The sequence below is a fragment of the Streptomyces sp. NPDC058665 genome (assembly GCF_042714995.1).
Lineage (GTDB): Bacteria > Actinomycetota > Actinomycetes > Streptomycetales > Streptomycetaceae > Streptomyces.
In genome coordinates this window covers 1-97,478 of record NZ_JBHXRX010000034.1, presented here as the reverse complement: position 1 = coordinate 97,478, position 97,478 = coordinate 1, and the positions used below count along the sequence as shown (strand labels likewise).

Sequence of the window (97,478 nt, the reverse complement as noted above, 5' to 3'; positions counted from 1 at the left end):
GCGTAAATCACGCCGTCCGGGCATGACCCCGGAGCGGCACCCGGACACCGACCGCAACCCAGCTACCCCTGCTGCTCCCGCGAAGCGCGCTCCGCCTCCTCCTCCGCCTCCATCTCGGCGAAGACGTCAATCGGTGCCGGGGCCTTCGCCAGGAATACCCACGTCAGATAGACCGCCAGCAGGAACGGCGGGATCTTCAGGGACACCAGTACCCAGCCCAGCTGCGTCGTGTCCGCCCACCAGTACAGCGGGAAGAGGATCGCGCACTTCGCGAGGAGGATGAACCCCCACGCGTAACTCGCCTTCGTGTACGCCGACTTGCGCCCCGGGTTCCGCGTACGCCAGGACAGGTTCTCCTTGAAGACCGGCCCCAGGATCAGCCCGATGAGCGGCACACCCGCGACGCTGGTGCCGATGTACGCGACGGCCAGCCCCAGCGTGTACAGCATGCCGGGCAGATAGAAGTCCTTCGCGTTGCCGGTCATCATCGCGAAGACCACGCCGAAGGCGACCCCGAAGACGCCGCTGAAGGCGTGCTTCACGGTGTCGCGGCGGATCAGCCGGACCGCGACCAGGAGCAGCGAGACCGCGAGCGCGGCGATGGCCGAGACGTGCAGGTCCTTGTTGATCGTGAAGATCGTGACGAAGAGCAGTCCGGGGACGACCGTCTCCACCATTCCGCGTACGCCGCCGAACGCCTCGAAGAGCGCGGCCTCGGTCACGGCCCTGGCCTCTGCGTCGGTCTGCGGGTCGGCGCCCTCGGGCGCACGGGAAGACACGTTGGGGTCTGTCGTCGCGGGCTTGTCGATTGACGTCACCGGCTACTCCTGTCCGAGCGGTCGGAGTTCGTATTTGGGGTTGAACAGCACCCTACGGCCGTGGCTCATGGAGATCCGGCCTGATGCGATGAGCTTGCGGCCCGGTTCTATGCCCGCGATGGAGCGCCGTCCCAGCCACACCACGTCCAGCGGCGCGGTGCCGTCGAACAGCTCCGCCTCCAGCGCGGGCACGCCGGCCCGCGGACGCAGGGTGACCGTCCGCAACGTACCAGTCACCTTGACGATCTGGCGGTCGCCACAGTCACTGATCCGTGTGCAGCCCGAGGCCTGCGCGTCCTCCCGCAGCTCCTCGGACTCCAGATCCTCCTGGGAGCTGGAGAGCCGGTCGAGCATCCGGCGGAAGCGGCCGGTCGGCTTCTCAGCACTCATGGCTGAAGCGTACCGGGGTCCGCGGTGCCCGGATCATCGGTCGAACCGGTAGCCCATGCCGGGCTCGGTGACGAAGTGCCTGGGGTGCGAGGGGTCCGCCTCCAGCTTGCGGCGGAGTTGGGCCATGTAGACGCGCAGATAGTTGGTCTCCGTGCCGTAGGAGGGCCCCCAGACCTCCTGGAGGAGCTGTTTCTGGCTGACGAGGCGGCCGGTGTTGCGTACGAGGACCTCCAGCAGGTGCCACTCGGTCGGGGTGAGCCGTACGTCGCGGCCCTCCCGGTTCACCTTCTTGGCCACGAGGTCGACGGTGAAGCCCTCCGTCTCGACCATCGCGACGCTGTCGTCGTCGCCGGAGCCGACGGGCTCGGCGCGGCGGACGGCCGCGCGCAGCCGGGCGAGGAGCTCGTCCATGCCGAAGGGCTTGGTGACGTAGTCGTCGGCGCCGGCGTCCAGCGCCTCGACCTTCTCGTCGGAGGTCTGGCGCGCGGAAAGTACCAGGATCGGTACGCGGGTCCAGCCGCGCAGGCCCCTGATGACCTCGACGCCGTCCATGTCGGGCAGTCCGAGGTCGAGCACGACGACGTCGGGGTGGCGGGCGGCGGCGAGTTCCAGGGCGCTCGCGCCGTCGGCGGCGGCGTCGACCTCGTACTTGCGGGCCTTCAGGTTGATCACGAGCGCGCGCACGATCTGCGGCTCGTCGTCGACCACGAGCACCCTCACGGGCCCTCGGGAGTCTCCCGTGGCGGGAGCCATGGTGGCCTGCCTTTCTGCTGTGCCGCCGGTCATGAGACGACGTGGGCGGGTAGTTCGGGGCCGGTGGGCGCGAGGCCCGGTACGGCCGTGAGATCGAGGACCATGGTGAGTCCGCCGCCGGGGGTGTCCTCGGCGGTGAGGGTGCCGTCCATGGCGTCCACGAAGCCGCGGGCGACGGCGAGCCCGAGGCCGACGCCCGCTCCGCGCGGGGCGTCCCCGTGGCGCTGAAAGGGCTCGAAGATGCGTTCCTTGGCCTCGTCGGGGACGCCGGGGCCGCGGTCCACGACGCGTACCTGTACGCGGGCGCCGAGTGAGCTGGCCGCGACGGTGACGCGGGTGCCGTCGGGGCTGTACTTGACGGCGTTCTCGACGATGTTGGCCACCGCGCGCTCCAGCAGGCCGGGGTCGACGGCGACCATCGGCAGGGACTCGGGGATGTCCAGGACGACGCTGCCCTCGGGTACGCCTCCGAGGGCCATGGGGACGACCTCGTCGAGGTCGATCACGCGGATGAGCGGGGTGACGGTGCCGGTCTGGAGCCGCGACATGTCGAGGAGGTTGCCCACGAGGTGGTCGAGGCGGTCAGCGCCGTTCTCGATGCCTTCGAGGAGTTCGGCGTGGTCCTCGTCGGACCATTCGACGTCGTCGGAGCGGAGCGAGGTGACGGCGGCCTTGATGGCGGCGAGCGGGGTACGCAGGTCGTGGCTGACGGCGGCGAGCAGGGCCGTGCGTATCCGGTTGCCCTCGGCGAGCCTGCGGGCGTCCTCGGCCTCGCCGACGAGCCGCTGGCGGTCGAGGACGACGGCGGCCTGGGCGGCGAAGGCGGAGAGCACCCTGCGGTCCTCGGCGGGCAGCACCCGGCCGGAGAGCGCCAGCGCCATGTGGTCTCCGACGGGCATGTCGACGTCCGCCTCGTCGGGGCGGACGACGGGCCGGGGCCCGACGCTGCCCGCGCAGGTCCACGGGTCGACGTCACTGGTGCGCTCCAGCAGTGCCACGGACTCCATGGAGAACGTCTCGCGTACACGTTCCAGCAGGGCGTCCAGCGTCGTCTCCCCGCGCAGCACACTGCCGGCCAGGAAGGACAGGATCTCGGACTCGGCCCGGAGTCTGGCCGCCTGATGGGTGCGGCGGGCCGCGAGGTCGACCACGGAGGCCACGGAGACGGCCACCGCGAAGAAGATCACGATGGCGACGATGTTCCTGGGGTCCTGGACGGTGAGGGTGTGGGTCGGCGGGGTGAAGTAGAAGTTCAGCAGGAGCGAGCCCACGGCGGCCGACGCGAGGGCCGGGCGCAGTCCGCCCAGGAGCGCGGCGAGGACGGTCAGGAAGAGGAAGAGCAGGACGTCGTTGGCCAGGCCCAGGGTGTCGTCCAGGGCGGTGAGCAGCAGCGTCAGCAGGACGGGGGCGACGACGCCGGCCAGCCAGCCGGAGATTATCCGGGAGCGGCCGAGGCGGGCCCCGTGCGCGACGGGCAGTCCGCGGCCCTTCGCGACCTCTTCGTGGGTGACGATGTGGACGTCGAGGTCGGGGCCGGACTCACGGGCGACGGTGGCGCCGACGCCGGGCCCGAAGATGTACTGCCAGGCCTTGCGCCGGCTGGAGCCGAGCACGATCTGGGAGGCGTTGACGCCGCGTGCGAACTCCAGCAGCGCCGAGGGCACGTCGTCCCCGATGACGTGGTGGAAGGTGCCGCCGAGGTCTTCGACGAGCTTGCGCTGGACGGCCAGTTCCTTGGGCGACGCGGAGGTGAGGCCGTCGCTGCGGGCGATGTAGACGGCGAGGATCTCGCCGCCGGAGCCCTTGGCGGCCATGCGGGCGGCGCGGCGGATGAGGGTACGGCCCTCGGGGCCGCCGGTGAGGCCGACGGCGATGCGCTCACGGGCCTGCCAGGTGGTGCGGATGTTGTGCTCGCCGCGGTACTGCTGGAGGTACTCGTCGACCCGGTCGGCGGTCCAGAGCAGGGCGAGCTCACGCAGGGCGGTGAGGTTGCCGGGGCGGAAGTAGTGCGAGAGCGCGGCGTTGACCTTGTCGGGCTGGTAGATGTTGCCGTGCGCCATCCGGCGGCGCAGCGCCTGGGGCGACATGTCGACCAGCTCGATCTGATCCGCCCGTCGGACCATCTCGTCGGGGACGGTCTCCCGCTGCCGTACGCCGGTTATCGACTCGACGACATCGCCGAGTGACTCCAGGTGCTGGATGTTGACGGTCGAGACGACGTCGATGCCGGCCTGGAGCAGTTCCTCGACGTCCTGCCAGCGTTTGGGGTTGCGGGAGCCCGGCACATTGGTGTGGGCCAGTTCGTCCACCAGAGCGACGGCGGGGTGGCGCTCGATGACCGCGTCGACGTCCATCTCGGTGAAGACGGTGCCGCGGTGCGGCAGCTCCCGGCGGTGGACCTGTTCGAGCCCCTGGAGCATGACCTCGGTGCGTGGCCGGTTGTGGTGCTCGACGAACGCCACGACGCAATCGGTGCCGCGCTCGACGCGCCGGTGCGCCTCGGAGAGCATCGCGTACGTCTTGCCGACGCCCGGTGCCGCGCCCAGATAGATCCTCAGCTTGCCGCGTCCCATGGCCCCATTGTCTTCTCACCGGGCCGCTGCGTCCCCTCGCGGCTCTTGTCCGAAACTACAGCCAAGGATGCCGCCAAAACGGACATAAGCCGGCACCGGGGTCCGTCTTGACACGATTCTGACGGGCCTGGGCCTAGTCCGCTGGCTCGTGTTCCACAAGGTGGCCGTCGGCCAGTTCGACCACCCGGTCGGCGAGGCCGAGGAGCTGGGCGTCGTGGGTGGCCACGAGCGCGGTGACGCCCTCGCCGCGTACGACGGCGCGCAGCAGTTCCATCACCGCGAGGCCGGTCTCCGCGTCGAGCTGTCCGGTGGGCTCGTCGGCGATCAGCAGGGCCGGCCGGTTCGCGAGGGCGCGCGCGATGGCCACGCGCTGCTGCTGGCCGCCGGAGAGCTCGCCGGGCCGTTGCGCGGCGTGGTCGCCGAGGCCGACGAGGGCGAGCAGCAGTGCCACCCGCTCCTCGCGCTCGCGCGGGTCTGCCCTGCGCAGCCGCAGGGGTACGCCGACGTTCTCGGCGGCCGTGAGGACGGGGAGCAGTCCGAAGGACTGGAAGATGAAGCCGATACGGTCGCGGCGCAGGGCGAGCAGGCCGCTCTCGCCGAGCGAGGCGAGGTCGGTGCCGTCGACGACGATCCGGCCCTCGTCCGGGGAGTCGAGGCCCCCGACGAGGTTGAGCAGGGTGGTCTTGCCCGAGCCCGAGCGGCCCTTGAGCGCGACCAGCTCCCCGCGCGGCACGGTGAGGGACACCCCGCGCAGCGCGTGGACGGCCGCGGCGCCGGTGCCGTACGAACGGTGCAGACCGGTCACCCGCACCATGGGCTCCACCGTCCCGGCGGCGCCGACGGCATCGGCGGTGCTGACGCTCTCGGTCATGAGTCTTCCCCCGTACGGTTCCGGTCCCCCGGGCGTCAGTATGTGCACGCCGCACACGGCCGGGCAACGGTCCTGGCCCCCGGACACCGGTGAACAGCGGTGGGCCGCGCTCCCGTCAGGGGAGTACGGCCCACGGCACATGTCGGGGCGTCTCCGGGCGTCCCCGGAGAGGGTGACCCTCGGGTCAGCGCACCTCGGTGATCTCGGGGCCCCGCTGAAGCTGCCCCATGCCACCGGCGAAGCGGGAACCTTCCTGCTCCTCGGCCTGCTGAACGCCCTCGGCCACCATCTGCGCGTCGTCCGGCAGCTTCAGGACGATCGGGTCACGGGGCGCCATCGGGCCCTCGCCACGGACGACGACGGTGTCCCGGAAGATCTGCTCCAGCAGCCCGGCGGCGTCGGGCTGCACCGCGCCCTGCCCGGAGATCACTCCGCGCAGGAACCAGCGCGGCCCGTCGACCCCGATGAAGCGCACGAGCTGTACGCCACCGGTGCCGTCCGGCAGCTGCACCGGCACCTGGGCCCGCAGCTCCCAGCCGAGCGGCCCCTCGACCTCGTCGATGATGCCGCCCTGCTGCGTGATGCCCGAGGCGATCTCCTCGCGCACCTCGCTCCAGATGCCCTCCTTCTTGGGCGCGGCGAAGGCCTGGAGCTGGACGGCGCTGTCGCGTACGACGACGGTCGCCGCGACGATCGCGTCGCCCGCGACCTCTACACGAAGCTCCATTCCGTCGACCCCGGGCACGAAGATGCCGCCCAGGTCGACCCGGCCCTCGTCGGGCTTGGAGACCTCGGAGATGTCCCACGGCCCGTCGGGCCTGGGGGCCGGGGGAAGATTCACCCGGCGGGGCTTCTCGGCCCCTGCCTCCGTGTCATCGGCGTCGATGTCGTCGACGACCTGCTCGGCCTCGCCCGCCGTGTCATCGGCGGTACCGCTCTTCTTGCGACGTCCGAACACGTCACTGTCCTTCCCGGTCGGATACGACCGATGCGTATCGATTCCCGCCCTGTGAACCGCCCACCGCGGCATGACCTCCGGTGGACCCGAAGCCCCCCTCGGCCCGCGCCGAGCCGGGAAGCTCCGCCACCTCGTGGAAGCGCACCTTCTCGACCTGCTGGACGACCAGTTGAGCAATCCGGTCGAACCGCTCGAACCGCACCGTCCCGCGCGGATCGAGATTGACCACGATCACCTTGATCTCCCCACGGTACCCGGCATCCACCGTCCCCGGGGCATTCACCAAGGCCACTCCGCAGCGGGCGGCCAGCCCGGATCGCGGGTGCACGAAGGCGGCGTACCCCTCGGGCAGCGCGAGGGAAACCCCGGTGGGCAGCACAGCGCGTTCGCCCGGAGCGAGATCGGCGGCCTCGGTGGTCACCAGATCGACGCCGGCGTCGCCCGGGTGCGCGTACGAGGGGAGCGGCACCTCCGGGTCGGTCCGGCGGATCAGCACGTCGACGGGCTTACGGCTCATGGGTTCACCTCGAAGGCGCGGGCGCGCCTGACCTGGTCGGGATCGGCCATCGCCGCCCGGATCTCCTCCGGGCGGCCGTTGTCGATGAAGTGGTCGACCTTGACCTCGACAAAAAGGGCGTCGGCGCGCAGCGCGACGGGCCCCTCGGGGCCGCCGAGCCGGCCGGTGGCGGAGCAGAAGATCTTCCGGCCGCTGACGGCGGTGACCTCGGCGGCGAGAAAGAGCACCGTGCCGACGGGTACGGGGCGGACGAAGTCCGTCTCCAGCTTGCCGGTGACGGCGACCACGCGCAGCAGCCAGTGCAGTGCGCCGAGCGACTCGTCGAGCGCGGTGGCGAGCACCCCGCCGTGCGCGAGGCCGGGGGCGCCCTGGTGGGCGGGCCGTACCGTGAACTCGGCCGTGATCGTGACGCCCTCGCCGGCCCTGGCCCGCAGACGCAGACCGTGGGGCTGCTCGTCGCCGCAGCCGAAGCAGTGCGCGTAGTGCGAGCCGAGGAGCTCCCCCGGGGCCGGGGCGTCCGGGTGCCGTACCGGCGCCGTCGCGCCGGCCGGAGGCGTCAGGGCCGGGGACCGGGCGGCGGAGCGGGGGCGGTTTCCCCCGGAGGGCACAGTACTCACAGCCGCAGACCTTACCCGCGCGGCTACCCGCCGGTCGCACCGTGCCAAGCTTGGCTCCATGGAGCATTCAGCCGCGCCTTACGACGAACGTCTCACCGCACCCGGTTCCTGGTGGGTGATCACCGCGCTCGTCGCTCTGTCGGGCGGTCTCATCGTGCTGCCGCTGGGCACGGTGCCGATGCTGGCGGCGGTGGTCGTGGCGGGGCTGCTGGCGGCTCTGGCGGTCAGCTCGTACGGCTCCGCGCGCGTGCGTGTGGTGGCCGGCTCACTCGTCGTGGGCGATGCCCGGATCCCGGTGACGGCCCTCGGCGAGGCGGAGGTGCTGGCCGGTGAGGAGGCGCGCGCCTGGCGGATGCACAAGGCCGATCCGCGCGCCTTCATGCTGCTGCGCAGCTACATCCCGACGGCGCTGCGGGTGGAGGTCACGGACCCGGCCGACCCGACACCGTACGTCTATGTGTCGACCCGGAGGCCGAGGGCGCTGGCGGCGGCGCTGGACGCCGTACGCAAGGGTGAGGGCGAATCGCGGGACACGGCCCACACGTCTTAGCGGCCGAGTTCCCTGGGGAGCTCAGGGGGCAGCACCTCGGGCTGCTCAAGAGGCGGCAGCGCGGGCAGGACGTCCCAGGAGACCTGGCGGGCGCGCAGGTCCTTGCGGATGCGCTCGGCGACCTTCTGGGTGTCACGCCGGTTCATCATCGCGCCGACGGCCGCCCCGATCATGAACGGCACCAGGTTCGGCAGGCTGCGGATCGTGCGCTTCATGATCTGCTGGCGCAGTTCGCGCCGCATCCGGCCGGAGAGTGCCGAGTTGAGCGTCGCGGGTTTCGTTATGTCGACGCCGCGCTCCTCGGTCCACGCGGTCAGATACGCGGTGCTGCGCTGCTTGAGATTGCCGGGCGGACGCAGGCCGTAGACCTCGTGCAGCTCGGCGATGAGTTTGAGTTCGATCGCGGCGACGGCCGTGATCTCCGCGGCCAGTTCGGCCGGCATCGCGGGCGGTACGGGCATCATCGCGGCCGCACCGATCCCGGCGCCGACCGTGGAGCTGCTGTTCGCCGCGCCCGCGACGAGTTTGTCGGCGAGCTCTTCGGGCCCGAGGCCCGGGAACTGCCTGCGGAGCGTGGCCAGATCACGGACGGGAACGCGCGGGGCGTTGTCGATGATCCGGTCGGCGAGGTGCGCGAGCCCGGCCCTGGCGCTCGCGCCGCCTTTCTGTATGCCCCGTCTTACCTTGCCCAGGCGGCGGACCCCGGTCACGGGCCCTTCGTGGTCGCCCCGGGCGGCTGCGAGCGAGGCCTGGAGGCCTCGCCCGTCGTCGCCGGATACGCCGGGCTGAGGCAGGAGAGCGGAGTGCTCGGCAGGCCTGGTGCCTTCTGCCGGGCCCGAGCCGCTCCGGTACGCCTCCGGTGCGTCCGCGCGCCGGAAACGCCGTTTCCTGGACGGTGTGTCACCTGCCACGACCGACCGCTCCTCAGTCGCAGTCGCGGCAGATCGGCTGACCGTTCTTCTCCCGGGACAGCTGGCTGCGGTGGTGGACGAGGAAGCAGCTCATGCAGGTGAACTCGTCGGCCTGCCTGGGCAGTACACGAACCGACAGCTCCTCGTTGGAGAGGTCGGCCCCGGGCAGTTCCAGTCCCTCGGCCTGCTCGAACTCGTCCACGTCGACCGCGGACGTCGACTTGTCGTTCCGACGGGCCTTCAGTTCCTCAAGGCTGTCGGAATCGACGTCGTCATCGGTCTTGCGTGGGGTGTCGTAATCCGTTGCCATGTCGCTTCTCCCCCTCTGGGTTTCATCGGTGTCTCAGCGCACGTAACGCGTGAGAGGCCGGACTTGTGCCCGACCTGAGGCGGAGATTTTGCCTCACATCAAGGTCTGTTACTCAATCGACACCCAACCGGACTCTTCCCGAGTGATCGGCGTTGGGTGCGAACCGGACCGTACACGGTCCGAATGTCGTACTTCACGGGCGCCACCCCGTGTACTTCCCGTGATCCCGACCCCTGGAAACCCGGATTTTCCCGGCTTTCCGTCAGGGGCTTGATCACAGAGAGTGCGAGGCTTGAATTCGCCCCTGTGATCGATCACACACGGACCAACCGGGAACGCTTCCCGAAAATTCCGCGCAAAGCGAACTTCGCTCCGATCAGGAGCGAAAGTTCAGACCGGCAGAGTGACACGCATCACGAGCCCGCCTCCCTCGCGGGGCTCCGCGATGATACGGCCCCCGTGGGCCCGCGCGACCGAGCGGGCGATCGACAGGCCGAGACCCACGCCCTTGTCGCTGCCCGTCCGCTCCGTACGGAGGCGCCGGAACGGCTCGAAGATGTTGTCGATCTCGTACGCGGGAACGACCGGTCCCGTGTTCGACACCAGCAGCACCGCCTGACCGTGCTCCACGGTGGTCGTGACCTCGACCCAGCCCGCCTCCCGCACGTTGTAGCGGACGGCGTTCTGTACGAGGTTGAGCGCGATCCGCTCCAGCAGGACGCCGTTGCCCTGGACGACCGCCGGTGACCGCTCGCCGCGGATCTCGACGCCCTTCGCCTCGGCCTCGGCGCGCGTCTGGTCGACCGCGCGGGTGGCGACCTCGGCGAGATCGACGGGCTTGCGCTCGATGAGCTGGTTGTCACTGCGGGCGAGCAGCAGCAGGCCCTCCACCAGCTGCTCGCTGCGTTCGTTGGTGGCCAGCAGCGTCCTGCCGAGCTGCTGGAGCTCCACGGGCGCCGCCGGGTCGGAGAGCTGGACCTCCAGCAGCGTGCGGTTGATCGCCAGGGGCGTACGCAGTTCGTGGGAGGCGTTCGCGACGAAGCGCTGCTGCGCGGTGAAGGCCCGCTCCAGGCGCTCCAGCATCTCGTCGAAGGTGTCGGCCAGCTCCTTCAGCTCGTCGTCCGGGCCGTCGAGCTCGATCCTGCGGGCCAGGTCGCTGCCGACCACGCGGCGGGCGGTGCGGGTGATCCGGCCAAGGGGCGACAGGACGCGGCCGGCCATCGCGTAACCGAACGCGAAGGCGATGATGGAGAGCCCCGTCAGGGCGAACAGCGAGCGGGTGAGCAGATCGTCGAGAGCCTGCTGGCGCTGCGCCGCCATGCACGCCTTGAGTGAGTTGTTCAGCTGGTCGTTGTCGGCCGCCTGGTTGAGACTGGGACAGGTGGGGCTCGTCAGCTGGACATTGACGCCGGTCACCTTCAGGGTCAGCTCGCTGCCCTCGTTGATGGCCTGCGCCGCCAGCAGATAGATGATCGAGAGCAGCAGGATCCCGGCGATCAGGAACATCCCGCCGTACAGCAGCGTCAGACGTATCCGGATCGTCGGCCGGACCCAGGGCAGCTGGTCCTGCCTCCTCGGGTCCCAGGTCGGCTTCGGGGGCACCGTGGGCGGCGCCGGGGTGGTTGCCACGGGCATCAGATCCGGTAACCGGAGCCGGGCACGGTGACGATCACGGGCGGCTCGCCGAGCTTGCGGCGCAGCGTCATGACCGTGACGCGCACGACATTGGTGAACGGGTCGGTGTTCTCGTCCCAGGCCTTCTCCAGCAGCTGCTCGGCGGAGACCACCGCGCCCTCGCTGCGCATCAGCACTTCGAGGACGGCGAACTCCTTCGGCGCGAGCTGGATCTCCTTGCCGTCCCGGAAGACCTCGCGGCGGTTCGGGTCGAGCTTGATCCCCGACCGCTCCAGGACGGGCGGCAGCGGGACGGTCGTACGGCGGCCGAGCGCCCGTACGCGGGCCGTCAGCTCGGTGAAGGCGAACGGCTTGGGGAGGTAGTCGTCGGCGCCCAGCTCAAGGCCCTCGACCCGGTCGCTGACGTCGCCGGACGCCGTGAGCATGAGCACCCGCGTGGGCATGCCCAGCTCGACGATCTTGCGGCAGACGTCGTCGCCGTGGATCAGGGGGAGGTCGCGGTCGAGCACGACGACGTCGTAGTCGTTGACACCGATCCGCTCCAGGGCCGCGGCGCCGTCGTACACGACGTCGACGGCCATGGCCTCCCGGCGCAGCCCGGTGGCCACCGCATCGGCGAGCAGCTGCTCGTCCTCGACGACGAGTACGCGCACGTCGCTGTCCTTCCTCAAGGGCCCACCGCCGGAGAACCGGGGAACCGGGCAGGTCGTAGCACTGGCTGTGCGGGCCCATCCTGCCCGCTACGTGCATAAACCGGCGGTAAGACAATGCCGACCGCTCGGCATACGGAAGGAATACGCAAGATTCTTGAATGTGGGGAGGTTTCTGGTGGAGTCGCCCTGGGGATGACGAGTGCACACCCGAGATCACGCCCTTCACGTGGCATGCCACTACCCGCTCTGTCCCCCAGAGGGAGTGGTGCGTGATCGACAGCCGTCGGCACTTCCAGGTGCCACTTGACCACGACGCCGGCACACCCCCGTGCCATCGACCCACGCCGAGGGGGCGCAATGGACGCATTTACCGCAGGTCTTCTGCAGCGTATAAGGGCCACGGAATCCGATCTCACACGGGCTCGTGAGACGGGCGACGACTTCCTCGCGGAGGTCGAGCAGGAAGAGCTTGAGGACCTGCACCGCCTCGCCGCGGAGCACGGCGTTCAGTTCGGCGCCGCGAACGTGTGACCCGTACGGGAAGGACCCCGGCGCCATGGGACGGTGCCGGGGTCCTTTCCTGTCCGGGGCCGGCGGGACGGTCTGCCGGGGCCGCGGCGGGCGGTCAGTCGTGCCAGGCGCCGTACTCCTCCAGCAGCGCCTGGAGCGGTTCGAAGACGCCGGGGACGGCCGCCACCGTGAGGTCGCCGTCGGCCGGGGCGCCGGGCCGGCCGCCGGTGAGCGCGCCCGCCTCGCGTGCGACGAGGTCGCCGGCCGCGAGGTCCCAGGGGTGCAGCCCGCGCTCGTAGTAGCCGTCGAGCCGGCCCGCGGCGAGATCGCAGAGGTCGACGGCCGCGGAGCCGCCGCGCCGGATGTCGCGCAGCTGGGGGATCAGCCGGGTCGCGACGGCCGCTTGGTGGGTGCGGACGGCGGTGACGTAGTTGAAGCCCGTCGAGACCAGCGCCTGGTCGAGCGGCGGCGCCGGACGGCAGGCCACCGGACGGTCGTTGAGGAACGCGCCGCCGCCGAGCACGGCCCGGAAGGTCTCGCGGCGCATCGGGGCCTCGACGACGCCGACGAGGGTCTCACCGTCCCGTTCGGCGGCGATGGAGACGGCCCAGGTCGGCAGTCCGTACAGGTAGTTGACCGTGCCGTCGAGCGGGTCGATCACCCAGCGGATGCCGCTGCTGCCGGGCGAACTCGCGCCCTCCTCACCGAGGAACCCGTCGTCGGGCCGCCTCTCGGCCAGGAAGCCGGTGATCAGTTTCTCGGCGGCGATGTCCATCTCGGTGACCACGTCGATCGGGCTGGACTTCGTCGCGGCCACGCCCAGGTCGGCGGGGCGGCCGTCGCGCAAGAGCGCCCCGGCCCGGCGAGCGGCCTCCAGGGCGAGGGAGAGCAGTTCTTGGCTGAGGGGGTCGGTCACGGGCAGGTCACTCCTCGGGAGGGCACCGGGCGATGCGACGGGCGTCGGGTGGGAGGGCGTCAGGCGTACGGGCTGTCGGCGCCCGCGGCGGCCGGGCGGGGCGTCCTCGCGGGGCAGCAGCCGACCGGGCAGACGTCGTGGCTCGGACCGAGCGCCCCGAGCGCGCACCGCTCCGCCGCGAGCCCCCGCTCGGTCGCCGCGCGCTCCAGGAGCAGATCGCGTACGGCGCCGACGAACCGCTCGTCGGCCCCCACCGTGGCCGAACGCCGGACGGGCAGGCCCAGTTCGGCCGCCTTGGCCGTGGCCTCGGTGTCGAGGTCGTACAGCACCTCCATATGGTCCGAGACGAACCCGATGGGCGCCATGACGACCGCCGTGGCCCCCTCGGCGCGCACGGCCTCCAGGTGGTCGCAGATGTCGGGCTCCAGCCACGGGATGTGCGGCGCCCCGCTGCGCGACTGGTAGACGAGCTGCCAGGGGTGCTCGACGCCGGTCTCCTCGCGCACCGTGTCGGCGATCAGCCGCGCCACGTCGAGATGCTGGGCGACGTACGCGCCGCCGTCGCCGTGGTCGTCGACCGGGCCCGAGGTGTCGGCGGCGGCCACCGGGACGGAGTGGGTCGTGAAGGCGATACGCGCCCCCGCGCGGACGTCCTCGGGCAGGTCGGCGAGGGAGGCGAGCACGCTCTCTGCCATGGGCCGTACGAAGCCGGGGTGGTTGAAGTAGTGCCGCAGCTTGTCGACACGGGGCGGCTCCAGGCCCTCATCGACAAGCGTCGCGAGCGCGTCGGCGAGGTTCTCGCGGTACTGGCGGCAGCCGGAGTACGAGGCGTAGGCGCTGGTGGCGAGGACGGCGACACGGCGTCTGCCGTCCCTGGTCATCTCCCGCAGGGTGTCCGTCAGATAGGGCGCCCAGTTGCGGTTGCCCCAGTAGACGGGCAGGTCAAGACCGTGCTCGGCGAAGTCCTTGCGCAGGGCCTGGAGCAGGTCGCGGTTGTGTCCGTTGATCGGGCTGACGCCGCCGAACAGGAAGTAGTGCCGACCGACTTCTTTGAGCCGTTCCTTCGGGATGCCCCGGCCCCGCGTCACGTTCTCCAGGAACGGGACCACATCGTCCGGACCCTCCGGGCCGCCGAAGGACAGCAGGAGAAGGGCGTCGTAGGGGGAAGTCGCACGCTGTTCGGGCATGCCTCGATCCTGCCATCCGCCACTGACGGCCCGTGAACCGCGGCACGCTCACGGGCCGCCGGACCGTAAGCTGTCTGCGCCTGTTCATTCCTTACCGCCAGTGCCCCGCGGCCGTACCGCCGTCACTCGCGACAGCGCCCACCGGAGCGACACGTGGCCAGTTCTTACCGCGCGATATTCGCCGCGCCCGGAACCAGGAGCTTCAGCGCCGCCGGTCTGGTCGGCCGGATGCCGCTGTCCATGATGGGCATCGGCATCGTGACGATGATCTCCCAGCTCACCGGGCGTTACGGGCTGGCGGGCGCGCTGGCGGCGACGCTGGCGATGTCCGCAGCCGGGATCGGTCCGCAGATCTCCCGGCTCGTGGACAGGCACGGCCAGCGGCGGGTCCTGCGGCCCGCCGCGCTGACCGCCTTGACGGCCGTCACCGGGCTGCTCGTGTGCGCCCAGCGGTCGGCCCCGGAGTGGACGCTCTTCGTCTTCGCGGCGGGCGCCGGCTGTGTGCCGAGCGTGGGGTCGATGGTCCGGGCGCGGTGGGCGGAGCTCTACCGGGGGTCGCCGCGCGAACTGCACGCCGCGTACTCCTGGGAGTCGATCGTCGACGAGCTGTGCTTCATCTTCGGCCCGATCATCGCGATCGGTCTGTCCACGGCCTGGTTCCCTCAGGCGGGGCCGATGCTGGCCGCGCTCTTCCTGGTGGCCGGTGTCTTCTGGCTGACGGCCCAGCGGGCCACCGAGCCCGTGCCGCACCCGCGTGAGCACCACACCGGGGGCACCGCGCTGCGCTCCCCCGGCCTGCGGGTCCTGGTGGTGACGTTCGTGGCGACGGGCGCGATCTTCGGCGCCGTCGACGTGGTGACCGTCGCGTTCGCGGAGGAGCGGGGCGACAAGACGGCGGCGAGCCTGGTGCTCGCGGTGTACGCGCTCGGTTCCTGCCTCGCCGGCGTCGTCTTCGGGCTGCTGGCTCCGCGCGGCAGCGCGTCCAAGAGGTGGCTGGTGGGAGTCTGTGCGATGGCCGTGAGTATGATCCCCCTCCAACTGGCCGGGAATCTGCCGATCCTGGCCGTGGCACTCTTCGTCGCCGGCCTCTCGGTCGCACCCACGATGGTGACGACCATGGCCCTCGTCGAAACGCACGTACCTCGTACCAAGCTCACCGAGGGCATGACCTGGGTCAGTACCGGTCTCGCCGTCGGGGTGGCGCTCGGTTCCTCCGCCGGGGGATGGGTCGTCGACGCCTCCGGGGCGCGGGCGGGGTTCGCTGTGGCCGTCGTGGCGGGAGTGGCCGCGGCCCTGGTCGCGCTGATGGGCCACCGCCGGCTGCGGGAGCGGCCAACGGATCGGGAGGGGCACGGGGCTGATGACCAACACCGGTACGGGCGGGGCGACGACGAGGTTCCCGGCGCACACCTGGCGTAACTGGGCGGGGAACGTGAGCGCGCGTCCCTCCCGCGTGTTCTCCCCCGCCTCTGTGGAGGAGCTGGCCGACGCGGTCCGTACGGCCGCCGCGGACGGGCTCCGGGTCAAGGCGGTCGGCACGGGCCATTCGTTCACCTCGGCGGCGGCCACCGACGGGTTGCAGGTACGGCCCGAACTGCTCACCGGCATACGTGAGATCGACCGGACGGCCGGCACCGTCACCGTGGCGGCGGGCACCCCGCTGAAGCGACTGAACGAGGCGCTGGCCAGGGAGGGCCTGTCGCTCACGAACATGGGCGACATCATGGATCAGACCGTCGCCGGCGCGACGTCCACGGGCACGCACGGCACCGGGCGCGACTCGGCCTCGATCGCCGCGCAGATCCGGGCCCTGGAACTCGTCACGGCCGACGGCTCGGTCCTCACCTGCTCCCCGGTGGAGAACTCGGAGATCTTCGCCGCCGCCCGGGTCGGACTGGGCGCACTCGGTATCGTCACGGCGATCACCTTCGGCGTGGAGCCGGTCTTCCTGCTGACCGCGCGCGAGGAGCCGATGTCCTTCGACCGGGTGACGGCGGACTTCGACGGGCTCGTCGCCGAGAACGAGCACTTCGAGTTCTACTGGTTCCCGCACACCGGCAACTGCAACACCAAGCGCAACAACCGCAGCGCGGGCCCGGCGGCCCCGGCCGGCGCGGTCAGCGGCTGGATCGAGGACGAACTCCTCTCCAACGGGCTGTTCCAGGTGGCCTGTTCGGTCGGGCGCGCGGTGCCAGGGGTCATCCCCTCGATCGCCAGAATCTCCAGCCGCGCCCTCTCGGCCCGTACGTACACGGACATTCCTTACAAGGTCTTCACGACCCCGCGCCGGGTGCGCTTCGTGGAGATGGAGTACGCCCTGCCGCGCGAGGTGGCGGTCGACGCGCTGCGCGAGGTCAAGGCCATGATCGAGCGTTCGCCACTTCGGGTGAGTTTCCCGGTCGAGGTGCGGACCGCGCCCGCCGACGACATCCCGCTGTCGACGGCGTCCGGCCGGGAGACGGCGTACATCGCGGTGCATCTGTACCGGGGCACGCCCTACCGCTCGTACTTCACCGCGGTGGAGCGGATCATGACCGCGCACGGCGGCCGGCCGCACTGGGGCAAGGTGCACACGCGGGACGCGGCGTATCTGGCCGGGGTCTATCCGCGCTTCGAGGAGTTCACGGCCGTACGCGACCGGCTGGACCCGGAGCGGCTGTTCGGCAATCCGTATCTGCGGCGGGTCATCGGCGGATAGCGCCGTCCGGTCTCAGCCGGACGGAACGGGCGCCGGCGCGGTGGCGGGCGGGGGCGGGACGGGGTCGCCCCCGGGGTCACCCGATCCGGTGTCCGGCTGTGATCCGGTGTCCGGCTGGGAGGTGCCGGGCGACGGGGCGGTCGAAGGGCCGCCGGGCTCCTGGGCGTTGGGGGTGTCCGGGCTCTGCTCGTCGCCCGGTGCGGAGGGGGTCGGGGCCGGGGCCGGAGTGCCGCCGGGGTCGGTGCCCGGGTCCGTACCGTCGTCGGAGGGGGCCGTTCCGTCCTTCGGCTCGGCCGGCTCGTCGGGTGAGGAGTCCCGGCCGGTGTCCCCGCCGCGTACGACGGAGCTGAAGGTCGTTCCCTTGCCGCCGCTCAGCTCCTGGCCGGCGGCCAACTCGTAGCCGGTGATGGCGACCATCGCGACGGCGAAGACGACGACGGCCGCGACGGCGGGCCGCTTCCACCCGCGTACCCGCGTGCCGTACGTGGTGGCTCCCCCGAACTCGCCCCGCGCGGGCGGCGACCCGGTGTCGTACACCTGGCGCGCCTTCGGCTTCACCTGGACCGAGACCTCGCGTATCTGGTCACCAGTGCGCCGGAACAGATGCTGGAAGAGCGGGCCGCCGCTGGTCGCGATCACGCTGACCACACCGGCGCCGATGATCGTGCCGTACACCCCGAGCTTGGAGGCGAACACGGCCGCCGCGACGGCGGCGAGCGCACTGCCCGCGACCTGCGGCACGCTCAGTTCGAGCCGTGGCGACGCGGTCCCCTCGCCGGTCCGGGTGCCCGGCTTCTGACTCTCATCCATCTCCGACCTCTGCTCGACCATCTGTGCCACCGTGCACCAAGAAGGAGCTTTTGAGCGAATCCGATGGTTCCGCTTGAGGAAATTATGTGAATTGGGACACTCGTACGGGATACGGACACCCCCTCAACTCCCATATCTCCGGAGAACTTCGGTGGCGTGGCAGTCCACCCCGATGGTCCGAATGGAGTACTGTGACGAGCCCTGGGGCCGGACTCCCTCACAGGCGTCCGGGTCTACGGGAGGGGGCCGAAGTGGCACTCGATCCGGCGGCGCGATGGCACCACACGGGCGCCTGCGACACAGCGTGACCAGGTCTGTCACTCTGCGTCGCAAATGGGCAACCGTGTCACGACGGCGTTCCAGGGCCCATGCCCGACACGCCGAACAACTCGGCAAGGTTGTGGCAGGCTGCACCCGGGCAAGTCACACTCGACCAGCGGAAGCAGCGACGCACGTGACGTCGGCAGGCACCACCCGGGAGGTCCCCATGCCCGAACTGCGTGTCGTGGCCGTCTCCAACGACGGCACACGACTGGTGCTCAAGGCTGCCGACAGCACGGAGTACACGCTCCCCATCGACGAGCGGCTGCGCGCGGCCGTACGGAACGACCGTGCCCGCCTCGGCCAGATCGAGATCGAGGTGGAGAGCCACCTCAGGCCCCGTGACATCCAGGCGCGTATACGGTCCGGAGCCTCCGCCGAGGAGGTCGCCCAGATGGCCGGGATCCCGGTCGACCGGGTCCGGCGCTTCGAGGGCCCCGTGCTGGCCGAGCGCGCCTTCATGGCCGAGCGCGCCCGGAAGACGGCGGTACGCCGCCCCGGCGAGAACACCGGTCCCCAGCTGGGCGAGGCGGTGCACGAGCGGCTGCTCATGCGCGGCGCCGAGAAGGAGACCGCGCAGTGGGACTCGTGGCGCCGCGACGACGGCACCTGGGAAGTCCTGCTGGTCTACCGGGTCGCGGGCGAGACGCACACGGCGAGCTGGACGTACGACCCGCCCCGGCGGCTCGTCCAGGCCGTCGACGACGAGGCGCGCTCGCTGATCGGGGAGACGGACGACTCGCTCGCCGTCGCCACGAAGGAGCCGAGCTTTCCGTTCGTACCGCGCATCGCGCGGCTGCCGAGGGATCGCGAACGGCCCCTCGACCGCGCGCTGGAACGGCAGACGGAGCGGCCGACGGCGGACCCGGACGAGGACACCAGCGAGCGCGACACCCTGACCAGCCTGCTGGAGGCGGTGCCGAGCTTCCGTGGCGACATGGTGGTCCCGGAGCGGCCCTCCCAGCCCGAGCCGCCGGCGATCGAGCCCGGTCAGGCGCCCGATGAGGAGGAGCCGGTGGCACCGGCCGCCTCGGCGGGCGCGGGATCGGCGTACGCGGATGTACTGATGCCGCGTTCGGTGGCGGGGCACCGCGACCGGCTGACCGGTACGACCGACCGTCAGGCGGAGGCCGACGGCGTACGGCCCAACCGCCGTGCCGCTGTGCCCAGCTGGGACGAGATCGTGTTCGGCACCCGCCGCAAGAAGCAGGACTGAGCGGGACAGATCGGCTGTGGGCCGGGGCCGTACGCGAAACGGGCGTACGGCCCCGGTCCATGACGTCAGCCGGTCCCCGTCACTGAGGGTCAGGACCTGTCGCCACCGGGCGCTCGGGGTCCGCCGTCCACTCCGACCAGGATCCCGCGTACAGCGCCGCCGGGATGCCCGCGATCTCCAGGGCCACCAACTCGTGCGCCGCCGATACCCCGGAGCCGCAGTAGACCCCGACCTCGGGGCCGGTGCCGTCGCCCTTCGCGCCCAGCGCCCTGAACCGGCCGGCGAGTTCGTCGGCGGGGAGGAAGCGGCCGTCCGGGCCGACGTTCTCGGCGGTCGGCGCCGAGACGGCGCCCGGAATGTGCCCGCCGACGCGGTCCAGCGGTTCCACGTCGCCCCGGTAGCGCTCGGCCGCCCGCGCGTCCAGCAGCAGACCGTCGCGGGCCAGCGCGGCGGCGCCGTCCGCGTCGAGCAGCGGGAGCGAATCGGGTACGGGGCTGAAGTCGCCCTCGCCGGGGGTCGGGATCTCGGTCGTCAACGGGCCGTCCCAGCCCGCGAGTCCGCCGTCCAGCACCCGTACGTCCTGGTGACCGGTCCAGCGCAGCATCCACCAGGCGCGGGCCGCGGCCCACCCCTGGCCTCCGTCGTAGACGACGACCGGTGTGCCGGCCGAGACGCCCGCGCGGCGCATCACCGCGCCGAACGCCGCCACGTCGGGCAGCGGATGGCGGCCCCCGGCGCCGGGCGGGCCGGACAACTCCGCTTCGAGGTCCACGAATACGGCGCCCGGCAGATGGCCGGCGTCGTACTCCGGGCGGCCGGGAGGGGCGCCGGGCACGTAGCGGACGTCGAGCAGGGCGGGCGGGCGGGGTCCTGCGATCTCGTCGGCGAGTGCGGACGCGGAGATGATGACTGTCATGGGCGCCATCCTCGCCTACCGGCAAGGGCGTTCGGCCTCGACCCGGTCGGTGAGGGCCCGACAACGTCGCGTCAATACCAAAACGGTCAACCTCATGCTGGATCGCGCCAAAAGCGGCGCGGCCGGGGCGCGGCTCCCGGCGAGAAATGGAACGATCTGTTCGGGCCCCCCACCGCGCAGTCCGGGGCGTGCGCCCCCTCCCCCGCCTGCCCGTCCCGATCGGGGCGGTCCGCGAATGATTCGAGAAGAGAGCGACGATGACCGAGGAAACGATCCGGCACACGCCCGGCACGCCTTGCTGGGTGAGTCTGATGGTGCACGGCCTCGGTGCGACGCAGGATTTCTACGGGGAGTTGTTCGGCTGGAAGTTCGTCCAGGCGCCGGGGTCCGAGCAGTTGGGCCCGTACGTGCGGGGCGTTCTCGACGGCAAGGTGGTCGCCGGGATCGGTCAACTGGCGCCGGAGAGGCGGCTGCCGCTCTCGTGGACGCCGTATCTCGCGACGGACGACGCCGACGCGACAGCCGAGGCGATCAGGTGCTGCGGCGGCACCGTCGGGGTGGGGCCGCTGGAGGCGGGCGGGGACGGGCGCCTCGCCCTGGTGTCGGATCCGGCCGGCGCGGTCTTCGGCATCTGGCAGGCGCAGGCGCACACGGGTACCGCCGTGGCGGGGGCGCACGGGACGCCGGTCCGCAACGAGCTGCTGATCCGCGAGACCTCGTGGGTGAGCGCGTTCTACCGGTCGGTCTTCGGCTACGACGTGGAGCGGGCCGGCGGGAACGGGGACGACACGCTGACCCTGCGCCTGGACGGGCACGCGGTGGCGGCGCTGCACGGGGTGGGCGAGGGCCGCCGCCCCGTACGCGGCGCGCACTGGATGACGTACTTCGAGGTGGACGACACGGACGCCGCGGCGCTGCTGGTCTCCGAGTTGGGCGGCCATGTGATCGACCCGCCGTGGGAAACACCGGCGGGGCGGGTCGCGACGGTGGCGGATCCGGAGGGCGCGGTCTTCAGCGTGGTGCGGTCGGCGGCGCGCTGAGTCGGGGGCGGACAGGACCCAGGGCTAGGGACCTACGGCGCTGGGGAGTTCCACGCTCCGCATCGCCGTACTGAACTCCCGGGACGTGGACCGGCCGGCGAACAGGTTGCCCACCTCGGTGCGCATGGGATCGCGCCAGGCCGGGTGCACGGCTCGCTCCCAGCTGAGGGTGTACTCGGGGGCTTTCCGTACCAGGTCGTACTGGAACCGGGCGAAGTCGGGGTACGGCGCGTGGCCGAGCGACTTCGCCGCGGCCGTCGTGGCGGGCACCTCGCCTGCCCGCAGCAGGGCCTTGCTGTGCGCCGTACCGGTGAACTCCTTGAGGAGGGCGACGGCGGCGAGCCGGTTCTCGGCGCGCTCGCTCATCGTCAGATAGCCGGCCGGGGTGCCCAGCAGGCTCTTCGGCTTCCCCTTGCCGTCCTCGACCACGGGGAACGGCACCCACCCCAGACTCCTGTCCGTGAACGCGGGGTACTTCCTTGCGAGTTCCGCGTGCTGCCCGGACTCCGCCAGGAGCAGACCGGCCCGGCCCCTGGCGAGAAGGGCGGCGGCCTCGCTGTCGGCGCCCGCCGCGCCGCCGTCGGCGCCGAACGTACCGCTGTCGAGCAGGGAGATGATCTCCTCTGCCGCGCGCAGGACGGCGCGGTCGGTCCACGCGCCGCTGTCCCCGGACCGGATGCGGTCGGCGACCTCGGGGCCGCCGATGCGCTCCACGAGGTACTCCAGCCATCTCGCAGCGGCGGCGGGGTCGGCCCCGGCCAGCGCGACGGGTATGACATCCGCGGTACGCAGCCGGGCTGCGGCCTTCTTCAGATCCGCCCAGGTGGCGGGCGGCCTGAGGCCGAGATCCGCGAACAGGGCACGGTGGTAGAACAGCACAACGGGCCGGGTGCCACGGACGGGGATGCCGAAGGGGCGCTGGTTGACGGCACAGCCGTTCAGAGCGCCGGGCAGCAGCCCCTCGCCGAACTCGGGATAGTCCTGGGTAAGGTTGTAGAGGTCGACCAGCCGGTGTTCCTCGGCGGAGACCCGGATGGCTCCGGCGCTCCAGGTGAAGAGAAGGTCCGGGCCACGGCCGCCGTCCAGTGCCGTCTCCAGCACGCGGGCGTACGACGACGAGGGGACGGCACGGAGTTCGGCCGTCGTCTCCGCTCCGGCTTCGCCGGGCGACTTGTTGAAGCGGCGGACCGTCGCCGCGTGGATCCCGGTGGCGCCGTCCTCGGGTACGAGGGCGACGAGCGGCGCGTCGGCGGCGGTGTCACTGTCGCTGTCGGTATCCGAGTCACACCCGGCCGCGCCGGCGGCAAGCACGGTGGAGGCTCCGGCGCCGAGGAAACGCCGTCTGCTCATGGACACGAGGGAGTGATCCCTTTCGTCAACCGCGGTGCGGTGGCCGCGGTGTTCGGGGCGGGAGCCGGAGCGGCCCGGCGCATGGTGGGCGCCGGGCCACCGCGGCTCCTGTCGGTCGCGGGACGTTGAAAACAGGTCCTAGCAGCCGTGCCACTGCCGCGAGCCGGTCATGCCCACATGAGTGTGGTCGTTGTGACCCGGGAAGCCCTGGCCGAGGATCTCCCTGAAGCCGGAACTCTTGGCCCCGTTGTGGAGCTGGCAGCGCCGGGCCTGGGTCCCCGGCATGTCCGCCGCGTCCCCGTAGGTGTGCCGGCTGCCCTGGACACCGCCCACGGCCGCGTTGCAGCTGTTCGAACGGAAACCGCTGGAGATCTGGATCGCGCCGCCGCCGGTCTTCGCGCGCAGCGCCTCCAGCTTCCACATGCTCTTGCGCGCGTTGGCCTTGGCGGCGGTCGCCGAAACCGCGCCGCCCGACCAGTTGGAGTTGCACTTGTTCCACTCGGCGTACGAGAAATGGATGGGCGTACAGTCCGAGTCCTGCAACGAGTAGATCTTGTCGACCGTCTGGCTGCCGGCGATCCCGTCGGCCTGAAGGCCGTACTGCTTCTGGAACTTACGGACCGCTTCCTTGGTGCGCCCGCCGTAGATCCCGTCGGTGGAGAGCACTTCGCCACTGTCCACGAACCCGGCGACACGGATCTGCAGACGCTCCACCGAGGTGCCCTGGCTGCCCTGCTGCAAGGGCAGGCCGGTGATCGGCTGACCGCAGTTGGACGCGGCGTGCGCGGTACCGGCGGTGACGGTCACACCGAAAACCGCACCTGTCGAGACCATGACAAGCGCGAGTACTGCGTGCTGAGCTCTTCTGAGCATGGCGACTCCTGTGTCGTAGGGGCGATTCACACGCTGTGGAGGGACGAACCGGGCAGCCGCGCGGCCGGACTGGATACGCCCGGAAGCGACAGGAGTGCCCCTGGCAGGCCGCCCAAGGGAGGAGCGGCGGCCCGCCAGGGAGTTACGGAACGTCATACGCGCCCACCACGGCCGGTTCAGCTCCGTACGACGGGCACAGTAGCCCGGCCCGATCGGTGAGTGTGCCGGTCGTTCACCCCACAAGGAACGGCCCGGCCACCGCGGCCAGCGAGTCTGCGAAGATCAGTGGCCGAGGTGCGCCGCGGGGCCGTCGGCGATCTCGACGGGCAGTACGTCGGGGGACAGCGCGGCGGCCCTCGCCGTGGCCGCCGTCATGCGGCGGCGGTGGTGGCGCCGGCACAGGACCTCGTAGCCGATCTCGTCCTCGGACTGACGCACGTCGCCGACCACCACCTGCGCGCCCTCGACCACCATCACCCCGCCGACGGTACGGGCGTTGTGCGTGGCCCGCGCCCCGCACCAGCACAGCGCCTCGACCTGGAGGACCTCGACGCGGTCGGCGAGTTCCACCAGCCGCCGCGAGCCGGGGAAGAGCCTGGTGCGGAAGTCGGTGGTGATGCCGAAGGCGAAGACGTCCAGGTCGAGATCGTCCACGAGCCGGGCGAGCTGGTCGATCTGCTCGGGCGCGAGGAACTGCGCCTCGTCGGCGATGACGTAGTCGCAACGGCCGCCCTGCGAAAGGCGGTCGACGATGTACGCGTAGAAGTCGAAGCCCTCGGCCGCCTCAACGGCGTCGGTCACCAGGCCGAGGCGGGAGGAGAGTTTGCCCTCGCCCGCGCGGTCGTCGCGGGTGAAGATCATGCCGAGGAGGCCGCGGGCCGAGCGGTTGTGCTCGATCTGAAGAGCCAGGGTGCTCTTTCCGCAGTCCATCGTTCCGGAGAAGAACACCAGCTCGGGCATGAGGAAGTGACGGCCTTTCGGGTCTTTCGGGTAACGGGCGGCGCTACGAGCGTACTTCGAACAGGGGTACCAACTGCTCGACGGGGGTCATCGAGCCGTGCACCCCGACCATCGCGGACTCGCGCGGTTCCTGGACGGACGCGGTGATCACCACGTCGTCGTGGGCGGCGGCCACGACGTCGCCGATCCTCGCGCGCACCCGCTCCTCGACCGTCCCTGGGGGGCCGAACCAGCCGGCGGCTATGGCCTCGTCGCGGCTCGCGACCCAGAACCGGTCCCCCAGCACCTCGCGCCAGACGGTGAGGACGTCGGTCTCGGCGCCCGGGACCGCGTAGACGTGGCGGGCGCGGCCCTCGCCGCCGAGGAGGGCCACGCCGGCGCGCAGCTCCCAGTCCTCGTCGAAGTCGATGCGCGACTCTTCGTCGAAGGGGATGTCGATCATGCCATGGTCGGCGGTGATGTAGAGGGCGGCCCGTGGCGGCAGTTGCTCGGCGAGGCGCTGGGCGAGCCGGTCCACATACATCACCTGGCCGCGCCAGGCGTCGGAGTCCATGCCGAACTTGTGGCCCTTGCCGTCGACCTCGCTGTAGTACGTGTAGACCAGCGACCGGTCCCCCGCGGCCAGTTGGGCGGCTGCCAGGTCCATCCGTTCCTCGCCCGAGAGCAGGCCGTGGAAAGTGCCGCCGCTCAGGGCGATCTCGGTGAGCGGGGTGCGTTCGAAGGTCGGGGACGACACCTGCGCGGTGTGCACCCCGGCGGCGTGGGCGAGCTGGAAGAGCGTGGGATAGGGCTGCCAGACGTGCGGGTCGGTCCACGGGCGCCAGCGGAGCTGGTTCATCAGGGCGCCGGTGGCCGGGTCGCGCACGGTGTAGCCGGGCAGTCCGTGGGCACCCGGCGGTAGGCCCGTACCGACGGAGGCGAGGGACGTCGCGGTGGTGGCGGGGAAACCGACGGTGACCGGCCGGCCGGTGCCGCCGCGTGAGGTGCCCAGCAGCGACGTCAGATACGGCGCCTCGTCCGGGTGGTCCTTGATCTGCTGCCAGCCGAGGCCGTCGATCAGGAAGACGCAGTTGCGGTCGGCCGGGGTGAGTTCGGGGATGACGGCGGCCGGGGCGCCGGCGGCGGTGCCCGGTACGGGAACGCCCTGGCCCGCGAGGAGGGTGGGCAGCAGGTCGGCGAGGGAGCCGCCGCCGTACTCGGGGACGGGCGCGGTGTGCAGGGCGAGCGGCTCGGGGTCCTGCCAGGCGGGCGGCGGGGCGGCCATCAACGGCCGGTCGAGGAAGTGGCCGCGGTGGCTTCGGAGAGCGACTGGGCGAAGACGAGTGTCTGCCGTACGGTGTCGGGTCCGTCACCGGCCTCGCTGACGCGCAGGCTCAGGTCGTCGGCGGTGGAGTTGCCGGTGTAGCCGTGGTCGGCCTCGCAGTTGGGGTCGCCGCAGGCGGCGGGCTCCAGGTCGATGCGGGCGACGGCGCCCCAGCCGATGGTGAGGACGACCTCGCGGGGCAGGGTGCCTGGGGTGTACGACTCGGGGTTCGCGACGACGCGGCTGACCACCACGGACGAGATCCGGTCGAGCTTGACCGACTCGGTCGAGGTGGTGGCGTACGGCGTCGGTGAACTGGTGTCGGCCGCCTGCTCGTCGGTGTGGCTGACGATGAAGCGGTGGGCGGTCAGGACGAGGACGGTGACATGCCGGCGGACCTCGTTGGAGTCGAACGTCGTCTCCTGGTGGACAAGGAATGAGGCGATGGGTTCGCCTCCGACAGCGGCCTCCACCGCTTCGGCCACGAGAGCCGGGTAGTAGCCGCTGCGCTCGATCGCCGTGCGCAGCCCCTGGGTCGTCGTACCGGTCTTCGCCATGTGCCCCATCCTACGGGGGCGCGATGCGTGGCCAGGACCGTGCGGACCTGCTCAGTAGCTGGGCAGGCGGCGGGGGCCGAGGTCGTCGCGGGACGGGGGCGGGGCGAGGCGGACGCTCGCGCCGAGCACGGTGAGGCCGTGCGACGCGACCACCACCGGTTCGAGTGCGACGGAGACGATCTCCGGGTGGGCGTCGACGAGCCGGGACACCCGGAGCAGCAGCTCTTCGAGTGCGGCGGTGTCGACGGGCGCCGAGCCCCGCCAGCCGAAGAGGAGCGGCGCCGTCCGGATGGACCGGAGCAGTTCGGCGGCCTCACGGTCGGTGACGGGCACGAGCCGGTGGGCCAGATCGCCGAGCAGCTCGGAGGCCACTCCCGCCAGCCCGAACGAGAGCACCGCGCCCGCGGCCGGGTCGATGACCGCGCTCACGACGGTGTCCACACCGCGCGGTGCCATCGGCTGGACGACGGGCCGCAGCTCGGCGGGCTCCCCGAGCAGTTCGGTGAGTTCGCCGTACGCCGCCCGCAGCCGCGCCTCGTCGGCGAGGTCGAGCCGTACGCCGCCGAGGTCGGCCCGGTGGCGCAGATGCGGCGCGGTGGTCTTGAGCGCGACGGGGTAGCCGAGCCGGGCCGCCGCCTCAACGGCGTCGTCGGGGGTGGGCGCGGGCAGGGTGGGGCGTACGGCGATCCCGTACCGCCCGAGCAGTTCGCGGGTGTCGTCGTCGCCGAGGCACGTACCGAGCGGGTCGGTGGAGGACGCGTCGCCGAGCAGCCGGTCGATGAGCGCGGCGGCCCCGCTCTCGTCGATGTCGTCGTACTCGGGCACCTTGCCGGGTTCGGCGGCCTTCCTTCGCCACTGCCCGTAGGTGAAGGCCTGGCTGAGCGCGCGTACGGCGCGCTCGGCGGCCGGGTAGGCGGGGATCCGGCCGGGGGCGGTGTCATCGCCCGGGGCGGTCTCCCGCGCGGGGTCGTCGTCGGGGGCTGGCGGGCGCGGCCGGGTGACGGTGCCGGGCACCGGAACGGGGCGGACGGCGGGGCGGGCGGACGCGTCGTCCGCGGGCGCCGGCTCCGGGCCCGGTGCGGGCTCGGGCTCGGGCTGAGGCTCCGGTACGGGCACCGGCTCGGGCTGAGACCCGCCGCCCGGACCCGGCATCGGTCCCGGGCTGGGGGCCGTCGTGGTGGCCGCCGAGAGCGCCTTCGCCAGGCCGCCGATCTCCACATGGACCACGGCCACCGGCTTCGCCGGGGACGCCGACGCCGCCTCGCGCAGCGCCGCCGCCAGGACCTCGCCGTCGCCCGACTCCATCGCGCCGCCCTCCCCGACCCAGGGGATCGCCGTGACGACGACCGCGTCGCAGCCCGGGTCCGCCAGCGCCGAGGCCAGCGCCGTACGGAAGTCCTCCGGGCGCGCCGATGTCGTGAGGTCGAGCGGGGGCAGCGGGCGCAGGCCCTCCGTCAGGCAGGCGTCGTACGTGAGGAGGCCCAGCGACTCAGAGTTGCCGAGGATCGCCACGTGCGGTCCCCGCGGCAGAGGCTGGGACGCGAGCAGGACGCCGGCGTCCACCAGCTCCGTGACGGTGTCCACGCGGATCACCCCCGCCTGGCTGAGCAGCGCCGAGACCGTGGCGTCCGGGATCGTGCCGACCGGCACCGCGTGCCCCGGCGGCGCGCTGCCGCTGTGCCGCGCGCCCTTCGCGACGACGACGGGCTTCGCCGCCCCCGTACGCCTGGCCAGCCGTGTGAACTTCCGTGGGTTGCCGATGGATTCGAGATACAGCAGGACGACGTCGGTGTCCGGGTCGTCGTGCCAGTACTGGAGGAAGTCGTTGCCCGAGACGTCCGCGCGGTTGCCCGCCGAGATGAAGGTGGACAGGCCCGCGCCGCGCCGGACCAGCCCCGCGAGCAGGGCGATACCGATCGCGCCCGACTGGGTGAAGAGGCCGATCCGCCCCCGGTCGGGCGACTCAGGCGCGAGCGAGGCGTTGAGGCGGACGGGCGGCGAGGTGTTGATGATCCCGAACGCGTTGGGCCCGATGACCCGCATCCCGTACGAACGCGCCTGCCGCACCAGTTCGCGCTGCCGCTCCAGTCCTTCGGGCCCGCTCTCGCCGTAACCGGCGGACAGGACGACCAGTCCCTGGACGCCGTGTTCGCCGCAGTCGGCGACGACGTCGGGCACGCGTTCGGCGGGGACGGCGACGACCGCGAGGTCGACGGGCTCCTCGATCTCCGCCAGGGAGCAGACGGCCGGGACGCCGTCGATCTCGGTGAGTTCCGGGGGCAGAGCCACGTTCACCGCGTACACGCGCCCGGTGAAACCCCCGTCCAGGAGATTGCGCAGCACGGCTCGCCCGACGCCGCCCGCGGTGCGCCCGGCGCCGACGACGGCCACCGACGACGGGCCGAGGAGCCGTCGCACGGAGCGGGCCTCGGCGCGCTGCTCACGGCCGCGCTGGACGGCGAGCGACTCGGCGGTCGGTTCGAGGTCGAGGACGAGACGGACCGCGCCGTCCTCGAAGCTGCGTTTCTGGGTGAACCCGGCGTCCCGGAACACCTTGATCATCTTGCTGTTGGCGGGCAGCACCTCCGCCGCGAAGCGCCGGATACCGCGCTCGCGAGCCACGGCGGCGATGTGTTCGAGGAGCGCGGAGGCGATGCCGCGCCCCTGATGCGCGTCCTGGACGAGGAAGGCGACCTCCGCCTCGTCGGCGGGGGCCGACGCGGCCCTGCCGTCGCTGTCGACGCGGTCGTAGCGGACGGTCGCGACGAACTCGCCGTGGACGGTCACCGCGAGGCCCACCCGGTCCACGTAGTCGTGGTGGGTGAACCGGTAGACGTCCTTGTCGGAGAGCCGGGGGTAGGGCGCGAAGAAGCGGTAGTACTTCGACTCGTCGGACACCTGCTCGTAGAAGTTGACCAGCCGCTCGGCGTCGTGGGTGGTGATGGGGCGGACGCGGGCCGTGCCCCCGTCGCGCAGCACCACGTCTGCTTCCCAGTGAGCGGGGTACGCGTGCTGCGACGGCGGCGTCATGACACGAGCCTACGGCGCGCACATGGGTAGCGGCGGTTACCCGGCCGGGGCAGGCTGGGGGTGCCGCACCGGGCCGTTCCGGGGCACATGAGACACTGGTCTAGACAACAACTGTGACTTGAAGGGCAACACCATGGCTGAGCGCCGCGTCAATGTCGGCTGGGCCGAGGGCCTGCACGCCCGTCCCGCCTCCATCTTCGTCCGGGCCGCCACGGCTTCCGGCGTTCCGCTTACCATCGCCAAGGCCGACGGCAGCCCGGTCAACGCGGTGTCGATGCTCGCCGTGCTGGGGCTGGGCGCGCAGGGCGGCGACGAGATCGTCCTGTTCTCCGACGCGGACGGTGCGGAGATCGCGCTGGACCGGCTGGCGAAGCTGGTCGCCGAGGGTCTGGACGAGCTGCCCGAGACCGTCTGAAGCGCGAGCGCACGTTCCTGGCACGTATGGCGAAGGCCCCGGCAGGATGCCGGGGCCTTCGTCGCGTGGTGACTAGACGTTCACGCCGTGGGAGCGCAGATACGCGACCGGGTCGATGTCGGAGCCGTACTCCGCGGTCGTCCGCGCCTCGAAGTGCAGGTGCGGGCCGCTGGAGTTGCCGGTCGAGCCGGAGAGGGCGATCTGCTGCCCCGGGGCGACGCTCTGGCCGATGGAGACGCCTATGGACGAGAGGTGTCCGTACTGGGTGTACGTGCCGTCGTTCATACGGATGACGATGTTGTTCCCGTACGCGCCGCCCCAGCCGGCCTCGACGACGGTGCCCGCGCCGACGGCCACGACCGAAGTGCCGGACGCGGCACGGAAGTCGACGCCGGAGTGGCTGCCGGAGGACCAGAGCGCGCCGCCGGTCCTGTAGCCGGTGGTGAGCGAGGAGCCGGCGACCGGGAGCCGGTAGGAGTTGAGGCGCTCGCGCTCGGCGGCCCGTGCCGCGCGCTCCTTGGCGGCGCGGAGTTCCTTGGCGCGGGCCTCCGCCTTGCGCTTCGCCTCGGCCTTGGCGCGCGCGGCGGCCTTGGCCTCCGCCTTCGCTTCCGCGGCCTCTTCGGCTGCCGCCCGCTGCGCGTCGGCCTGGGCGTCGATCTTCGCGGCGAGCGAGTCGTCGATGACGATGGCACGGGGCGGGGCCTCGGGGACGGCCTCCTGGGCGAGGGTCGCCTCCGCGTCGGCGGCGAGCGCCGGGGATGCGAGGGTGCCGATGACACCGGCCGCGGTGAGGGACGCGGCTCCGGCGAAGTTCGCACCTCTGCGCGTCATTCGGTTCCGGGCACGGTGCTTCCCGGTGGCACGGGTGAACGCCATTGAGGTGGCTGGTCCTTTCCTTCCTTCTCGCCTACCGGGCAGGGCCTGGCTGACGGGTTCGGAGCAGGAAGGTCTCCTACGGGGGTCCTCCGCGCATGGCGAAGGGCGCCCGATTCACCCCAGGGACAGGTTGGGTCCCCGGCTCCCCAGGCTCGCGCCTGACGGGGACTCGGCGATGGCTGTCCGGTGCCGCGGACGCGGCGGGCTCTGACGAACAGCCGGACCGACGCTAGGCGTTCATCTTTCAATCACCAAACGGACAGCCCGTTTTGTAGCGCACGCCACAGGGCATTCGGGCAACCCACCCATAAATACGGACAAATAAGGGAACCCCGGCGACAAGTTCGTCACCGGGGTTCCCTTTGTCCTGATTCCCGTACGGGATCGTGCCGTCAGCCGGTGACGACCTTCACCTCGCCGATGTCCAGCGCCTCGACCGGCTCCCGGATCACCGAGGCGTCCCCGACGAGCACCGTGACGAGCCGGTCGCCCGGGAAGGCGCTGACGACGGCGGCCGTCGCCTCGACCGTGCCGGTCTCGGCCAGGCGCGCGTACAGCCGCGCCTGGAAGTCGTCCGGCAGGTGCTGTTCGACCTGGTCGGCGAGCGTGTCCGCGACGGACGCGGCCGTCTCGTACTTCAGCGGCGCGACCCCGACCAGATTCTGTACGGCCGTCTCACGCTCGGCGTCCGTCAGGCCTTCGGCCGCGAGCGTACGCAGGACCTTCCACAGGTCGTCCAGCGCGGGCCCGGTCGACTCGGTGTCCACAGACCCGCTGATGGCGAGCATGGAGGCGCCCGTGCCCTCCGGGTCGGAGCGCAGCACCTGCGCGAAGGCCCGCACGCCGTACGTGTAGCCCTTCTCCTCCCGCAGCACCCGGTCGAGCCGGGAGGTGAGCGTGCCGCCCAGGCAGTACGTGCCGAGCACCTGGGCCGGCCAGACGCGGTCGTGCCGGTCGGGGCCGACGCGGCCGATCAGGAGCTGGGTCTGTACGGCTCCGGGCCGGTCCACGATCACGACACGGCCGGTGTCGTCGGCCGTCACCGGCGGCACGGGGCGCGGCTCGGAGGTGTCGCCCGTCCAGTCGCCGAGGGTCTCGGCGAGCAGGGCGTCGAGGTCGACACCGGTGAGGTCGCCGACGATCACCGCGGTGGCGGTGGCGGGGCGGACATGCGCCTCGTAGAAGGCCCGGACGCCCTTGGCGTCGATGCGTCCGACGGTCTCCTCGGTGCCCTGGCGCGGGCGCGACATGCGCGAGGTCTCCGGGAACAGCTCTCTGGAGAGCTGCTTCGCCGCGCGGCGGGCCGGGTTGGCCTGCTCGTGCGGGATCTCGTCCAGCCTGTTCGTGACGAGCCGGCCGACCTCGCTCTCGGAGAACAGCGGCGCGCGCAGGGCGTCGGCGAGCAGGCCGAGCGCCTTGGGCAGCCGGGAGACCGGGACCTCCAGCGAGACCCGTACACCGGGGTGGTCGGCGTGCGCGTCCAGCGTGGCGCCGCAGCGCTCCAGCTCGGCGGCGAACTCCTCGGCGGTGTGCTTGTCGGTGCCCTCGGACAGGGCGCGGGCCATGATCGTGGCCACGCCGTCCAGGCCGTCGGGCTCGGCCTCCAGCGGGGCGGCGAGGGAGATCTCGACGGCCACGACCTGCTGGCCGGGGCGGTGACAGCGCAGCACCGTCAGGCCGTTGGGCAGCGCGCCGCGCTCGGGGGCGGGGAACGCCCAGGGCCTGGCCTCTCCCGCGGTCGGCTGCGGGTGGAACTCCATGGTCACGGCAGCGTCGGTCACTGGTCCGCCCCCTCGTGCTCGTCGGTGGTCTCGTCGGCGGCGGCGTCCTCGTCGTCGGAGGTGACCGGCTCGTAGACCAGCACCGCCCTGTTGTCCGGGCGCAGCCGGGCCTCGGCCACCGCGCGCACCTCGTCGGCCGTGACCTCCAGCACCCGCTGGACGGCGGTCAGTGCCAGCTGCGGGTCGCCGAACAGCACCGCGAACCTGCACAGTTCGTCCGCGCGGCCCGCGACCGTACCGAGCCGGTCGAGCCATTCGCGCTCCAACTGGGCCTGGGCGCGCTCCATTTCCTCGTCCGTGGGGCCATCGGCCGCGAACCGGGCCAGCTCCTCGTCGACCGCGGCCTCGATCTGGGGCACCTCGACGCCACCGGAGGTCTTCACGTCCAGCCAGCCCAGCGAGGGCGCGCCGGCCAGGCGCAGCAGTCCGAATCCCGCCGACACGGCCGTACGGTCACGGCGCACCAGGCGGTTGTGGAGACGGGAGGACTCGCCGCCGCCGAGGACGGTGAGCGCCAGATCGGCGGCGTCGGACTCGCGGGTGCCGTCCTGCGGCAGCCGGTAGGCGGCCATCAGCGCGCGCGCCGGGACCTCCTCGCGGATCTCCTCGCGCAGCTGCTCGCCGATGATGTCGGGCAGCGAGCCGTCGCGCGGCGCCTGCTTGCCGTCGTGCCCCGGGATCGAGCCGAAGTACTTCTGGACCCAGGCGAGGGTCTGCTCGGGATCGATGTCGCCGACGACCGAGAGCACCGCGTTGTTCGGCGCGTAGTACGTACGGAAGAACTGCCGCGCGTCGTCGAGGGTCGCCGCGTCCAGGTCGGCCATCGAGCCGATCGGGGTGTGGTGGTACGGGTGGCCCTCGGGGTAGGAAAGCGCTGTCAGACGCTCGAAGGCGGTGCCGTAGGGCACGTTGTCATAACGCTGTCGGCGTTCGTTCTTCACTACGTCGCGCTGGTTCTCCATCCCCTCGTCGTCCAGGGCGGAGAGCAGCGAGCCCATGCGGTCGGCCTCCAGCCAGAGGGCGAGCTCCAGCTGGTGGGTGGGCATGGTCTCGAAGTAGTTGGTGCGCTCGAAGCTGGTGGTGCCGTTGAGGGAGCCGCCGGCGCCCTGCACCAGCTCGAAGTGACCGTTGCCCTTGACCTGCTTCGAGCCCTGGAACATCAGGTGCTCGAAGAGGTGGGCGAGGCCCGTACGGCCCTTGACCTCGTGGCGTGAGCCGACGTCGTACCAGAGGCAGACCGCGGCGACCGGGGTCAGGTGGTCCTCGGAGAGCACCACGCGCAGTCCGTTGGCGAGCCGGTGCTCGGTCGCTGTCAGGCCGCCGGAACCGGCCTGCGCTGTGGCCGTGTGACCCATGGGCATGTACGTCCCTTCGATCGCGATACGGAGAAGTCCTGCCACTGTATGCAAGCGTGCCGACGCATGGCGAAGTTCCCGTGCCGGGCGAAGCGGCGTCCACTCGCCAAGCGCTTGCGAAACGGTGCCCCGGACGGTTCAACGACGGGTCGAGGTCCGCGTTGTCAGTCCGGCGGGCCACAATGGTGCGGTCAAGTTCCCGAAGTTGCCCGCCCAGACCCGCACAGACCTGTGAAGGAGCCGCAGCAGCGATGGCCCGCCGCAGCACGAAGACCCCGCCGCCCGAGGACTTCGAGGAGAAGATCCTCGACATCGACGTGGTCGATGAAATGCAGGGCTCCTTCCTTGAGTACGCGTATTCGGTGATCTACTCCCGGGCCCTGCCCGACGCCCGGGACGGCATGAAACCGGTGCACCGCCGCATCGTGTACCAGATGAACGAGATGGGCCTGCGGCCCGACCGCGGCTATGTGAAGTGCGCCCGGGTCGTCGGCGAGGTGATGGGTAAATTGCACCCGCACGGGGACGCGTCGATCTACGACGCCCTCGTCCGGATGGCGCAGCCGTTCTCCATGCGGCTGCCGCTGGTCGACGGGCACGGGAACTTCGGCTCCCTCGGCAACGACGACCCGCCGGCCGCCATGCGGTACACGGAGTGCCGGATGGCTGACGCCACGTCACTGATGACGGAGTCGATCGACGAGGACACCGTCGATTTCCAGTCGAATTACGACGGCCAGGAGCAGGAACCGGTCACGCTGCCGGCCGCGTATCCGAATCTTCTGGTCAACGGCGCCTCCGGGATCGCCGTCGGCATGGCGACGAACATGGCGCCGCACAATCTGGGCGAGGTCATCGCCGCCGCCCGCCATCTGATCAAGCACCCGGGCGCCGACCTGGAAACGCTGATGCGGTACGTGCCGGGGCCCGACCTGCCCACCGGTGGCCGGATCGTGGGTCTCCAGGGCATCAAGGACGCGTACGAGAACGGGCGCGGGACGTTCAAGATCCGCGCCACGGTCACCGTTGAGGACGTCACCGCGCGCCGCAAGGGCCTCGTCGTCACCGAACTGCCGTTCACCGTGGGCCCGGAGAAGGTGATCGCCAAGATCAAGGACCTGGTCTCGGCGAAGAAGCTGATGGGCATCGCCGACGTCAAGGACCTCACGGACCGGGCGCACGGGCTGCGCCTGGTCATCGAGATCAAGAACGGGTTCATCCCCGAGGCCGTGCTGGAGCAGCTCTACAAGCTGACGCCGATGGAGGAGACCTTCGGCATCAACAATGTGGCGCTGGTGGACGGCCAGCCGCTGACGCTGGGGCTCAAGGAGCTGCTGGAGGTCTATCTCGACCACCGGTTCAACGTCGTACGCAGGCGCAGCGAGTTCCGCAGGACCAAGCGGCGCGACCGGCTGCATCTGGTGGAGGGGCTGCTCGTCGCGCTCCTCGACATCGACGAGGTCATCCGCCTCATCCGCTCCAGCGACAACTCGGCGCAGGCCAAGGAGCGGCTGATCGAGCGCTTCTCGCTGAGCGACGTGCAGACGCAGTACATCCTGGACACGCCGCTGCGCCGGCTCACCCGCTTCGACCGGATCGAGCTGGAGAGCGAGCGCGACCGGCTCAACGGCGAGATCGACGAGCTGACCGGGATCCTGGAGTCGGACAGCGAGCTGCGCAAGCTCGTCTCCGCCGAACTGGCCACGGTGGCGAAGAAGTTCGGCACGGACAGGCGCACGGTGCTGCTGGAGTCGGGCAGCTCGCCGGTCGCCGCGGTGCCGCTGGAGGTGGCCGACGACCCGTGCCGGGTGCTGATGTCGTCCACGGGGCTGCTGGCGCGTACGGCCAACGGCGGGCCGCTGGGCCCCGGCGACGGCAAGCGGGTCAAGCACGACGTGATCATCTCGGCCGTGCCCGCGACGGCGCGCGGCGAGGTCGGGGCGGTCACATCGACGGGGCGGCTGCTGCGGATCTCCGTCATCGACCTGCCGCAGCTCCCGGACACCGCGTCCGCGCCGAACCTGGCGGGCGGGGCGCCGCTCGCGGAGTTCCTGACGCTGGAGCCTGACGAGGAGCTGGTCGCTCTGACGACGCTGGACGAGTCCTCGCCCGGTCTCGCGCTGGGCACGCTCCAGGGTGTCGTCAAGCGCGTCGTCCCCGACTACCCGTCCAACAAGGACGAGTTGGAGGTCATCAGCCTCAAGGAGGGTGACCGGGTGGTGGGGGCGGCCGAGCTGCGTACGGGCGAGGAGGATCTGGTCTTCATCACCTCCGACGCCCAACTCCTGCGCTACCAGGCCTCGCAGGTCAGGCCGCAGGGCAGGCCGGCCGGAGGCATGGCGGGCATCAAGCTGGCGGACGGCGCCTCGGTGATCTCGTTCACGGCGGTCGACCCGGCGGGCGACGGGGTCGTCTACACGGTCGCGGGTTCGCAGGGCACGCTGGACGATTCGGAGACGACGGCGAAGCTCACGCCGTTCGACCAGTACCCGCGCAAGGGGCGGGCCACCGGCGGGGTGCGCTGCCAGCGGTTCCTCAAGGGTGAGGACGTGCTGGTCTTCGCCTGGGCGGGCGCGGCCCCGGCGCGGGCGGCGCTGAAGAACGGTTCACCGGCCACGCTGCCGGAGGTGGATCCGCGCAGGGACGGTTCGGGGACGCCGCCGCCGTCGGTCGTCGCCTCCCTGGCGGGTCCGGCGAGCTGACGCGGAGACGCTCAGACGCCGAGACGCTGAGACGCGGGCGCTCAGACCGGGTCGGCGGCCTCTTCGGCCGCCGGCTCGGACCGTACGTAACGCAGGACGCCCCACATCGCCGTCTCGTCGGCGCCCTTCGCGGCGTCCTCGTCGGTGAGGGCGCAGAGCGTCAGCTCCTTGCCGAGCGCGTCGCGGTCGATGCCGGTGCCGATGAGGACGAGCTGGGTGCGGCGCCCGGCACCCCGTGGCCAGGGCTCCGGGTAGAAGCGCAGGAAACGGCCGACGGCGTGTACGGCGTACCGGTTGTCCGGGTCGGCCGCGCCGAAGTCCACGAAGCCCTTGAGGCGGTAGACCCCCTCCGGCCGTGAGTCGAGGAAGGCCATCAGCCGGCGCGGATCCATGGCGGCCGGTTCGTCGTACGACAGGCTCTCGTACGCGGCGTGCGGATGGTACGCGTGCGCCTCCCCCTCCTCGGCGTGCAGGTCCTCGAAGGAGAGCTGCCGGACCTTCTCCTCCTCGGCCGGGCGCGTGGCCGGGTCCAAGAGCAGCCCCGGATCGATCCTCCCGTACGACGCGGAGACCACCGCGGCCCCCGGCCCGAGTTCCCCGATCACCCCGCGGACGCGCTCGTGTTCGACGGGTGTCACGCGGTCGGTCTTGTTGAGGACGACCAGGTCGGCGATGGCCAGATGCCGGTCGGTCTCGGGGTGGCGCCGGCGCGTGCTGTCGAACTCGGCCGCGTCCACGACCTCGACGAGCCCGCCGTACACGGTGCGCGGATTGTCGCCGGCGAGGATCATCCGGACGAGTTCCTGCGGCTCGGCGAGGCCGCTCGCCTCGATGACGATGATGTCGATCCGGGCGGCGGGGCGGCTGAGCCGTTCCAGATAGCCGTCCAGTTCGCTCGCGTCGACGGCGCAGCACAGACAGCCGTTGCCCAGGGAGACCGTGGATCCCACCTGGCCCGCGACGGTCATGGCGTCGATCTCGACGGCTCCGAAGTCGTTGACGACGACGGCGATACGGTTGCCGGCCCGGCGCCGCAGAAGGTGGTTGAGCAGGGTCGTCTTGCCCGAGCCGAGGAAGCCCGCGAGGACGACCACCGGAATCTGTCTGCCGGCCGTGCTCGGATCCAAGACCGCGCTCCGTCTTCCTCGGGGGGGGACGGGCAGAGCGGTGCGCCTGCCCGCTCCAGGATAGGAGCGGGCAGGCGCACCCCTGCGACGGGTCCTCCGGCCCGCTCCCGTTCGGCCGCGGAGTCAGCTCCGCAGCCAGGCCGCGGTGTCCTGCGGCAGCCTCCCCTCGTCGTCCAGGGGGCCGCTGGTCAGCAGAACGCTTGTGTGGCCGGGGAGCTCCGTGGGGGGCCCGGCGAGATTGACGACGCAGATCAGGCCGTCGGTACGGGTGAAGGACAGCACGCCGGGGCCGGCCGGCAGCCAGGTCAACTGGGCGCCCGCGTAACCGGATTCGGTGTCCCCGGACGCCCGTGCCACGGCGAATCCGGGCTCCGTACGGCGCAGCCGCAGGGCCTGCCGGTAGAGGCTGAGCATCGAGTGCGGGTCGCCCGCCTGGAGGTCCGCGGCGTACTTCGCCCAGGACTCCGGCTGCGGCAGCCACGGCTCGGTGTCTCCCCCGAAGCCGGCGTACGGCGCGTCGGCCGTCCAGGGCAGCGGTACGCGGCAGCCGTCGCGGCCCGGATCCGTACCGCCGGAGCGGAAGTGCATCGGGTCCTCGATGCGCTCGCGCGGGATGTCGGCCTCGGGCAGGCCCAACTCCTCGCCCTGGTAGACGTAGACGGCGCCGGGGAGCGCCAGCGAGAGCAGCGCCGCGGCGCGCGCCCGTCCGGTGCCCAGCTCCAGGTCGGTCGGGGTGCCGAAGGCCTTCGCGGCGAAGTCGAATCCGGTGTCCTCGCGCCCGTAACGGGTCACGGTGCGGGTCACGTCGTGGTTGCAGAGCACCCAGGTGGCGGGGGCGCCGACCGGGGCGTGCTCGGCGAGTGTGTCGTCGATGGCGGTCCGCAGCAGGCCGGCGTCCCACGGGCTGGACATGAAGCTGAGGTTGAAGGCGGTGTGCAGTTCGTCGGGGCGCAGATAGCGGGCGAAGCGTTCGGCGTCGGGGAGCCAGACCTCGCCGACGAAGATGCCGCCGTACTCGTCGGCGATGGCGCGCCAGGAGCGGTAGATGTCATGGAGTTCGTCGCGGTCCACGAACGGGTGGGCGTCGACCCCCGGCGTGAAGTCGGGCAGTCCGGGGTCCTTGGCGGGCAGGACGGCCGAGTCGATCCGTACGCCCGCCACTCCCCGGTCGAACCAGAAGCGCAGCACGTCCTCGTGCTCCCTGCGGACCGCCGGGTGGGCCCAGTTGAGGTCGGGCTGTCCGGTGGCGAAGAGATGGAGATACCAGTCACCGTCGTCCAGCCGGGTCCACGGGACACCGCCGAACTCGGACACCCAGTTGTTCGGGGGCAGTTCGCCGTCGGCCCCCCGCCCCGCACGGAAGTGGAAGAGCTCGCGCTCGGGGCTGCCGGGGCCGGCCGCCAGCGCGGCCTTGAACCAGACGTGCTGGTCGGAGACATGGTTGGGAACGATGTCGACGATCGTGCGGATGCCCAGCTCACGGGCTTCGGCGATCAGTTTCTCGGCCTCGGCGAGGGTGCCGAAGGCGGGGTCGATGGTCCGGTAGTCGGCCACGTCGTAGCCGCCGTCGGCGAGGGGCGAGAGATACCAGGGCGTGAACCACAGTGCGTCCACGCCCAGTTCCACCAGATACGGCAGCCTGGACCGCACGCCGGCGAGATCACCGGTGCCGTCGCCGTCGCCGTCGGCGAAGCTGCGTACATAGACCTGGTAGATGGCGGCGTCGCGCCACCATTCGACGGTGGCCTCGGCCGGCTGGTTGGCTGCCACGTGACGGTCCTTTCGGGCAGGTGGGACTCCGCCGCCGGCCCCCGGACAACGGGGACTGGGTGAGTGGACCGGCGGCGGAGTGCTGGTGAGGTAGGGGCTTGCGGGGCGGGGAGGGGGTCAGCCCTTGACGCCGCCCGCGGTCAGACCGCTCATGATGTTGCGCTGGAACAGCAGGAAGATGAGCAGTGTCGGGACCGACGCGATGGTGAGCGCGGCGATCAGGACGTTCTCCGGTACCCCGCTCGCGAGCGAGTAGATCCCCACGTTGAGGGTTTGTTTGCTCGGGTCGGGCAGTGTGAGCATCGGCCAGAGGAAGTCCTTCCAGACGCCCACGACCGCGAAGATCGACACAACTCCGAGGATCGGCCTGGAGATCGGCAGCACCACGGATCTCAGGGTGCGCGTCGCCGACGCCCCGTCGATGGCCGCCGCGTCCAGCAGCTCCCTCGGGATCGAGTCGAAGAATCTCTTGAGCAGGAAGATGTTGAAGGCATTGGTGACGGACGGCAGCCAGATCGCCCAGGGCGAGTTGAGCAGGTTCCGTTCGACGATCGGTACGTCGAGCACCGTCAGGTACTGCGGTACGACGAGGACGGTCGCCGGGATCATCAGCGTCATCAGCATCAGGCCGAGGATGGCCTTGCCGAAGACCGGCCGCAGCTTGGAGAGCGAGTAGGCGGCGGCCACATCGAAGATCAGCTGGAAGGCGAGCGCGCCGAAGGCGTAGTACAGGGTGTTGAAGAGCAGCTTGGCCAGGTCCATGACCTTCCACGCCTGCTCGTAGTTCTCCGGGTGCACGGAGGTGGGGAAGGCCGTCGGCGGGCTCTGCACCACTTCCTGGGTGGTCTTGAGTCCGCCGGTGACCATCCAGTAGAGCGGCCCGAGGAAGACCAGGGTGAAGAGGAGGACCACCAGGGCGAAGACGATCCAGTAGACGGTCCTGCCGCGGGATCTGCCGAGCTGGGCCGGTGAGATCAGGGTCCGCGGGCGGGCGACTTCGACGGTGGCGGCTCGCTTGGCGGCCCGGCTGCGCCGGGGTATGAGCGTGTTCGCTGTCATGCCTTGACCCCCTAGTCTTCGCTGCCGCGGCTGAGTCGCACGTACACCGCGGAGAAGCCCGCGAGGAGTACGAGCAGGACGAGTCCCAGTGCCGCCGCACTGCCGTAGTTGTTGAAGTTGAACGCGTACTGGTAGATGAGATAGACGACCGTCGTCGTCGACCCTTCCGGTCCCGCCCCGTTGGTGAGCAGGAACGGTTCGGTGAAGACCTGCATCGTCGCGATGATCTGCATGAGCAGCAGCAGCGAGAGAATGAGTCTGGTCTGCGGGATGGTGACGTGCCAGATCTTGCGGAGGATTCCCGCGCCGTCGAGTTCCGCGGCCTCGTACAGCTCACCGGGAATTCCCTGGAGCGCCGCGAGATAGATCAGGGTCGCGCCGCCCATGTTCATCCATGTCGCCGCGACAACCACGGAGACCATGGCGGTGTCGGTGTCCTGGAGCCACTGCTGGGCAGGGAGGCCGAAGACTTCCAGGATGCGGTTGAACAGGCCGTATCCGGGGTCGTAGAAATATTTGAAGAGCAGCACGGAGGCGACCGGCGGAAGCATCACCGGGAGATAGACGAGCAGCCGCAGATATCCCTGGCCGTGCCGGAATTCGTTGAGTACGACGGCGATGACGAACGGGACGACGAATCCGAGCAGCAGCGCGAGAACGGTGAACAGGAGTGTGTTGCGCCACGCCTGCCAGAAGACGGGGTCGTTGAAGATGTACGTGAGGTTGGACCAGCCGGCCCAGGTGGTCTCTCCGTTCTCGTTCTTCTGGAAGGCCAGGATGAATTCCCTGACCATCGGATACCAGGAGAAGAACGAGAAGCAGAGTACGGCTCCGATCAGGAACCCGTGCGCCGAGAGATTGCGGCGTACGGACCGTTTGAACTCCTCGCGGGCGGAGTCCGTCCGGTGGGAGCCGGGACGTCCGGGGCGGGACGGGGCCGTCTCGCTCTTGGACAGGGTGGGGGCCGACATGGTCTCTCCTCGGTGCCGGTGCGCGGACTCGTTGGCTCGCGGTCGGACGGAGTTGGGGTACGGGGCCGGTCCGGGTCCGTACGAAGCGGCCCGAGGCGGGACCGGGTCCGCGTGACCCGGCCCCGCATGTCCGTTACTGAGCCGCCAGGACTTGGTTGACCTGCTGCTCGGCGGTCGACAGCAGCTTGTCGATGTCCGCGTCCTCGTTGGTCAGCACTCCCGACATGGCGACGTCGAGGATCTTGTAGATCTCCTGCGCCTTCGGCGGCTCGGCCTTGCCCTTGACCGGGTTGTCCATGAAGGGCTTGAAGTTCTCGACCGGCATCGTGGCGTGCTCGGCGCGCTGGGCGTCGTCCTTGGTCTTGGACTCACCGAGCCAGAAGTTCGGCTGGGGCAGTCCGACGGGGAGCTTGTCGGCCTTGCTGCGCTCCCACTCGAACTGGCCCTTGCCCGGGGTGAGGAACTTGAAGTTCTGCCAGGCGATGGCGGCCTTGATCTTGTCGGGCGAACTGCCCTTCTTGATCATGTAGTTGTTGCCGCCGAAGAGGGTCGCCTTGGCGCCGGGGATCGGGCCCATGCCGAAGTTCTCGTACTTGGCGCCGAGTTGCTGGACCATGTACGTGATGTCGTCGGGAGCCGCGAGGAACATGCCCAGCTTGTCGGTGGCTATCTGCTTCTGCAGGTCGCCCCACTTGAGCAGCTGGGTCTTGCCCATGCTGTCGTCCTCCCACCGCATGGTGTGGAGGTTCTCCAGGACCTGCTTGCCCAGGTCGGTGTTGAACGCGGCTTTCTTGCCCGTGGGATCGACCACGTCGCCGCCGAGGCCGTAGATCGATGCGGTGAAGTGCCAGCCGCCGTTGTTGCCGGCGCTGTACTCGCCGAAGCCGGAGACGCCGCCGCCGATTCCGGCGATCTTGTCGGAGGCCGTACGGACCTCTTCCCAGGTGGTGGGAGGCGAGTTGGGGTCCAGTCCGGCCTCTTCGAAGAGCTTCCGGTTGATCAGCAGACCCATGGTGTAGTTGCTGGTCGGCAGGCCGTAGAGCTTGCCGTCCTGCTTCAGCACGTCGAGGACGTTGGGGTCGATGTCCTTCAGCGCGGGCACGGACTTGTCGTTGACGTAGGCCGAGATGTCCTCGGCACCGTCGTTGTCGAGCACCTGCTGGAGGTCGGTGAAGTACGTGTAGTACACGTCGGGCTGGGACTTGGCCTTGAGCATCGCGGTGAAGCGCGGCGGCTCCAGACACTGCCCCGGCGTGGACTTTCCGTCGATCCTGACGTTCGGGTACGTCTTGTTGAACTCCTTGACGTCCTCGTTCCACTCCTTCAGCTCCGCCGCTTTCGCGGCCGGCGGCATGCAGTCGATCGAGAGCGTCACCTTGGCCTTCGGGTCCAACGGCGCTGACGGGTCGGACGACCCGCCGCCGGAGTCACCGTCGTCGTCGCTACTGCTACTGCTCGTGCCGCAGGCGGCGAGAGTCAGGGCGAGCACGGTGACAATGGCGGCCGCGGCGGTGCGGTCGATACGGCGATTACGGCGGAACCCAGCACTTCTCATCGATGGTCCCCTTCGGGCATGAGCGTGGAAGGCCCACGGCTGAAACTCTGCCGGGGCGCGGCACACTCAACCACCGTCGACAGGGGACCGCAAGATCTCGCGCCGTTTTCGTAAAAGTTTGACAGCCTTCCGCATCGGCCACGACCCGTACCTGGGCCCGGAGTTGGACGCCGACTAGCGCGGCGACTGCGCCGTGGAGCCCCTGACGACCAGCTCCGGCTCGAACAGCAGCTCGCCGGGCGGCACCGCGCCGCCCTGGATCTGGGCGCACAGCAGCTCCACCGCCGCCCGCCCCATGGCCTCGATGGGCTGACGGACCGTTGTCAGCGGCGGCTCGGTGCAGTTCATGAAGGCCGAGTCGTCGTACCCGACGACGGAGACCTCGCCGGGGACGTCCAGACCGCGCCGGCGGGCCGCCCGTACGGCTCCGAGCGCCAGCGGGTCGCTCGCGCAGATGATGCCGGTGACGCCCCGGTCCAACAGCCGTGCGGCGGCGGCCTGTCCGCCTTCCAGGGAGAACATCGACCGCTCGATGAACTCCTCCGGCAGGGACTCCCCGGCCGCCTTCACGGCCGCGACGGCGGCGGCGAGCTTGCGCCGTGAGGGGACATGGTCGGACGGGCCGAGGACGAGGCCGATGCGCTCGTGCCCCAGCGACGCCAGATGCCGCCACGCCTGCTCGACGGCGACGGCGTCGTCGCAGGAGATGGTGGGGAAGTCCAGGTTCTCTATGGGCGCGTTGATGAGCACGACCGGGATCTTGCGCTCGTGGAGCTGCCGGTAGTGCTCGTGGGGAGCGTCCGCCTGGGCGAAGAGACCGCCGGCGAACACGACCCCGGACACCTGCTGCTGGAGCAGCAGTTCGACGTAGTCCGCCTCGGAGACGCCGCCCTTGGTCTGCGTGCACAGGACGGGGGTCAGGCCCTGCTGCGCGAGCGCGCCGCCGATCACCTCGGCGAAGGCCGGAAAGATCGGGTTCTGGAGCTCGGGCAGGACCAGGCCGACCAGTCTGGCGCGCTCGCCGCGCAGCTGCGTGGGCCGCTCGTACCCCAGCACGTCCAGTGCGGTCAGCACGGACTGGCGGGTGGCCTGGGAGACTCCCGGCTTGCCGTTGAGCACCCGGCTGACCGTGGCCTCGCTGACCCCAACCTTCTTCGCCACCTGAGCAAGTCGTCGCGTCATGCACGCAAGACTAGCGCAAGCGATGCAAGCTACTTACTTCTCAGCGTAAAGTCCCAGCACAGCCGTGGTGCCACCCGGGAGCCCCTGGCGGCACCACGGCAGGGTGCCGTGCGCTACGGGTTGATATTGATCTTGAAGTTGGGCGTGGTGTTCTTCACGTCCAGAGCGTTGCCGCTCATCCTCAGACCGTTGAACGTGACCTCACCGACCGCGGGACCCTGCCCCGCCTCCGGCATCTCGTTCGCCCACAGCCCGAAGCCCGACTTGGCATCGTAGGCGTCACCGCTCTTCTTCGCACCGGTGATCGAGATGTCGCTGAGGACGGTGTCCTTGATCGGGAACTGCGGTTGCCCACCTACGTAGTTGGTCTGGAACATGACCCCGCTGTACGTCGGGTCGACAATGTCCACGTTGTTGATCCGGATGCCCTGGAACACCTTGGACGCGGAGAACAGCCAGATCCCGGGGAACGTCTGCGCGCCCCAGAAGTGACCGCCGGCTCTGACGATCGACACGTTCTCGATCGTCGTGGGCTCGGTCCCGAAGCCGTTCATCGGGTAGCCGAAGTCCAGCGAGCTGACCGTGATGCCCGAGTAGACGAGCGTGTCCGCGATGTGGATGTTGCGGAAGGTGTTGTCGAAGCCGCCGTAGACGGCCACACCCGCCGCGCGCCAGGTCAGGATCGACGTCAGGTTCTCGTAGACGTTGTCCTTCATGTCCGCGCCGCCGGCGTCGATCGCCGAGAAGAGCGCGAAGCTGTCGTCTCCCGTGGCCCGCGCCTCGTTGTTGGTCACGAGGTTTCCGGTGCTGCCGTTGGTCATGTTGATGCCGTCGGCGAACATGTCGCGGATACGGGAGTTCTTGATGGTCATGTCATCGGTGTTCGCGCCCCAGTAGAGGCACACCATGTGCTCGTTCCAGATGTTGTCGATCTCGATGTCGCGCACGTTCGAGAAGTCGAACACCTTGCCAGGACCGTCGATACGCGAGGTGTAGTTGCCGAAGTACGCGAAGTTCTTGAACGACGAACCCGCGGCGGCGGCCTCTGCCCGGAAGCCGATGTCGGTGTTGTCCTGCGTCGACGGCGCGTGGAACTTGGTGTACCAGGGACCGGCGCCGATCACCTGCACGGGCTTGCCGTACACCTGGAACTTGCTGGCCGTCTGGTAGTCACCGGCGGGCAGATAGACGCCCTTCAGGGTGCCCGTGTTGTCCATCCGGACCCGGTCCAGGGCGTTCTGCACGTCCTGGTGGGTGAAGCCGGCCGGGACCGTGTACGTGGCGGGGTCCGGGTTGGCGACCGGTGCGACCTGCTCCAGGTTGATGAAGTCGATCGCGTAGGTGGTGTCGTTGGCCGCGTCCTTCTGCAGCTTGATCTTGCTGCCCGCCGGGACGGTCCTGCCCAGCATCACGTTCGCCTCGTCGTAGATATGACGGGGCGCGCCCTGGCCCGGGGAGTTGCCAGGACCGGCCTCGGCGCCGTACAGCCAGGCGTACTTGGACGTGAGGTCGATCGCCTTCAGGAAGACGCCGTCCACATAGACGTTGAGTGTGGAGTCGCGGCCCCCGCCGCCCGCCGAGTCGGGGATGGAGAACCGGGTCACCAGCGTGTTGGTGCTGGCCCGGGTGGTGAACTCGACGAACTCGCCGGTCGCGTCGAGGTTGACGGCCCTGCGGCCCGACGCCTCGCCCGCGATGTCGCCGATCGTCCGGTTGGGACCGACCTTCGTCGCGCCGCCGCCGGTCGTGCCGTCCTCGGCCTCGTACATGTCGAACGGCATGTTGGCGCCGCGCCCGACGAAGAGCGGCTGGGTGCTGGTGTTGTTCTCGCGCTTGACCGGCACCTCGTTGGCGTCGTCCGCGAGGACGACCCGCACGGTGTACGAGCCGTTGGCGGCGGTCCAGGTCCCGAGCGGGACCGGCGCGGTGGTGGCGCCCGCCGCGATGGCTCCGGTGTGCGCGCCGGTGAGGGTCCGGACCGTGGCGCCCTCGGAGTTGAGCACGGTCAGGGTGATGCCGTGGCTGCCGCCCGCAGAGGCGACGGTGCCCTGGTTCTTGACCGTGACGGAGAAGTTGACCGTGTCACCGGCCGCCGGGGCTGACGGGGAGGAGCCGAGAGTCGCCACCAGGTCGGAGCTGGCGACCGGCTTCACCACCAGCGGGGAAGCGGCGGTGAAGGTGTTGTTGGTCTCGTTCTGCTCGATCACCGCGTCCGCCACGTCGGCGACCGCGCTGAGCTCGTAGCTGCCGGCGTCACGCGGTCCGATCGCGGCGCTGACGTTCGCCGACGCGCCGGGGGCGAGGGTGCCCACCGCCGCCGTGCCGACCTTGGAGTCACCGAGGCGGAATTCCAGCGAGCTCGCCGCCGCCGCGACCGTGCCGTTGTTGCGTACCGTCGCCGACAGCGTGATCGGGTTGGACTCGACCGGCTCGGCGGGCGCCGCCGTCACGGCCGTGACCTGGAGATCCGGGTTGGGCGCCGGCTCGCCGAGCACCTGGAACTCGGCCACCTGGCCCGCGCCGGCACCGGTGTTGGAGGTGAACCTGAGCTGGACGTCCGCGACGTTGCCGGAGACCGGGATCGTCACCTGGTTCCCGGAGGCCGGGTTGAACGCGTAGTCCTTCGCGGCGGCCAGGCTGGTGAAGCCCGTGGCGCTCTGCTCGCGCCCCAGCACCTGGATGTTCTGGGTACGCGCTCCCCAACCGCTGTCCGGGTTGAGCTTGACGACGACGCTCTCGGTGGAGGCGTTGGCGCCCAGCTTCACGGTCAGCGTGTTGGGGTAACTGCCCCCGGCGCCTTCCCAGTAGGTCGACGTCGAGTTGTCGTTGGCGTTGGCCGCGACAAACGTGTGGATCACGGAGGAGGCGCTGATCGGCTTGCCGACGGCGAGGTTGGAGACCGAGCCGGTGCTGCCGGTGCGGACGACCGTGTTGCTGTTGCCCGACCGGTTGCCCGCCGCGTCCCTGGCCCGTACGAAGTAGGAGACCGTCGTGCTGGCCGGCTGGGTGTCCGTGAAGGTCAGGACGTTGCCGGCGACGGTGTCGCGCAGCACGTTGTTGGCGTAGATCTCGTACCCGGTGACCGCCGTGTTGTCGCTCGACGCCTGCCATGTGAGCCTGACCTGGGTCGGCGACGGCGAGGTGTGGGCGAGGCCGGTGGGCGCGGTCGGGGCCTGGGTGTCGCCGCCCGCCGGCTTGCGGGTGACGGTGTTGCTGTTGCCCGACTGGTTGCCGGCCGCGTCCTTGGCCCGTACGTAGTACGAGACCTCGGCGTTGCCGGGCTGGGTGTCGGTGAAGGTGGTGACATTGCCCGCGACGCTGGTGCGGAGCACGTTGTTGGCGTAGATGTCGTAGCCGGTGACCGCCGTGTCGTCGGTCGACGCCTTCCAGGTCAGTCTGATCTGACCGGAGGCGGGCTCGGTGTACGCCAGCTCGGCGGGCGCCGTCGGGGCCTGGGTGTCGCCCGTCTCGGGGCCGTAGATCTCCAGCTCGGAGACCTGGGCGCCGGGCTGCTCGGAGTTGGCGGTGACCAGGACCCGTACGTAACGCGTGGTGGTGGCGTCGAAGGGGATCGTCACCGTGTTCCCGGAGCCGGGCGCGAACTGGTACGCCTTCGACGCGGTCAGGTCCGTGAAGTCGGTGCCGTTGGCGCTGCCCTGGAGTTTGAGGGTCTGGCTTCTGGCGCCCCAGCCGTCGGGGAGCTTCAGCACGACGCTGTTGACGCGTACGGAGGAGCCGAGGTCGGCCTGGAGCCACTGCGGGAAGGCGCCGTTGCGGCTCTCCCAGTAGCTGGCCTTGTTGCCGTCGTTGGCGTTGGCCGCCGCGTACACCTCGGTGTGGCTGCTCTCGGTGAGCGTCCGGCCCGCGGCGAGGTTCACCGACGCGGCCGCTGCCTTGTGGACCTGGAGCTCGGCGAGCTGGCCCGCGGAGGCCACCGAGTTCTTGGTGATGTTCACGCGGACGAAGCGCGCCCGGGTGGCGGGGAACGAGACGCTGACCTCGTTGGCCTCGCCCGGACTGAAGGTGTACGAGGCCGAGGTCTTCAGCGTGGCGAAGCTGGTGCCGTCGGCGCTGCCCTGGACGGCGAGGGTCTGCCTTCTGGTCTCCCAGTCCGCGGGGAGCTTCAGGGTGACCTGGTCGATCCGGGCCACGGAGCCGAGATCGGTCTGGACCCACTGGGGGAGGCTCTTGCCGGAGCCCTGCCAGTACGTCGACCGGTTGCCGTCCACGGCCATCCGGGCGGAGTGGTCGCTCGATGCGCTGCTCGCCGCCGCGGTACTGCCCGCGGCGATGTTGGGACCGTCGGCCGCCGAAGCGGTGAGCGACGGCCAGCCGACCATCAGGAGACTGGTGGTGACGACGGCGGAGAGCGCCCGCCATCTCCAGCGGTGAGATCTCATGTATCCCCGATCTTCGGCCTCGGCGCGGGGGCGGCGAGGCGCGGCTCTGTCTGCATGGCTGGTGCCACCTGGCTGGTGCGACAAGCGTTTCTGCACTGACGAGAGGGATCTTTTGCGTTGCGCGGTCAGAGAGTTGCAGAGAAATTCGAGAGCGTCCACCAGTCCGACAGCACCAACTCGGCCGTTCTCTGGCTCGAAAGCACCCAAGACGGACCCACCAGCTCCTATCAGTCAGCCTTCCACCGAACTTTCAGCAGGCCGCAAGCGGGCCGCAAATCACGTAAGTCATTTGCGTCATTCTGGAATTTTCAGATAGACACCTGCGCCGTCTACCGTTCTTGACCATGAGTGCCGGACCGACGACCTCGCAGCGACGGCGGCGATTCGGCTGGCCACGGCGCGTCTTCTCACAGGTGCTGCTGATGCAGCTGGCCATCGCCGCGGGCACCGCCGTGCTCGCCACCGGACTCTTCCTCAGACCGCTGAGCGACCAGCTCGACGACCAGGCGATGCGCAGGGCGCTCGCGATCGCCGAGACGACCGCCTCCGAGCCGGTCGCCGACGCGCTGCTGGCGTCGCGGCCCTCGGTGGACGGGCCGGTGCAGGCGGAGGCCGAACGCATCCGGCAGGCCACCGGCGCCGAGTATGTCGTGATCATGGACAGACGCGGAGTGCGCTGGTCGCACACCGACACCGGCCAGATAGGCCGGGTCGTCTCCACCGACCCCAGCCAGGCCATCGCCGGCAAGGACGTCATGGAGATAGACAGCGGCACCCTCGGCCGCTCGGCGCGCGGAAAGGTCCCGCTGCGCGACGGGTCGGGGAAGATCATCGGCGCCGTCTCGGTGGGCATCGCCTACGACAGCGTCCGGACACGTCTGCTGGCGACGATCCCCGGACTCCTCGCGTACGCGGGCGGCGCCCTGGCCGTCGGCGCGCTGGCCGCGTATCTGATCTCCCGACGGCTCCAGCGGCAGACCCACGATCTGGCCTTCTCCGACATCTCGGCGCTGCTCGCGGAGCGCGAGGCCATGCTGCACAGCCTGCGCGAGGGAGTGATCGCCCTCGACGGGACCGGGCGGATCCGCCTGATGAACGACGAGGCACAGCGGCTGCTGGGCCTCGGGCCCGAGGCCACCGGACAGCCGCTCGACGTGGTGCTCGGCCCCGGGCGTACCACCGACGTGCTGGCGGGCCGGGTGGCCGGCGACGACCTGCTGACCGTGAGCGGCGGCCGGGTCCTCATCGCCAACCGGATGCCGACGGACGACGGCGGCGCGGTCGCCACGCTCCGTGACCGTACGGAGCTGGAACAGCTGGGCCGTGAGCTGGACGCCACACGCGGGCTCATCGACGCGCTGCGCGCCCAGGACCACGAGCACGCCAACCGGATGCACACGCTGCTGGGACTGCTTGAGCTGGAGATGCACGACGAGGCGGCGGAGTTCGTGACCGAGGTCGTCGGGGTCCACCGGGCCACCGCCGAGCAGGTCACCGAGCGGATCCACGATCCGCTGCCGGCCGCGCTGCTGGTCGGCAAGGCCACCGTCGCCGCCGAGCGGGGCGTCTCGCTGCGCATCTCGCCCGCCACCCTGCTGCCCGACCGGCTCGTCGACCCGCAGGGGCTGGTCACGGTGCTCGGCAATCTCGTGGACAACGCGCTGGACGCGGCGGCCGGCTCCGATGACGCGCGCATCGAGGTGGAGGTACGGGCCGAGGGCCGTACGGTCGTCCTGCGGATCTCCGACAGCGGTCCCGGAGTCCCGCCGGAGCGGCGCGAGTTGGTCTTCACCGAGGGCTGGACGACGAAGCAGCCGCCCTCGCACGGGCGGCGCGGGCTGGGCCTCGCCATGGTGAGCAGGCTCGCCGAGCGTCAGGGCGGCAGCGCGCGGGTCGCCGAATCCGCCGACGGGGGCGCGGAGTTCACCGTCGTACTGCCTGAGGCGCTGGCCGACCCACTGGAGCCGGGCACGGCGGGGGACACCTCGCCGGAGACCGGGGACGCCGCGCCGGCGGACGGCTCCGTACGCCCTCCGGCGGGGCCCGTCACCACAGGAGAGACACGATGATCGACGTACTGGTCGTGGACGACGACATCCGGGTCGCCGACATCAACACCGCGTATGTGGCGAAGGTGGCCGGCTTCCGGGTCGTCGCGAAGGCGCATTCGGGGGCGGAGGCACTCACCCGGCTCGCCGAGCGGCCCGTCGATCTAATCCTTCTCGACCACCATCTGCCCGACCGCAACGGCCTCTCGGTCGTACGGGAACTGCGCGGGCTCGGCCACCTGGCCGACGTGATCATGGTGACCGCCGCGCGCGATGTCGCCACGATCCAGTCGGCGATGCGCCACGGGGCGCTCCAGTACCTGGTCAAACCGTTCAGCTTCGCCGGACTGCGCACCAAACTGGAGGCGTACGCGAGGCTCCGCCGCAAGCTGGAGAGCGGCGGCGAGGCCGAACAGGCCGACGTGGACCGGATGTTCGGCGCCCTGTCGGCCCCGGCCCCGCCGCCCGAACTGCCCAAGGGCCACTCGCCGTACACCGCCGAGGTGGTACGGCAGGTGCTGCTCGGCGCCGAAGGGCCGCTCTCGGCGCACGAGATCGCCGAGAGCGCGGGCATGAGCCGGCAGACGGCGCAGCGGTATCTCAAGCTGCTGGAGCGGGCGGGGCGGGTACGGCTCAGCCTCCGGTACGGCGAGACGGGCCGCCCCGAGCACCGGTACGCGTGGGCGGCGAGCGGCTGAGCCGGGGCGGCCTGAGCGTGTCTTTCGGATCAGGCCCCACCCCGTCAGACGGCGCCCGCACCGGTGAGTGAACGCACCTCGGACTCCGCGTGCTTGGCCTCGTCCGCCGGTTCGGTTGAGCGGACCGTGCCGATCCAGCCCGCCAGGAAGCCGAGCGGGATCGAGACCAGGCCGGGATTCTGGAGCGGGAAGACATGGAAGTCCACGCCGGGGAAGATCGCCTCGGGGCTTCCGGAGACGACCGGTGAGAACACCACCAGCAGCACGGCGGGCACCAGGCCGCCGTAGACCGACCAGACAGCTCCGCGCGTGGTGAAGTTCCGCCAGAACAGCGAGTAGAGCAGCACCGGCAGATTGGCCGAGGCGGCGACGGCGAACGCGAGCCCGACGAGAAACGCCACGTTGAGGTCGCGTGCGAGCAGCCCGAGCGCGATGGCCACGGCACCGATACCGGCCGCCGCGAACCTGGCGACGGCGACCTCGCTGCGCGGCTCGGCACGGGAGTTGGGGTGGGTGTCGGTGCGGGAGTTCGCATGAGTGTTCCGGTGGGCGTTCCGGTGCGGGCGCTTGAGCGAGGCGTAGAGGTCGTGCGCGACGGAGGCCGAGGAGGCGAGCGTGATGCCTGCGACGACGGCGAGGATCGTCGCGAAGGCGACGGCGGCGACCACGGCGAAGAGAACCGTCCCGCCGGTGGAACCCGCGCCGCCGCCCAGGTCCAGCGCGAGCAGTGGCACCGCCGTGTTCCCCGCCGCGCTGGACGCGCGCACCTCGTCGGTGCCGACCACGGCGGCGGCGCCGAAGCCGAGCACGATCGTCATCAGATAGAAGCCGCCGATCAGTCCGATGGACCAGACGACGGAACGGCGCGCGGCGCGGGCGGTCGGCACGGTGTAGAAGCGGGAGAGGATGTGCGGCAGCCCGGCCGTACCCAGCACCAGGGCGAGCCCCAGACTGATGAAGTCGAAGCGCGCGGTCCAGCCCCCGCCGTAGGCGAGACCAGGGAGGAGGAACTCGTCTCCGTGGCCGCTGCGTTCGGCCGCGGCGTTGAGTAGCGCGTTGAAGTCGCCGTGGAAACGGAGCAGTACGAGAACGGTCAGCGCGACCGTGCCGGCCATCAGCAGCACGGCCTTGACGATCTGGATCCAGGTGGTGGCCCGCATCCCGCCCAGCGTCACATAGACGACCATCAGCGCGCCCACGCCGATCACCGTCCACGAGCGCGCCGCCTCGCTCGTACCCCCCAGCAGCAGCGCGACCAGACTGCCCGCCCCGACCATCTGCGCCACCAGATAGAGAACGGACACGGCGACGGAGGAAGTTCCCGCCGCGATCCTGACCGGGCGCTCGCGCATCCGCGCGGCGACGACGTCGGCCAGCGTGAACCGGCCGCAGTTGCGTACGAGTTCGGCCACCAGCAGCAGGACGACGAGCCAGGCGACGAGGAAGCCGACGGAGTAGAGCATGCCGTCGTAGCCGAAGAGGGCGATGAGGCCGGAGATACCGAGGAAGGAGGCGGCGGACATGTAGTCACCGGCGATGGCGAAACCATTCTCCATGGGAGAGAAGAGCCGTCCGCCGGTGTAGAACTCCTCGGCCGAGCCCTGCCGGTGGCGGCTCACCCAGGTGGTGATGCCGAGGGTGACGGCGACGAACGCGCTGAACAGCAGCAGCGCCAGGGTCTGGTGGTCGCCGCTCATCGCCGCTCCCCCGCCGCCGCCCGCCCCGGGTCCCGGCTCCTCGTCCGGTCGAAGACACTCCAGCGCAGATCCAGCGCGTCCCGGTCCCGGTGCAGCCGGGCATGGCGCGAGTACGCCCAGGTCAGCAGGAAGGTGCTGAGGAACTGGCCGAGCCCGGCGACCATCGCCACGTTCACCGCCCCCGCCACCGGGCGCGCCATCAGATCCGGCGCCGTGGTCGCGGCGACGACATACGCCAGATACCAGCCCAGGAAGGCGACCGTGGCCGGCACGACGAACCGGCGGTAGCGGGCACGTACCTCCTGGAAGGCCGCGCTCCGCTGGACCTCCAGATAGATGTCGGCCGCGCGGGGCCGGACTCCGTCCTCCGCGGCGCCGATCCCGGCGGCGGGCTCGGCCGTCGCGGACGCGACCGGGCCCGTCGGCGTGCCCGTACCGTCCAGTTCACCCCAGCCGGAGGCCAGCGCGTCGTACCAGGGGTCGTCGGTCCGCACCGCTTGGGCGCCGCGCCCTTCCTGCTTCTCCACCGGTCAACTCTCCTTGTCAGCGAGCCTTTTCGGCCGCGCCCCAAGGATGGGCGGATCGGGAAGATCCCGGACTCCTCTCTCCCCGACTTCACCCCATCAGGTGATGTTTGTCCCGGGTGGCCGGATGAGGCCGTGCTGATAGGCGTAGCGCACCGCCTGAGCCCGGTCGCGTACCCCGGCCTTGGCGAAGATGTTGTTGATGTGGGTCTTCACCGTGGCAGCGCCGATGTGCAGCCGGCGGGCGATCTCGTGGTTGGAGAGCCCCTCCGCGACCAGGGACAGCACCTCGGTCTCACGGGCGGTGAGCCCGTCGGGGGCCGCCTCGCGCTCCGCCGCGGCGGACGCCGCGCTGACCCGCTCCAGCAGCCGGCGCTGCACCGCCGGGGCGAGCCCGGCGTCCCCCGCCATCACGTCCTGGACGGCCTTGACGATCTCGTCACCGCCCGCGTCCTTGGTCAGATAGCCGCGCGCGCCCGCCCGAAGGGCGGGGAACAGCGAATCGTCGTCGTCATAGGTGGTGAGCACCACGACCTGGGTCGCCGGGTACCGCTCGCGGATCAGTCGGGTCGCCTCGACCCCGTCGCAGCGCGGCATGCGCAGGTCCATCAGGACGACGTCGGGGGCGAGTTCGCCGACGAGGGCCACCGCGTCGAGGCCGTCCTTCGCGGCGCCGACGACGTCGATGCCGGGCATCAGCCCGAGCAGCATGACGATGCCCTCGCGCACCACGGCCTGATCGTCGACCACGATCACCCGGGCGGTCATGCCGGCACCCGCAGACGCACGGTGAAGCCCGCACCCTCGGACCGGCCGGGCGGGCCCTCGGACCGGCCGGGCGGGCCCGAGCCGTTGGTTTCCGCGCCGGCCCCGGCGCCGCCTCCTACGGAGGCCGAGGGTCCGGCCTCCAGGCTGCCGCCGAGTAGTTCGGCACGCTCCCGCATCCCGAGGAGACCGAACCCGGAGCCGGAGGCGGCCAGTTCGCTGCCCGGCGCGTCCGTCCCGTCGTCCCGTACCTCCAGCGTCACCATGCCGTCCCCGTACTCCAGCCGCATCGTCACGCCCGCCCCCGGAGCGTGCTTGCGCGCGTTCGTGACAGCCTCCTGCGCGACACGGCGTACCGCCTGCGAGGCCTTCACGGGCAGCAGCCGGGGCTCCCCCACGACCTCGGTACGCACTCCGTCGACCGCCAGTTCGCGCAGGTAGTCCTCGACGGGCACCATCTGGCCACGGAGCGCCGAGAGCGCCTGCCGCGTCTCGGCCAGGCCCTGCCTCGCCATGCCCCGCGCCTCCACCACCCGCCGGAGCACCTGCTCGCGGTCGTACCCGCCCTCGATCTGGAGCCGGGCCGCCTCCAGATGAACGAGCTGGGCGGAGAGGCTGTGGGCCAGCACGTCGTGGATCTCGCGGGCGATCCTGGCCCGCTCGGCGAGCGCCGCCGACTCGGCCTCGGCGGCCCGCGCGGCGCGCTCCTCCGCCAGCAGCCGGAATCCGGCCGCGCGGGCCTGGGCGTCGAGCCGCAGTGTGTAGCCGCCGAGCAGGACGGCGCTCATGGTCACCGCCACGGACGGGAGCGCCTCGCTGTTGGCCAGCGCGAGGGCGGCGAACAGCGCCGACCAGGCACCCAGGGCCGGTGCGAGCGGCAGTCTGTCCATCGCGAGGACGCCGCCGAGGACCCAGAGCAGCGCGGCTGTCGCCTCGGCCCCCGCCGCGTCCGCGCCGCCTCCGAGGAGCGCGACCACGAGAAGCAGCCCCAGCGAGGGAAGCAGCCGCCCCGCGACGGTCGACCGGAAGAAGAGCACCACGACCGCCACGAAGCAGAGCAGGCCCAGCGCGGGCACGGCCGCCGACCAGCCGTGGAAGACATCCGCGGTGTACGCGGTCACCGCCAGCCAGCAGATGAGCGCACCGGCCAGCAGATAGTCCAGCGCCGTCCTGACGGGCGGCACCCCCACCCGGGTCAGCGCCTCTCTGCTCGGCCATGCGGTCCCTGCGCCGATCGGCATCCCGAAGCCCTCTCTCTCGGCTCCGATGCTACGGAGCCGAGCGGCCGGCGGAATCCTCTCCCGGGTGGAGCGGGGAAGGGCACCGGGCTCCACCCGTGGGTGGAGCTCGGCGGACACGCGCTCGATACGGATGAACCCGAAATATCTTGACTGCTCATTCCATATAAGCTACGGTCGGGAACATGGCACGGACCAGGGAGTTCGACACGGAGGCGGCCGTGGAGGCCGCGATGTCGGTGTTCCGGCAGAAGGGCTTCGAAGGGGCTTCGATCCAGGACCTCGTCGACGCGACGAACGTCGGGCGCGGCTCCCTCTACGGAGCCTTCGGGAGCAAGGAGGGGCTCTACCTCGCGGCGCTGGACCGGTACCGCGAGCGGTACGCCGCCCCTCTGTCCGAAATGCTCACGGCGGACATGCCCGCCCGCAGGCTCATCCGCGAGGTCATGACCGGCGTGGTCGACGAGATCGTGCGGGACGGCAGCCGGCAGGCGTGCCTGATCGTGGCCGGGTCCATGGAACGGGCCCACCGCGAGGACGAGGTCCGCGACCGGCTGCGCGGGACGATCGAGTCGCTGGAGGAGTCCTTGACCCGGCTCATCACGCGCGCCCAGGCGGCCGGCGAGCTGGCCGAGGACCGCAGCGCCGTCGACACCGCGCAGTTCCTGGTGATGTGCCTGCAAGGGCTGCGCGTGATCGGGGCGGTCCGTCCCGACCGGACCTCGTTGATGGCGACAGTGGACACCGCCTTGCGCTGCCTCAACTGAGGCGGGCGGAGCCCCGGACGGCACCGTTCACACCCGATCTCCCGGGTCCATCCCTGTTCTATTTCTGTAATGATCGTTCATTATTTAAATGCTCGGAGGCTCTCATGACCACACGTCCCCCCAACACGATCGGCGTCGGCATAGTCGGAGGAAGCATCGGCGGATGGGCCGCGCTCGGCCACGTTCCCGCGCTGCGTGCGCTGCCCGGCTACGACCTGCGAGCGGTCAGTACCTCGCGCAGGGAGTCCGCCGAGGCCGCCGCGAAGGAGTTCGGCGCCGCTGCCGCCTACGACAGCCACGTGGAACTCATCGCCGACACCGGCGTCGACCTGGTCGTCGTCGCGGTGGCCGAACTGACCGTGCCCGAGAAGTACTTCGGCGGGGCGGCGGCAGACGTGACCAGCCCGGCCCACAACGTCGCGCAGCTGTACGCGCAGTTCGCCCGCGACCTGGCCGAAGGCACGCGTGTGGCACCCGACTTCGCCTACGCGCTCACCCGCCACCACGTCATCGACGCCGTTGAGAAAGCGTCCGCGACGGGCGTACGCCAGCGCCTTCGCGCCACCGCGACCGGCGAGGAGGCCTGACGTGAAGGCCGTGGCACTCCAGCACTACGGCGGGCCCGACGTCCTGCGGGTGCGTGAACTGCCCGACCGCCACGCCGGTCCGGGCGAGATCCGCGTCAGGGTGCGTGCGGCGGCGGTCTCTCCCGCCGACACCCTGATCCGGACCGGCATGGCGGCCGGACTGCTCCAGGGACCGCCGCCCCATATCCCCGGGCTGGACGCGGCCGGTGTCGTCGACGAGATCGGAGCGGGAACCCGTACCGGGCTCGCGATCGGCGATCATGTCGTCGCGCTGGTCAATCCGACCCGGCCGGCCGGCGGCGCGTACGCGGAGCACGTGGTACTGCCTGCCGCGTTCGTCGTGAGGGCACCTCGCGACACCGGCCACGCCCAGGCCTCGACGCTGCCCTTGAACGGGCTCACAGCCCGCAGGGCGCTGGACCTTCTGGACCTCGCCCCCGGCCAGGTCCTGACGGTCACGGGGGCGGCGGGCGGCGTCGGCGGATTCGCGGTCCAACTGGCCAAGGCGGAGGGCCTGACGGTCGTGGCCGACGCCTCCCCCGCCGACGAAGCGCTGGTGTCCACGCTGGGCGCGGACGCCGTCGTACGGCGGGGCCGGGACGTGGCGGAGCGCATCCGCGAGGCGGTCCCCGGCGGGGCCGACGGTCTCCTCGACGCCGCCGCCATCGGCGGCACGCTGTCGGCCGCGCTCCGCGACGGCGGGGCCATGGCGGTCGTGCGCGGGCCTGCCGAGCCCGCGAGTGGTACCGCATCCGGCGGACGCGGCATCACCTCGCACTCGGTGTACGTCCACACCTACGACGGACGCCACGACGTCCTGGACCGACTGGCCCGGCAGGCGGAGGACGGCACCCTCACGCTGAGGGTGGCCCGCACCTACCCCATCGACCAGGCCGCCGAGGCCCACCGAGACCTTGAAAGAGGCGGCATCAGGGGCCGCCTCGTCCTCGACTTCTGACGGGGCGACGCCCCGCACGATGAATGGAGCAGCAGAGATGTCCCGACAACTTCAGTCCAAGGTCGTCATCGTCACCGGAGGCACCTCCGGCATGGGCGCGGCCTTCGCCAGACGCGCGGCGTCCGAAGGCGCGACTGTCGTCATCGGCGCGCGCGACGCAGCGCGCGGTGAAGCGACCACGGAGGAGATCGGAGCCATGGGCGGCCGGGCGTTCTTCGTACGGACCGACGTCACGAGGGAGGAGGAGCTGTCCCGCCTCGTGGACTTCGCGGTCAGCGAGTTCGGGGGCCTGCACGGAGCGTTCAACAACGCGGGCGGAGGCGACAACCAGCGCACCCTCGGAGAGACCGACGCCGCCTTCTGGCACAACATGATCGAGGCGAATCTGACCAGCGTGTTCTACAGCCTGAAGTACGAGATCCCGGCCATCGCGGCGTCGGGCGGTGGCGGGATCGTGAACAACGCCTCCACGGCCGGCGCGGTGGGTGACGCGAGCATGCCCGCCTATACGGCGGCCAAGCACGGTGTGGTGGGCCTGACCCGCTCCGCCTCGCTCGACTCGGCGAAAGAAGGCGTCAGGGTCAACGCGCTGTTGACCGGGCTCATCGACACACCTCTGTGGCGCACCGCCGTGGCGGCCTACCCGGAGATCGAGAACCTGTTTCTGGGACAGCTGCCGACCGGACGGGCGGGCTCCGAGGAAGATGTCGCCGCGTTCACCGCTTTTCTCCTCAGCGACGAGAGCACGTTCATCAACGGCGCCGCGCTCGCCGTGGACGGCGGCTTCACCGCCCGCTGACATCCCGTCGGCGCGGGCGCGGACCGTGCGCGGGCCGGAGGAAGATCTCCGGGCCCGCGCACCTGGCACGCGCAGTCGCTCCGCCGCGGGTCAGACGTCGATCCTGGCGCGGTCCAGCGTCGCGGCCGAGCTGGTGATGAACTCCTTGCGGGGCGCGACCTCGTTGCCCATGAGCAGGTCGAAGACCTGCTCGGACGATTCGAGGTCCCCGATGTTGATCCGCCGCAGGGTGCGGTGGCGCGGGTCCATCGTGGTCTCCGCGAGCTGGTCGGCGTCCATCTCACCGAGGCCCTTGTAGCGCTGGATGGAGTCCTTGTAGCGCACGTTCTTGCGCTGGAACTCCAGGAGCGTCTGCCGCAGCTCGTTGTCCGAGTACGTGTAGACGTACTTGTCCTGGCCCTTCTTGGGCTGCACGAGCTCCACCCGGTGCAGGGGCGGCACCGCCGCGAAGACGCGACCCGCCTCCACCATCGAGCGCATGTAGCGCTGGAACAGCGTCAGCAGCAGACAGCGGATGTGGGCCCCGTCGACATCGGCGTCGACCAGCAGCACGATCTTGCCGTAGCGCGCGGCGTCGATGTCGAACGTCCTGCCCGACCCGGCCCCTATGACCTGGATGATCGCGCCGCACTCGGCGTTCTTCAGCATGTCGGACACCGACGACTTCTGAACGTTCAGGATCTTGCCCCGGATCGGCAGCAGTGCCTGGAATTCGCTGTTCCGGGCGAGCTTGGCCGTACCGAGCGCCGAGTCCCCCTCCACGATGAACAGCTCGCTGCGCTCCACGTCGTCGCTGCGGCAGTCGGCGAGCTTGGCCGGCAGCGAGGAGGTCTCCAGCGCCGTCTTCCTGCGCTGCGCCTCCTTGTGCTGACGGGCGGCGATACGCGTACGGGCCGCGGCGACGACCTTCTCCAGCACGGCGCGCGCCTGCGCCTTCGCATCGCGCTTGGTCGACGTCAGGAACTCCTTGAGCTCCTTGGAGACCACGTTGGCGACGATCCGGTTGGCCGCCGACGTCCCGAGGATCTCCTTGGTCTGCCCCTCGAACTGCGGCTCGGCCAGCCGCACCGTGACCACGGCCGTGAGCCCTTCCAGGGCGTCGTCCTTGACGACGTCGTCCTCGGCGACGCGCAGGAGCTTCGCCGAGCGCAGCGTCTCGTTGACCGTCTTGGTCACGGCGCGCTCGAAGCCGGTCATGTGCGTGCCGCCCTTGGGGGTGGCGATGATGTTGACGTAGCTGCGCATCGTGGTGTCGTACCCGGTGCCCCAGCGCAGCGCGATGTCGACGCCCAGCTCGCGGGTGACCTCGGTGGGCGTCATATGACCGCGGTCGTCCAGGACGGGCACGGTCTCCTTGAAGACGCCCTGGCCGGTCAGCCGCAGCACGTCGCAGACGGCCTTGTCCTGCGCCAGGTACTCGCAGAACTCGCTGATCCCGCCGTCGTAGCGGAACGTCTCCTCGATCGTCTCGCCGCCCTCGCTCTCGCCGGCCGCCCGCTCGTCGCGCACGACGATGGTCAGGCCGGGCACGAGGAAGGCGGTCTGGCGGGCCCGCTGGTGCAGCGTCTCCAGCGAGAGCCTGGCGTCCTTGAGGAAGATCTGCCGGTCCGCCCAGTACCGGATCCGGGTGCCGGTGCGCGTCTTGGGCACCCGCTTGCCCTTGAGCAGCCCGTTCGCGGGGTCGAAGGGGGCGTCGGGGCCCGATTCCGTGAACATGCCGGGGACACCGCGGCGGAAGCTGATCGCGTGCACGGCGCTGTTGCGGTCCACCTCGACGTCCAGCCGGGCCGAGAGGGCGTTGACGACGGAGGCGCCCACGCCGTGCAGACCGCCGGACGCCGCGTACGAGCCGCCGCCGAACTTTCCGCCCGCGTGGAGCTTCGTCATGACGACCTCGATACCGGAGAGGCCGGTCTTGGGCTCGACGTCGACAGGGATGCCCCGGCCGTTGTCCTTGACCTCGACGGAGCCGTCCTCGTGCAGAGTGACGTCGATATGGTCGCAGTAACCCCCCAGGGCCTCGTCGACGGAGTTGTCGATGATTTCCCAGAGGCAGTGCATCAGGCCACGGCTGTCGGTGGACCCGATGTACATACCGGGTCGCTTCCGGACCGCTTCGAGCCCCTCAAGGACGAGCAGGTGCCGCGCGGTGTAGTTGGAACCGTCACGGTCTGCGGTCAGCAGCGCACTGGACGGCACGGACGTCTCGGCGGTCACGCGGTTCGCTCCTCGCTGAATTTGAAATGTGGCCCGGTGGGTAAGGGCCCGGCATCGGTCGCCGCTCAGAGGGTACAGAGGCCTGGTAGAGCCGTTGTAGCGCCACCCTATTGAATTCTCATGCTAGCCGAGGCTCGCATGAGTGTTCGATCCCTCGATGGAGTGAAGCACACATCACGTTCCCTTCCAGGCATGAACCATTTAGGCTCCGGGCACGTCCTCATCAACAACCGGCAAGCCGGCCGGGAGGATCGACCCCCTGACAAGCAACGCGAAACCGTAAAGCTAAGCAATACGGCTCATTCGCCGCCAACCGGCGACAGACAGCCGCCTCGGGAAGAAGTTTCGAGGAAAGGCCGCGAGCGGGAACGTTTTCGGCCTGGTTGGATGTTGACCCTGGTACGACAGCTCGTCGAGCTAGAGAAGAGGCGACGTGACTACTGTTCTGACCCCCGCGAGCCCGCTGACGGCCGCTGACCGCTGCGACCGCTGCGGCGCCCAGGCATATCTGCGCGTCGTCCTGACCAGCGGTGGTGAACTGCTCTTCTGCGCCCATCACGGACGCAAGTTCGAGCCGGAACTCAAGAAGATCGCCGCGGAAATACAGGATGAGACCGACCGACTGACGGCCGTGCAGGCCGCCGCCGGTGAAGAGGAACGCTGATCCCTCGCATCCACGACGAGCCAAGGGCCGATCCAGGACCGGCCGACGGGCCGCCACCCCGGCAGACACCGGGACGGCGGCCCGTTCTCGTTGATCAGCGCCTGGATCAGCGCCTGACGGCCCTCAGCGCGTAAGCCCCGTTCCCGTGGCCTCGGCCACCTGGTCCCCCGCCGAGGTGATCCGGGTGTAGACCCCCGGACTCCCGGCCTTCCCGCAGCCGCTTCCCCACGAGACCAGCCCGATGAGCCGCCCACGGGCCACCAGCGGCCCTCCGCTGTCGCCCTGGCAGGCGTCGTGCCCGCCATCGGGATCGCCGGCGCAGAGCATCGTAGAGGCCTCGTAGCGGCCCCCTGAGCCCCCGGGGTAGGCCCGCTCGCACTCGGAGTCCGCCAGGACCGTCACCGGGGCGGAGCGCAGCGCGGAGGCGTATGCGCCCCGGCCGCTGGTGTCGCCCCAGCCGAACACCTTCGCCGGGGTGCCGGGGGCCAGGGCCTCCGAGCCCGGATCGGCCGGCCTCACGGTGTACCGCGCGGGCAGCGGCTCGGCCAGCGTCAGCACCGCGAGGTCCGAGGCGTGGGTCGCCGGGTCGTACGCCGGATCGATCCGTACGGAACCGACCCGCACCTCCCTGCCGCCCTTCCCCCGCAGCTCCTCCCGGCCCGCGATGACCCGCAGGTCGGTCACGTCCTCGGGCTTCACCCCGAGCACGTCCCTGCCCATGCAGTGCGCGGCCGTGAGCACCTTCGTGGGCGCCACGACCGCGCCGCCGCAGAACTGGCCCGCGCGGGTGTTCCCGAACCGCTCACGGCTGGACAGCGCCACGACCCAGGGACTCTCAGCGGCCGGAGCCGGCTCCCCTCCCACGACCACGCGGTCCGCGGCGGCCGGCACGGGGGACACGAGCGGCAGCACCGCCCCCGCGGCGATCGTGGCCAGTCCTCCCGTGAGCACTCGGGCAATAGGGCGACGCATACTGACTCCTGACTCTCCGGTGACTCCTACTGACACAGAGTCACCCATTGAGCCGACAAACGCATCCCCGCAACGCCTGAGGGCCCGCAATCCCGGTCGGGATCGCGGGCCCTCGGAACGGGCTGCGCAAGGCAGGAGAAACCGGCCTAGTCCAGGTAGTCGCGCAGAACCTGCGAACGCGACGGGTGACGGAGCTTGGACATCGTCTTCGACTCGATCTGACGAATGCGCTCACGCGTCACGCCGTAGACCTTGCCGATCTCGTCCAGTGTCTTGGGCTGGCCGTCGGTCAGACCGAAGCGCATGGAGACCACGCCGGCCTCACGCTCGGAGAGCGTGTCGAGCACCGAGTGCAGCTGCTCCTGGAGAAGCGTGAAACTGACCGCGTCGGCCGGGACGACCGCCTCGGAGTCCTCGATGAGGTCACCGAACTCGCTGTCCCCGTCCTCACCCAGCGGGGTGTGCAGGGAGATCGGCTCGCGACCGTACTTCTGGACCTCGATGACCTTCTCAGGGGTCATGTCGAGCTCCTTGGCCAGCTCCTCCGGGGTGGGCTCACGGCCCAGGTCCTGGAGCATCTGACGCTGCACGCGCGCGAGCTTGTTGATGACCTCGACCATGTGCACCGGGATACGGATGGTGCGGGCCTGGTCGGCCATGGCGCGGGTGATCGCCTGCCGGATCCACCAGGTGGCGTACGTCGAGAACTTGTAGCCCTTGGTGTAGTCGAACTTCTCGACCGCGCGGATCAGACCCAGGTTGCCCTCCTGGATCAGGTCCAGGAAGAGCATGCCGCGGCCGGTGTAGCGCTTGGCCAGCGAGACCACCAGTCGGAGGTTGGCCTCCAGCAGGTGGTTCTTGGCGCGGCGCCCGTCCTCGGCGATGATCTCCAGCTCGCGCTTGAGCTTGGGGGCGAGCTTGTCGGCGTTCGCCAGCTTGTCCTCGGCGAACAGACCGGCCTCGATCCGCTTGGCGAGTTCGACCTCCTGCTCGGCGTTGAGGAGCGGGACCTTGCCGATCTGCTTGAGGTAGTCCTTGACCGGGTCGGCGGTGGCGCCCGCGACGGCGACCTGCTGGGCGGGCGCGTCGTCCTCGTCGTCGTCGGAGAGTACGAAGCCCTTGTTCTCGCCCTCGGTCTCCTCCTCCTCGCCCTTGCCCGCCTGGACCTCCTCGGCCGTCTCCTCGCCCTCGGCGGCCTCGTCGGCGTCCTTCTTGCCCGCGGTCTTCTTCGCCGCGACCTTCTTGACGGCGGTCTTCTTGGCCGCCGCCTTCTTGGCCACGGTCTTCTTCGCCGCCGTCTTCCTGGCGGGCGCGGCACTCTCGTCGGCGGGCGTCTCGACGGTCTCGGCGACCGGGGCGGCGGTGGCCGCGACGGTCTTCGTATGAACGGTCTTGGCGGCGACTGTCTTGGTGGCGGTGCGCTTCGCCGGGCTCTTCGCAGCGACGCTCTTGCGGGCGCGCTTCGGCGACTCCGCGGCACTGACCATCAGCGTCACACCCTCTTCCTCGAGGATCTGGTTGAGGCTGCGCAGAACATTCTTCCACTGGGTTGGCGGAATCTGGTCAGCCTCGAAGGCCCGACGCACGTCGTCGCCGGCGATCTGCCCATCAGCCTTTCCCCGCTCGATGAGCGCCATCACAGACTCGGACTCGGCGATCTCCGGCGGGAGCGTACGGGATGTGCTGGCCGACACGAACAACCTCTCGGAACGATGGAAACGGCTTCCGGCTCCCTCCCCAAGGATCGGGGCGGAGCCGACGACCGTCGACTGGGGATGCGCCGACGGCGCGGGCTGGACCTCGGAGGCTGGATACAGCGCCACTCCTCGTGGCGCTATTCCCTCTGTGGCTGTCACCTCTTAGGTCATCGCCCTGCCTCGTGGAGTGTTACGCCCAATCCACGTGGCCCGAGTCACACCTCATTTACGGCAAAGCAGCCAGAAGGGTTTTATCGCGCGTTCGTGCCGCCGGTCCCTGGGGTCCGGCGGCACGTGACGCGTACGCCCCCGTCCGTCCTGACCTCTCTTTTCCTGCTCGGCACCGCGGGACTCGCCCTCAGTACCCCCGTGACCGCGTCAGTGCTCGCGCGGCGCGGGAACGACTCGTTCCACTTCAGGGTGCACCATCAGAAGCTGCCGCATGGCGGATTCGGCCCCCTGGGAGTCGCCCGCCGCCAGGGCCTCGACGATCCGCGCGTGGTGCGCCAGCGACGCGTCGGTGGGTCGGTCACAGCCCGTGACGGGGCCGCCGGAGACCTGGAGGGCCGCCGAGACGATCCCCGACAGGTGCTCCAGCATCCGGTTGCCCGCGAGCTGGATCAGCAGGGAGTGGAACTCGGCGTCGGCGCGCGAGAACGTGATCGAGTCGGCCTGGGCGATGGCGTGCCCCATGATCTCGACCATGTCGGCCAGCCGCTGCTGGACGTCCTCCCGGCCGTGGCCGGCGGCGAGACGGGCGGCGAGCGGCTCGATCGTCCAGCGCAGCTCGGTCAGTTCGCGGCGCTGGTCGTCACGCTGGGGGCCGAACGCCCGCCACTCGATGATGTCGGCGTCCAGCAGGTTCCAGTCGCTGACCGGCCGGACCCGGGTGCCGACGTTGGGGCGGGCGCTGACGAGGCCCTTGGCCTCAAGGACGCGCAGCGACTCGCGGACCACCGTGCGGGAGACCTCGAAGCGCTGGCCGATCTCCTCCGGTACGAGCGGCCGGTCGGCGCCCAGATCGCCGGAGACGATCATCTGGCCGAGCTGCTGGACGAGTTGGCCGTGCAGTCCACGGCCCCGGCTGCCCGCCGAGCGCCGGCCGACCCGGCCCAACTCGTTGTCCGTGCCCTCCCAGGCGGGGGTGGGAATGCGGTCGGCGCCGGGCGTCTCCGGGTAGGGGTAGCGGTCGATTCCGCCCGGGGCCGGGAGGCCGGATTCGACTGAGCGGGCGGCGGTCATCATGGTGTGCGCAAGGGTACTCACGCATCCTTTGTCGGCTCCGCTCGTCGGCCCCTTGAGGTCTTTGGTGAAAAGCACACGAAAGGGTGATCGGCGCCCACCCTTCGATTGACGACTTATCGTAAAGAAGCGGGCGGAATCAGGGAGTTATGGGCAAGTGCGATAGCTCCGGTCATCCAGCGATCACCAACGGGCCCTGCGGCGAAGGCTCGTGAACAGATACGCGCAGAGCAGGGCGGACAACGACAGCGCCAGCGCGGCCCCGACGGGCTGGGAAAGCACCCGGCCCGTCGCCACCAGCCAGCGGTCGGCGGCCTCCGGCCATTGCGGCCACGCCAGTTCACGCAGCCTGGCCGGCAGTCCGACGATCGAACGCGCCGACGGGACGGCAAGCCCCTTCTGTACGAGGGGGACGACCACGACCGGTACGGCGAGAACGGCGGCGACCCCGGCGCCGGTGACCCGGAAGATGCCGGCCCCGAGGAGACCCGCCCAGGCGCAGCCGACGGTCAGTCCGGCCCAACTGACCACGAGCGCGGGCCAGTCCGGGGGCACCACGTCCGTGCCCCCGCCGTACACCAGCCTCATGGCCTGTGAGTCGGCGACGACGGTGAGGGCCGCGAGCAGCAGGGCGGCCGTGCCGGTGACGGTGAGTTTGGCGAGCAGCAGGCCGATCCGGCGCGGAACGGTGCCCCGTCCGGCGGCGAGCGCCGGGTAGCGGTACTCGTCGCCGAAGGCGAACGCGCCGAGCAGGCCCGCCCCCAGGGCGGCCGGTGGCAGCGGGAGGAACGCGGGCCAGGCCGCGAGGAGGCCGGGCAGCGGGGTGCCGCCGGTACGGGCGAGCGGCAGGCTCAGGGCGAGGGAGGCGATCAGGACGGCGGCGGCGACCAGCCAGGGGGTCCGTACGCCGAGGAAGCGGCGGAGCTCGTACCAGAAAGGCCGCAGCGGGCTGCGCACGGGCCGCGCGGGCAGCGGAGGCGGCAGGGGGCCGGTGCCGGTCTCCGGGGGCGCCGGCCGTACCTCTGAGGCCGGCGCGGGGGGTGGTGCCGGGCCGGTGTCGCCTGTCTCGTCGGCGAGTTGGTGGACAAGGATGTTGTGCCGGAAGGCCGTCTCGCCCAACTCGGCGCAGTTGCTGCCGAAGACGGTCAGCCGCCCGCCGGAGTCCGTGACGACCTCGACGGAGCGGCGCTCCGCGCGCGCCTCGCGGTTCACGGCGTCGGCGAGCCTGGCCGCGTGCGGGGTACGGATCACGACGCGCGGGCGCAGCCGGGTCCGCGCGAAGTCGGCGGCGTCCTGGTCGGCGACGAGGCGGCCTTCGTGGACGGTGACGACTCGATCGGCGGTGCGGGCCGCCTCCTTGGGATCACTGGTGGTGAAGAGAACGGTGCCGCCATTGGCCGCGTGCGCCCGGAGCAGTCCGTGCAGCCAGCCGCTCTCACGGGGGGAGAGACCGGCGGCGGGTTCGTCGAGGACGAGCGTGTGCGGGTCGCCCAACAGGGCGGCGGCGAGGCCGAGTCTGCGGTCCATGCCGAGGGAGAGGGAGCCCAGCGGTTCGTCGCGCAGGGCGCCGATGCCGACCAGGTCGAGCAGGACGTCGGCACGCGCGGCGGGCACGCCGGCGGCGGCGCAGAGCATCCGGAGCTGGCCCTTGGCGGTGCGCGAAGGGTGGCCCGGCACGTCGCCGAGAAGGACGCCGACCTCACGGGCGGGGTGGGCGATGCGGTGGAGGGGCCGGCCTCGGAAGTAGGTGATCCCGCGGCCGGATTCGAGTTCGAGCATCAGCCGCAGGGCGGTGGTCTTGCCGGCGCCCTCGGCGCCGAGCAGGGCCGTGACGCTTCCGGTCGCGGCATCAAAGGTCAGATCGTCCACGGCGGGCGGGAGATCGCGGTGGGGGGTGCTGGTGAGTCCGATGGCCTGGAGCATCGCTTCTCTCGCGGGGAGGTGAGACCGCTCGGGGGCAGTATGAGTACCGCAGAACGATAACGCGACATATCCGACTTATTGCGCAGGGTGGTGACTAGGGGGTGTCAGGCGGTGGGGTCAGACCTCGGGGCGCAGCATCGGCGGGTTGAGGACCGTGGCCCCGCCCGCCCGGAAGAGCTGGGCCGGCCGCCCGCCCTGCCGTGTGGTGGTCCCGCCGGAGGGCACCAGAAAGCCCGGCGTGCCGGTCACCTTGCGGTGGAAGTTACGGGGATCGAGCGCGACGCCCCACACCGCCTCGTACACCCTGCGGAGCTCGCCGACCGTGAACTCCGCCGGGCAGAAGGCGGTGGCCAGCGAGGAGTACTCGATCTTGGAGCGGGCCCGCTCCACCCCGTCCCCGAGGATGCGCGCGTGGTCGAAGGCGAGCGGCGCGGGCTGTTCGTCGTCACGGCCGAAGCCGCCCTCGTAGTCGAGCAGCGCGTCCACCGGGGCCCAGCGGGCGCTGTTGGCGTCACCACCCGCGCGGGGTGCGGGCAGGTCGGGCGCGAGCGCCAGATGGGCGACACTCACGACCCTCATCCGGGGGTCGCGCTCCGGGGCGCCGTAGGTGGCGAGCTGTTCCAGATGGGCGCCGTTCGCCGCGGGCGAGGCCGGGTCGTGCGCGCACAGCCCCGTCTCCTCGGCCAGCTCGCGCGCGGCCGCCGCACCAAGATCCTCATCGCCCTTGACGAAGCCGCCGGGCAGCGCCCAGCGCCCCTGGAAGGGTGCCTCACCACGCCGTACAACCAGTGCGCACAGGGCGTGGCGGCGCACGGTGAGCACGACCAGGTCGACGGTGACTGCGAAAGGGGGGTAAGCCGACGGGTCGTAGGGCGACATGCCGGTGATCTTAGTCGTCTGCCTGACGATAAACACCCGTTCCGCTCAGGTCCGCCGACTTCTTCGCCGCCCCGGCGCCGGGCTCCACGGCGCCCAAACCCGGCGACCGCCCACTCGGCCGTCCGGCTTCCGGCAGGACGTGGGAGGACGTGGGAAGCGGCGTTCGCACGGCCTGTGCGGCGCGTCGGGTGAGGCGCGGGGCGAGAGGCGCCGTCGCACCCTCGCTCCCCCCACCGGGCACTCGGCACCTGTGGCAGGCCCCTCTCTCACCTGCCGCTTTTCGTCCCCCGCTGCCCACCGCGGCCGGCGGTCCGGCCACGCGGCACCGGGCCGCCGGGCCGGGACCTCGGTGCCGGCACCGTCCTGGGCGCCTCCTTCTTGATCGTCGCCCTTTTGATCGTCGCTTTCCTCACCACCCTCTTCATCGTCTTCCTGGCCTGCTTCGTCGTGGACTGCCGCGCCCGGCGGGGACGCGGGCTCCCCGTGGCGGTTTCGGTGGCGGTGGCGATGCGCTCCGCGCGCATGCAGCGCCGCAGGGTCTCCGGATCCAGCCCTTCGTTGAAGGCCTGGTGGAGGAGTTGGGCGAAGGTGTACGTGGGGTCGAGCCGCAGGGCCAGGCCGAGCGCGACCCGGGCCGCCGGTTCGTCTCCGCAGGACCAGGCGACCCACCCGGCGAGGGTCAGCGGCGCGACCGCGTGTTCGGCGTAGGAACCGACGCACCGGCGGGCCAGGGCCCGCCAGAGCCGCAGCGCCGCCTCCGCGTCGGGCCCCTCCATCCACTGGGCCGCGCGGTCGCGGATCTCCCGGTCCTGAAGGCCGATGATGACCGCCGCCGCTTCATCGTCGGCGATGAGCAGGTCGTCCGTGGTGTCCGTGCCCTCGACAGCTCCCCCGCCGGCCCGCCCGCCCTCTTCCCTGCGCGGCGGCGCGGGTGGCGTCTGTGCCAGACGGTCCATCAGTCCCCGGGCGGTCCGGAGTGTCGACGCCCCGACCTCCTCGCGGTCCCCACCGCCCAGGATCATCGGCACCAGCGCGCCCGCGGCCTCGTCCAGCGCCTGTTCCTGTTCCGCCGCCCTGCTCGCCGAACCGGGCCAGGGCTCCAGTCGTGCCTCCATCTCCCTGAGAGATCCCCGCACTTGGATCCCCGCGTAGGTGGACGCCGCGGCCATCACGGAGGTACCGGGCAGTGCCAGCGGGGTGCCCTCCGGTGGACAACAGCGCGTGTCCGGGCAGCAGTAGGACCAGAAACGGCCGTCGGAGATGCAGAGCACCTCGTGCACGGGGATGTCGAGGCCGCCGAAGCCCGTGCGGATCAGCTGCGCGAGCGGCTGCAGGCGGTCGCGTACGCCACGGCCCGTGGCACCCTCCCCCGGATCCTGGCAGAGGAAGGCGACAATCCCGTCCGGCCGGGACCCGCGCCGCTCGCTCCCCTCCACCAGGCACAGGGCCAACTGCTCGGAGACCGGCGCCCATTCGCGGGGCGAGCGCGGGATCCCAAGCCTCAGCCGCCCGCCGAAGCGGCCCTCCTCACCGTGCAGCGCGACGAGAACGATCGAGTCGGAGGGATGGAATCCCATCAGAAATGGCAGGGCATCGGCGAGCTCGGCAGGGCTGCGCAGGGTGACTTGCTGCTGGTCGGCGGGACGGGTCGGTTCGCTGTGCTTGTTCATGACTCGACGGTCCCGCGTAAGCCGGAATCCCGCGACCCCTGTGGATAACGTTATCCACAGGCCGGCTCCGGCATTCGCGATCTGTCGTTGCGCGCGAGCCGGTCCACCCGGCCTGGGCCAGTACGTCTAGCCGGCCTGGGCCAGTACCAGCGGGAGTACCTGATCGGCGCCCTGCTGGCGCAGCAGGCGTGCGCCCACCGCCATGGTCCAGCCGGAGTCGGCGTAGTCGTCGACAAGCAGGACCGGGCCAGGCGTGTCGGCCAGAGCCGCGGCGAGTTCGCCGGAGACCGCGAACGAGGCGGCCAGGGCGCGCAGCCGCTGGGCGGAGTTGCTGCGATGCGCCGCGTGCTCGTCGGCCTGCGGCGTGTAGACCAGGCTGCCCAGCAGCGGGAGCCGTCCGACCCGGGCCACGCCCTCGGCCAGTGAGGCGACCAGTCGCGGGCGGGAGCGGGAGGGCATGGCGACGACGCCCACCGGCCGGGCCACCGCGTCGGGGGAGCCACTGGCCCAGCCGCCCGGCGAGCGGGCCCAGTCGGCCAGCACCGTCACGACCGCGTTCAGCACGTCGTCCGGGACCTGCCCGTCCGCCGCCTGCGCCGACAGGAGCGGACGCAGGCGGTTGCCCCAGCCGATGTCCGACAGCCTGCCCAGCGCACGTCCCGTGACTGCCTGCTGCCCAGCGGGAATTCGGCCCTTGAGGTCCATGCCGACAGCGGCGAGACCGGTCGGCCACATCTTGCGGGGCTCGACCTCGACTCCCGGACGGTCCAGCTCGCCCGTCGCCGCCGCGAGGGCCGCGGCGGAGACCGCGGGATCGAGCCAGGGCCCGGCGCAGGTGTCGCAGCGACCGCAGGGGGCCGCCTTCTCGTCGTCGAGCTGCCGCTGCAGGAACTCCATCCGGCAACCGGTGGTCGCCACATAGTCCCGCATGGCCTGCTGTTCGGCGGCCCGCTGCTTGGCGACCCAGGCATACCGCTCCGCGTCGTACGCCCACGGCTGCCCCGTCGCGGTCCAGCCCCCCTTCACGCGCTTGACCGCCCCGTCCACGTCCAGCACCTTCAGCATCGTCTCAAGACGCGAGCGCCGAAGATCCACCAACGGCTCCAGGGCCGGCAGCGACAGCGGACGGCCCGCGTCCTCCAGGACCGCCAGCGTGCGCCGGACCTGTTCCTCGGGAGGGAAGCCCACCGACGCGAAGTACGCCCAGATCGCCTCGTCCTCCCGCCCCGGCAGAAGCAGCACATCCGCGTGGTCCACACCGCGCCCCGCACGCCCCACCTGCTGGTAATAGGCGATCGGGGACGAGGGCGACCCCAGGTGCACGACGAATCCCAGGTCCGGCTTGTCGAAGCCCATTCCCAGCGCCGAGGTCGCCACCAGCGCCTTCACCCGGTTCGCCAGCAGATCCTCCTCCGCCTGGAGCCGGTCGGCGTTCTCCGTCTTGCCCGTGTAGGAGGCCACCGGATACCCGCGCTGGCGCAGGAACGCCGCGACCTCCTCCGCCGCCGCGACCGTCAGCGTGTAAATGATCCCCGAACCCGGCAGATCGCCCAGCCGCTCCCCCAGCCACGCCAGCCGGTTCGCCGCGTTCGGCAGCTCCAGGACACCCAGCCTGAGGCTCTCCCGGTCCAGCGGCCCCCGCAGAACAAGGGCGTCCTCACCCCCCGTCCCCAACTGCTCGGCCACATCGGCGGTCACCCGCGCGTTCGCCGTCGCCGTCGTGGCCAGCACCGGCACCCCGGTCGGCAACTCCGCCAGCATCGTGCGCAACCGGCGGTAGTCGGGCCGGAAGTCGTGCCCCCAGTCGGAGATGCAGTGCGCCTCGTCGACCACGAGCAGACCGGTCGTGGCCGCGAGCCCGGGCAGCACCTGATCGCGGAAATCCACGGAGTTGAGACGCTCCGGACTGACGAGCAGCACGTCTGTCTCGCCGCGCTCGACCTCCCCGTAGATCGTCTCCCACTCCTCCGGGTTGGCCGAGTTGATCGTGCGGGCCTGGATCCCGGCTCGCGCCGCCGCCTCGACCTGGTTACGCATCAGCGCCAGCAGCGGCGAGATGATCACCGTCGGACCCGCGCCACGCCGGCGCAGCAACGCGGTGGCCACGAAGTACACGGCCGACTTGCCCCAACCGGTGCGCTGCACCACCAGCGCCCGCCTGCGCTCCTCCACCAGGGCGGCCACCGCCTGCCACTGGTCCTCCCGCAGCCGCGCCGAACCCCCGGGGGCACCGACGAGCTCGGCGAGGACGGTGTCGGCTTCAGCACGGAGCTCCAGGTTGTCCATGCCCCCCATGCAACCCGATGCCACTGACAATCGGCGAATCCCAGGCAGGGATATCACCGCCATTCCCCCCTATTCCGGTCAGCGACGTCATTTGCTCGTTGCCGCCCGCCCAAGTGCCCGCAAGAATTGGAGAAGCCCCCCGCACGGTCGGATCGTTCGCGGTCCGGAGGGACTGTGCCCCGGCGTGCCTCACCCGACCCAGCCCGCACTGTGGGCGCGTATGCGAAGGGAGGAACGTGACCTTCGGATTCGCTCCGTCCGCAGCCTCATCGATCACGACAGCCGATTCCGTCACCCGCCTCGCCAGGACACTTGAGCCCGCCGAGTGGGCGGCGGCCGGCATACCCCTGCTCCGTTCCCCACGCGAGGTCGTGAGCGGTCTGCACTCCCGCCACCGGCCGACTCCTGCGACAGCGATCGTCGCCGTGCTCGACCACGAGGAACGTCTCGCGGCCAGCGCCTCGTTCGCCCCGAGGGCGGTGCCGGTAGACGGCTGGGAGTTCCGGAACGCCCTGCTGGCGCATCTGCGCCGGGTCATCCCGCACGATCTGCGCCGCCGTACCCCGGTGCGTACCGCCGTACTTCTCTACTGCCGTGACGGCGACGAGCGTTGGACCGAGGAGGACGGGGCGTGGATGTGGGGGCTGCGGGACGCCTGCACACTGCACGGCCTGCGCTGCGGCGCCTACATCACCCTCACACGGGGCGGCTGGCAGGTGCTGGGTGAGGGCCGGGGCGGCCGTCGGCCCAGCTCCGACTCACCGCCCGAGAGCCTGGCCGAGACGGTGATCGACCCCGCTCCCACGCCGGTACGTTCCGGTGGCGGCGCGGTGGACGCGCTGCGCCGCGCGGCGGCCCGCTGACCGCTCGCGCGTCGTCGGCCGGCCGGGCCGTCCACCGGTCGCCTCGTCGCCGCCGGCCCGGCCGCCCACGCGGGGCAGCCGGGTCGTGGCCGATCCGGACCAGGACCGCGGCCATGTCCGGCCTCGGCCCTCCGCCGGGGAAACCGGTGTCAGACGCCCGCGCCGAGCACGGAGTTGACCCGCTGCGGGTCACCGCAGACGACGAGCAGCGCGCCGGCCTGCTTCCGCGCCGCCGGCAGGACGCTCGCGGCGCTGTCGGCGTCGCCACCGTTGAGCGCGACGACGACCACGGGCCGCGCCTTCGCGCGGTCCAGCGCCGAGGCGTCGGCGAAGAAGACGTCCTCGCCCGTGTCGTGCTGCTCCCAGTAGGAGTTCTCACCGAAGGACAGCTCGTGCGCGGCCCACGGGTGCTGTTCGCCCGTGGTGAGTACGAGGATGTCGCCCGGCGCGCGACCGGAGTCCAGCAGCAGGTCGACCGCCTCGTCGGCGGCGTCCAGCGCACCGTCCGCCGAGGCGGGGATCAGTTGGAGCTGAGGTTCGGCAGGGGTCTCCTGCGGGACGGCCGCGGGCCGTTCGGCGGGGGCCTGCGAGCGCTCCGGCGGTGCGGGCCTCGCGGGACCGCGACCCGGATGTCCGGGACGCGGTGTGGCCGAGGACCGCGGCCCCGGGACGGCGCGCGGACCGGGAACGGGACGCGGACCGGGACGGGGGCCGGGAACGGGACGGGGGTTCGGCGCGGTACGGCCGGTGGCCGGAGTGGCGCGCGGACCCTGGGCACTCTCGTGAATCTGAGGCTCCTCGGGGATGAGAGGCATGGGTGGATGTCTATCAAACGCAGACGCGCAAGTCACCGGGGGGTGGGCACATCTGCGCCATATGTATCGCTTGGCGGGTACGGCCGGGGCGGTGCACGGGCCGAACTCGCCGAACCGGACAGGCCGGTCACGTCGGATGGTTCACGCGAGTCTTCGTCGCGGATCGTGGTAACGAGCGGTTCGCGTCAGGGCGTTCGCGTCAGAAGTCGAAGCCGAGCTGACCCTCGCTCTCCACCGGCTCCGCCTCGGCGGAGATCCTGACCTTCTTGAGATGGCGCCACCGGGGCAGTGCGTCAAGATAGGCCCACGAGAGCCGGTGGTACGAGGTCGGCCCCCGTTCCAGCAGCGCGGCCTTGTGCACCGGCGAGGGGTATCCGACGTTGTCGTGGAAGGCGAAACCCTCGCATTCCTCGGACGTGGCGGCCAGTTCGGCCATCATCGTGTCCCTGCGCACCTTGGCCAGCACCGAGGCGGCGGCCACCGAGACGCAGGAGATGTCGCCCTTGATGACCGTCCGGACCTGCCAGGGCTTGCCGAGGTAGTCGTGTTTGCCGTCCAGGATCACGGCGTCTGGCCGCACCGGCAGTGCGTTCAGGGCACGTTCGGCGGCGAGCCGAAGCGCCGCCGTCATCCCCCGGTCGTCGATCTCCTCCGGCGAGGCGTGCCCTATCGCGTGGGCGGTCACCCACGATTCGAGCTCCAGCGCCATGTCGGCGCGGCGCTTGGGACTGATCAGCTTGGAGTCGGTGAGTCCGACGGGGGCCCGGCGCAGGCCCGTGACAGCCGCGCAGACCGTCACCGGTCCCGCCCACGCTCCGCGTCCGACCTCGTCGACACCAGCGATGATCTTGGCACCGGTGGTGGCGCGGAGCGATCGCTCTACGGCGTGGGTAGGTGGTTCGTACGGCATGGCGCTTGCAAGGTTACGCCGCCCGGGGCCCACGCGTCACCCCGGGTTCCCCCGGCCGTACGCGACCGCTCCCCCCGGCCGTCACCGCCGGGCGCCGTACGCCCCAACACCCCCTCGACACAAAGGAGTACGACGCGTCCCGGCAGCGCGGAGCCCGCCCCGTCGGCGGGCTCACCGCGGAGTCGCGCGTCAGCCCGAGGACGACCGGAGCATCGGCAGCATGACCTGGTCGATGAGCTCCGCGATCTCCGCGTCGGGCCATTCGCTGGTGCACACCTTCGACCGGTACATCAGCACGGCCGGGATGACGTCGAAGATCATCGAGCCGGTGACGTCGGGCCGCACGTCACCCCGCCGGATACCCCGGCGCACGACTTCCCCGAACAGGTCGGCCGAGGGCTGGATCACTCCGTTCATGATCAGCGCCTGGAAACGCTCGGACGACGACTGGTCGCATTCGTGGAGGACCGCGCGGAGCGCCCACCCCGGCCGCGAGTACATCACCTCCCGGACCAGCCTGGTCAACGCGTAGAGATCGTCGCGGATTCCGCCTAGGTCGGGGGCGTCGTCGAGCGAAGGAAGCCCCGACGCGAGCGCGTCGGCGACGAGATCCTCCTTGGAAGGCCAGCGCCGATACACCGCGGCCTTACCGGTCTGCGCCTCGGCGGCGACACCCTCCATGGTCAGCCCGTTCCAGCCCACCGTGCTCAATTGCTCCAACGCGGCATCGAGAATCGCGCGTTCCAGCACCGGACCGCGGCGTCGTGGCACCACTGTCCGCGACCGAGCGGTGGCCGACGAGCGTGAAGTAACCATCAGCAGATCTCCATGAGGCAAAAATTCAGGCGGCAGCTCCAGTGAACGGTTGCGTTCACTGATGGGGACTCACTACCGTGGACGGCACAGTGAACGCATCCGTTCACTAATTCACTTGGGGGACTCTCGTAGTGACAACCTCTCAACTCGAAGCAGAACGCGAGCCGGGTGCGGCCCGCCGGGAAGGGCGGCCCGGCATCGCCCTGACCGTCATCGCGGCCTGCCAACTCATGGTCGTACTCGACGCGACAATTGTGAATATCGCGCTCCCGCACATCCAGGATGCCCTCAGTTTCTCCACCACGGACCTCTCCTGGGTCCTGAGCGCGTACACGCTCACCTTCGGTGGTCTGCTGCTCCTCGGTGGCCGCGCGGGCGACATCCTCGGCCGCCGCCGCGTCTTCATGACCGGCATCCTGCTCTTCACCTTCGCCTCGCTGCTCGGCGGTTTCGCCCAGGAGCCGTGGCAGCTCCTCGCCGCCCGCGCGCTCCAGGGGGTCGGCGGCGCCATCGCCTCGCCCACCTCGCTCGCCCTCATCACCACCACGTTCCCCGAGGGGCCCGAACGGAACAGGGCCTTCGGAGTCTTCGCCGCCGTCTCGGCGGGTGGTGGCGCGCTCGGCCTGCTGGCCGGCGGGATGCTCACCGAATGGCTCGACTGGCGCTGGGTGTTCTTCGTCAACGTGCCGATCGGCGTGCTGATCGCCGTACTGGCACCGATGTACATCAGCGAGTCCAAGCGCCACCCGGGCCGTTTCGACCTCTCCGGCGCCGCGACGTCCACCCTGGGCATGGCCTCGCTCGTCTACGGGTTCATCCGCGCCTCGGAGGAAGGCTGGCGCGACTCGCTCACCATCGGGTCGTTCGCGGCGGCCGTGATCCTGCTCGCCGCCTTCGCCCTCGTCGAGTCGCGGGCGAAGGAACCGATCACTCCCCTGAGGATGTTCGCCGACCGGAACCGGTCGGGCACCTACATCATCATGCTGAGCCTGGCCGCGGCCATGTTCGGGATGTTCTTTTTCATCGTGCTGTTCGTGCAGAACGTACTCGACTACAGCCCCATCCAGTCCGGCCTCGCGTTCCTGCCCGTGACCCTCGCGATCGGCTTGGGAGCGGGACTCTCGCAGCGGCTGCTGCCGGTGCTCGGCCCGAAGCCGTTCATGGTCGTCGGCTCGACGATCACGGGCCTCGGACTCTTCTGGCAGACGCTGATCACTCCGGAGAGCTCGTACCTGAGCGGTGTGCTCGGTCCGATGGTGCTCTTCGGCTTCGGCATGGGGCTCAACTTCGTGACCCTCACGCTGACCGCCGTCTCCGGGGTCGCGCAGCACGAGGCGGGCGCCGCTTCGGGCCTGCTCAACGCGAGCCAGCAGGTGGGCGGTTCGCTGGGGCTGTCCATCCTGGTCACCGTCTTCGGTACGGCGAGCCGCAACGAGGCCGAGAAGCAGCTGCCGTCGTTCATGGCGGAGGCGTCGCCGGCCGAGAAGGCGCAGTTCGCCCAGACCCACGAGATGCCGGGGCGCTGGGGCCACGAGGTGCTCACGCAGGGCATCTCGACCGCCTTCATGGCCGCGGTGGGCATGGTGCTCCTGGCACTGCTGACGGCGACGCTGGTGGTCCGGGTACGCAAGAGCGACCTGGAGGCGCTCAGCGGCAAGGCGAGCGCCGCCGGGCCGGTCGCGTAGACCCGTAAGGGACGTCCCCGTGGGGGGGAGGACGTCCCGTACGCAGGAGGTGACGGCGCCCGGCAGGCCCGCGCGGCCCGCCGGGCGAAGCGCCCTCAGTAACCGTCGCCGGTGTGCCCGTCGACGTACCGGTCGCGCCCGCCGACCGAGTCATTCGTCGCGCCCAACGCCAAGCACTCCTCCCAACGAGGGCTGATCGGCCGGTCGTCGAGGATGTCCCTGGCCTTCGACTCGCCCCAACTCGTCGCGTACCACGGCTCGTCCGATCCACCCAGTCCGCGGGCGATGCCCTCCAGCGCACAGGAGCGCAGTGGCTCGGGGAGCGTGTCGAGTGCCGGTACGGCGTCGGCGGAGAGCTGCTGGAAGTACTCGATGTCGATCTTGTCGGAGGTCCGGTAGCGGTCGACGTTCCGCTCGGCGACGAGTGCGTCCGGCGAGATCAGGCCGAAGATCAGAACGCTCGCCGCACCGCTGACGGCCACGGCGCGCGGCAGCCAGCGCCCGCCGAACACACCGGCGGCCATGATCAGGACGATCACGACCCCGAGCCACAGCTCCATCGCGGCCACCGAGACCCGCAGACGCGTCAGCCCGTACGCGTCCACGTACAGGTCCATGCGGCGCAGCGCGGACGCGACGACGACGAGCGTGAGAACGCACAGAACCCCGAGCACGGCGCTCACGAGCGTGCGGTCCCGCGCGCCGTCGCGCGGTGCCCAGCGCCGTGCGAGACCTATCACGAGCAGGGTGAGCAGGGTGGCGCCCAGCAGTTGCCAGAAGCCCTGTGTGGCGTACTCGGAGTACGTCAGACCCGTCTCGCTCAGAACCTTGTCGTAGCCGCCGAACAGCACGGTGAGCTGTACGCCGATGAAGACGGCGAAGAGCAGGTTGAGGACAATCAGCGGCAGCGCCCACTCGACCCGGTTCCGCGCCTTCCCCGGCCGTACGGTGATCCGGTCCCAGTGCAGCGGCGCCGCCGCCGTGTGAGCGGCTGCGAGGGCGCCCACGACGCCGAGGACGAACAGCAGCGTGCGCCACGGTCCGTCGGCGACGGAGACATCGGGCGTCAGCCCGCCGAGCAGATCGGCGAAGGCGGCGTCGGCGCTCGCGAAGAGCGCGCCGAAGACGACGAGCAGGACGGCGGCGGCGACGACCGTACGGACGACGGGTGCCCACCGGCCCCGGGAGCCTTCGGCGCGGTCCCGCACACCCTTCGCGCCCCAGAACAGGCCGGTGCCGACCGAGCCGAACAGCCCGAACGGGCCGAGGACGACGCCCGGCCAGGTGCGACAGCCGTGCAGGGCGAGCGAACCGAGCGCCAGCGCTGACGTCATGGCGAGGAACGTCGGCCAGCCGGCGTCGCGCAGCGCGGGTACGGAGAGCAGCGCGACGCCGCCGACGGCCCAGACCAGGGTCCAGGGGCGCAGCCGCCGTCCGGCCTCCCGCGCGGCGAAGTACGCGCCGAGCGCGGCCGGGACGCTCACGATCAGCAGGTTGAGCCCGAGCCCTTCGCCGAGCAGCAGCCCGCTGAGCAGACCGGTGACGGCGACGCACCAGAGGGTGGCGACGCCGATGCGGGCCGGTTCGTCGGAGCTGATCTCGCCGATCCAGGCGGGAGGATCGCTCCTGGCGGGCTGCCACTGCTGCCAGTTGGTGGGATGCGGCGTCTGCGGCCTGCGTCCGGTGTGCGTCGCGGCGGGCCCGTGGGACGCCTTGCGCGGCTGCGCCGCGGCTCCGGCCCGCGCCGGAGCGCCCGCCTGTGCCGCTACGGCACGCGGACGGGGCACCGCGTCCTGGATGTCCTGCTCGTGCTTTCGCGACGGGCCCGGCTCCGGCTCCCCACCTGCCGCCGGTTCCGGTGCCTCGTTCGAATTCGATGGCGTGTCTGACACTGGCCCCCCTCCCCGCCCGGTGCCATTGCGCACGCCGACAGGCCGGCGCGTGGATCCGGGGCTCACCTAGGCGCACGCCCCGTGGATGATCAACGAGGCGGCGATGGGCCGAGGCTAGCGCCACGCGGCGGTAGCGCCCGTTCCGAGCCGACTCTGTGGCGGGACCGTGACAGTCGCGTGGAGCGCGCCTCTTGAAGAAGACACACGGAACAGCTTTCCGGGGAGCGCCGCTCGGAGAAGCGGGGAGCGCCTCCTACAGAGGCGGTCTCGTCAGCGAGGCCCCGGCGGCAGCCAGTCGGGCAGCGCTTCCGTCTGCTCCACCCAGGTCGCCGGTGGGGCGCCGATGTCCACCGCCGCCACCACTCCCCCGACGATGGCGCAGTTCGTGTCGACGTCGCCGCCCACCTGCGCCGTGTTCCAGAAGGCCCGCTCGAAGTCGCCGAGCGAACGTGCCGCCGACCAGAGTGCGAACGGGACGGTGTCGTGCGCCGTCGTACGCCGGCCGCTGCCCAGCACCGCGGCGACCGTACCGGCGTCGTCGTAGTCGAGCATGTCCCGCGCGCGGCGCAGCCCGGCTCCCACGGCGCTGCGGGGCACGAGCGCGATGACAGCGTCGAGCAGGTCCCCCGGCGCCGGCGGTCCGGCCGGCCCGGCGGCGACGGCGGTCGCCGCGGCCACCGCCATCGCGCCGGCCACGGCCTCGCGGTGCTGATGCGTCGTGTACGCGGAGATCTCGGCCTGGTGCGTGGCCTGCTCGGGGTCGTCGGCGTACCAGGCGCCGAGCGGCGCGATACGCATGGCGGCGCCGTTCCCCCAGGAGCCCTGGCCGTTGAAGAGCCCGGCGGCCAGTTCCCGCCAGTCGCCGCCCTCCCTGACCAGCCGGAGCATGCGGTTCACCGCGGGGCCGTAGCCGCGGTCGAAGTCGTGGTTCGTGGCGAAGGAGCGCGCGAGCGCGTCCTGGTCGACGCGTCCGTGGACGGCGAGGACGGCCAGGACCGAGGTGGCCATCTCGGCGTCGTCCGTCCACTGCCACGGGCCGGGCGGCAGTTCGCGCCGCTTGAGCAGCGGATAGTTCACGGGGACGAAGAACTGTGAGCCGAGCGCGTCTCCTACGGAGAGCCCGCGCAGGCTTGCCATGGCGCGCCGGAAGCGCGGATCGAGCGGATGGGGTGTGGTGTCAGCGGTCATCTCCTCCTCACTCTAACCGGTGACGCCGTACGGCTCCGGGGTGCGCCAGCGCTCGAAAGGCCGGTCCAGGGTGTACCGCCCGTCCTCACCGAGCAGCAGTGTCCGCGACTCCCCGTTGCCGGGATTGGACAGCGACTCGAACTCGGCGACGGACCAGTGGAACCAGCGCATGCAGAAGAGCCGCATGGTCAGGCCGTGGGTGATCAGCAGCACGTTGGGGGGATGGTCGGCGGCCTCGAAGCTCCGGTGCAGGCTCTCCAGGAAGGCGTCGACCCGGTCGTACACGTCGGCGCCGGACTCCCCCTGGGCGAAGCGGTAGAAGAAGTGCCCGTAGGCGTCGCGGTACGCCTTCTGGAGCCGTACGTCCTCGGGGTCCTGCCAGTTGCCCCAGTCCTGTTCGCGCAGCCGGGGCTCCTCGCGGACCCGCACCAGCTCAGGGTCGAGGCCGAAGGCGCGGAAGGTCTCATGGGTGCGGCGGTAGGGCGACACGTACACGCTCACCCGCTCGCGGCCGAACTGCTCGCGCAGCCGTACGCCCGCCTCCTCGGCCTGGCGCCATCCCGTCTCGGTGAGCCTCAGGGAATGGTCGGGTTCACGTTCGTACACCGTGTCGTCGGCGTTGCCCGCCGACTCGCCGTGCCGGACGAGGACGATGCGTCGCGGTCTCACCATGACTCGACCCTAGGGCCTGTCGTGTGGATCTTGACGGGGCACCGGCCGCCGGGCCCTCAGACCGTCCAGCCGGGTTCGAGATCGACCACGTCGCCCGCCAGCGCCGCGACGTCCGCGGCGGTCTGCGCACGGAGCGACAGCCGCTCGACCCGCTCGATCCGGTACTTGCCGTGTTCGGCGGCCGACTGCCACATCGAGAGCACCAGGAACTCGTTGCCCGGGGCGTCCCCGAACACCCCGCGCACCATCCCCGGCGAGCCCGCCATCGCCGGATTCCAGACCTTCTCCTGCATCAGCGCGAAATGCTCGACGCGGTCCTCGTGCACCTTGCTGTGCGCGATCCGGACCACGTCCGCGTCGGTGAACTTCGGCTCGAAACCCGTCTTCACGTCGAAGCGGTAGTCGAAGAGTTTGGCCTGGGCTTCCCTGAAGGTGCCCGACTGCGCGGCGGCCAGCCGGTCGTGGGAGCGCGCCATGAAGGAGTCGTAGAAGGCCCGGCTCTCCCAGAAGGCGAAGACGTGCGCCACCCCCGGCCGCCCCCTGCTCCAGCCCCCGCCCTGTCCCCGGAATCCCGGCTCGCCGAGCAGCCCCGCCCATTTGCGCTGCCCGCGTTCGAAACCACGTCGGTCTGTCACCGTGCAGCGAATCCACTTGACCAGCACCGCGCCATCGTACGGGGCCGAACGTGGCCCAGGTCACGCTCCGGGAGGTCCGCACGCCGGGCACCGCGCCGGATCCCGCACCGATACCCCCGGGCGAGAAGGACCGGATGGCGAGTCGTCGCCATGTGGCGTCAACTCGCCGTTACCGGCAGTGCGTTGTCGGTCCAGCCGACTAGCCTTGCGGTCAGTGATGTTGGACGTACGGAGGGATGACCGGTGAGCAGAAGTCTCAACAGGGGGGTCAAGAAGATCGAGGTCGTCCTCAAATGGGATCCCAGCGAACTGGGCCGGCCGCCGCACGACCTCGACATCGTGGCCGCGACGTACACCGCGAGCACACCGAGCAACCGTCCGGCGTATCTGGTCCACTTCGACAGCCGCTCCCCCGACGGCACGATCATCCTGGAGAGGGAGAGCCGCACGGGCCAGGGCTTCGGCGCCGACGAAGTGATGAAACTGGAGCTCGACCGGCTGAACGCGGACTATGTACGCGTGATCGTGGGAGTCGTCATCCAACAGCGCGAGGGCCGCCGCACGTTCAGCGACATATCGCGCCCGACGGTCCTCCTCCGCGAGGGCCTCACGGAACTGACGGCGAGCGACTTCACCGCCGCCCCTGGCTCGACGGCGGCGACGATCGCCGAGTTCACCAGGGACGAGCTGGGAAAGTGGGACTTCTATCCGGCTTTCCGGGGCTTCGACGCCGACCCCCAGGAGTTCACGGAGCAGATGGGCGGAATCTGACGGCTCCGCCGGCCGCTTCAGGGGCCCTCCGCGCGAAGTGGGGCCGCCGGCCGTGGCCGGCGGCCCCGCTTCAGGAGATCAGCTGCAGCCGCTGGTCGACCCGCAGCCCTCGCAGATGTAGCAGGAACCGGCCCGCTGCATCTTCGTGCCGCACGAGAAGCAGAGCGGCGCGTCGGCGCTGATACCGAGCTGCATCTCGACCAGCTCCGCCGAGGTGTGCGCCTGCCTGGGAGCCGGCGCCTCCGCCGCGTTCGACGTCGCCGCCGACCCCACCGACTTCAGCGGCTCCACCGGGCGCGGTGCGGACTGCACCAGGCTGTCGGCGTCCAGTCCCTCGTCCTCCAGGGACGGCTCGTACGAGCCGGTCTCCAGGTGACGCTGGCGCTCGTCCGCCGAGTGGATCCCGAGGGCCGAACGCGTCTCGAACGGGAGGAAGTCCAGCGCCAGACGCCGGAAGATGTAGTCCACGATCGACTGGGCGAGCCGCACGTCCGGGTCGTCCGTCATACCCGCCGGCTCGAAGCGCATGTTCGTGAACTTCGAGACGTACGTCTCCAGCGGGACGCCGTACTGAAGACCCACCGACACCGCGATCGAGAAGGCGTCCATCATGCCCGCGAGGGTCGACCCCTGCTTGGACATCTTCAGGAAGACCTCGCCGAGCCCGTCGTCCGGGTAGGAGTTCGCCGTCATGTAGCCCTCGGCGCCGCCCACCGTGAAGGACGTGGTGATGCCGGGACGGCCCTTGGGCAGGCGCATCCGGACGGGGCGGTACTCGACGACCTTCTCCACCGCCTGGCGGATGGTGTCCTCGGCCTTCTCCGCGACCTGTTCCTTCTTCTTCGCGGAGAGCGGCTGGCCGACCTTGCAGTTGTCGCGGTAGATCGCCAGCGCCTTGACGCCGAGCTTCCACGCCTGGAAGTAGACCTCTTCGACATCCTCGACGGTGGCCGTCTCCGGCAGGTTCACCGTCTTGGAGAGCGCGCCGGAGATCCACGGCTGGATCGCCGCCATCATCCGGACATGGCCCATCGCGGAGATGGAACGCTCGCCCATCGCGCAGTCGAAGACCGGGTAGTGCTCGGGCTTGAGGCCGGGCGCGTCGATCACGTTGCCGTTCTCGGCGATGTGGGCGACGACCGCCTCGATCTGCTCCTCCTGGTAGCCCAGCCGGCGCAGGGCCTGCGGCACCGTGCCGTTGACGATCTGCATCGAGCCGCCGCCGACCAGCTTCTTGAACTTGACCAGCGCGAGGTCGGGTTCGAGTCCTGTCGTGTCGCAGGACATCGCCAGACCGATGGTGCCGGTGGGCGCGATAACCGAGGCCTGCGCGTTGCGGAAGCCGTTCTTGGCGCCGAGCCGGATGACGTCCTGCCAGGCCTCCGTGGCCGCGGCCCAGATCGGGCTGTCCAGGTCGTCGACGTGCACGGCCGCGCTGTTGGCGTCCGCGTGCTGCTTCATGACGCGCTGGTGCGGCGCGGCGTTGCGCGCGTAGCCGTCGTACGGACCGACGACCGCGGCCAGTTCGGCGGAGCGCTTGTACGACGTGCTCGTCATCAGGGAGGTGATCGCGCCGGCGAGCGCGCGCCCGCCGTCACTGTCGTAGGCGTGACCGGTCGCCATCAGCAGGGCGCCGAGGTTGGCGTAGCCGATGCCCAACTGACGGAAGGCGCGGGTGTTCTCGCCGATCTTCTGGGTCGGGAAGTCCGCGAAGCAGATGGAGATGTCCATCGCCGTGATGACCAGTTCGACGACCTTGGAGAAACGGTCGATCTCGAAGGACTGGTTTCCCTTGCCGTCGTCCTTGAGGAACTTCATCAGGTTCAGCGAGGCGAGATTGCACGACGTGTTGTCCAGGTGCATGTACTCGCTGCACGGGTTCGAGCCGTTGATCCGGCCGGATTCCGGGCAGGTGTGCCACTGGTTGATCGTGTCGTCGTACTGAATACCGGGGTCGGCGCAGGCCCACGCGGCCTCGGCCATCTTGCGGAAGAGGGACTTCGCCTCGACCTCTTCGATGACTTCGCCGGTCATCCGGGCGCGCAGCCCGAACTTCCCGCCGGCCTCGACGGCCTTCATGAACTCGTCGTTCACACGGACCGAGTTGTTGGCGTTCTGATACTGGACGGACGTGATGTCGTCGCCGCCCAGATCCATGTCGAAGCCCGCGTCACGCAGGGCGCGGATCTTCTCCTCTTCCTTCACCTTCGTCTCGATGAAGTTCTCGATGTCGGGGTGGTCGACATCGAGAATGACCATCTTGGCCGCACGGCGCGTGGCACCGCCGGACTTGATCGTCCCGGCGGAGGCGTCGGCACCGCGCATGAAGGAGACGGGACCCGACGCGTTGCCACCCGAGGAGAGAAGCTCCTTGGAAGAACGGATCCGCGAGAGGTTCAGGCCGGCGCCCGAGCCGCCCTTGAAGATCATGCCCTCTTCCTTGTACCAGTCGAGGATCGACTCCATGGAGTCGTCGACGGCCAGGATGAAGCAGGCCGAGACCTGCTGGGGCTGCGGCGTCCCGACGTTGAACCACACCGGCGAGTTGAAGCTGAAGATCTGGTGCAGGAGGGCGTACGCCAGCTCGTGCTCGAAGATCTCGGCGTCCGCGGGTGAGGCGAAGTAGGCGTTGTTCTCGCCCGCCTTGCGGTACGTCTTCACGATCCGGTCGATGAGCTGCTTGAGGCTCGTCTCACGCTGGGGCGTGCCGACAGCCCCGCGGAAGTACTTGCTGGTGACGATGTTGACCGCGTTCACCGACCAGAAGCCGGGGAACTCGACGCCACGCTGGTCGAAGTTGACCGACCCGTCGCGCCAGTTGGTCATGACGACGTCCCGGCGCTCCCAGACCACCTCGTCGTACGGATGCACGCCGGGGGTCGTGTGGATTCGCTCGATACGCAGGCCCTTGCCGGTCTTGGCTCCCTTGCTCCGGGATCCTCGCGCCGTCGGACCGCTCGCCGTCTCTGTCATGCCGCCTCCCATATACAGGCGAAAACGCCCTGAAGTGCCACGTTCTTCCCTTGGCACAGTGATGTGTCCGTCGCCACGGGCGCCGCGTGGGGCGCTCATGACGGGTCTCATCGCCGCTGGGCGCCCGATCGACAATGATCGGTCGCTGAGCTGTCGCGATAGGTCGATAACCGATCGATGATCCATCGATGACCGATCGGTGGTCACCGACAAGTCGGTATGACCGGTGCCGCTGCCGGTGCCGGTGTCCGGTCAGTCGGCGGCGGTGACGGGCTCGGGGACCCCGGGGGTCGCGCCGGCCCCGCCTTTCTCTCCAGGAGGCCGCGTGCGGAGCTCCGCCACGGCGGCCTCGAAGTCTTCGGGCGAGTCGAACGCCCTGTATACGGATGCGAAGCGCAGGTACGCGACGAGGTCGAGCTCCTGCAAGGGGCCGAGTATGGCCAGCCCAACATCATGGGTGGTCAGTTCGGCGCTGCCGGTGGCGCGCAGCGCCTCCTCGACCCGCTGGCCGAGTTGGGCGAGAGCGTCCTCGGTGACCGGTCGCCCCTGGCACGCCTTGCGCACTCCGGAGATGACCTTGGTACGGCTGAAGGGCTCCGTGACTCCGCTGCGCTTGATCACCATCAGCGAGGCGGTCTCGACCGTCGTGAAACGGCGCGAGCAGTCGGGGCACTGACGGCGGCGCCGGATGGACGTCCCGTCGTCGGTGGTGCGACTGTCGACGACACGGCTGTCGGGGTGCCTGCAGAAGGGGCAGTGCATGGCTTCCGACCCTCCTTCACAGCACGACTGAGAAGCCCCGACGGGCCCTGGGCGGGCCGTACGAAGCGGTCTCCAGCATAAGCGATGACCTCGGCGAGGAAAGACCCGGGACCACTACTTCTGGGCGACTGAGCCAATCCAACCACTACATGTGGGGCTCGCGCACGTTTCGGGACGGTCGCGCGTGTCGCGGCGGGCGAGGGATCGGCGGCCCTGCGGCGCTCGGCGCGAGCGGGCCGGGCACGAGAGTACGGGAGCCCGGAAGGTACCGCGATCCCGGGCCGCCCGATGAGACACTGGGGCGCCGTCGACCCTTCCGTGAGAGCGGCGGGGACTGCCTCCGCGATCCCCCGGCGAGCGGGGGACGGCTCTTGGACGGACCGTGGCCGGCCGCTGCGACGGCTCGCGCGGAGGGTGCCGAATACGCGCCACATACACCGCCGAAATAGTCGCGTCAGCACTTCCGGGGATTTTCACTCGAACGTGTGTTTGGCGCAACCTTTCGAAAGCAACTACCGTTGTCCAGCTAGGGAGAACATTTCGAGAGGGGCCGACGTGACCACCGCAGCAGACAGCGCCACCATTACCGCCCAGGACCGCTCCCAGAGCCGACTCGAGCCGGTGCATGCCATGAATGACGCAGCCGCAAATCCGGAGGGCGTAAAGCCCACCCGTTCGCTGCCCGGCCGACCTCCTGGAATCCGGGCGGACAGTTCCGGTCTCACGGACCGGCAGCGGCGGGTCATCGAAGTCATCCGTGACTCCGTTCAGCGGCGGGGATATCCCCCGTCGATGCGGGAGATCGGCCAGGCTGTCGGCCTGTCCAGCACTTCCTCGGTCGCCCATCAGCTGATGGCTCTGGAGCGCAAGGGATTCCTCCGCAGGGATCCGCACCGGCCGAGGGCGTACGAGGTCCGGGGGTCGGACCAGCCGAGCACCCAGCAGACGGACACAACGGGCAAGCCCGCCGCGTCGTATGTGCCGCTGGTCGGCCGCATCGCGGCAGGCGGGCCGATCCTCGCCGAGGAGTCCGTCGAGGACGTGTTCCCGCTCCCCCGCCAACTGGTGGGTGACGGCGAGCTGTTCGTCCTCAAGGTCGTCGGGGACTCGATGATCGAAGCGGCGATCTGCGACGGCGACTGGGTGACGGTCCGCCGCCAGCCGGTGGCGGAGAACGGAGACATCGTGGCCGCGATGCTGGACGGCGAGGCCACCGTCAAGCGCTTCCGGCGCGAGGACGGCCATGTCTGGCTGCTCCCGCACAACGCGGCGTACCAGCCGATTCCCGGCGACGACGCGACGATCCTCGGCAAGGTTGTGGCGGTCCTGCGGCGGGTGTGAGGGCTCGCCGGCTCCAAGCCGGCCCCGGGACTCACTGCGCCGGTCCCGGGGCCTCGCTGTGCCCTCCCCGGCTACTGGCCGTCCGCCTTTGCCTTCGCGTCGATCGCGGCGAGGGAGCGACGGGCCTGGTTGCGGTCCGTCGTGTACCAGAAATCGGGCATCGAGGCCCGCAGATAGCTGCCGTACCGCGCGTTCGCCAGCCGCGAGTCCAGTACGGCCACGACACCGCGGTCTCCCGACGCCCTCACCAGCCTGCCGGCGCCCTGGGCCATCAGCAGGGCGGCATGGGTGGCCGCCACGGACATGAAGCCGTTGCCACCGGCCTCTTCCACCGCCTTCTGGCGCGCGCTCATCAGTGGATCGTCCGGGCGCGGGAACGGAATCCGGTCCATCACCACCAGCTGTGAACTCGGCCCGGGGACGTCCACGCCCTGCCAGAGCGAGAGTGTGCCGAACAGACACGTCGCGGGGTCGGCCGCGAACGCCTTGATCAACTCGCCGAGGGTTTCCTCCCCTTGGAGGAGGATCGGCGTGTCGAGCCGGCCGCGCAGCTCCTCCGCCGCCGCCTGAGCGGCCCGCATGGAGGAGAACAGTCCGAGCGTACGGCCGCCGGCCGCCTCGACCAGCTCGGCGAGCTCGTCCATCATGTCGCCGCGCGACGGCTCCCTGCTGGGAGGGGAGAGATGACGGGCGACATAGAGAATGCCCTGCTTGGGATAGTCGAAGGGCGAGCCGACGTCGATGCCCTTCCACTGCGGGACGTCTTCCCCTTCGGTGCCCTCCGGGGCCAGCCCCAGCGACGCTCCGACGCCGTTGAAGTCGCCGCCGAGCTTCAGCGTGGCCGAGGTCAGGACCACCGAGCGCTCGTTGAAGAGCTTCTCCCGCAGCAAGCCTGAGACCGAGAGCGGGGCGACCCGCAGAGACGCCCCGAACCGGTCGTGGCGTTCGTACCAGACCACGTCCCACTCGCTGCCGTTGGCGATCCGCTCCGCGACGGTGTGGACGGACTCGACGGACGCGAGAGCCTGTTTACGTACGGCGTCCTCGTCCTGCACGGACTTGTCGCGGGTGGCACCCATCGCCGAGATCACCGTGCGCGCGGCGTCACGCAGGGCCATCAGTGCGTAGCCGAGGTCTTCGGGGATCTCTTCGAGCCGGCCGGGGAGCGCCAGCTCCATCAGCCGCTCGAAGGTCTCGGCGGCCGTCTGGAGCGAGTCGGCCGCCTTCTCGTCGACCAGCTTGGCCGCGCGGCGCACCGCGCGGTTGACCTGGCCGGGGGTGAGCTCGCCGGTGGCGACGCCGGTCACCCGCGACACCAGCTCGTGGGCCTCGTCGACGATCAGCACCTCGTGCTGCGGGACGACGGGGGCGCCCTCGATGGCGTCGATGGCCAGGAGCGCGTGGTTGGTGATCACGACATCGGCGAGCTTGGCCCGCTCGCGCGCCATCTCGGCGAAGCACTCGGCGCCGTACGCGCACTTCGTCGCGCCCAGGCACTCACGGGAGGACACGGAGATCTGCGCCCATGCCCGGTCGGAGACACCCGGCGTGAGATTGTCCCGGTCGCCGGTCTCCGTCTCGTCCGCCCAGTCCCGCATCCTCAGCAGGTCCTGGCCGAGCTTGCTCGTGGGGGCCGCCGCCTCGAACTGGTCGAAGAGCCCGTCCTCCTCTTCCTGCGGCACGCCCTCGTTGAGGCGGTGCAGACACAGGTAGTTGGAGCGGCCCTTGAGCATGGCGTACTCGGGCCGCCGCCCCAGCAGGGGGCTCAGCGCGTCGACCGTACGGGGAAGGTCGCGCTCCACGAGCTGGCGCTGGAGGGCCAGGGTCGCGGTGGCCACCACGACACGCTCGCCGTGCGCCAGCGCGGGCACCAGATAGCCGAGGGACTTTCCGGTGCCGGTGCCGGCCTGCACGAGCAGATGGGAGTTGTCGTCGATGACCTCCGCGACGGCCTCGGCCATGGTGACCTGGCCTGGGCGTTCCACACCGCCGACAGCGGTGACGGCGGCATGGAGGAGCTCGGAGAGAGATGGCTTCGTCATAGCTCGACCACCCTACGGCTCACCACTGACAACGACGATCACGTTCCGTCCGCGGCGCCCGCCGGGAGCGCCAGCGGGTTGGGCACCGTCCCGTGCACGGCGGCGTGCGGGCGCTCCGCGCGGTCGCGGTATCCGTCGACATGCAGCCGGTTGCGGTTGAGACAGAGCCGCGCGATACGGGGCGTGAGCAGGTCGAACGTGTCGAAGCGATCCTTGAGTTCGGGGAACCTGGCCTGGTGGCGGAGGATCTCGGCCCGTACGAGTGACCAGAACGTCCTCTCCGGTACGGCCAGTTGGTCCTCGCACAGCGGCGCGAGATAGCGGAAGACACCGATGAAGAGCCCGGAGTGGATGAACTGGGTGAGGAACGACGGCTCTTCGGTAAGGAGGATCTCGCGCACCTCCGCCGGCATCGCCTCGTGCTCCGGCAGCGACTGGGCGCTGACGTTCACGTCGTCCACGAAGTCCTTGATCGCGAGGCGCACCGGCACGTCCCTCTCGTCGAAGACGACGACGGCGTTCTCCCCGTGCGGTGAGAAGACGGTGCCGTAGCGGTAGAGGAAGCGCAGCAGGGGCGGCAGCAGCGCGGCGAAGAGGCGGGTGAGCCAGTCCTCGGCGGAGAGTCCGGAGCGCTCCACGAGCTCGGCGGTGAAGGCGCGGCCCTGTGGATCGGTGTGCAGGAGGGACGCGAGAGTCCGGGCGCGCTCGCCGGGGGCGAGCCGGGCGGGGAGGGGTTCGCGCCAGATCGCGCCGAGGAGTTCCTTGTACTGGTACGGGACTTCGGGAAGGTGGTCGTAGAGCGGGTGGGTCACCGTCACCGACGCCACTTCGCCGAGCAGGATCACTCGGCATTCGTCGCGGAGGAAGGGGTCCGACTCGTACAGCTCTCGCATCCAGGCGGTGACGGCCGGAGCGGCGAGTGTGCGTTCGGTGGGCAGACCGCGCCAGACAAGGGTGTTGAGGATGGACAGCGGCAGTTTCACCGTGTGCCGGTCCGGTCTGGTGGTGTTGAGGAACGTACGGATGGACTGCTGCGGCAGTCTGACGTCGCCGTCGGTGGGGAGCGGGACGATCGCGCCGCCGGCGATCTCGGCGGCGTAGAGCGGCAGGAGTACCTCGTCCCACTGCCAGGGATGTACGGGGAGATAGAGGTACGTGTCCGGGTCGAGGCCGCGCGAGCGGAGCACGGAGGCGAAGCCGTCACGTGTCGCGGGGTCGAGTTCGGTGCCGTAGAGCTGCTCGGGCGAGGCGAGGGAGGGGATGCCCCGGTAGGCGGCGAGGCCGGTGCTGACCGCTATCCAGGGGAGCGTGGAGGGGGTGCGGGACTCGGGTGCCCAGCGGGTGGCGTCGGTGGCCGAGAAGCCTGTGCGGCCCTTGTTGAGTATGAGCCAGGGGTGGCCGGTCTGGTGGCCTTCGAGTTCGGCGTAGTCGAGGTCGGCGAGCTGGGCCGTGGTGAGCGCGGTGCCGTCGATCCTGGCGTCGGCGACGAGGGTGGCGTTCAGTTCGCGGACGAGATGGCCGAGGGTGGCGCCGTCGATCGCGAGGGTGCGGCGCGCGAGGACGAGGAAGCGGAGGGGGTCCCGGAAGGGCTGTCCCGCGTGTTCGACGGAGTCGGGGTCGACGCGCCAGCCGCCGTAGGCGCCGCGCCGGGCGGTGAAGGTGAGGGGGGTGCCGTCGTCGAGCGCGAGGGTGTAGTGGTCGGCGGCTTCGCCGTTGGCGCCGCCCTCCGCGAGGGGCTCGATGATCTCCTCGTACGCGAATTCGCCGAGGAGTTTGGCGAGGAGACGGGCGGCGGCCCCGGCCCAGAGCTGCGCGGTCAGTTCGGGCGGGGTGAAGAGCGGGGTGGTGGTGAGGGGGTCGCCGGGGGCGGAGTTACCGGTGGGGCCGGTGTCGGCCGTATCGGGATCACCGGATATCGGGCTTCTGGCGGAACCTCTGCCGGGGGTCGCGGAGGCGCGTGCGGTCGGGGATGTCGGCAAGGGGACTCCTCGGGACGGAACCGATGTGGGTCGTACGGTGCGGGGAAAGCGGCGGGTCGTTCACAGCAGGTCTCGCAGGGCTCGTTCGCGAATCATGAGCGCGGCTCGTTTGTCGGGGAGGTCGAGCTCCGCCGAGAAGCGGAAACCGGCGGTGAGAAAGGCGGAGACGGAGGGGGTGTTGCGGAGGTCCGGTTCGGCGATGACGCGGCCGCAGCGCGGGCGGTGGTCGAGGACGAGGTCGGAGACGGCTCGCAGGAGCGTCGTGCCGACACCCCGGCCGCGGTTGGACACACCGCCGACAAGAAGGTGGATTCCGGTGTCGTGGGGACGGGCGGGGTACTGGCGGGCGAGAGGATCGAGATCGGCGCGGTAGAGCTCCCAGTAGCTCATGGGGACACCGTCGAGCACGCCCAGACACGGGACGCTCCGTCCGTCGCCGCGCAGCTGGGTGTCCAGATGGTCGGCGGTGACGGCTTCGGGGCCCGCCAGCTCCCAGAAGGCGGCGACGGCGGGGTCGTTCATCCAGCGGCTGATGAGGGTCAGATCGCGTTCGACGCGTACAGGGACAAGCCGGAAGACACCGGCGGAGGTCCCCGCCACGCCCCATCTGGCGGGGAAGTCGAGGAGCGCGGACTCGCCTGCACCGGCGGCCGGCGCCGGTGTTTCGGCGGGCACCGGTTCATCCTCTCCGAAGAGCGCGACGAGTTCCTCGGTCAGCCGCAGGTCGAGGGTGTCCTGGGCATCCCCGGCCGGCTGCGCTCCGGGACCTCCAGGGCCTCCGGGACCGGCTCCGGTGCCGTTCTTCGCGCCGGTGGTGGTCCCGGTGCTGGTGCCGGTACTGGTCCCGGTGCTCGCGTCGGTGGAAGGCACGGTGGCGCTCTCCTCTGGGCAGTTCGGACAGATGCGCGCGGTCAGGCGCGAAGGGGGTTGGCGATGGTGACGTAGACGGACTGGGTGTCGACAGGGCCGACGAGTTCGTCAAGGCCGTGCAGCCGGGTCAGCAGGTTGGCCTTGCAGCGCAGGGTGGTCGCCTCCAGGAGCTGGCCCGGCAGAGGTGAGCCGAGTGCCGTGGCGCGGGTGAGGAACTGCCGGAAGGCGGCGATGAGTACGCGTTCGTCGGCGAGCCGCTGGGAGCCGAACGCCCCGATGAGGCCGAGGACGTTGTTGATGCCGAGGTAGTAGGCGAATCGCTCGTCGGTGATGTGGTCGGGGACGAAGGTGTCGCTGACCCTGCCGATGTCGGGGAGACGGCGGTCGAGCGCGTCACGGTGGGATTCGCGGAAGTAGTAGCCCTGGTTGTCGCGGTAGCGGCCCCCGACGGGCCAGCCGTCGGGGTCGAGAACCACCAGCGTGTTCTGCTGGTGGGCTTCCAGCGCGACGCCCGCCGTGCCGTCGAGCCAGAGCACCGGGCGTACGACCTGGTCGAGATAGCGCAGGAACCACTCCGCCGAGACGGCGCCGGAGGGCCGGCCGGTGCGGGCGACCAGGCGGTTCACGGTGTCGGCGAGTCGGGAGTACATGTGCGGACGGCCGGGCCAGGGGCGGGGGGTGACGAGTCCGGCGACGCATACGGCGTCGTTCTCGGGGCGGAACGGGTTGTGGCGCAGCATCACGTCGAGCCCGGTGACCGGTTCACCGCCGGGAGTGTCGACGGCGAGCCAGGCGGGGTCGCGCACGATGTCGAAACCGGGGTGCGCGGCGCGCCACTGCTGGGCGAGGCCGCCGCGCAGCAGCCGGTGGACCTCGACTCCTCGGTGGAGTTCCTTGCGGAGGTTCTCCCGGCGGGAGTTGGTGATGCGTACGCCGAGGGAGAGCTTGAGCATGGCGGGTGCGCCGGTCCGGTGCACCGTCCGGACCGAGGAGGTGGGGTGCCAGGGGTCGCCGTGGGGCCCGAGATCGTGGAGCAGACCGGCGTCGAGGAGGGCCCGTACGTCGGGACGGTGCGTCAACTCGCGTGCCTGCCAGGGGTGAAGAGGCAGCGGGACGGTGTGGTCGGGCAGTGCCAGGTCGCCCGCGAGACGGGTGGTGAGCTGCTCCGCGTGGACGGCGCGGCCCTGCTCGGTCCAGGCCGAGTCGGTGGCGAGCACGGAGCGGTCGACGGCCATCCAGTGGAGGGGGAAGGAACCACGCAACTCGGGTGAGAAGTGGCGGTGTTCGGTGTCGGAGAGCCCCTCGCGGCTCTTGGGTGTGGGGTGGAGGGGGTGACCGAGGACGAGGGACTGTTCGGCGGTGAGGAAGAGGTCGGTGCCCGTGGGGCCGGGGGCCGCTCGGCGGTCGGTGAGGAAGTCGGCCGTACGGCGGGCCGAGTCGGCGACGCGGGCGACCAGTTCGGTGCCCTCACTCCGACCCGACTCGCGGCTGAGGAGCGCGGCGACGGTGACGGCGTCGACGGGAACGGAGCCGGGTCCCGCGCTCTCCAGGAGGGGCATGCCGAAGCGGTGCCAGCCGGTGGCCGACCAGTAGCGCACGGGGACGAGCAGGGCGGTGCCGCTCGCGTCGAGCGGGATCCTGAGGGTGTCCCCGTCCGGCCGGGCGATGTCGGTCTCCCTGGCCCAGCAGCGCAGCAGGTTCTCCACGGACGCGGCGTCGGCGGCCTTCGCCGCGTCGGGGTCGTCGAGGTGGTCCGGGTGCTCGGCCGCCGCTGCCCGGGGGGCCGGGTCGGCGGCGGGTGCGAGCGGTGTGTCCGGGTCGGCGGCGGGCACGGGCGTCGCCGGTGTGCGGAAGTCGGTATCCGCCCCGTCGGCGGCGGGCACTTGGCGGGGCACCGTGGCGGCGCCGATCGTCAGGGGCGCGGCGGTCACCGCGTGGTTCGGATCGCCCGGTCGGGGGTCCTGGGTGGCGAGGCGGTCGGTGATCTCGGGGGCGTCGGGCGTGGGGGTGGAGTTCACGGGAGGACTTCCTTGTGAGGGGGGCCGGATCAGCGAACCGGTGCGGTCGCCGGCCGGTGGTGTCGGTGGTCTTTCCGCCGGTCGTCACGGCGGTGGTCCCCGGGCCGGGTGGAGGCGTCGCCGACGGGTGCGACGAGCGGCATCGGTACAGGGAGTTCGGTCACGGCCACGGCTGTCGGTCCTCCCGCCGGAACGGTTACGTCACGCGTCGACGCGGCGGGTCGAGCGCCGCGGTACGAGTGGCGAACGCCGGCGTCGAGTCCCCCGAAGGTACCAACGACGGGAGGCGTCCGGGAGCACGGCCAACGGGAAGATCCTTCGCCGGCGGAACCACGGCCCTGCCGTGCGCCGTCCCCAACGGCACCGGCATAGTGGGGGCCTGATTCCGGCCCCGGTCCCCAGGACCGGGTCGATTCATCCGCTTCGGTCCAGTTGATTCGTCAGTTCAGAACAGTCGCGAAGTACCAGGGGGGATCCCGACATGCGAGCCATTCGCCCACCGTTCACCACTCGCCGTGGGAGGGGCGCGCGGCGCGGAAGCTCCTCCGCGGTCGCGGTCGCCTCCTTCGCGGCCGTCCTGGCACTGACGGCCACCGCCTGCGGTCCCACCGAGGAGACGAACTCGGCGGACAAGCCGAGCGGTTCGTCCGGTGTGTCCTCCGACGACAAGATCACTATCCCGGCCGATCTTCAGGACCGCCTCAAGGAGCGCGGGATCGACCTGGACAAGTGGAAGGACGGCGAGTGGAAGAACTGGGACAAGGACAAGTGGCTCCGTGAGGCCCGGGACTACGTCAACCCCATCATCGAGGACCTGTGGGACCCGGACCGGATGCGGGACGCCCAGGAGCCCGACAAGCCGGTCGCGGATGAGGACATCTCCGGCGACGCGGGTGTCACCGACCCGACTCCGCGGCCGGTCGAGGCGACGGCGGTGAACGCGCCGTACGACGGCAGCGTGCCCGAGGCGGGCAAGCTGTTCTTCGACGGACCCGAAGGTTCGATGGTCTGCTCCGCGACCGTGGTGAACGATCCCGCCAATCCCGGCAAGTCCAACATGGTCTGGACGGCGGGCCATTGTGTGCACGCGGGCAAGAGCGGCGGCTGGTACCGGAACATCGCCTTCGTCCCGTCGTACAACAACAGCGCCATGCCGATCTCGGAGTTGGAGACCGCTCCCAAGGAGGAGATCGCTCCGCACGGCATCTGGTGGGGCGAGTGGGCGCAGACCTCCGAGGAGTGGATCTCGGAGGGAGCGCCGACGGGCGGACTTGGTGCCCCGTTCGACTTCGCGGTGATCCATGTGACGCCCGAGAAGGGCGGTGACGGCAAGTCGCTGGAGGAGACCGTCGGGGCCGCGCTGCCGGTCGAGTTCAACGCGCCGGCCACGCCGGAGATCGATTCGATGACGGCGACGGGTTATCCGGCGGCGCCGCCGTTCGACGGCCAGAAACTCCTCCAGTGCGAGGACAAGCCGGGCCGGCTGTCCATCAACGCGCAGGACCCGACGATGCACCGCATCGGATGCACGATGACCGGCGGTTCGTCCGGGGGCGGCTGGGTCGCGAACGGCCAGGACGGCCGGCCCGCTCTGGTGTCGAACACCTCGATCGGCCCGGTGACGGCGGGCTGGCTCGCGGGCCCGCGGCTCGGCGACGAGGCCAAGGGCATCTACGAGGCGGTCAGCAAGAAGTACGCCGGCCAGTAGGCGGGATCCGGCGGCGGTCCGCCGTGTCCGTCGGGCACACGGACCGCCTGCCGGTACTCCCTATTTGGCGGGCCCGGAAACGGGCCGCATAGAGTGAGGTCACCGCAAGGTGGTCCGCCTGAGGGCCACCTTTTTGCGTGACACGTTCATGGCAAGTGATCCAAGTACCTTCAGGGGGAACGTTTTTCATGCGATCCATACGTCCGCTGCTGGCCGCCACCAGCCTCGCCGCGGCTCTCGCGCTGACGGCGACGGGCTGCGGCGGTGACAGCGAGGACAGCGCGTCCGACAAACCCGCCGCCTCGGCTTCCGCCGCAGACGAGGCAGGCGGCGGGATTCCCGCGGATCTGGCCGACCGGCTCAAGGAGCGCGGTGTCGACCCGGAGAAGTGGAAGGACGGTGAGTGGAAGAACTGGGACAAGGACAAGTGGCTGCGCAGCGCGAAGGACTTCGTCAACCCGGTCATCGAGGACCTGTGGAAGCCCGAGCGGATGAAGACGGCGAAGTCGCCGACGAAGACCCTCGCCGCCGGTGACTTCTCCGGTGACCAGGACGTCACCGACCCCGAGCCGCGGCCGGTCCAGGCCGAGCCGGAGAAGACCCCGTACACCGACCACGCGGCGCCGGTCGGCAAGGTCTTCTTCGACTCCCCCGAGGGCTCCATGGTCTGCTCGGCCACCGTCGTCAAGGACCCGAAGAATCCCGGCAGGTCCAACCTGGTGTGGACCGCGGGCCACTGTGTGCACGCGGGCGCGGGCGGCGGCTGGTACCGCAACATCATGTTCGTCCCCGCCTACAACAACACGGGCAAGTCCGCCGACGCGCTGCAGAACGCGCAGCCGCAGGAGGTCGCGCCGTACGGGCAGTACTGGGCCGACTGGGTCGCGACGTCCAACGAGTGGATCAACGAGGGCGGCCCGACCGGCGGCGACGGAGCGGCGTACGACTACTCGGTCATGCACGTCACTCCCGAGAACGGCGGCAAGTCGCTTGAGGAGACCGTCGGCGCGGCCCTGGACGTGGACTTCGACGCCCCCGAGGCGAGCGGCATCGGCAATCTGGGCGCGTGGGGCTACCCGGCGGCCCCGCCGTACGACGGGCTGATCATGCACAAGTGCGTGGACGCGGCCGGCAGGCTCTCGATCGCCCCCGGTACGCCCACGATGTGGCGCATCGGCTGCACCATGACCGGCGGTTCCTCCGGCGGCGGCTGGATCGCGGCAGGACCGGACGGCGAATCGGTGCTGGTCTCCAACACCTCGATCGGCCCGGTCACTTCGGGCTGGCTCGCCGGTCCCCGGTTCGGCGAGGGCGCCGAACAGCTCTACACGATGATGAGCGACAAGTTCGCGGGCCAGTAGGCGCTCGCGGCACGGCAGTCGCGGCGGCTTCGGCGGCCACGCACGGCGGAAGGCCCGCCCTCTCCCGCGGGAGAGGGCGGGCCTTCCGCCGTAACCAGGTGCCGGTGCGC

At 70.7% G+C, this 97,478-nt stretch carries 78 protein-coding genes and 1 riboswitch; of the genes, 21 read left to right on the top strand and 57 right to left on the bottom strand.

Annotated elements, in window-relative coordinates; genetic code table 11:
* Nucleotides 1-62: 62 nt before the first annotated feature.
* The 8 genes from ACFWV8_RS22805 to ACFWV8_RS22770 all read right to left on the bottom strand — a co-directional run bounded on the left by ACFWV8_RS22805 (nt 63) and on the right by ACFWV8_RS22770 (nt 7,497).
* Entirely contained in the window at nt 63-818 is a 756-nt protein-coding gene (locus tag ACFWV8_RS22805; protein ID WP_384205351.1) for a DUF3159 domain-containing protein, read from the bottom strand.
* Nucleotides 819-821: 3 nt separating this feature from the next.
* Complete coding sequence (locus tag ACFWV8_RS22800; RefSeq protein WP_189109070.1) at nt 822-1,208, bottom strand: OB-fold nucleic acid binding domain-containing protein; 387 nt, start codon at nt 1,206-1,208, stop codon at nt 822-824.
* 33 nt (nt 1,209-1,241) lie between these two features.
* Nucleotides 1,242-1,961, bottom strand: a complete 720-nt coding sequence (locus ACFWV8_RS22795) for a response regulator (RefSeq protein WP_329380490.1) — start codon at nt 1,959-1,961, stop codon at nt 1,242-1,244.
* 29 nt (nt 1,962-1,990) lie between these two features.
* Complete coding sequence (locus ACFWV8_RS22790) at nt 1,991-4,534, bottom strand: DUF4118 domain-containing protein (protein ID WP_384205346.1); 2,544 nt, start codon at nt 4,532-4,534, stop codon at nt 1,991-1,993.
* Nucleotides 4,535-4,667: 133 nt separating this feature from the next.
* Nucleotides 4,668-5,405, bottom strand: coding sequence for an ABC transporter ATP-binding protein (locus ACFWV8_RS22785; protein ID WP_384205343.1), 738 nt, complete (start codon nt 5,403-5,405; stop codon nt 4,668-4,670).
* Between the two features lie 184 nt (nt 5,406-5,589).
* Entirely contained in the window at nt 5,590-6,363 is a 774-nt protein-coding gene (locus tag ACFWV8_RS22780) for a DUF3710 domain-containing protein (protein WP_329380497.1), read from the bottom strand.
* Between the two features lies 1 nt (nt 6,364).
* On the bottom strand, nt 6,365-6,880 hold the full coding sequence (dut, locus tag ACFWV8_RS22775) for a dUTP diphosphatase (RefSeq protein ID WP_384205339.1): 516 nt from the start codon (nt 6,878-6,880) through the stop codon (nt 6,365-6,367).
* A complete protein-coding gene (locus ACFWV8_RS22770; RefSeq protein WP_384205336.1) occupies nt 6,877-7,497 on the bottom strand; it encodes a PaaI family thioesterase in 621 nt (206 codons plus the stop codon). The genes dut and ACFWV8_RS22770 overlap by 4 nt, the downstream gene beginning before the upstream one ends.
* A gap of 58 nt (nt 7,498-7,555) precedes the next feature.
* Between ACFWV8_RS22770 and ACFWV8_RS22765 the strand changes: the two genes are divergently transcribed.
* Entirely contained in the window at nt 7,556-8,047 is a 492-nt protein-coding gene (locus ACFWV8_RS22765) for a DUF3093 domain-containing protein (protein ID WP_384205333.1), read from the top strand.
* On the opposite strand, the gene ACFWV8_RS22760 is transcribed toward ACFWV8_RS22765, so the two are convergent.
* The 4 genes from ACFWV8_RS22760 to ACFWV8_RS22745 form a co-directional block, all read right to left on the bottom strand.
* On the bottom strand, nt 8,044-8,958 hold the full coding sequence (locus ACFWV8_RS22760; RefSeq protein ID WP_384205330.1) for a hypothetical protein: 915 nt from the start codon (nt 8,956-8,958) through the stop codon (nt 8,044-8,046). The genes ACFWV8_RS22765 and ACFWV8_RS22760 overlap by 4 nt on opposite strands.
* A 13-nt stretch (nt 8,959-8,971) precedes the next feature.
* Nucleotides 8,972-9,268 carry a DUF4193 domain-containing protein gene (locus ACFWV8_RS22755; protein WP_023538148.1) on the bottom strand — a complete coding sequence of 99 codons (297 nt, stop codon included), beginning with the start codon at nt 9,266-9,268 and terminating at the stop codon, nt 8,972-8,974.
* Nucleotides 9,269-9,658: 390 nt separating this feature from the next.
* Nucleotides 9,659-10,897 (bottom strand): sensor histidine kinase, encoded by a 1,239-nt coding sequence (locus ACFWV8_RS22750; protein WP_384205326.1) that lies wholly within the window; start codon nt 10,895-10,897, stop codon nt 9,659-9,661.
* Nucleotides 10,898-10,902: 5 nt separating this feature from the next.
* Nucleotides 10,903-11,556 (bottom strand): response regulator transcription factor, encoded by a 654-nt coding sequence (locus ACFWV8_RS22745; protein WP_023538150.1) that lies wholly within the window; start codon nt 11,554-11,556, stop codon nt 10,903-10,905.
* 357 nt (nt 11,557-11,913) lie between these two features.
* Between ACFWV8_RS22745 and ACFWV8_RS22740 the strand changes: the two genes are divergently transcribed.
* Nucleotides 11,914-12,087: a hypothetical protein gene (locus ACFWV8_RS22740; protein WP_187280419.1), complete on the top strand. Its 174-nt coding sequence runs from the start codon at nt 11,914-11,916 to the stop codon at nt 12,085-12,087.
* A 94-nt stretch (nt 12,088-12,181) separates the two neighbouring features.
* Here the strand turns inward: ACFWV8_RS22740 and ACFWV8_RS22735 are convergent, their stop codons facing one another.
* Nucleotides 12,182-12,982: an inositol monophosphatase family protein gene (locus ACFWV8_RS22735; RefSeq protein WP_384205323.1), complete on the bottom strand. Its 801-nt coding sequence runs from the start codon at nt 12,980-12,982 to the stop codon at nt 12,182-12,184.
* A gap of 59 nt (nt 12,983-13,041) precedes the next feature.
* Complete coding sequence (locus ACFWV8_RS22730; RefSeq protein WP_384205320.1) at nt 13,042-14,169, bottom strand: ferrochelatase; 1,128 nt, start codon at nt 14,167-14,169, stop codon at nt 13,042-13,044.
* Between the two features lie 153 nt (nt 14,170-14,322).
* On the opposite strand from ACFWV8_RS22730, the gene ACFWV8_RS22725 reads away from it, so the two are divergent.
* Nucleotides 14,323-15,588, top strand: a complete 1,266-nt coding sequence (locus tag ACFWV8_RS22725) for an MFS transporter (RefSeq protein WP_384205315.1) — start codon at nt 14,323-14,325, stop codon at nt 15,586-15,588.
* Nucleotides 15,530-16,867, top strand: a complete 1,338-nt coding sequence (locus ACFWV8_RS22720; RefSeq protein ID WP_384205309.1) for a D-arabinono-1,4-lactone oxidase — start codon at nt 15,530-15,532, stop codon at nt 16,865-16,867. The genes ACFWV8_RS22725 and ACFWV8_RS22720 overlap by 59 nt, the downstream gene beginning before the upstream one ends.
* 12 nt (nt 16,868-16,879) lie before the next feature.
* Here ACFWV8_RS22720 and ACFWV8_RS22715 read toward each other — a convergent pair whose 3' ends face one another.
* A complete protein-coding gene (locus ACFWV8_RS22715) occupies nt 16,880-17,698 on the bottom strand; it encodes a hypothetical protein (protein ID WP_384205303.1) in 819 nt (272 codons plus the stop codon).
* Nucleotides 17,699-18,164: 466 nt separating this feature from the next.
* Here ACFWV8_RS22715 and sepH point away from each other — a divergent pair, with 466 nt between their 5' ends.
* Nucleotides 18,165-19,214 carry a septation protein SepH gene (sepH, locus tag ACFWV8_RS22710; protein ID WP_384205297.1) on the top strand — a complete coding sequence of 350 codons (1,050 nt, stop codon included), beginning with the start codon at nt 18,165-18,167 and terminating at the stop codon, nt 19,212-19,214.
* 79 nt (nt 19,215-19,293) lie between these two features.
* On the opposite strand, the gene ACFWV8_RS22705 is transcribed toward sepH, so the two are convergent.
* Complete coding sequence (locus tag ACFWV8_RS22705; protein ID WP_384205292.1) at nt 19,294-20,130, bottom strand: sulfurtransferase; 837 nt, start codon at nt 20,128-20,130, stop codon at nt 19,294-19,296.
* 257 nt (nt 20,131-20,387) lie between these two features.
* Here ACFWV8_RS22705 and ACFWV8_RS22700 point away from each other — a divergent pair, with 257 nt between their 5' ends.
* Nucleotides 20,388-21,170 carry a VOC family protein gene (locus ACFWV8_RS22700; protein WP_384205290.1) on the top strand — a complete coding sequence of 261 codons (783 nt, stop codon included), beginning with the start codon at nt 20,388-20,390 and terminating at the stop codon, nt 21,168-21,170.
* Between the two features lie 24 nt (nt 21,171-21,194).
* Here ACFWV8_RS22700 and ACFWV8_RS22695 read toward each other — a convergent pair whose 3' ends face one another.
* The 6 genes from ACFWV8_RS22695 to ACFWV8_RS22670 all read right to left on the bottom strand — a co-directional run bounded on the left by ACFWV8_RS22695 (nt 21,195) and on the right by ACFWV8_RS22670 (nt 29,243).
* Complete coding sequence (locus tag ACFWV8_RS22695) at nt 21,195-22,520, bottom strand: ABC transporter substrate-binding protein (RefSeq protein ID WP_384205285.1); 1,326 nt, start codon at nt 22,518-22,520, stop codon at nt 21,195-21,197.
* A gap of 138 nt (nt 22,521-22,658) precedes the next feature.
* The gene (locus ACFWV8_RS22690; protein ID WP_384205279.1) at nt 22,659-23,393 is read right to left on the bottom strand and encodes a D-Ala-D-Ala carboxypeptidase family metallohydrolase; all 735 of its coding nucleotides are present in this window, start codon (nt 23,391-23,393) and stop codon (nt 22,659-22,661) included.
* A gap of 282 nt (nt 23,394-23,675) precedes the next feature.
* Nucleotides 23,676-24,353 (bottom strand): thymidine kinase, encoded by a 678-nt coding sequence (locus tag ACFWV8_RS22685; protein ID WP_384205272.1) that lies wholly within the window; start codon nt 24,351-24,353, stop codon nt 23,676-23,678.
* A 43-nt stretch (nt 24,354-24,396) separates the two neighbouring features.
* Nucleotides 24,397-25,617 carry an alkaline phosphatase family protein gene (locus ACFWV8_RS22680; RefSeq protein ID WP_384205266.1) on the bottom strand — a complete coding sequence of 407 codons (1,221 nt, stop codon included), beginning with the start codon at nt 25,615-25,617 and terminating at the stop codon, nt 24,397-24,399.
* Nucleotides 25,617-26,213 (bottom strand): DUF5998 family protein, encoded by a 597-nt coding sequence (locus tag ACFWV8_RS22675; RefSeq protein ID WP_329380547.1) that lies wholly within the window; start codon nt 26,211-26,213, stop codon nt 25,617-25,619. Before ACFWV8_RS22675 ends, ACFWV8_RS22680 begins: the two co-directional genes overlap by 1 nt.
* Nucleotides 26,214-26,264: 51 nt before the next feature.
* Entirely contained in the window at nt 26,265-29,243 is a 2,979-nt protein-coding gene (locus ACFWV8_RS22670) for a GNAT family N-acetyltransferase (RefSeq protein ID WP_384205259.1), read from the bottom strand.
* A 133-nt stretch (nt 29,244-29,376) separates the two neighbouring features.
* On the opposite strand from ACFWV8_RS22670, the gene ACFWV8_RS22665 reads away from it, so the two are divergent.
* Nucleotides 29,377-29,658 (top strand): HPr family phosphocarrier protein, encoded by a 282-nt coding sequence (locus ACFWV8_RS22665; RefSeq protein WP_384205256.1) that lies wholly within the window; start codon nt 29,377-29,379, stop codon nt 29,656-29,658.
* A gap of 72 nt (nt 29,659-29,730) precedes the next feature.
* Here ACFWV8_RS22665 and ACFWV8_RS22660 read toward each other — a convergent pair whose 3' ends face one another.
* The 3 genes from ACFWV8_RS22660 to ACFWV8_RS22650 all read right to left on the bottom strand — a co-directional run bounded on the left by ACFWV8_RS22660 (nt 29,731) and on the right by ACFWV8_RS22650 (nt 33,676).
* Nucleotides 29,731-30,534, bottom strand: coding sequence for a M23 family metallopeptidase (locus ACFWV8_RS22660; RefSeq protein WP_384205250.1), 804 nt, complete (start codon nt 30,532-30,534; stop codon nt 29,731-29,733).
* A 14-nt stretch (nt 30,535-30,548) separates the two neighbouring features.
* Nucleotides 30,549-30,719, bottom strand: a riboswitch (cyclic di-AMP (ydaO/yuaA leader).
* 207 nt (nt 30,720-30,926) lie between these two features.
* Nucleotides 30,927-32,294: a M16 family metallopeptidase gene (locus ACFWV8_RS22655; RefSeq protein WP_384205354.1), complete on the bottom strand. Its 1,368-nt coding sequence runs from the start codon at nt 32,292-32,294 to the stop codon at nt 30,927-30,929.
* A 17-nt stretch (nt 32,295-32,311) separates the two neighbouring features.
* Nucleotides 32,312-33,676 carry a pitrilysin family protein gene (locus ACFWV8_RS22650; RefSeq protein WP_329392215.1) on the bottom strand — a complete coding sequence of 455 codons (1,365 nt, stop codon included), beginning with the start codon at nt 33,674-33,676 and terminating at the stop codon, nt 32,312-32,314.
* A gap of 245 nt (nt 33,677-33,921) precedes the next feature.
* Here ACFWV8_RS22650 and ACFWV8_RS22645 point away from each other — a divergent pair, with 245 nt between their 5' ends.
* A complete protein-coding gene (locus ACFWV8_RS22645) occupies nt 33,922-36,372 on the top strand; it encodes a DNA topoisomerase (ATP-hydrolyzing) subunit A (protein ID WP_384205245.1) in 2,451 nt (816 codons plus the stop codon).
* Nucleotides 36,373-36,413: 41 nt separating this feature from the next.
* On the opposite strand, the gene ACFWV8_RS22640 is transcribed toward ACFWV8_RS22645, so the two are convergent.
* The 7 genes from ACFWV8_RS22640 to ACFWV8_RS22610 all read right to left on the bottom strand — a co-directional run bounded on the left by ACFWV8_RS22640 (nt 36,414) and on the right by ACFWV8_RS22610 (nt 48,436).
* Entirely contained in the window at nt 36,414-37,499 is a 1,086-nt protein-coding gene (locus ACFWV8_RS22640; RefSeq protein WP_384205238.1) for a CobW family GTP-binding protein, read from the bottom strand.
* A 123-nt stretch (nt 37,500-37,622) separates the two neighbouring features.
* Nucleotides 37,623-39,269: an alpha-amylase family glycosyl hydrolase gene (locus tag ACFWV8_RS22635; protein ID WP_384205232.1), complete on the bottom strand. Its 1,647-nt coding sequence runs from the start codon at nt 39,267-39,269 to the stop codon at nt 37,623-37,625.
* A 117-nt stretch (nt 39,270-39,386) separates the two neighbouring features.
* Nucleotides 39,387-40,328, bottom strand: a complete 942-nt coding sequence (locus tag ACFWV8_RS22630) for a carbohydrate ABC transporter permease (protein WP_384205227.1) — start codon at nt 40,326-40,328, stop codon at nt 39,387-39,389.
* A gap of 11 nt (nt 40,329-40,339) precedes the next feature.
* A complete protein-coding gene (locus tag ACFWV8_RS22625) occupies nt 40,340-41,299 on the bottom strand; it encodes a carbohydrate ABC transporter permease (protein ID WP_384205220.1) in 960 nt (319 codons plus the stop codon).
* A 133-nt stretch (nt 41,300-41,432) separates the two neighbouring features.
* Nucleotides 41,433-42,854 carry an ABC transporter substrate-binding protein gene (locus ACFWV8_RS22620; RefSeq protein ID WP_384205213.1) on the bottom strand — a complete coding sequence of 474 codons (1,422 nt, stop codon included), beginning with the start codon at nt 42,852-42,854 and terminating at the stop codon, nt 41,433-41,435.
* A gap of 174 nt (nt 42,855-43,028) precedes the next feature.
* Entirely contained in the window at nt 43,029-44,036 is a 1,008-nt protein-coding gene (locus ACFWV8_RS22615) for a LacI family DNA-binding transcriptional regulator (RefSeq protein WP_329380577.1), read from the bottom strand.
* 113 nt (nt 44,037-44,149) lie between these two features.
* Nucleotides 44,150-48,436 carry a discoidin domain-containing protein gene (locus ACFWV8_RS22610; RefSeq protein ID WP_384205204.1) on the bottom strand — a complete coding sequence of 1,429 codons (4,287 nt, stop codon included), beginning with the start codon at nt 48,434-48,436 and terminating at the stop codon, nt 44,150-44,152.
* A 344-nt stretch (nt 48,437-48,780) separates the two neighbouring features.
* Here ACFWV8_RS22610 and ACFWV8_RS22605 point away from each other — a divergent pair, with 344 nt between their 5' ends.
* The gene (locus tag ACFWV8_RS22605; RefSeq protein WP_384205198.1) at nt 48,781-50,505 is read left to right on the top strand and encodes an ATP-binding protein; all 1,725 of its coding nucleotides are present in this window, start codon (nt 48,781-48,783) and stop codon (nt 50,503-50,505) included.
* On the top strand, nt 50,502-51,182 hold the full coding sequence (locus ACFWV8_RS22600) for a response regulator (protein WP_384205192.1): 681 nt from the start codon (nt 50,502-50,504) through the stop codon (nt 51,180-51,182). The genes ACFWV8_RS22605 and ACFWV8_RS22600 overlap by 4 nt, the downstream gene beginning before the upstream one ends.
* 44 nt (nt 51,183-51,226) lie before the next feature.
* Here the strand turns inward: ACFWV8_RS22600 and ACFWV8_RS22595 are convergent, their stop codons facing one another.
* The 4 genes from ACFWV8_RS22595 to ACFWV8_RS22580 form a co-directional block, all read right to left on the bottom strand.
* Entirely contained in the window at nt 51,227-52,879 is a 1,653-nt protein-coding gene (locus ACFWV8_RS22595) for a cation acetate symporter (protein WP_384205185.1), read from the bottom strand.
* Entirely contained in the window at nt 52,876-53,406 is a 531-nt protein-coding gene (locus ACFWV8_RS22590) for a DUF485 domain-containing protein (RefSeq protein ID WP_384205179.1), read from the bottom strand. Before ACFWV8_RS22590 ends, ACFWV8_RS22595 begins: the two co-directional genes overlap by 4 nt.
* 96 nt (nt 53,407-53,502) lie before the next feature.
* Nucleotides 53,503-54,171 carry a response regulator transcription factor gene (locus tag ACFWV8_RS22585; protein WP_329380595.1) on the bottom strand — a complete coding sequence of 223 codons (669 nt, stop codon included), beginning with the start codon at nt 54,169-54,171 and terminating at the stop codon, nt 53,503-53,505.
* Nucleotides 54,168-55,409, bottom strand: a complete 1,242-nt coding sequence (locus ACFWV8_RS22580; RefSeq protein WP_384205171.1) for a sensor histidine kinase — start codon at nt 55,407-55,409, stop codon at nt 54,168-54,170. The genes ACFWV8_RS22585 and ACFWV8_RS22580 overlap by 4 nt, the downstream gene beginning before the upstream one ends.
* 182 nt (nt 55,410-55,591) lie before the next feature.
* Here ACFWV8_RS22580 and ACFWV8_RS22575 point away from each other — a divergent pair, with 182 nt between their 5' ends.
* The 4 genes from ACFWV8_RS22575 to ACFWV8_RS22560 all read left to right on the top strand — a co-directional run bounded on the left by ACFWV8_RS22575 (nt 55,592) and on the right by ACFWV8_RS22560 (nt 58,517).
* Nucleotides 55,592-56,173 carry a TetR/AcrR family transcriptional regulator gene (locus ACFWV8_RS22575; RefSeq protein ID WP_384205166.1) on the top strand — a complete coding sequence of 194 codons (582 nt, stop codon included), beginning with the start codon at nt 55,592-55,594 and terminating at the stop codon, nt 56,171-56,173.
* 104 nt (nt 56,174-56,277) lie between these two features.
* The gene (locus tag ACFWV8_RS22570) at nt 56,278-56,760 is read left to right on the top strand and encodes a Gfo/Idh/MocA family oxidoreductase (protein WP_384205159.1); all 483 of its coding nucleotides are present in this window, start codon (nt 56,278-56,280) and stop codon (nt 56,758-56,760) included.
* A gap of 1 nt (nt 56,761) precedes the next feature.
* Nucleotides 56,762-57,718 carry an NADP-dependent oxidoreductase gene (locus tag ACFWV8_RS22565; protein WP_384205154.1) on the top strand — a complete coding sequence of 319 codons (957 nt, stop codon included), beginning with the start codon at nt 56,762-56,764 and terminating at the stop codon, nt 57,716-57,718.
* A gap of 37 nt (nt 57,719-57,755) precedes the next feature.
* A complete protein-coding gene (locus ACFWV8_RS22560; RefSeq protein WP_384205148.1) occupies nt 57,756-58,517 on the top strand; it encodes an SDR family NAD(P)-dependent oxidoreductase in 762 nt (253 codons plus the stop codon).
* A 90-nt stretch (nt 58,518-58,607) separates the two neighbouring features.
* On the opposite strand, the gene ACFWV8_RS22555 is transcribed toward ACFWV8_RS22560, so the two are convergent.
* Nucleotides 58,608-60,734: a type IIA DNA topoisomerase subunit B gene (locus ACFWV8_RS22555; RefSeq protein ID WP_384205142.1), complete on the bottom strand. Its 2,127-nt coding sequence runs from the start codon at nt 60,732-60,734 to the stop codon at nt 58,608-58,610.
* A gap of 433 nt (nt 60,735-61,167) precedes the next feature.
* On the opposite strand from ACFWV8_RS22555, the gene ACFWV8_RS22550 reads away from it, so the two are divergent.
* Complete coding sequence (locus tag ACFWV8_RS22550) at nt 61,168-61,398, top strand: hypothetical protein (RefSeq protein ID WP_355187431.1); 231 nt, start codon at nt 61,168-61,170, stop codon at nt 61,396-61,398.
* Nucleotides 61,399-61,521: 123 nt separating this feature from the next.
* On the opposite strand, the gene ACFWV8_RS22545 is transcribed toward ACFWV8_RS22550, so the two are convergent.
* The 7 genes from ACFWV8_RS22545 to ACFWV8_RS22515 all read right to left on the bottom strand — a co-directional run bounded on the left by ACFWV8_RS22545 (nt 61,522) and on the right by ACFWV8_RS22515 (nt 72,067).
* Nucleotides 61,522-62,370: a S1 family peptidase gene (locus ACFWV8_RS22545; RefSeq protein ID WP_384205132.1), complete on the bottom strand. Its 849-nt coding sequence runs from the start codon at nt 62,368-62,370 to the stop codon at nt 61,522-61,524.
* 146 nt (nt 62,371-62,516) lie between these two features.
* Nucleotides 62,517-64,064 carry an RNA polymerase sigma factor gene (locus tag ACFWV8_RS22540; RefSeq protein WP_329380617.1) on the bottom strand — a complete coding sequence of 516 codons (1,548 nt, stop codon included), beginning with the start codon at nt 64,062-64,064 and terminating at the stop codon, nt 62,517-62,519.
* Nucleotides 64,065-64,445: 381 nt separating this feature from the next.
* Nucleotides 64,446-65,333, bottom strand: a complete 888-nt coding sequence (locus tag ACFWV8_RS22535; RefSeq protein WP_384205126.1) for a FadR/GntR family transcriptional regulator — start codon at nt 65,331-65,333, stop codon at nt 64,446-64,448.
* Nucleotides 65,334-65,492: 159 nt separating this feature from the next.
* Nucleotides 65,493-67,232 carry an ATP-binding cassette domain-containing protein gene (locus ACFWV8_RS22530; protein ID WP_384205121.1) on the bottom strand — a complete coding sequence of 580 codons (1,740 nt, stop codon included), beginning with the start codon at nt 67,230-67,232 and terminating at the stop codon, nt 65,493-65,495.
* Between the two features lie 117 nt (nt 67,233-67,349).
* A complete protein-coding gene (locus ACFWV8_RS22525; RefSeq protein WP_329380625.1) occupies nt 67,350-68,111 on the bottom strand; it encodes an NUDIX domain-containing protein in 762 nt (253 codons plus the stop codon).
* 266 nt (nt 68,112-68,377) lie between these two features.
* Entirely contained in the window at nt 68,378-69,781 is a 1,404-nt protein-coding gene (locus ACFWV8_RS22520) for a DUF4192 domain-containing protein (protein WP_384205113.1), read from the bottom strand.
* Nucleotides 69,782-69,907: 126 nt separating this feature from the next.
* Nucleotides 69,908-72,067, bottom strand: coding sequence for a RecQ family ATP-dependent DNA helicase (locus ACFWV8_RS22515; RefSeq protein ID WP_384205108.1), 2,160 nt, complete (start codon nt 72,065-72,067; stop codon nt 69,908-69,910).
* Nucleotides 72,068-72,303: 236 nt separating this feature from the next.
* Between ACFWV8_RS22515 and ACFWV8_RS22510 the strand changes: the two genes are divergently transcribed.
* A complete protein-coding gene (locus ACFWV8_RS22510) occupies nt 72,304-72,930 on the top strand; it encodes a hypothetical protein (protein ID WP_329380633.1) in 627 nt (208 codons plus the stop codon).
* A 149-nt stretch (nt 72,931-73,079) separates the two neighbouring features.
* Here the strand turns inward: ACFWV8_RS22510 and ACFWV8_RS22505 are convergent, their stop codons facing one another.
* From ACFWV8_RS22505 to ACFWV8_RS22495, 3 genes are all read right to left on the bottom strand, one after another.
* Nucleotides 73,080-73,745 carry a hypothetical protein gene (locus ACFWV8_RS22505; RefSeq protein WP_384205101.1) on the bottom strand — a complete coding sequence of 222 codons (666 nt, stop codon included), beginning with the start codon at nt 73,743-73,745 and terminating at the stop codon, nt 73,080-73,082.
* Between the two features lie 199 nt (nt 73,746-73,944).
* Nucleotides 73,945-74,655 (bottom strand): ribonuclease HII, encoded by a 711-nt coding sequence (locus ACFWV8_RS22500; RefSeq protein ID WP_384205097.1) that lies wholly within the window; start codon nt 74,653-74,655, stop codon nt 73,945-73,947.
* Nucleotides 74,656-74,844: 189 nt separating this feature from the next.
* On the bottom strand, nt 74,845-75,471 hold the full coding sequence (locus ACFWV8_RS22495; protein WP_384205094.1) for a TetR/AcrR family transcriptional regulator: 627 nt from the start codon (nt 75,469-75,471) through the stop codon (nt 74,845-74,847).
* Nucleotides 75,472-75,602: 131 nt separating this feature from the next.
* Between ACFWV8_RS22495 and ACFWV8_RS22490 the strand changes: the two genes are divergently transcribed.
* A complete protein-coding gene (locus ACFWV8_RS22490) occupies nt 75,603-77,156 on the top strand; it encodes an MFS transporter (RefSeq protein ID WP_384205091.1) in 1,554 nt (517 codons plus the stop codon).
* 95 nt (nt 77,157-77,251) lie between these two features.
* On the opposite strand, the gene ACFWV8_RS22485 is transcribed toward ACFWV8_RS22490, so the two are convergent.
* The 4 genes from ACFWV8_RS22485 to ACFWV8_RS22470 form a co-directional block, all read right to left on the bottom strand.
* On the bottom strand, nt 77,252-79,048 hold the full coding sequence (locus ACFWV8_RS22485; RefSeq protein ID WP_384205089.1) for a DUF4153 domain-containing protein: 1,797 nt from the start codon (nt 79,046-79,048) through the stop codon (nt 77,252-77,254).
* Nucleotides 79,049-79,318: 270 nt separating this feature from the next.
* Nucleotides 79,319-80,236: an ADP-ribosylglycohydrolase family protein gene (locus tag ACFWV8_RS22480; protein ID WP_384205086.1), complete on the bottom strand. Its 918-nt coding sequence runs from the start codon at nt 80,234-80,236 to the stop codon at nt 79,319-79,321.
* A 12-nt stretch (nt 80,237-80,248) separates the two neighbouring features.
* The gene (locus ACFWV8_RS22475; RefSeq protein WP_329380652.1) at nt 80,249-80,908 is read right to left on the bottom strand and encodes a histidine phosphatase family protein; all 660 of its coding nucleotides are present in this window, start codon (nt 80,906-80,908) and stop codon (nt 80,249-80,251) included.
* Between the two features lie 56 nt (nt 80,909-80,964).
* Nucleotides 80,965-81,570: a YdbC family protein gene (locus tag ACFWV8_RS22470; protein ID WP_329380655.1), complete on the bottom strand. Its 606-nt coding sequence runs from the start codon at nt 81,568-81,570 to the stop codon at nt 80,965-80,967.
* A 216-nt stretch (nt 81,571-81,786) separates the two neighbouring features.
* Between ACFWV8_RS22470 and ACFWV8_RS22465 the strand changes: the two genes are divergently transcribed.
* Nucleotides 81,787-82,314 carry a TerD family protein gene (locus ACFWV8_RS22465; RefSeq protein ID WP_384205081.1) on the top strand — a complete coding sequence of 176 codons (528 nt, stop codon included), beginning with the start codon at nt 81,787-81,789 and terminating at the stop codon, nt 82,312-82,314.
* A 78-nt stretch (nt 82,315-82,392) separates the two neighbouring features.
* On the opposite strand, the gene ACFWV8_RS22460 is transcribed toward ACFWV8_RS22465, so the two are convergent.
* Together ACFWV8_RS22460 and nrdR are read right to left on the bottom strand one after the other, a co-directional pair.
* Nucleotides 82,393-85,287, bottom strand: a complete 2,895-nt coding sequence (locus ACFWV8_RS22460; protein ID WP_384205077.1) for a vitamin B12-dependent ribonucleotide reductase — start codon at nt 85,285-85,287, stop codon at nt 82,393-82,395.
* A gap of 252 nt (nt 85,288-85,539) precedes the next feature.
* The gene (gene nrdR / locus ACFWV8_RS22455) at nt 85,540-86,049 is read right to left on the bottom strand and encodes a transcriptional regulator NrdR (RefSeq protein ID WP_384205074.1); all 510 of its coding nucleotides are present in this window, start codon (nt 86,047-86,049) and stop codon (nt 85,540-85,542) included.
* 555 nt (nt 86,050-86,604) lie between these two features.
* On the opposite strand from nrdR, the gene lexA reads away from it, so the two are divergent.
* Nucleotides 86,605-87,390 (top strand): transcriptional repressor LexA, encoded by a 786-nt coding sequence (gene lexA, locus ACFWV8_RS22450; RefSeq protein WP_189109009.1) that lies wholly within the window; start codon nt 86,605-86,607, stop codon nt 87,388-87,390.
* Between the two features lie 71 nt (nt 87,391-87,461).
* On the opposite strand, the gene ACFWV8_RS22445 is transcribed toward lexA, so the two are convergent.
* Genes ACFWV8_RS22445 through ACFWV8_RS22430 form a run of 4 tightly spaced genes read right to left on the bottom strand, consistent with a single transcriptional unit; the run spans nt 87,462 to nt 94,299 of the window.
* Nucleotides 87,462-89,432, bottom strand: a complete 1,971-nt coding sequence (locus ACFWV8_RS22445; RefSeq protein ID WP_384205070.1) for an ATP-dependent DNA helicase — start codon at nt 89,430-89,432, stop codon at nt 87,462-87,464.
* A gap of 38 nt (nt 89,433-89,470) precedes the next feature.
* Nucleotides 89,471-91,411: an IucA/IucC family protein gene (locus tag ACFWV8_RS22440; RefSeq protein ID WP_384205067.1), complete on the bottom strand. Its 1,941-nt coding sequence runs from the start codon at nt 91,409-91,411 to the stop codon at nt 89,471-89,473.
* Between the two features lie 60 nt (nt 91,412-91,471).
* Entirely contained in the window at nt 91,472-92,281 is an 810-nt protein-coding gene (locus ACFWV8_RS22435; RefSeq protein ID WP_384205064.1) for a GNAT family N-acetyltransferase, read from the bottom strand.
* 41 nt (nt 92,282-92,322) lie between these two features.
* Nucleotides 92,323-94,299 carry an IucA/IucC family protein gene (locus ACFWV8_RS22430; protein WP_384205058.1) on the bottom strand — a complete coding sequence of 659 codons (1,977 nt, stop codon included), beginning with the start codon at nt 94,297-94,299 and terminating at the stop codon, nt 92,323-92,325.
* Nucleotides 94,300-94,780: 481 nt separating this feature from the next.
* Between ACFWV8_RS22430 and ACFWV8_RS22425 the strand changes: the two genes are divergently transcribed.
* Both ACFWV8_RS22425 and ACFWV8_RS22420 read left to right on the top strand, forming a co-directional pair.
* Nucleotides 94,781-96,007, top strand: coding sequence for a trypsin-like serine peptidase (locus ACFWV8_RS22425; RefSeq protein ID WP_384205053.1), 1,227 nt, complete (start codon nt 94,781-94,783; stop codon nt 96,005-96,007).
* Nucleotides 96,008-96,195: 188 nt separating this feature from the next.
* Entirely contained in the window at nt 96,196-97,368 is a 1,173-nt protein-coding gene (locus ACFWV8_RS22420) for a trypsin-like serine peptidase (RefSeq protein WP_384205048.1), read from the top strand.
* Nucleotides 97,369-97,478: the final 110 nt, after the last annotated feature.

What these genes read in the sequence shown, in the direction of transcription:
- ACFWV8_RS22800 (WP_189109070.1), bottom strand. Translation starts at nt 1,208, where the DNA reads ATGAGTGCTGAGAAGCCGACCGGCCGCTTCCGCCGGATGCTCGACCGG.
- ACFWV8_RS22795 (WP_329380490.1), bottom strand. Translation starts at nt 1,961, where the DNA reads ATGGCTCCCGCCACGGGAGACTCCCGAGGGCCCGTGAGGGTGCTCGTG.
- ACFWV8_RS22790 (WP_384205346.1), bottom strand. Translation starts at nt 4,534, where the DNA reads ATGGGACGCGGCAAGCTGAGGATCTATCTGGGCGCGGCACCGGGCGTC.
- ACFWV8_RS22785 (WP_384205343.1), bottom strand. Translation starts at nt 5,405, where the DNA reads ATGACCGAGAGCGTCAGCACCGCCGATGCCGTCGGCGCCGCCGGGACG.
- dut (WP_384205339.1), bottom strand. Translation starts at nt 6,880, where the DNA reads ATGAGCCGTAAGCCCGTCGACGTGCTGATCCGCCGGACCGACCCGGAG.
- ACFWV8_RS22765 (WP_384205333.1), top strand. Translation starts at nt 7,556, where the DNA reads ATGGAGCATTCAGCCGCGCCTTACGACGAACGTCTCACCGCACCCGGT.
- ACFWV8_RS22755 (WP_023538148.1), bottom strand. Translation starts at nt 9,268, where the DNA reads ATGGCAACGGATTACGACACCCCACGCAAGACCGATGACGACGTCGAT.
- ACFWV8_RS22740 (WP_187280419.1), top strand. Translation starts at nt 11,914, where the DNA reads ATGGACGCATTTACCGCAGGTCTTCTGCAGCGTATAAGGGCCACGGAA.
- ACFWV8_RS22730 (WP_384205320.1), bottom strand. Translation starts at nt 14,169, where the DNA reads ATGCCCGAACAGCGTGCGACTTCCCCCTACGACGCCCTTCTCCTGCTG.
- ACFWV8_RS22720 (WP_384205309.1), top strand. Translation starts at nt 15,530, where the DNA reads ATGACCAACACCGGTACGGGCGGGGCGACGACGAGGTTCCCGGCGCAC.
- ACFWV8_RS22715 (WP_384205303.1), bottom strand. Translation starts at nt 17,698, where the DNA reads ATGGTCGAGCAGAGGTCGGAGATGGATGAGAGTCAGAAGCCGGGCACC.
- sepH (WP_384205297.1), top strand. Translation starts at nt 18,165, where the DNA reads ATGCCCGAACTGCGTGTCGTGGCCGTCTCCAACGACGGCACACGACTG.
- ACFWV8_RS22705 (WP_384205292.1), bottom strand. Translation starts at nt 20,130, where the DNA reads ATGACAGTCATCATCTCCGCGTCCGCACTCGCCGACGAGATCGCAGGA.
- ACFWV8_RS22700 (WP_384205290.1), top strand. Translation starts at nt 20,388, where the DNA reads ATGACCGAGGAAACGATCCGGCACACGCCCGGCACGCCTTGCTGGGTG.
- ACFWV8_RS22695 (WP_384205285.1), bottom strand. Translation starts at nt 22,520, where the DNA reads ATGAGCAGACGGCGTTTCCTCGGCGCCGGAGCCTCCACCGTGCTTGCC.
- ACFWV8_RS22690 (WP_384205279.1), bottom strand. Translation starts at nt 23,393, where the DNA reads ATGCTCAGAAGAGCTCAGCACGCAGTACTCGCGCTTGTCATGGTCTCG.
- ACFWV8_RS22685 (WP_384205272.1), bottom strand. Translation starts at nt 24,353, where the DNA reads ATGCCCGAGCTGGTGTTCTTCTCCGGAACGATGGACTGCGGAAAGAGC.
- ACFWV8_RS22680 (WP_384205266.1), bottom strand. Translation starts at nt 25,617, where the DNA reads ATGGCCGCCCCGCCGCCCGCCTGGCAGGACCCCGAGCCGCTCGCCCTG.
- ACFWV8_RS22675 (WP_329380547.1), bottom strand. Translation starts at nt 26,213, where the DNA reads ATGGCGAAGACCGGTACGACGACCCAGGGGCTGCGCACGGCGATCGAG.
- ACFWV8_RS22670 (WP_384205259.1), bottom strand. Translation starts at nt 29,243, where the DNA reads ATGACGCCGCCGTCGCAGCACGCGTACCCCGCTCACTGGGAAGCAGAC.
- ACFWV8_RS22665 (WP_384205256.1), top strand. Translation starts at nt 29,377, where the DNA reads ATGGCTGAGCGCCGCGTCAATGTCGGCTGGGCCGAGGGCCTGCACGCC.
- ACFWV8_RS22660 (WP_384205250.1), bottom strand. Translation starts at nt 30,534, where the DNA reads ATGGCGTTCACCCGTGCCACCGGGAAGCACCGTGCCCGGAACCGAATG.
- ACFWV8_RS22655 (WP_384205354.1), bottom strand. Translation starts at nt 32,294, where the DNA reads ATGGAGTTCCACCCGCAGCCGACCGCGGGAGAGGCCAGGCCCTGGGCG.
- ACFWV8_RS22650 (WP_329392215.1), bottom strand. Translation starts at nt 33,676, where the DNA reads ATGCCCATGGGTCACACGGCCACAGCGCAGGCCGGTTCCGGCGGCCTG.
- ACFWV8_RS22645 (WP_384205245.1), top strand. Translation starts at nt 33,922, where the DNA reads ATGGCCCGCCGCAGCACGAAGACCCCGCCGCCCGAGGACTTCGAGGAG.
- ACFWV8_RS22630 (WP_384205227.1), bottom strand. Translation starts at nt 40,328, where the DNA reads ATGACAGCGAACACGCTCATACCCCGGCGCAGCCGGGCCGCCAAGCGA.
- ACFWV8_RS22625 (WP_384205220.1), bottom strand. Translation starts at nt 41,299, where the DNA reads ATGTCGGCCCCCACCCTGTCCAAGAGCGAGACGGCCCCGTCCCGCCCC.
- ACFWV8_RS22620 (WP_384205213.1), bottom strand. Translation starts at nt 42,854, where the DNA reads ATGAGAAGTGCTGGGTTCCGCCGTAATCGCCGTATCGACCGCACCGCC.
- ACFWV8_RS22615 (WP_329380577.1), bottom strand. Translation starts at nt 44,036, where the DNA reads ATGACGCGACGACTTGCTCAGGTGGCGAAGAAGGTTGGGGTCAGCGAG.
- ACFWV8_RS22610 (WP_384205204.1), bottom strand. Translation starts at nt 48,436, where the DNA reads ATGAGATCTCACCGCTGGAGATGGCGGGCGCTCTCCGCCGTCGTCACC.
- ACFWV8_RS22605 (WP_384205198.1), top strand. Translation starts at nt 48,781, where the DNA reads ATGAGTGCCGGACCGACGACCTCGCAGCGACGGCGGCGATTCGGCTGG.
- ACFWV8_RS22600 (WP_384205192.1), top strand. Translation starts at nt 50,502, where the DNA reads ATGATCGACGTACTGGTCGTGGACGACGACATCCGGGTCGCCGACATC.
- ACFWV8_RS22595 (WP_384205185.1), bottom strand. Translation starts at nt 52,879, where the DNA reads ATGAGCGGCGACCACCAGACCCTGGCGCTGCTGCTGTTCAGCGCGTTC.
- ACFWV8_RS22585 (WP_329380595.1), bottom strand. Translation starts at nt 54,171, where the DNA reads ATGACCGCCCGGGTGATCGTGGTCGACGATCAGGCCGTGGTGCGCGAG.
- ACFWV8_RS22580 (WP_384205171.1), bottom strand. Translation starts at nt 55,409, where the DNA reads ATGCCGATCGGCGCAGGGACCGCATGGCCGAGCAGAGAGGCGCTGACC.
- ACFWV8_RS22575 (WP_384205166.1), top strand. Translation starts at nt 55,592, where the DNA reads ATGGCACGGACCAGGGAGTTCGACACGGAGGCGGCCGTGGAGGCCGCG.
- ACFWV8_RS22570 (WP_384205159.1), top strand. Translation starts at nt 56,278, where the DNA reads ATGACCACACGTCCCCCCAACACGATCGGCGTCGGCATAGTCGGAGGA.
- ACFWV8_RS22560 (WP_384205148.1), top strand. Translation starts at nt 57,756, where the DNA reads ATGTCCCGACAACTTCAGTCCAAGGTCGTCATCGTCACCGGAGGCACC.
- ACFWV8_RS22545 (WP_384205132.1), bottom strand. Translation starts at nt 62,370, where the DNA reads ATGCGTCGCCCTATTGCCCGAGTGCTCACGGGAGGACTGGCCACGATC.
- ACFWV8_RS22530 (WP_384205121.1), bottom strand. Translation starts at nt 67,232, where the DNA reads ATGCTCCAGGCCATCGGACTCACCAGCACCCCCCACCGCGATCTCCCG.
- ACFWV8_RS22525 (WP_329380625.1), bottom strand. Translation starts at nt 68,111, where the DNA reads ATGTCGCCCTACGACCCGTCGGCTTACCCCCCTTTCGCAGTCACCGTC.
- ACFWV8_RS22520 (WP_384205113.1), bottom strand. Translation starts at nt 69,781, where the DNA reads ATGAACAAGCACAGCGAACCGACCCGTCCCGCCGACCAGCAGCAAGTC.
- ACFWV8_RS22515 (WP_384205108.1), bottom strand. Translation starts at nt 72,067, where the DNA reads ATGGACAACCTGGAGCTCCGTGCTGAAGCCGACACCGTCCTCGCCGAG.
- ACFWV8_RS22505 (WP_384205101.1), bottom strand. Translation starts at nt 73,745, where the DNA reads ATGCCTCTCATCCCCGAGGAGCCTCAGATTCACGAGAGTGCCCAGGGT.
- ACFWV8_RS22500 (WP_384205097.1), bottom strand. Translation starts at nt 74,655, where the DNA reads ATGCCGTACGAACCACCTACCCACGCCGTAGAGCGATCGCTCCGCGCC.
- ACFWV8_RS22495 (WP_384205094.1), bottom strand. Translation starts at nt 75,471, where the DNA reads ATGGTTACTTCACGCTCGTCGGCCACCGCTCGGTCGCGGACAGTGGTG.
- ACFWV8_RS22480 (WP_384205086.1), bottom strand. Translation starts at nt 80,236, where the DNA reads ATGACCGCTGACACCACACCCCATCCGCTCGATCCGCGCTTCCGGCGC.
- ACFWV8_RS22475 (WP_329380652.1), bottom strand. Translation starts at nt 80,908, where the DNA reads ATGGTGAGACCGCGACGCATCGTCCTCGTCCGGCACGGCGAGTCGGCG.
- ACFWV8_RS22460 (WP_384205077.1), bottom strand. Translation starts at nt 85,287, where the DNA reads ATGACAGAGACGGCGAGCGGTCCGACGGCGCGAGGATCCCGGAGCAAG.
- nrdR (WP_384205074.1), bottom strand. Translation starts at nt 86,049, where the DNA reads ATGCACTGCCCCTTCTGCAGGCACCCCGACAGCCGTGTCGTCGACAGT.
- ACFWV8_RS22445 (WP_384205070.1), bottom strand. Translation starts at nt 89,432, where the DNA reads ATGACGAAGCCATCTCTCTCCGAGCTCCTCCATGCCGCCGTCACCGCT.
- ACFWV8_RS22425 (WP_384205053.1), top strand. Translation starts at nt 94,781, where the DNA reads ATGCGAGCCATTCGCCCACCGTTCACCACTCGCCGTGGGAGGGGCGCG.
- ACFWV8_RS22420 (WP_384205048.1), top strand. Translation starts at nt 96,196, where the DNA reads ATGCGATCCATACGTCCGCTGCTGGCCGCCACCAGCCTCGCCGCGGCT.